The organism is Bradyrhizobium sp. U531 (genome assembly GCF_051710265.1).
In the GTDB taxonomy this organism is placed as follows: Bacteria; Pseudomonadota; Alphaproteobacteria; order Rhizobiales; family Xanthobacteraceae; genus Bradyrhizobium.
In genome coordinates, this window is sequence record NZ_JASVEN010000006.1 from 57672 (window position 1) to 171652 (window position 113981).

Genomic DNA, 113981 nt, shown 5'->3' on the forward strand with positions numbered 1-113981 from the left:
GTCCGAGCGGCCAAGCGAGGCCCCAAGGCCCATGCCGAAGAAGAGCACGGAGGGCGAGACGAGATTCTGGACGGCGAGCGCAAGCAAGGGACCTCCGCGGGGTTGGAGCAAATGACGGTTGCATAGCTTCCCGCTGGTGTTTGACAAAATTGATTGTATCAAAGATCATCATTGAAAACGGCAATGATGATGCCCCGCTCGCGCCTCAACATCGACATCGATCTGATCAGGTCCTTCGTGACCATTGTCTCGCTCGGGAACTTCACCCGCGCCGCTCGGACGCTCGGCCTGCAGCAGTCGACCATATCCCTTCAGATCCGCCGGCTTGAGCAATTGGTCGGTGGCAAGTTGCTGGAACGGTCGCCGCAGGCCGTGGCATTGACCCCGGAAGGCTACACCTTCTTCGAATATGCGCAGCGCATGCTGGACCTGAATGACGAAATGGTTGCACGCATCCAGGAGCCTGCGATACGGGGCCTCGTCCGCCTGGGTGCGCCCGAGGATTTTGCGACCCGTCATCTCCCCGACGTGCTGGCCCGGTTCGCCCACGCTTATCCCCAAGTGAACCTCGAAGTGACCTGCGACCTGACAATGAACCTGATCGAGCGCTTTCGCAAAGGCGCCTTCGATCTTGCGTTGATCAAGCGCGAGCGATCGATCGAGATTCCCGGCACCCGCGTGTGGCGCGAACCGCTGGTGTGGGTCACGGGGGGCCTAGATCTAAGGCAGGGCGTGTTACCGCTGGCGGTCTCGCCAAAGCCCTGCGTCTATCGCAAGCGCGCGACCGAGGCGCTCGACCGGGCCAGGCGATCATGGCGCGTCGCCTATACTTGCGGTTCGTTGGCGGGGACGCTTGCCGCGGTGCGCGCGCGGCTTGGCGTAACGGTGCTGCCGAAGGACATGGTCCCTCCCGATCTCCACGTCGTCGATGGCAAGCCGATGCCCGATCTCAAGGATACCGAGATTGCAATTCTCGAACGCGACCGTCTTCCACTGCCGGCGCAGCGTCTTAGGGATTTCGTGATCAAGACGCTGAGTTGAACGTCTCGTTCGGTCCGGTGCGGCATCTCGCCACTGCACGCTGATTCTTGAAAGAGTGGTGATCCACTCGACGCAAAGCTTCGTTTCAAAGAGGCCGATCACAAATGGTCGGACCATGGATGCGCGAAATCGCGTGCATTCATCGTGTCGGCATGGATGAATCACACCTGGAGAGATTGATGACGTCCGCAATTCGTTCGTTCGTGGCCGGAGCGGCCATGGTCGTTGGCCTGCTCGGTCCGTCGGTAGCGCGCGCCGCCGACATCGTGGACACGGCCGTTTCGGCTGGTTCGTTCAGCACGCTGGTCACCGCCGTGAAAGCTGCCGGTCTTGTGAATACGCTCAAGGGCAAAGGCCCGTACACCGTGTTCGCGCCCAACGACGCGGCTTTCGCCAAGCTGCCGCCCGGAACGGTCGAATCCCTATTGAAGAACAAGGCCAAGCTCGCGGCGATTCTGAAGTATCATGTCATCCCGGGCCGCGTGAGGGCTGCCGATGTCGCCGGCAAGTCCTTGAAGGTGGCAACCGTTCAAGGCCAACCCGTCAACGTCGACGGCAGTCTCGGCGTCCGCGTCAACGACGCGCATGTCATCCAGCCGGATATCGAGGCCTCGAACGGCGTAATCCACGTCATCGACACCGTGCTGCTACCGCCCGGGCGCGCGAAGAAAATGCATTGAGGCAATTAGTGGCCCCGTATCCGGCCGCCATGGCGACCGGATACGTCTTCCCGAATGCACATTAAGGCTCGCGCTTTTTGGCGCCTTGCCACCCTTTAAAGCTCAATGATGTGCGACGAGCTGCTGCACATCTTTGAGGTTAGGATGCCTCCCGCATCCTACCGAAACCGGAGCAGCTTAGTCGGATCTCTGCGGCCTCAAGGTAGCTGTCGTCCAGGGGCTGGCCTGTTCAGCGAAATCGCGCCGCACGGTTTGAAATTGGAAGCTGCGATGATGATTCGCGTATTGAAAACTAGGGTAAAAGCAGGCCAAAGAACTACTTTTGCTTGAGGAGCTCGGCTTGCGAAGCACTCTTCCCTGGTTCGTAGACCGTACTTCGTCATTTTGCCCAAGGTGAGCGGACTAGGCCGGCCTTCCCCCTCCTGCCTCAACTGCCTTCAGAACGCTCCGCACTCTCCCGGCGAGGTCGTTTTGCGTAAACGGCTTTTGGATGAGAGAAACGCCGGGGGCGAGCCTACCCTGATGAACGATGGCGTCGCGAGAGTAACCGGTCATGTAAAGCACTTTCAGACCAGGCCGCCGACGCTGCGCTTCGTCAGCTAAATCGCGTCCGTTCATACCCGGCATCACGACGTCGGTCAGGAGTAAGTCCACCTGGCTTGTGGCAAGCACGTTCAGTGCTGCATCACCATTTTGCGCCTGCATGACTTCGTAGCCTAGCTCGACCAATGTGCCCGCCACAAACTGCCGCACCCCTTCATCGTCCTCTGTGACCAGCACACGTTCGCCATGCCCGCGAAGAACGCCTCCGATTGCCTGCTCTTTCCGAGGTTCGCTGACATCCGTTCGTCGCGGGAGATAGATCGTGACTGTCGTGCCTGCACCCGGTGTGGAGTGTATTCTAACGTCACCATCGCTCTGCTTGACGAAGCCGTAGACCTGGCTCAGCCCGAGGCCGGTCCCCATCCCGGGCGGTTTGGTTGTAAAGAACGGCTCGAAAGCTCTGTCTGTCACTTCCGGCGCCATACCTATTCCGGTGTCTTTGACTGAAACGGACACGTATTGGGTGGCATTCAGTTGATCAGATGATGCGGAGAACTGCTCGCCCAGAGACGCGTTTGCCGTCTCTAGTGTGAGTGTGCCTCCATTCGGCATCGCGTCTCGGGCGTTGAGTGCCAAGTTCAACACTGCAGATTCAAGCTCAGTTAGGTCAGCCTGCGCTTCCCACAGATCAGGCGCGAGGTGACTTTCAATTGAGATCGTCTCGCCAAGCGTTCGAGCCAGCATGTTCGTCAGATTTCGAACAAGTCTGTTCAGATCGACCGGCTTCGGATCAAGAGCTTGTTTCCTAGAGAACGCCAAAAGACGCTTAGTAAGCTCGGCCGCTCTCAACGCGCCCCTTTGAGCATTTTCGAGCAACGCTCGTGGCCTTTCGTCGGTGACCCTACGGCTCGCCATCTGCAGATTGCCAATGATGATTGTCAGCAGATTGTTGAAGTCATGCGCGATGCCGCCGGTGAGCTGACCGACCGCTTCAATCCGCTGCGAGCGACGCATCTCCTGCTCCAGCGTTTCTCGACGCTCTGCCTCTGCATAGAAGGCGCCTGTGCTACGGGCGGTGAGAAAGATGAAGAAGCAGACCAGAGCGAGGGCGGGTGCGCCGATGGCCAGATACCCACCTACCTGCCGGAGCCACGCGCTTCGTATTTCCGACGTTTCCATGCTGGAAGATACATACACAGGCAGTCCCGCAAGCTTTCTAACTGCAAAACGGCGCTCTAGTCCGTCTACGTTCGATACCGTCGTATATTTTCCCCCCTCCGAATTACTTTTGATCAGCTGGGCAAAGCCACTGGACGGATCCAATACGATGCCAGGACGAGCCGCGATCGGGTGACGGGCGAGAACAGCGCCGTCGTCTCGAATCAAGGCAAAACTTGCGCTCGACTTGCCGCGCAGCGTTGCATAGAGATTTTCAAAAGCCGAGGGTAAGACAGAGATCAGGGTGTAACCGTTGAAAGTACCCGAGCTATCGTGCCGTCGTTTGCTAACCGGAAAGAGAATCGCACCGGTCAGAGAGATGCCGACCACGCGTCCAATGTAAGCTTCTTCGCCTTGAGCCAGCTCTGCCTTAAGGTGAGATCGTTCTGGTGCGTTGAAAGCAGGCGGGACTGGAAAAAATAGAGACGAGAGTAACGCATCGCCATTGCGGTCGAGCACCCAAATTGAACTGATGTCTGGAAAAGTATGCGCGAATTGCTTCAGGCGCTGACTTAGCTCAGCTCCGGAATCCTTGATCGTCGAGTCGGTCTTGCCGCGCGTGATCTGGTCAATACTGTCTAGCGTTACGTTGATCGAGCGAAACACGCGAAGAGCCTGTTCCGCTGATACCTCCAAACTGCGTTCGATTCGCTCGTCTGCCAGTTCAAACGCATCCTGGTAAGCGGCGTATGCCGCATATGCGAACACCAGGGCTGGAGCAATGACTGAGGCCGCCAGCGAAATCCACAGCCATCGGAGGGCTGCATCTTTCCGCTGCTTCATCGCTTAATATGCCTCTCCAGTAGCCGCAGACTTAAAATATCTCCTTAGTCATGTTTTGTTTCCGATGCCAGTGTGTTCTTGGTTCCAATCGCTACGCCGAGACCCTGTCCGGCAAACCGCGATCTCTCTAAGCCTGAATCTCGCACGCTTCAGAGAAATTAGGTTCCATATTTCGAACGGGCACAATCTTAAGGCTCGCATCCACAGCTGAGGCAGATGCGAGCCAGGCTTGCACTGCTTAAGAGGCGCGCTCGCCGCTCATGATTGGGCCGAAACGCTCCCAGCTCTCTCCTTTGAAGCGCATCATTTGAAGCTGTTCGATGGGAGCGAAGTCGTTGGGCGCGGTCTTGATCCGCGTGCCAGGAAGATAGATCCCGATTTCGAAATCGAGGCTGGCGGCCTGCTTCATGACATTCTCACGAGTGAGGTTGTCGCCGCACTGCCGTAGCACCTGCTCTAGCCCCTTTGCGACGCCATAGCCAAATACGGTAGCGGAGTCGTCAAGATCGCCTTCAGGATACCACTTGGTCATGAACGCTCGCCACTCGTTCATTGCAGGGTCCGTTTTCCACTCGGCGTCCTTCGGATCCTTCAAGTAAGCTGTCGAAAGAATCCCCTGGCTTGCCTCGTAGCCGGCTGGCTTGATTACACCTCCAATAGAGCCAGAAACGTTGGTCAAGAACTGCACTGGGTGCCAGTTTAGTTCAGCGACCTTCTTAATGGACTGAGCAGCAAACTTCGGAGTTGCGATGTTTACGAAGATATCCGGATTTGAGCCTTTGATTTGAACGATCTGGGAATCGACCGTTGGCGAACTCGTTTCATAGGGCGCCTCCACGACGATGAGCTTACCCGCTTGATCACCGAGCCCGTCCTTCAGTCCAACTACGTAATCCTTTCCGAAATCGTCGTTCTGGAAGAGAACCCCGATCGTCTTCCCCGGGTAGTTTTGGAGGATGTACTTGCCATAGATTCGAGCCTCGACTTGATAACTTGGCTGCCACCCCATCGTCCAAGGAAAGTTCTTCGGATCATTCCACTTGGCAGCGCCTGTCGAGACGAATAGCTGAGGGACCTTCTTCGCATTCATGTACTTCTGAATTGCGGTGTTGCCCGGCGTCCCAAGGGGATTAAAGATCAGCAACACTTCATCGCTTTCGACAAGCTTGCGAGCCTGCTCCACCGTCTTAGGTGGGCTGTAGGTATCGTCATAAGAGATGAAGCTGATCTTCCGGCCGTTGATGCCGCCTTCAGAGTTGATTTTGTTGAAGTAAGCCGCCTCTGTTTTGCCGATGGTGGCGTAAGCTGACGCTGGTCCTGAGTATGGCATGATGTTGCCGATTTTGATCTCGGTGTCGCTTGCCCCGGGATCGTACTTTTTCTGCGCATTGGCAGCGGCAGAAAGAGTCAAAAGAGTTGCCGCCGCGATGGCGACCGAACAAGCGAACTTCACGTAATCACTACGCATCCTTGTCCTCCCAAAACGCCCGGCTCTTGCTTAAAGGCTTCTCGGCCGGGCTTCTTGAGTATGCACGACAATACAGGCGACACCAGGCTGCGATAGCAGTTCCACCGAAATCCGAATTGAGGTCGCAGCGCACAATTCCTCGACTTGGAATATCGGTCGACCAGGAGGTGACAAAGAAACCAAGAGGACGAACCTGCACCCGGTACTCGTGGCCGTCTAATGGCGATGCCCGGCCGCAGTCACCATCACCGGCGGGGCAAGCGCTAGGCTTTGCGTCATCGCTTTTGCGAAGCTTGAGCCGCTAGGCCCTCCGTATCGCCTTCCAGCGATGCGAGCGGCGAGAGTGCCCTCTCTCGACTTTCTGAAACAAAGAAGTTGCCGCTCAGAATGGTCGCGTGCTTGCCGGAATATTCCCACTCTTGTTTCCGAGTGCATCGTATCTATCTGACTTACATGAACTTAACAGACATTCAGGATTTCGCAATCCAGGCCCGCGTGGCTGCGGTCCTCGGAGCGGCGGAGTTTGATCGGGTTTTCGCGGGCATTCGTTTTGCCGAGGTGGAGGGACCTCTGCTTTACGTCTACGCCAGGGACCAAGCCACCGCCGCGACGATTGAGGACGACTTCTCTCTCCTCATTGCAGACATCGCAGGCCGAATCCTGAAGCAGGAAATTGAAGTCGTGCTCGTGCTGCCAAAGGTTCTGCAGTAGCTCAAGCCGATTCGACCAATTTCCGCGGCGAGTATAGCCACCGTCCGCCTCGGTCAAAAACCGCCAAGCGTCTGTGTGTGCTTTTTGGAGCACTCGACGATCTTTTCGGGCAGGCAACTTCCGATGTTGGCGATCGCCGGGTATTAACTCGTGACAACCGCACTATGCCTCCGGGATGATTGGTCCCGGGAGCCCGTAATCCTTGGCGCGTTTTGCCGCCAGCTTTCGGTAGGCAGTCGCTTGGTTAAGCAGTTGGTCTTTGAACTCAGAATCTGCCTCGCTATGCGCTAGGCGTTCAAGCTGACTTGCTCGTTCCAAGTACTCGGTCAACAGCTTCATACAATTGCCCAACCGATCGGCATTGCCAAGTTTTCCCTGTTTTCATGGCGATAATCGCGAGGGCTTTTGAGGGTTCCAATTCCTCGCGCTCGAGGGCGGTAATGGGACGGCATGTGTCTCGCGCCGCAAGGGGAGACCTGATCTACGCCGGCAAGGTCGACGACGGCTTCGACAAAACGTCTGCTGCCGAGCTTCGCCGGCGCCTCGAGCCGCTGGTTCGAAAAACGCAACCCTACGCCAAACGCATCGCACACAAGGGAATATGGGTCGAGCCCAAATTGTTGGCCCAGATCGAGTACCGCGCCAAATCCGCCGAGGGCAAAGTGAGACACCCTTTCTTCAAGGATATTCGCCAGGATCTTTGATCAAACCGATCGGCGGTTCACGAGCAGCGGACGTGAAGTGACGACTCTTCGAGAGCGCGGAGATCGTCCAACAACTCCGCTTCGATGTCCCTTAGGTGTTCTGCAGTCAGACCGGCTGGAAAATCTCTGGCAAGCTCTCGACACCTCGCAAGGCGCTCTTCCAATCGCCGCTTGTCCGACTCCCAATTCATCTAAGAGATCATACTCCCTTCGATAAGATTGGCATGTGCACTACTGCACAGAGCAGCTTTCATAGCTCGGGGTATCCATGTGACGCGCAACTGCTCTTCCGTAGTCCACAGGAGTGATTCACTGCCGACCCCGTGATTTGCTGTTTACGGCCCGGATGCTTTGCCTCATGCATCCTAAAAAGAGCGATGCAGGCATGGCGCGCTGTTACTTCGATCTGCTCGACGAAGAGGTTCTCGTGATCGATGACGAGGGACTTGCCGGATCTGCGCGCCGTTCAAGCTGAAGCAGCAAAATCTCTCGCGGACATGGCGCGTGATGCTGTGCATACATTCCCCTACAAGGGGCTGCGCAGCATGGCGATTGAAGTAGAGCCATGCTTGCAGGTCAAGTTCACATTCGAAATTGCGCGACCGATGCACTGATCGCCTTGTAAACTTGGTGATGAGTAACTTGAGCAACTTTTGCAAAAGCAGCCATTCGCCGTGAAAAAACTTAACGCCTCGTATCATTTGATAGGGTATTTTTCTGAGCCGGCTCGTACCGTCAACTCGTAACGACGGAGTAAATTTGATGGCAGCGAAACGTAGGCGGTTTAAGCAGACGGATTCTCTCGAAACGAGGCTCGCACAATTTGCTCAAAATATGCGTGATAAGGCAGACAAAACTACCCCGGGCGACGAGCGCGCTTCTTTGCTGAAACGTGCATACAATGCCGATCAAGCGATCGATTTGGAGCGGCAACTTCGAGAGCACACGCCATCGAGGGACACCCAGAGCTAGATCGGTTGCTGCGACCAGTCCAGCTCGAACGGAAATCGAGGCGAGCTACGCCCCATTCCAGAGACAAGGCTACGGCTATTGACGAGATGCTTTAGCGGAGCCCTGAAGGGAATCGAGACGTTTGCGGAGAAATGCCAGCACCATGATCTCGTCGGAAGTGAGTTTGGCGTACTGGCGCTTGAATTTTTGGGCAATCTTGGCCTCGATCATCCTCACGAGATCACCGGACATGTACGCGTTCAAGACTTCTGGATGCACATAGCATTTCCGGCAGACGGCTGGCGTATTGCCGAGCTGCTTCGAGACGTTCTCGATCGCGGCGACCACGTTGCGCTTTGCCTCGGCCTGGCTATCGTACTTCTTGAATTCGGCTAAAGCGAACGCCGCCAGAACCGTCCCCGCCCATGTCCGGAAATCCTTGGCGCTGAAGTCCTCGCCCGTGATGTCCTTGATGTAGGCATTGACGTCGCCGGAATCGACGGTGCGCGGCTGTCCATCGTCGTCGAGGTACTTAAAGAGCTCGTGTCCCGGGATCTCCGCGCATCGCTTCACGATCGCGGCTATCCGCTTATCCTCGACCCGAAGTTTCCACTGTTTGCCCGACTTGCCCGTGAAGTCGAACCGAAGGACGCCGCGCCCGACCGCGACGTGCTTGCGGCGCATTGTGGTGAGCCCGTAGGACTTGTTCTTCTCGGCATACTCGGCATTGCCGACTCGGATCAGCGTCTTCTCCAGAAGACTGACGATTGTAGCCAGCACCTTCTCGCGAGGCAGTCCGTCCAGCTTCATGTCGGCTTCGACCCGGGCGCGAAGCGCCGGGAGCGCGGCCGCGAACTGGATGATGTGCTCGTACTTGTTCTGGTCACGAAGTTCCCGCCACTTCGGGTGATAGCGATACTGCTTGCGGCCTCTCGCATCGAGCCCTGTCGCCTGGATGTGGCCGTTGGCCGAGGGGCAGATCCACACGGATTCGTAGGCCGGCGGGATACCGATGGACTTGATACGTCGGACGACGGCAGCATCCGTGATGCGCTTTCCATCCTTGTCGTAATAGCTGAAGGTGGTTCCAGTCCGCTTGCGAGTGTAGCCCGGCGCGGAGTCGCTGACATACCGAAGCCCTTCTTCCGCGATGGTGGCGGCCACTTCGGCGGTGCGGTCTAAAACCTGTTCTTCGTTGCCGGTCTCTCGGAGCATGAGCCTATCCCTCGGAAGCACCCTGGGATCGAGGCTCCACTTCTCGTAAAGGGATGAAGGCACCGGTTAGTTCCGTTCTGCGAGCGGTGGCGCGACCCATTTCCAGATGAAGGCCGGATCGGTTCCTTTCGACAAGGCGCTGCGAGTCTTCGGGCGGCGTGGCTCAGCTTCAGACAATCGCCACAAAGTTCACCGACACGATCCCCACAGTCAGTCTCCACGAAAGCTTCCATGTCCCAGTATTCACTCGATGTGCTGCGTCAGCGCTATCTTGTCGAAAAAAGACCGCTTGAGGCTAGCGTCGAGCAGATTTTGCGGGCCGACACCCGCGCGGGAGTCCGTGCCATCCTGGCTTCGATCGACAAACGGCGTTTCGAAAACAGGTCAGAGGGGCAGCGCCTCCGCAAGATACTCAGTTTCGAAACCTCTCTCTGGGAGAACGGCCTTCATGCCGTGGCGGGTGTGGACGAGGCCGGAATGAGCCCTCTTGCCGGGCCAGTCTCCGCTGGCGCCGTGATCCTGAAGCCAGGCACGCGGATAGTCGGAATCGACGACTCGAAGAAGCTCGACGCCGCATCTCGCGAAGAGCTGGCGAAGGAGATCAAGGCAAAGGCAGAGAGCTGGTGTGTGGCGTTCGTAGAGGTCGAGGAGATCGACACGATCAACATCTATTGGGCGAGCATCCAAGCCATGCAGCGCGCGGTCAGGGGACTGGGATTGACGCCGCAGCACTTGCTGATCGACGCGAAGCGGTTGAAGGAGATCGACATCCCGCAGCAGGCCATCATCAAGGGCGACGCCAAATCCGCCAGCATCGCTGCTGCGTCGATCGTAGCGAAAGTCGAGCGCGACACGGTCATGCGGACTCTCGACGTCCGGCACCCCGGCTACGGCTTCGCGGATCATAAGGGCTACCCGGTGCCAGCACATTACGAAGCTCTCGCCAGGCTTGGTGCAAGCGCAGCTCACCGGAGGTCGTTCGGACCCGTGCGCAAGGCTCTCGGATTACCGCCCCTGCCGCCGTGGCCTACAGCAGCCGAACGCGAGGCCGGCTGAATCCAAGTCCTTTTGCTCCGCAAGCCGCCTTACCTTCGCGACCAACTCCGTTCGCGAACGACGTCTTTGGCTTTTTTGTCGGACCGCAGACCGAGATAGACCGGCTGGCGCAGCTCGCCCTTGCTGGTCCACTCCGCAAACTTCACTTCCGCAACCAACGAAGGCCGCACCCAGGTGGTGACCCCCTCGTCCTTCACCTTGGCAGGAAAGGGCGACTTGGCTGTCTTAAGCCTCATCAGCTTGTCGTGAAGCTCTTCCAGGACCTGGTGGCTGAAGCCCGTGCCGACATGGCCGATGTACCGCCATGCCTCGTCCTCGCGTACCGCCAGCACGAGGGCGCCGAAGAACGGCCGGGTTCGCCTAGGCGCGGTGAACCCGGCGATCACGACCTCCTGCCGCTGCGCGGTCTTCACCTTCAGCCAATCGGCGGTCCGGCGTCCGGAGGCGTACGGGCTGTCGCCGCGCTTGGCCATGAGCCTTCGAGATGCCTCCGTTCGGCTTCCGCGAAGAACTTCGTTCCATTGCCTTTGCGGTGGTTGCTGAACGCGATCAGCTTGTGGCGCGGCAGGATGGACTTGAGGCGCTTCTTGCGCTCCAGGAGCGGCAGCGCTCGCAGATCCTCGCCGTCCGCGAACATGAGGTCGAACGCGCAGTACAAGAGCTTGGCCTCATGGCGCAGGGCATTCTGGAGCAATTGGAAATGGGATGCGCCGTCCTTGCCGATGGCGACCAGCTCGCCATCGATCACGGCATCGGCCTTCACGCCCTCAAGTGCTTTCGCGACCTCGACATAGGAGTGGCTGATGATTTTCCCATTGCGGCTGTAGAGCGCGACCCGACCACCGCGGATTTCCGCAACCATACGGAAGCCGTCGAATTTGTCTTCGAAGACCCAATCGGGATCGTCGAACGGCGCATCCGTCAGCGTGGCCAGCATAGGCTGCAGACGACGAGGTAAGGTCGACTTTCGGGCCATAGCAGGGTCCTTGCTACATGGCCGGCAACGGCCGAAACGAGGAGGATGGAAGGCAAACCCGCGCGCTATCGCCAGCCGCAACCGGTCCCCCGCCCGGACCACGCCCAGCACTCCGGATTTGAACGGAGGGCCCGTTTCCGACGACGAGAGCACCTGCCGCTTGAGGCCAGCTCGGATGCGGTCGATAAGGACGCAGGGCGTCCGGAGGCCCGTCAGCTCGACGACCGCGGCTGACCCGAGCTCGATCAGGGTCCCAAGCGGCATTCGTTCGAGGTCCAATCCAGCGGTGGTGACGTTCTCGCCGAGGTCGCCGGCGCCAACCTCGAAGCCAGCTTCGAGGAGCGGCGGGAAGAGTTCGGATGGGATCAGGTGGACCTGCCGGAGATTGGGCAGGCGCGGCCGGCGACGTACCAAATAGCGGTGCTGGACGAACGGGCCGGCGTGGGCGTCGCCTTCGACGCCGTGGCCTTCTACTAGGATTATGCGCTCCCGAGTTGGCTTGCTGAAGTGGTGCCCGCGATCGGCGGCGACCGCAACAACCCTCCCCTCCAGCGCCTGATCGTGCTCCTCTGACATCAGGCGGCGCGGGCGAGCGAGCGCCGCTTCTGGCGGAAGTAGCGCGTGATCTCCGGTAGCGTCATCGCATTCAGGACCCGATCGGCAGGGACGCCGCCCTTGCGGGCCATCAGGACGCCCCAGTGCATGTGGTCGAGTTCGGGGATCGAGTGCGCGTCCGGATTGATGCTCATCATGCAGCCGAACTCCAGGGCCGCCTTGTGCCAGCGCCAGTCCAGGTCAAGCCGCCATGGATGAGCGTTGATCTCGACTACGACGTCGTGCTTGGCGCAGGCCCGCAGCACCTTCTCGACGTCGATTTCGTAGCCCGGCCGCCGCTGGAGCTGTCGCCCCGTCATGTGGCCGATGATGGTGGTGTGAGCGTCGGAAATCGCCCGAAGCAGGCGCTGCGTCTGCGCCTTGCGGTCCAGCTTGAAGCGCCCATGGATGCTGGCGACCACGAAATCGAAGCGCTCCAGAACGTCGTCGTCATAGTCGAGCGACCCGTCAGCCAGGATGTCGGACTCGATACCCCTAAGGATCCGGAAGTCCTTGCCGAAGCGCTTATTCAGCCGGTCCGCTTCCCGGTGTTGCTGCGTGATCTCCTCAACGGAGAGACCGCCGGCATAGTGGGCAGACTTGGAATGGTCAGCCACGCCGAAATACTCGAAGCCCCGCTGGCGCGTAGCCTTCGCCATAGACTCCATCGTCTCGGTGCCATCGGAGGCATCGGTGTGGCAGTGAAGGATGCCGCGCAGGTCCTGGTCGGTGACGAGCTTCGGGAGCTTGCCTTTCAGAGCCGCCTCGATCTCGCCGCGCCCTTCCCGGAGCTCAGGGTCGATGAAGGGAAGACCGAGGGCGCGGTAGATCTCGGCCTCCTCGCCGGCGATCAGCGTGCGGCCCTTGTGCAAGCCGTCGGCCTCCAATCGCAACCCCTTCTCCGCCGCCAAGGCTTGGAGCTGTTCGATATGGGCCGCGGAGCCCGTCGCGTAGAGAAGAGCAGCGCCGAAGTGCTTGCGGTCGGACAGACGTGTTTGCAATCCGTCCGCCGGTGACGTCTTCGACGTCTTGACCGTCTTGGGCGCCTCCGCAACGATCGCGAGATCGCCGACGAGTTCGCAGCCGCGGCGGAAATCGCCGGCGATCGTCACACGCTTGAGTTCGGGCCGGGACTTGCGGATCGAGTCCTTCGCATGCGCGAGCAGCGCAGCGGCGCGGTGCAGATGGAGGCGGCCTTCTCCGCTTTTGGCCAACGCGAGGTTCTGCAGGATCTTGGTCTGTAGCGCTGCGCCGAGTCCTTTCGCCTTCTTGATGCGGTCATCCTTGGCGGCGGCCTCCAACTCCGAGAGCGAACCGATGCCGAGATCCTTGTACAGGCGCAGCACCTTCTCCGGACGAAGGCCAGGCACAGCGAGCATCTCGAGCACGCCCGCGGGAATCTCTTTCCGCAGCTTTTCAAGGCTGGGATGACTGCCCGTCTTGTAAATTTTGGCGATGATGTCGGCAATAGCATCGCCGACGCCCGGGATCTCAGTAAGTCGATCCTCGGCAGTGAGGAGGTCCAGAGGAACGGCTAGGGCGGCCAGGCTGTCGGCGGCCCGAGAGTAGGCTTTCGCCCGGTAGGGATTGCCGCCTCGCAAGGCCGTGCGCTGCGCGTACTCTCGCAGGAGACTTGCCACACCGCGCGCGTCGAGCGAAGGCATTCAGCCAGCCTCCCGGTCCGAGCTCTGCGGCGCCGCCGGAGCAAGCCGGCCGCCGGAGCGGTCACTTGACCGGCGATCGAGAGAGGCCTCGAGCTTCTGGGCTGCACGAAAATCCTCAAGGTGTTGGACGTTGGGACCGTAGGCCGCCTCCTTCTTGAGGAGATTGTAGATCCGGCCGGCCACCAATTGCAGATGCTTCATCTTGCCCCGCTGCATGGATCTCGCCTTGCAGAGGGCCCGAACGGCGTAAGCGCGGAAGTAGTCGAATGCGTCTGACATGATGTCAGTAAACGCCGGCTCTCGCCGAGAGTTCGATGGGTTCTGAGAAGGACTGGAGCGCCCATCGGGGCCCGTCGGGCTTGTCGCGAAAGCCCAGACCTAGCGAACAGTGCGGTCCGCTGGAACTCCTCGCCGCGATCGAAGTTGCGAGACTCGTTGATTGAGGTAGGTAGACTGCCCGCCGTCGCCCGCAACCCGGCAACGGTTTTTTGTGAGTTGAGTAGCGTGGCAGAGCGTACAAAAGCCGCCTCGGGCCGACGATGGCCTCATTGACCCAGATCGTCGAATGGAGCCCCCGGTGTCCGTCGATGTACCGCCAACGCGCGTCTTACGGGCTAACATCAAAGAGGGCGCACAGGTCAAAGCTGAGTTGCGGCTTGGCACAGCGGGATGGAATGTTCCGCAAGTCTGCAAGGATAGGGTTGGCGGCGCGGGCAGCCACCTCGAGCGCTACGCGCAGGTCTTGAACGCCACCGAGATCAACTCATCGTTTCATAGGCCGCACCGGCGTTCGACCTATGAGAAGTGGGCAAGCGCGACGCCGGATCATTTTCGCTTTTCGGTGAAAGTGCCAAAGTCTGTATCGCATTCGTCACAACTAGCGCGGGATGAACTCGATCGGTTCATCGAAGAGAGCGCCGGGCTTGGTGCAAAGCTCAGCGTATTGCTCGTTCAACTTGCACCTCGCAGAATTTTCGTCGAAGCAGAAGCGGAGCTCTTGCTCGGCACACTGCAAGGAAAGACCTCAGCCGCTATCGTTTGTGAGCCGCGTCACGAAAGCTGGTTCACGCCCGAGGTCGATACTTGGCTTAGGGAGCGTCGGGTTAGCCGCGTCGCTGCGGATCCGGCGCGGGTGCCCGATGCCGGCCGGCCGGGCGGGCGGCCGGACCTGCGCTATTTTCGACTGCATGGAGCGCCCCGCATCTACTACTCCGCCTACGACGGGGCATACCTCCGCGCGCTGAAGTCACGGCTCGGTGCAGCATCGCCCTCTTGTGAGACCTGGTGCATCTTCGACAACACTGCCGCCGGCGCAGCACTCCGGAACGCACTCGACGTGCTTTCTTGAGAGACCTCTTAGCATTAGTTAGCTGACCACTCGCGCGCGGCCTTGGGGTCTATCTGTGCCTCTACGATTTCCTCGCCTCCGATCAGCGATACGTCCCCCGCCCGGCGAATCTTCTTGGCCGTGCAAGTCTAAATCGGGTGTCCTTAGCCGAGCTTCACGCAAAATTCGATTGGTCCGAGCTGAAGATTTATGATTTCAACAGCGTTGGCAAGACCACGGAATTTGCAACTCGAGGGTGGACGCCGTAGTCGTTGGGTTTCGCAAGGCGCGGACTGCTCGCCGCAATGAGTGGACCGATCCAGTTTAAAAGCATGCGCTCGAATTTTGCGCGTCAGTTTATCAGATCGCTACGCCTGAAGCATATGTGGCTGCAAGACGCTGATGCCGTGCACGAAGAAAACTTCCGGACAGACTAGCAATTGCCGCTTGGGCAACTACTTACAGGCAAGCTTAGCAGCACAAAGCTCGAGATCGCGCATTCCGCCTAGCAAGCCCCTCCTGGGTCGAGCTCTGAGCACCAGTGTCTTGATGATCTATTCTCCATTCGACAAAGCCGCTGTGACGAACAAAGATTTTGATCCTCACCAATTGCTACTATTCCAGGCAAGACAGTTCGCCAGCTACGTGGCGCGCTACAGGGATTGCGATTGCGAAATCCAAGAGCGGCTTCATGAAGACATGGCTCATCTCATTGATCTCAGCAACAGAGGGATCGAGGCGGCAAAGCGCAGCCATGAATGCCGCCTGGCATTCGACATTCGAGACTCTGTCCTAAGAAGATGGCCGTTCGAGCGTCAAATCACTTCAGTCGAGGCCGAACTGGTGCGGCGCTATTATTCCGCACCTTGTGTCTCCCATCTGGTCGCTCTGTCAGGAGCAGAATTGTCGGGACTGGCTGATCTTCTTGAGGGATGGTCACAGGACGAGCGTCTCGACTGCCGCTCAATGATTGAGCTGCTCGGTTGGTCGGACGGCCTGCGCAGTTTAGTCGATACGGTCGGTCTCAGCTACACGCCTCTGCCTTGGCCCGACGACGTCAAGCCTCCGCTTTTCAAGCTTATCGCGACCAAGATGCTGGGATTTTGAAGAGCTAGAAGCGTTGGTACTTCGCGAAAAGCTTACGTTCTACTTTATGGGCTATTCTGCCTTTCCTCTTCATCGAAAGCGGATCCAACGCCCCCGCATTCGAGGGCGCGATTCGAGGCGCCTTCTCCTAGCATTCAACTGAGTTTTTTCGGCTCGTCGAGCATTTGCCAAGTTAGCCAAACCGGAGCACAGTTTTCCAGTGTAGCTGCCTACATCGATGACCAGTCAGCGCGCCGGCTTCTGCAGGCGGACGCCGGCACCGCCACCATTCTCATCGATAAATTCGACGCCGGCATCTTCGAACGCCGAGCGCACAACTTGTAACGTTGCGCGCCGAGGCTCGTGCGTCCCCGCCTCCAGCTGCCGGATCGTGACAATCCCAACCTTAGCGCGATCAGCCAACGTTTGCTGACTCCAGTCCAAGAGACCACGCGCGGCTCGACACTGCATTGGAGAAATCATTTGAAGCTCCTCCCCGCAATATGTCGAAAAAGGATTGATTTGTCTAAAATGTTCATTATAGTCATTTACGTTGTTTTTCGATGGAGACATCTGATGAGCTCAGCAAGTGCGATTTGGACTTCACGTTCGGAATACATCGGCGGGTCAGACGCCCGCATCATCATGGGGGACGATCATGACAGGCTGCTGAGACTGTGGCGTGAAAAGCGGGGCGAAGCTCTTCCCCAGGATCTCAGCAACGATCTCATCGTCCAGCTCGGCAGCATCACCGAAGACCTCAACCGGACTTGGTACGAGCGCACCAGCGGCCACACGGTCGAAGACGTACAGAGGAAGGTGAGGCATCCCATCCACAAATGGATGGGCGCGACCTTGGACGGCCGGGTGCAGCAAACGGGCGCCATTTACGAGGCCAAGTTCATGCTGCCTTGGAATTTCACCGAAGAAGCAGCGGCCGAGAAACACATGGCCCAGCTCCAGCACAATATGTGGGTCACCGCGGCTCGCTCGGCAGTGCTCTCGATCATCACCGGCGGCGGCAAATGGGTCGAGATCACAATCCATGCCGACCCTTTGTACCAGCATCTCTTGCTCACGGCTGAAAAGAAGTTCTGGCGGTGCGTACAGACCGGCGAACCGCCAATCCTGTTCAACATCGAGACCCCGAGGCCAAGACTGACGGCAATCAAGATCATTGACATGGCCTCGTCCAACTCGTGGGCCGAGCTGGCGGCTTCTTATCTCCGCACGCGAGAAGCGCATGCGGAACATGAACTGACAAAGGCCGAGCTGAAGAAGCTCATTCCAGAGGACGCCAGAGAAGCTGTCGGACACGGCATCAAAGCCAAGCGATCCAAGTCGGGCGCGATCAGCTTCGAGGTTTTGCCGATGGAGGCTACCAATGCATCAGTCCAGTGAACGCATTGGTGCAATCGCCGCCGCATTGGCCAAAGCACAGGCCGAGCTCACCAACCCGGAAAAGACACTCGTTGCGACGATACGGTCCCCGTTTCCTCGAGAAGATGACCGAACCTTCAGGTACGCCTCCCTCGCCTCGGGTTTAGACATCGTCCGCAAGACCCTAAGCCAGCAAGAGATCGCGACCATCCAGAGCACTCGGACCGAGCAGGCTTCCGGGCAGATCCACCTCACAACCCTGCTCGCCCACGCCTCGGGCGAGTGGATTTCCTCTGACCTGCCAGTCTGCGCGGCCAAGGATGTCGAGGCCCCGCACCGAATGGGTGCCGCCCTCACCTATGCCCGCCGCTATGCCTTGTTTGCTCTGGTCGGGATCGCTGGAGAGGACGATCTGGATGCACCGGAAACCGTAACAGCGCCACCTATCCCAACCGAGGGGCAGACCGCGTCGGAAGTGAAGAAAAAGCCAGTGAAGGGCATTCTGAACCGCGCGGCAGTACTGCCACCTCACGGTTCCGCAGAACTGCTTGAGAAGCTCCTGAGCGAACTTGAAGCACAGGAGGGCGGTGACAGCTTACTTGCTTGGACCAAGGCCACCCTGCCCCTCAAGAATACTCTGCGGGAAACGGACGCTCGTATTCTTGAGACCGCGTACCAGAACAAAATTGGTCAAGGAGAGCTCGCCAACATGGAGGCAGCAACCCGACGACCTTCGGCTGGAGAACCGACAGCAGCCGCCAATAAGAAGGCATCGTGGGATATCCCGCCAGCAGCCGATCAGAACGCGCAAGAACAATTTGGTCTCGCCTTTCCAAAAGAACCACTCCGGCGCCGGAGCAAGGAGCACCTTACGTTTGTTCGCAGCCAAGGCTGTCTCGTCTGTCAAAAGACCCCTGCCGATGCCCATCACCTCAAGTTTGCTCAGCCAAAAACGCTAGGCCGCAAGGTCAGCGACGAGTTCACCGTGCCGCTTTGTCGGTCCCACCACCAATCCCTGCACAGACATGGAGACGAAAGAGCTTGGTGGACCAATCTGCAGATTTCCCCCTTGCCGATCGCAAAGGAGCTTTGGGGTGCAAGCCCCGTCCATCAGATGAACGGCGAAACAGTTGCTGCACTTGAGCCGAGCCCGTTCTCAGAAGCGCAAGGTCGATGAACACTTTATCGAGCGTGCTCGCTGCTCCACAATTGGGCATCAATTGCCTCACAATTGTCATAGCGCTTCCACCGCATCGCAATATACTTCGTCTAGCAATCAGAAATGTCAGGCGAACTCTCGATGATCAGGCATGCGGTCCGCATGCTGGCCATAATGTATTGCGTTTGCGGCCAGCCCGCTCATTCAAGCTATGAATTCCAAGCGGTGACGCCGCCGCTGTCGTTCTCACAATTCTGCATTCAATATCCCGAAGACTGCCAACGCCACGACGACCGCAGGATCCGGGACTTCCGCTCCTCGATCCAGCGTTGGCGAGAGCTCGCCCAGATCAATTCAACGGTAAACTTCGGCATAGCGCCAAAGGATCCGCCCGCAAGCCGGCGCGTTGCGGAGTGGCAGATATTCCCTTACGAAGGCAATTGCGGCGACTACGCCGTCACCAAACGCCATCTGCTGCTACGATCCGGCTGGCCCAGCTGGGCGCTCCTCCTCGCCGAGGTCGTCATCCGCGCAACCGGAGAGCATCACCTTGTGCTGCTCGTGCGCGAGGGAAAAGCGGTTCTTGTACTTGATAATTTGAGCCCAGTGGTGACGCCGCTGGTCGATGCGTTGGATCGATTCACTGTCGTGCGGGCGGAATCAGGCACAGATCCCCAACGATGGACGCGGGAAGTCGCGGCCTTCTAGCTGTAGATTGCGGGCCTATCGGTCGACTTGGTAGCGACCGCCGGTCGCGGACCGAAAATTAGCCGAATAGAAACAGTTGCTTAGAACTTGATTCCCATCATTTTCTAGTTCTCTATACCCTCCCAATAAAGAGGTACGCCCCCGACCGGCCAAAACCCCAGGACGGTGACGGACCTCTAGCTCCCATGCCGAGGCCAAATTGACAGACGATCGACATACGCGACGAATCGCCCTCATAACGGGCGTAACGGGCCAGGATGGCGCCTACCTCGCCGAGTATCTGCTGTCGCTCGGCTACGTCGTACACGGTATCAAGCGACGCTCATCATCCTTCAATACCGCGCGGGTCGATCATCTTTACCAGGATCCGCATGTTGGCGACGTGCCTTTCCTGATGCACTATGGCGACTTGACGGATTCGACCAATCTTATCCGCCTCGTGCAGCAGATCCGGCCGACGGAGATTTATAATCTCGCAGCGCAGAGCCACGTCGCAGTCAGCTTCGAGAGTCCCGAATACACCGCGAATGCCGACGCTATCGGCGTTCTTCGCCTTCTGGAAGCAATCCGAATCCTCGGCATGGAGAAAGAGACGCGGTTCTATCAGGCCTCGACGTCGGAGCTCTACGGCCTTGTGCAGGAGATTCCGCAGAAGGAAACCACACCGTTCTATCCGCGCTCGCCTTACGGCGTCGCAAAACTCTACGGCTACTGGATCACGGTGAATTACCGCGAAGCCTATGGCATGTTCGCCAGCAATGGCATTCTGTTCAATCACGAGAGCCCGATCCGTGGCGAGACGTTTGTAACTCGAAAGATCACCCGCGCGGTCGCTCGCATCGAAGTCGGGCTTGAGGACACGCTCTATCTTGGCAACCTCGAAGCGAAGCGGGACTGGGGGCACGCAAAGGACTACGTCGAGGGCATGCACATGATCCTCCAGGCCGACAAGCCTGACGACTTCGTGCTTGCCACCGGCGAGATGCGCTCGGTACGGGAGATGGTCGAGCTCTCATTCGCGCATCTCGGCCGTCACATCGAGTGGCGCGGCAAGGATGTCAACGAGGTTGGGATCGAACCTAAGAGCGGCAAGACGTTGGTGAAAATCGACCCGACCTATTTCCGACCCGCTGAGGTCGACCTACTCGTCGGCGACGCAAGCAAGGCGCGTCAGGTGCTTGGTTGGAAGCCGAAACGCACGTTCGCCCAGCTTATCGAAGAAATGATGGTGAGCGATTTGGCGCAAGCAAAACGGGATGTGGGTGGTGGCAAGCACACCGTTTGACCTGAAAGGCAAATCCGTCTACGTGGCCGGCCACCGGGGAATGGTCGGCAGTGCGATTGTGCGTCGGTTGGCGCTTGAGGACGTGGAGCTCGTTACCGTAGACAGACGTGAGGTCGACCTCCGCAACCAGGTCGACGTATTCGACTGGTTCGCGAAGGCCCGACCGCAGGTGATCTTCTTGGCGGCGGCAAAAGTCGGCGGTATCGTCGCGAACGACGCGCAGCGCGCTGAGTTCATTTATGACAACATCGCTATCGCGGCGAACGTGATTCATGCCGCGCATCAGAACGGCGCCGAAAAGCTGATGTTTCTGGGTTCCTCCTGCATCTATCCAAAGCTGGCGCCGCAGCCTCTGCGGGAAGACGCCATGCTCACTGGCCCACTAGAGCCTACCAACGAACCTTATGCGATCGCGAAGATTGCCGGCATCAAGATGGCAGAAGCCTATCGCAATCAGTATGGCAACGACTTTATCAGCGTGATGCCGACCAACCTCTACGGTCCTGGCGACAATTATCACCCTGAAATGAGCCACGTCGTCGCCGGTCTGATCCGCCGTTTCCACGAGGCAAAGGTTTCAGGCGCCAGTAGCGTCGTAGTCTGGGGCACCGGCACACCGCGACGCGAGTTCTTGTATGTGGAAGATATGGCAGATGCCTGCGTGCATCTCATGAAGACTTATTCGGGCGCGGGCCTGATCAACGTCGGCATAGGCAAGGACATTACGATTGCCGAGTTCGCTCGCGTCGTAGCCAAAATTGTCGGTTACGTCGGAGAGATCACTTTTGACGTATCGCGTCCGGACGGAACGCCGCGTAAACTGCTCGACGTGAGCCGCCTTACCCAACTCGGCTGGCAAGCGAGGACGCCGCTCGAGCAAGGACTGATTTCAGCTTATAAAAGTTATATAGCGTCGCTAGAGGCCACAGAGAAACGGGCGCTTCAATAAGCTAAACGCGCCGATAGTCGTCTTCAATCCGGATGATGTCGTCTTCCCCCAGATAGGAGCCGGTCTGGACCTCGATCAGTTCCAGCATGATCTTACCGGGGTTCTCCATGCGGTGGACCGCGCCCATCGGAATGTAGATCGACTCGTTCTCGTGCACCATCTTCACGGTCTCGTCGACCGTGACCTGCGCGGTACCGCGGACCACGATCCAGTGCTCGGCGCGATGGTGGTGCTTCTGCAGCGACAGCCGCCCGCCCGGCTTGACCACGATGCGCTTGACTTGGTGGCGTTTGCCATTGTCGACCGACTGGTAGCTCCCCCAGGGCCGGTGCACCTTGAGATGCTCCTCGGTCACCTTCGGCGCGACCGCTTTCAGCTTCGTCACGAGACGCTTCAGGCCGTTGGCATCCTTCTGGCGCGACACCAGCACCGCATCCGCTGTCGCGACCACGACGAGATCATCGACGCCTTCGAGCGCGACCAGCGGGGAATCGGTCGTGACGTTGCAGTTGCGGGAATCCTCGAACACGGCCTTGCCGTGCGCGGCATTGCCTTGCGCGTCCTTCTCCGACAGCTCCCACACCGCGCGCCAGGAGCCGACGTCAGACCAGCCGCACGACACCGGCACCACCGCGGCCCGCGAGGTCTTCTCCATCACGGCATAGTCGATCGAGATCGCCTTGGCCGCGCCGAAGGCTCGCGGTGCCAGCGCCACGAAGCCGAGATCGCGGCCGGCATTGTTGACCGCATTGGTGATCGCCTCGACGCTTACCGCATCGACCCTGCGATATTCGTCGAGCAGCAGGCTCGCCGGAAACATGAAGTTGCCGCTGTTCCAGAGATAGCCCGAATTGACGTAGTCGGAGGCCTTCACCGCGTCCGGCTTCTCGACGAAGCGCGCCACCGCATGCACCTCGCCGGAAATCACCTCGCCCGGATTGATGTAGCCATATTCGGTCGCCGGCCGCTCCGGCTTGACGCCGAAGGTGACGATGCGCCCGGTGCTCCCGGCATCGAGGCCCTCGCGGCAGGCGGCGACGAAAGCGGCATTGTCCTGCACGACGTGATCGGCGGCGAGCGCGAGCACGATGGCGTCACTGGCGCGGTTCTGCGCGAACACCGCGCCAGCCGCGATCGCAGGTCCGGAATCGCGCCGCATCGGCTCGAGGATCACGTCGGCCTCGATGCCGATCTCGGCGAGCTGCTCCAGCACCATGAAGCGATAGGCGGCGTTGGTGATGACGATCGGCCGGTCGAACAGGGAGGGATCGGAGACGCGCAGCAGCGTGTCCTGGAAGGTCGAGCGCGTGCCGAACAACGGCAGGAACTGTTTGGGCCGCACCTCGCGCGAAGCCGGCCACAGCCGGGTGCCGGCACCGCCGCACATGATCAGGGGCGTGACTCTGCTCGGACTGTGCATCACTGAACCAAAGGCGTCAGGCCGCAGCGCGCTTATTGCTTCGCACCTGCCGTTCGATCCACTCGTAGGTCTTCTCAAGCCCAGATCGCAACGACGCGGACGGCTTCCAACCTAGCTTCTGCCCAATCAGACGATTGTCCGAATTTCTTCCGCGAACCCCAAGAGGGCCAGGAATATGATTCTTATGAAGCTTCTTGCCGGCGATATCGGAAACAATGTCGACGAGCTGATTGATCGTAACCATTTCTTCTGAGCCGACGTTTACTGGCCCTTCGAAGTCCGAACGAGTTAGACGAATCGTACCTTCCAGACACTCTTCGATGTAGAGGAACGACCGCGTCTGCGTGCCGTCGCCCCAAATCTCGATCTCGCCGTCGCTGCTCGCTTGTGCGACCTTGCGACAGACCGCCGCGGGGGCCTTCTCCTTACCGCCCTGCCACGTACCTTCAGGGCCAAAAATATTGTGATAGCGAGCAACCCTGTTCCGCATTCCGTAATTCCGATTGTATGCGAGATACAGCCGCTCCGAGAACAGCTTCTCCCAGCCATACTCGCTATCTGGATTGGCGGGATAAGCAGAGTCCTCGGCACAGTTCGGATTATTGGGATCCATTTGATTGTGCTCCGGATACATACAAGCAGATGACGAATAAAACATCGTCCGCATGTTGCGCTTCTGACACGCGTCAAGCATGTTCAGGTTGATAGTCGCCGAATTGTGCATCACATCGGCGTCATGCTCGCCAGTGAAGATATACCCCGCGCCTCCCATGTCGGCGGCAAGCTGATACACCTCATCGAACCGTCGATCAGCGACTTGGCGACAGAAATCCTGGGCTCGAAGATCACCAACTGCGAAGTCGTCAGCTTCAGTCTCAGCGAACGGTGGGAGCTTCAGATCCACGCCGCGAACCCAAAACCCTTCGCGCTTCAGTCGCTTGACCAAATGGCTTCCGATAAAACCACCAGCGCCGCACACCAAAGCGGTTCGAGAACTAGCCATTACTTTGCTTCCTTCGGTTTTAACTCAACTAACTTTGTAGCCTGCCCAGCGAAGAGCTAACTGCGCTGCTCTGAGATCGCGTCAGGGATTTCATTCGGCCGAACCTCCCGTTGAGGGATGGCCTCACGCTGTGTCATTTGGAATATCGCTTCGAAGCGTGTCGCGATGGTGACGATATTAAAGGCACCTTCTGCGAAGCGACGCCCATTCTTTGACATCTGGACCCGCATTTCGGCAGACGTCAGCATTTGCTTTCCAGCTTCAACGAATGACTTATCGTCACCAGGCTCCACCACTATTCCTGCACTTTCTCGACCGATCAGTCTTGCCGCAAGGTTCTGAGACGGAATTGCAGCCAGTATCGGCTTGCCCGCTGCTAGATAAGAAAGAACCTTTGACGGTACAGAAAACACTCCAGCGTCGGGCTCCATGAGCGCACAAACAAGATCTGCGGCACCGAGCATCTTCGGCAGGTCCGAGAAAGATACCCAAGGCTTGACCACCAGATTGGATATTCCAGCTCTTTGAGCCGATGCTTTTAACGCATCAACCACAGAGCCTTCGGAAAACACAGTAACCGTTGCCTCTACCTGCCGAGCAAGATCTAGGAGCACACTTGGATTATGCTTAAACCCGAGAGTTCCAGCGTAGACGACATTCATTCGGCCAACGAAATCGTTCGCAACGGCCCAATCGTTTTCTTTTGGGAAGATGGGCATTTCCTCGAGGGGGGCCCAGTTCTCGATGACCGAGACTCTATCAACAGGAACGTCGAGCCTCTCAAAGAACGGCAAGAAGTCAGCCGTGATCGAAACAATCGCATCGCTTCGCCGAAGAATCCCGGCTTCCATACGACGATAGTACCAACCTACTACTTGCCCGAGGATAGGCATCTTCTTCGAGAGAATCCGTGTGATCGCCTCCCCGATCAAGTCCTGAACCCAAAAAACGAAGGCTGCCCCATTCTCCTTCGACGTTCGCAAAATCTGCTTTTGCGCATCGAGTGGTGTATTGGCAGAAACAACTACGTGGGGTCCGAATTGCCGAACTTCCTCGCACAACGCTTTCCCGTAAGCGATCTCCTGTGATCGGCGCTTCAGGAACGAGTCTTTTAAGAAAGGCTCGTCGATGCTTACCCCGCGAATGTCAAACCCTTCGGGATCATCGCTCGATTTTGTTAGATTTCCATGGGGTGTCTGGAATCCAGCAAAATACAAATGCAGGACTTCGTGCCCTCGGGCGGCCAGCGCCCGACTGAGCTGAGCTTGAAAAGGATGACCAGAATAGTCGTGTATCAGGATTCTCATGCTCGATCTGCAATATACGCCGGCGGCCCACGAGTGACAGCCCTAGTCAACTGAACAATCGGAATGAAGTGCTTCAAAGTGCCTCTGATAAGCTCACCAGCGTTGCTAGTGCTGCGCCTTCGAGCTTGGCTTCAAGTAGCACACTCTTCCGTTATCGCTAAATGCGTTTCAGTTCAGATCATATTAATAGTGAACGCGACGCGCGCGCACAAAGTAGAAGCAATGGATGAAGCAAAATAGAGCATCCTGTCTTGATGCCTTCATCAAACGCGAAAGCATCAGAGACCGGCTCCGCTAGCCTAGACCTGCGAATTTTATCAATATGCCCGCCGCAGCACAGGGCCGACCGACGCGCAAACGCGGTCCATATACCAGCCATAGGGCGTCTCGACCCGCACCAGGGGACAGTGGCGCACTGGTGCATACCGGTATGGGTAGGGCTGCGCCCAGAACGTAATAGGCGTCGCTTGGCTCGCACCCAGCAGAGCTGCCGGCGCCGGCATTTGCATTGCCGCGCTCGCGCCGCTCGCTGCACAGAAGGAAACGGTTGCGGCCAAAAGGCCTGCTCGCATCAAGGTCTTAAACATCCAAAAAACTCCTCGCCCCTGCGGATTTGGTCCATTCCCTGCGCCCCACCAAAAGGACGCAACCCGAGAACCACCGCGAACCAGCCCAAATAGTAAAGCCAAGATTACCAAAGCTACGGCCAAAAAGGCAACCGACGCTGCAGCTTGGGGAGGGACTTTGTAGCGAAATGGCCCGCAAGTGTGGCTTCTTGGTCCTATTTTTCCTCGCTCCAGGCGCCCGGGGCAGCAAGGTCAGGTGAACGTCGGTACACATCTCGGAGGAACTGGTAGTTAACGGTCTGGGCCAGCGGCACGTCTTCCTCGCCAAGCTTGGCGAAGAGAAGGATATCCCGGAGCGTCCGCCAGCGGCTTTCGTCGTAATCGCCGATGCGCCCCCCTGTCGGCAATACGAGCGGACGTATCTGCTGCAGTTCGAATTTCAGCCGCTCAGGGTTCGGCTTGGCCGGTCCGGTAACAGCGAGAACGGGCATGCTCCGTGCATAGTCCGCGTAGGTGAATTGCCATCCCCGAATGACGCCTTGAAGCACATCGGCAATCATGGATGGCTGTTCATGGACGAGAGCATTGCTTGCGAAGTAGACCAAGCCAGGAACATGGATCCCGTAGTCTTGCGGTTTGATGACATTCAGCTTCACGAAAGCCGAACTGGAGGGATCCGGTTGCTCGTCGATGGCCGCGATGACGGCATCCACCTCTCCGGCCCGCAGAGCCTCGAAGCTGTCGCGATCAGGCACCTTGGTGATCTGGCTTCGGGGCAGGCCGAGCTGCGCCATCATGGCGTCAAACACCACATCTCCCTCGCTCGCCCTTCGGTATCCAACCCGCTTTCCGACCAGATCAACCGGCCGCCGCAAGCCCGAGCCTTCGAGGGTGAAGATCGCAACCGAGGTATCGAGGAAGCTTGCGGCAAACGCAGTGACGGGAGCACCGCGCCAGGTTGCCAGCAGAAACTTCTGGCCGCTCGTCACGCCGATGGCATGTTGACGTGCAACGGTTTGGACGAAGTCCGGGTCAGGTTGGGCCGCCAGCTCGATGCGGGACGAGAAATATCCCTGCTTCGACGCAGAGAGCTCCCCGGCAAAGCGGGCCGCGTATGGCCCGTCCAACAGGAGCTTGACCGCGGCAGCAATCGGAGCCGTCGGAGTTCCTACGGGGGCGGCATCGGGGCGGAGCAGGAGAAGCACGGTTCCGACCAAGGCCAAGGCAGCAAGGCCAATGGCGAGGCCGAGCTTCCCTTTCGACCGGGTTCGCCGCCGGGACTGGGTTCGAGGCAATGAGAACTTCCTAAGAGGCTGTCAAATTTAACATATCAGGCGAGGCGAGATGAGCTACAATGCAGCTTGTGGGGTAAGGTTAATTTTTCCTTCGCCTTGTTTTAACAGCGATTTTGACCGATAGCACGGCGTGTTCGGATAATGAATTTTGCGTCGATGGGTTTGGCAGGATGACGATTCTTTCGACACGGCCGGTGCCTGTCGCTGATTCCACGGCGAAAATTGGCGTGATTGAGCCAGCCCCCGTCACAGCTTCAGGTTTCGCGACCAGCTGGATGCGTCCTGTGGTCGTTGAACGCCTGATGGCGGTGGTCGATGCGGCGCTGGTCCTGGTCAGCGGGATCGGTTGCGCGGTCGGTTATCACATCATCACCGCCGGCACGCTCGGCAAGGCGGATGTCTATGCGGCGGCCAGCGTGCTGGTTGCGATCAATTTCGTGCTGCTGACGACCGTGCAGCATGGCTACCGCCTGAAGAACATCACGAACCTTCCGCGCACGTTCCGGATGACGCTGACGACGTGGACCGGGCTGTTCGGGGCGCTGCTGGCGATCGCCTTCACGATGAAGGTCAGCGAGGAGTTTTCGCGCGGCACGACGATCTCGTTCTACCTGGTCGGCCTTGCCGTCCTGCTCGCCTGGAAGACGCTAGCTGCGCGCTGGACCGCGCATGCCTTGCGCACCGGCGCCTTCGCCAACGGCCGCGCGATCATGATCGCCGAGTTCGGCCTTGCGACCTCCTCCAACGCGGTCGACGACCTCGGCCAGCACGGCTACCGCCTGGTGCGGGTGATGGAGATCCCGGCCAAGGAGCTGGCCTCGCCGCTGCTGCTCTCTTCACTGGCGCCGCGCTTCGACGAGCTGATCGCCTTCGCGCGCGAGCACCGGATCGAGCACGTCTTCCTGCTGATGAACTGGAGCCGGCAGCATGCGATCGACAGCATTCTGGACGCGCTGAAGATCCTGCCCATCCCCGTGCATCTGGTGCCGGACCCCAACGCCGCGCGGTTCCTGCGCTATCCGCTGGTGAGCACCGGCAACACGTTCACCGCCGAGCTGCGCCGCGCACCGCTGTCCTGGAAGGAGCGCGCGCTCAAGCGGACGCTCGACCTGGTCGGCGCTAGCTTTGCGCTTTTCGTGTTCGCGCCCGTGATGCTGGTGACCGCGCTCCTGATCAAGCTGAGCTCGAAGGGCCCGGTGCTCTTCCGCCAAACTCGCCACGGTTTCGGCGGGCGCGCGTTCAAGATCTTCAAGTTCCGCACCATGCGCGTGCTCGACGACGGCCCGACCATCGTGCAGGCGCAGAAGAACGATCCGCGCGTCACGCCAATCGGCAAATGGCTGCGCAAGACCTCGATCGACGAGCTGCCGCAGCTCTTCAACGTGCTCAAGGGCGACATGTCGCTGGTCGGCCCCCGCCCGCACGCAGCCGCCCACAACACTGAATATGAGCAGATCATCGGCAACTACGCCTTCCGTCACCACGTCAAGCCTGGCATCACCGGCTGGGCCCAAGTTAATGGTTACCGCGGAGAAACCCGCACGCTCGACCTGATGGAGAAGCGGGTGGAGTATGATCTGTGGTACATCAATAATTGGAGCTTGACATTGGATATCAGGATCGTCGTGCGAACCGCCTTTGGCGTGCTTAAGACGTCGGCATACTAACTAGTTCGCCTTTGGATCGACTGCCCTCCTATGAAAACCAATCGACGTTTCATCGTGGCAATCGGACAAATCCCCCCACCAACAGATGGGCTCGCCTACATCACGTCGGAATACGTCAAACTTCTTGCGGAGGATCATGACGTCAAGGTTCTGAACATCTCGCCGAAAGTATCAAGGCGTGGACTTGCCTACCATCTGTCTCGGACTGTTTCAGTGTTGCATGGGTCATTACACCTCATGGCCAACGCGTGGCGCGAGAATCGGGCCTGCTACATGCCATGCCAAAGCGATTTCGGGCTCTTATACACGATCTATCTTTTGGCCATCGCCCGGCTGTTCAGCTATCCGACATACCTTCATCACCACAATTTTGGATACATCAACGAAAAGCGCGGGATGATGGAAGCCGCCCTCCGGGCCGGCGGCCCAGAGGTGGTCCATATCTTTCTTTGCGACCATATGAAAGCGCGTTTTGGGGAGACCTATCGGCAGCCAACTCGCTCCTTAGTGATTTCGAACGCCGCCTTCGTACGCCCCCAAGCAGAGCGCCCCCACCTCTCCTCGTTTGAAGGACCTCTCCGAATTGGGCTTCTCAGCAACCTTAATCGCGAAAAAGGTCTTTATCTCTTCCTGGATCTATTGCGAGTTGCACGTGACCAAGGCTTAAACATCCATGGAACGCTCGCTGGCCCGGTGCGCGAGCCAGATGACCAACGCGCTCTTGAAATAGCACAGAAAGATCTTGGCGATCGCCTGCACTACACTGGCCCTCTCTACGGCGATGAGAAGATCAGATTCTACGAGTCGATTGACGTGTTCGTATTTCCCACCATTTATGCGAATGAAGCCCAACCCACCGTACTCTACGAAGCAATGGCGGCGGGCAATGTCGTCATCGCATATGATCGGGGTTGCGTTGCTTCGCAGCTCAAAAAGCAAGGAATCGTTATCGCGCAGGACGAGCCGTTCGTGGCCACTTCCGTAGCTTGGCTGCTTAACCTTCAAGCAAATTCTGACAGATTTTCGACCCGCACTTCGGTAGCGTTATCCATGACCGAAATGCATTTAACAGAGAGGGCGAAGGCGCGCGCCGCGCTCTTCACCGTTTCCTTTGGTCTTTAGCTGAGCAACAGATTATCTTATGAAGATTGCGATCTGGCACAACATCATGTGGTCCCGGTACAAGGCGGTGGTGTTTTCCTCAATCCATCGTCAGGCCCAGGCCGAGCAGATCCCGGTCAATTTTTACCAAATTGCCGAGACTGACGCTAACCGCGCCGGGCTATCTCCCATCGACCAGAGCTGGCATCGCTATCCATTTACATTGCTGTTCAAAGGTGCATCTTCAGGGATTCCCCCCCTCAAGCTGCTATGGAGGGCAGGCATACTGACCTGGAGAGATCCAGCCGACATTGTGATCCTCGCGGGCTACGAAAGACCCGTTGTTTGGCTTCAGGCTCTTATCCTAAGTCTGAAGCGAAAACCGTTCGCGCTATTCTGCGATTCCACACTTTACGACCAAGAGCAGAAGTTTTGGAAGGGGATCGCTAAAAGGCTAATCTTTAACTGGGCAGATGGCATCTTCTGCTACGGCATAAGAGCCAAGGAGTACGTAAGCTTCTACGGCGTGCCGGCGGGAAAGAGCTTCATACGTTGCCAAGCTGCGGCGCTGCCAATGGAATATTCCGTCGAAGGTGCGTTACGGCAGCGCGTGCAGCATACACTCAAAGGCGATTCCCCACGGTATCTATACGTAGGACGCTTATCCGGCGAAAAATCGCTAGACCACCTTCTTCGCGCCTTCAAAGAAGTTGTGACTGCACGACCTGATTCACGGTTGGTCCTAGTAGGGAAGGGTCCACTTGAGCAAGAGCTACGCAAATTGGCCATCGAGCTAAAGATCCAAGAGCGGACCCTCTTCGCTGGGCCAAAGTTTGATAGCGACTTGTTTGACGAGTACTCGAAGGCCACCTGCCTGATTCTCCCAAGTCACAGTGAACCGTGGGGTCTCGTTGTAAATGAAGCACTAAGCTATGGCTGCCCTTCTATTGTGAGCTCGCGATGCGGCTGCGTGCCTGAACTCATTGTCGATGGCAGAACCGGATTTTCCTTTGAGTGGGGCGACATCAAGCAACTTGCCAAAGCAATGATCGACGCTACCCAGGCATTTTCGGACGTCGCTGCAACCGCTCATGCGTGTTTCGACCGGATTGCACCCTATAGCCCCGACGCCGCGGCTAGATCTATTTTGGAGGGATGTGGGGCCATTCAAAATGCCCGCTCTGGTCGGCTCAAATAGGCTAACATCGCAAGCCATGGCCGCTCCTCAGCACTTATCACTCAGCAATGAACCGCGCTCAGCTACCGAACCGGTGGATACGTGAAGATGGATATTACCGCATTTGCAAAATCGATAGTTCGCCGCGTTTCCCACAAATTCGGTGTGGAGGTAATCAAAGCTCCAAGCCTGATGCGATTTCTCGAATCGAGGGAAATAGGCCTTGTGCTGGATGTAGGGGCCAACATAGGCCAATTCGCCCGATCGCTTCGCGACAGCGGATACGACCGGAAGATCGTCTCATTTGAGCCGGTCGAAAGCGCCTTTCAGTCGGCTTCAGAGGCATCAAAGCGGGATCCCAAGTGGTCTGTCCGCAAAATTGGCCTTGGCGAAAACACAGGCACCGCAATCATCAACGTTACACAAAATAGCGTTTATAGTTCGGTGGTCGCCCAAACTGCGATCGCACCTTTATTCGATGCTTCAACCAAAGTCCTGAAACAGCAAACGTTCGACATATATCGATTGGACGACCTATACTCCGAATTCTCAGACGAGAATACATTTCTTAAAATCGATACGCAGGGATTTGAGAAGGCAGTCTTGAACGGAGCCAGAGATTCGCTCGCCAAGATTCTCGGCATTCAACTTGAGTTACCGATCGAGCATCTCTATGAAAACTCCTGGTCTTTTGAAGAGGCCCTCGCCTACATGAAAGAGCGGGACTTTGTCTTGGCGCAGATCAGACCCACCACCGGGGTAATGAGAGACAGGGCGTCTCTCTTAGAATTCGACTGCGTATTCAGGCGCAAATAGCTTACGCTATCCCTGCAGAGTAAACATAGCATGTCATCTGAATATCGCCGCAACACAGACGCGCAGCAGGGGGACCAAAGTGCTGGGCCCGAGCCATATAGGACGCAGCTCATATTTGTCGACGATGGACTTAAAGAGACCGACTGGCTCCGCCAGATTTTGCCCGCCGATCTAATCAGCACTGTTACCACGCTTGGAAACGAAGATTGTCGAGATCACCGCCTCTATGTGTTCAGCTCAAACAAACGACGAATTGCGGATCTAGCGGCCAGCTTATCTATCCCGGCACCTGTCCGTTATTCGGTGGGCTTATGCCATCTCTCCGACGAGTGGTTTGAGACTGACACATCTTACTATCAGAAATTCGACTATGTGATTAGGACCCATCACGCTCGCCGTTTTGAAAGAGGGGGAATCTTCACGATCCCTCTAGGATTTCCAAACGGCACTGGCCAGCCTCCAAGTATCACACCCATCACAGTACGAACAACCCCTTGGAGTTTCGTTGGTACACCGGTGACCACCAGGCATCAGATGGCTCGCGCTATGGATACGGTGCAAGGTGGCAAGTGTATATTTTATGATCCAGCCAAAGGCGAGGCGCCTCCTCTAAGCAAAGCTGACTTCTCCGAGCTCATGAGCGATACGGTTTTCTGCCCGGCTCCGATGGGCAACGTCATGCTTGAATCTTGGCGGTGCTACGAAGCACTGGAGGCCGGCGCAATTCCTCTTCTAGAAAAGAGATACTTTCTCGATTATTTTGAGAATTTGCTCGGCCCTAATCCAATCCCCACATTCTATCACTGGAGTGAGGCTAGCGACTTCGTAAAACTTATGCTGGCGAGGCCAGAGCAATTGGCGGAACTGCAAAAAGAAGTCTTCGAATGGTGGCTGAAAAAGAGGATAAGCATCAAAGCGCAGCTTGGTGATTTTCTGCGCAAACAAATGGGCACCTGCGAAGGCGTTCGGTCGATGATTGGCAATGCGAATAACGCAGTCCCCTTTGCAAGAACCTCACAGTATCTTGAGTTAGCAAAACATCATAATGCTTATGCTCTCACGTATCGTCTCAGGCGGATAGCCGACCGCGCGCTTAGAGGTCATGCACTCGTGAGGCACGGTGTTCGCTGACGCCGACGACTCAAACCGTGGCGTACGACCGAGCGAGCCGTCACGCGGCTATTTGAGCGACGTCGGAGCAAGCAAGTGAAGAGCACACTCAAGCGGCGGCTCGCTGCAAACTTGGTGGCCAACGCTGTCGGTAAGGTCTGGGTAATGCTGGTGCAGCTCATCTCTGTACCAGTGCTCACGGCGAAGTGGGGCGCTAACGGATATGGGCTGTGGCTCATGTTAACCACGATCCCAAGCTATATCGCGCTTAGTAGCTTTGGATTTGGCACCGCGGCGGCCACAGGCATGACCCAACAATGGGCCGCAGGCGACAGAGATGGGGCTCTCCGCACTTTTCAGAGCGTATGGGCTCTCATCTCGATGATCTTGTTATTTGTAATGCTGCTTGCCGTCGGCATTTGGATATTTGGTTACGAGCTACTGCCGCTGTCTCGAGACGCTGTGGATGCCGGGTTTGCTTTGGTGTTCTATTCGGTCGCAGCCGTCCAGATGAGCTTGGTCGCTGCCGGATATCAAAGCACGGGGAGGTATGCTCAGGGCACATTTCTCTACGACCTGATCGGACCGGCAGAGACCGCAGCCCTTTTAGGAGCCGCTCTACTTGGAGGCGGCATGACAGCTGTAGCAGCCTCAATGACCGCTGTGCGTATCGTTGGCACCCTCGCCTATTACCTCTGGCTTCGAACACGCGAGCCGTGGATCAAGTTGGGCTTTGCACACGCTTCGTGGGGTGAAGTGAAACGATTAGCGAATCCAGCCGTCGCATCGCTCAGCATGACCTTATCAAGCGCATTAAGCCTACAAGGCTTAACATTAACTCTGGGCCTTTTTGTCTCACCCGCCGCCACGGCCGCCTTCGCAACCACGCGGCTTCTTACAAGGGTGCCTCTTCAATTCACCGCGCTCATGAGCCGAGCATCCCTGCCGGAGATGACGGCGGCTCATACCAGAGGAGACCGGCCAATTGTCGCTAGCCTGGCGCTCGTTAGCCTATTGAGCACAGCTATTGTCGTCGTGCCATCCACAATAGTATTTATTGCATATGGGCCGGTCGCCCTAACTTTATTGTCAAAAGGTGAGCTTCACGCAGACGCCTCGTTGTTCTTCTGGCTCGCCTTAACCGCGGCATTCCAAGCATGCTGGACAACCGTGGGACAATTCCTTTTCGCGCTCAACAAGCAGCAGAAATTTGCCTACCACTACATCCTTCTAGCAGCACTTGCTGCTGCGTCGCCCGTTTTCGTCGGATCCACTTCAGACCTTGCAGGCGTGGCCGCAGTTTGGTGTGCGGCAGAATTCGCAATGCTTTTGGTAGTCTATCGAGCGTGGTGGCACGAGAACCACCTAACATCTCTTGACTTTCTGCAAGGTCTAAAACGGATCTCTACTCATGTCGGAATATCTAGAACTTAAGGACTCGCGCTCAATACGAGATCAACTTGATGAACGCCGACTACTTCCTTTCGCCAGCCAGATTGAAAGCGAGACGGCGACAAAATGACCAACAATAATGGACATACCCACCATAAACGATCCTCGTAAGACCATAAGCACGATGATCGGGGAAGCGCATCGGAATAAACCTCGAATGCTAAGCTGTTCGATTGCTGGCCCCTCAAGCCTATTGACCAAGGCGAGAAAAGCAACTGCGATCGCCACCGCGCCAACAGCGCCCCACGCAAAGAATCCCTCCGCGATAAGAGGTTCAGACAGATTGTAATTCCACAAACCACGATAGGCTCTGAGTGTGTCTATGAGATAGTACGGCGTAATCTCATTCTTTCCAGGCCACACATTTCGAGGCACAAAGAACAGAATGCCACTGACAATGTTCCAGCCTCCATCGATTCCACTGGTTTCAACATGCCTAAGCGTATGACATAGAAGCGAGAACGCGTCGTAATCCATCGTAGTCAAAAACATATCGAATCCGCCATTCCCCAAGTACAGGCTGGTGCCGGTCCGAAAAACGTTAAATAGAGGGGCGACGATTGTGCCTACCCCGAGGAGAGATAGAAGAATTCGGGAACCTGCGCGCTCTGAATTGAAAAGAAAAAGGACGCCCGCAAATACGAGCACAGAGAACTGATAACGAGATAGTATCAGGAAGTTGTTTAAGACAAGACTGCCTGCGATTGCGGTGGCGAAGGCAAATTGCGCAGCGGGATTTCGGCCCTTTACCGCGATCGACATTCCGACAATTGCGGCATAACATGCGAACGGGAAGATCGCGCCGACAAAGAGCAATCCACCGACCTGCCCAACTTGAGAGGTAATTATTTTACCGGCCGTCTCTCGATCGCTAAATAGAGACGATCCTACGACGAGGCAGCCGATCGCAGTTGCCGAGGCGCTCGCTAGCCACAGAGTAGGTAGCGGCCTCTGACGAGTGACAACAGGCGGCACCGCAGATCGCCATGCACGGGGGCGAGTAGCGAAACGCAACCCGATCAGGCAAAGAATGCTCCAGACAAGAACCATAAGAACTGCATCTTGCAGTAGATCTAAGTCTGCAAAGATCGGATCAAATCGATTTCTTATCTGCTGCGTTGGCGCAACTGAAAAAAACACCAAGTTGAAGTAGAAAATGGCTGTGTAGACAAGCTTGTTCTTTCGCACAGCAAGCACAAGCCCAAAAAGATTGACCGCTCCGATGGACAACAGCAATGTCCACACCAAGGTAGTCGCGAGTGGTTCCATGGCGAGTAGATATAGGTTCCATGCAACAAAACTCGCAAACCCCAGAAAGAGAAAGGCATCAAGCACGCCCCAAAGGCCTGCTCCCAAGACATTAACGCGGGCTCCGTTTTTTCCTCTTAGCTTCGCAAATCGGGTAGCTGCGCTGTATGCGACATCAGAGCCTTGTGTCATCAGCAGAGATACTCCAGAACAAGAAAGGCCCAGATTCCATCGTTAGATGACTCTAACGGGTCGAAAAGAGATTCAACGGCTAAGGTAAGGGGCTGATACGAAGCCTCTTTTACATGATAGCCAGGATTGATGCTCAAAGGCTTTCCGCTACTCAGCGCGTTGGCACGGAATCCACATATAAATTCCTCCCCCGCGCGAGACACACGCACACGAACGACGCCATCGAATTCCTGAGCATTATCGACGTATAATGTACCTTGCGCCGGAAAATGCACGAGCGCATTGAATTGACCATTTCGCTGAATAATAGCGGCGCCCTTTACGTCTCCACCTTGGGCACGAATGTTCATCACACCTCGATTACGTTCGCGGACTTCGATGTCAACAATGTAATCGCCCTTACCTAGCGCCTCCCATCGAAAATCCTTAGCATTTCCATGGCCCGGAGAGATGCCCGGCCCGGCTCTGCGAAGGTCGATCTTTCCCTCTTGTCGCAACCCCACCTGCCTTAGAGGATACAAACAAACGGAGACCAACAAGGCGCCAAGTGGCAAACTTGCGACGTGATCAGTAACGTCTCTGGAATGAATAGGAATTCGCAGAATTTGGCGATCCGCAGAAGAGATTTTTTGTGTCGTTCCAGATTTCATTACCCAGGGGACCGGCGGCATTCCGCTGCGGACCGCCTCAGACCGACATCCTAAGAAACTGAATTTCGGCGACACCGACGATTTCAACAAAGCATCGTCAGCCAAGACCATAGACTCCGGTTCCGTGGCAGATAAATGCGAGCAGCCGGTATACGAAACTCCGAACCCTCGCTCTGGCAATCCAATCCGATTGGCGAGATCAGAAATCGCACGAAACTGATGGCGTCCAATTAACGTGCAATCCTGCCAGTGAAGCATGGCATGCCCCTCAGGCCCAACATCAACGGTGGCTTCTATATATTCAGCAGAACGCCAAGGAGCTTGGGAACCAAAATCGGCGCAAATAAAAGAAATAGCGCCATGTGGCCACTGCGAATGTAGAACCGGCTCATGATCAGAATGGATTTCAAAACGGCAGCCAATACAAACAAAATGGCAAACGCCCCGAAAATGATTTGTCGTTAAAAGCGCAAAGAGGGGGGCATTTGGCTTCGCGATCCAGCTCACATCGCAGCTTACCAATTTGATATGGCCACCTTGGCGTGCCCGAACCCATCCCCCGGTTGACCAAAACTTACAATTGGAGAACCAATAGTTAAGCAGCTGATCATTGCCAGCTAGATCGAGGAAGTAATTCCAACCACCGGAAATCGTGCACGATTCCCATTTAAATTCGCTGTTGTTGTTGGAGCCGGTAAGGTGAAATCCATATGCCCAAGTACCCTTCCAAAGTACATCTGAGCATCGGACGTCTTGCGCTTGTCCTTTTGAATAGCCTTCATAAAACGTTGAGCTAGGATCCTCACACGCAAACATAAGCCCGCTAATGCGGAGGAAAAGAACACCATTGTTGTTTGAAAAGAGCGGTCCAGGGATCTTCGGTGCATATCTGATTGCCGAAATCCCGGGTCCCATTCCCTCATACGACAGACCTAATGTTGCCGTAGGCCATGCGCTATCCAGGAGTGCCTCTGCTTCAGAGACATAGTATGTACCAGCAGGTACTTTAATCTTCACTGACCCAAGCAGGTCCGTCGAAATCTTCGGCTCATTCCTAGACCTTCGCTTCGCGTAGTCGCGAGCTCTCTTAAATGCAGCGGTATCATCAACTATCCCGTTTCCCTGAGCTCCAAACCACCGAACATCAACTTCACCGACGCTATGTTGCCGAACCCAACGACCCTTGATGCTAGCTATTTGAGCAAAGACGAGACCGCCATCTTCCGGCTGCTGACTCGTAGCGTCCCAAACGAAGACTCCGCCTCCGCCGTCATTCGGCGACGCGTAGCCCTTACAGAAGACCGCTCCCAACGCTCCAGGTGTCCCTGCCAACAAAGATACGGACTCTAAAATTGCAAGCGAGAGGCACCCGTCAGCAACGCTAGTTGAACCAAAACACGAACTTGCCTTTGTTGGAGGCCTTTTCACCTCCTCGGCCGCGCTCGCCGATAGGTCGAACCTGATGTGAGCAAGCAGGGAGGCTAGTCCTGCCGCGCTCCGGTAAAATAATCCCCTCCGAGAGAACATCAATTGATGCCCCGATTATTTCTGGGTAAGCGAATAACGAAATATCTTCACGCCCGTCATCGTTCCCAGAATTGAATCTACTCGCGAGTACCCGACCACCTTGAATTCGTTACACTTATCCGCGCCAAAGTAGCAAATCTTCACTGTAATCGCGCGAGCGCAGTTATTCTTTACGCTAACAACGTGATCAACGACATTTGGATTTACGACGTGTGATCGAGCTATCGCTTCCACATCCAAGCACGGTCGATTGAGTCCATCACGTATGATCGGGGAATTCGAGAGCTCCGCGGGCTTTTGTAGAACAAATCTGGATTGATTTAGAGTGCTCGTTTCGGCGAACGAGGGCAGTTCCGAATACACAAGGGAGATGATCGCCAGAACTACAGATTGGCTCAAGCGCTGCATTTCACCAGCGCCTTTCGTCCACTGCAACGCCTGGGACTTCCACACTTAGACCCTCCCTCGCCAAGCGCCTGGCGAATGCTTCGCGAGCGATAATGTCTACGCCGGCAATACCCGCCAGCAAGCGCTCCCTATGTGGCCAACCAATCGTGGTTAGATTATAGGCTGCGTCATCAATGAAGCCGCTCTCAATCATGGCAGCGAATTCCGCCACAATCCGAGTCTGTAGTTCTCTTGGGACCGCAGTAAAGGCGGCAAGAGAGATGCGCTCGCGACGTAAGGCAACCCACCCTTCCGACGGGCCCGCCCGATACGACTGATCCAGGAAACTAAACGCGCCAGCGTCAAGTCCGTTACGATCGAGTGCAAAGGAATACTGCAGAAGCCACAGAAGAGAATCGATTGGACAGGACGAAAGTGCACTAACCAATTCCTTTCCCGCGGCAGCCAAGTTACCGTCGACTTCCCCTGGCCCCTTTCTTTTTTTTGCTGTTTCTGCAAGATTTAGGCCGATCAAAGCCCTTGCTCGCGCGAAGGTAGCCCGCTCTACAATCTGAAAAGTGCGACCTTGCATGGACAAAAGCACATCTCCGAGCAAGTCAGATTTGAAGCGATCGCCGAGAAAAATGCGTGCCACAATATCGTTAGCTGGTGCCATGAGCCGGGCACTGTCAAGCGAGACAGACGACCAAAATACGCTTACGACCCCAAGCGGAAGCAGCACGACCCGCACCCACGTTCTCGCGTTCACGCTTCTTCCACTCATTTTATGAAACTTGACTAGACCTCACCAAAGGCGGAAAGATATGGATGATCGTCATTCCACGTATCCATAACGGGCGTAATACTTCTGGTAATAGTACCGTCCGTGATAGGCCTCGTATCGGGCGAGCAGCTTAGTATCGGCCTTGTTAAGCACCACACCCAGCAGTTTGTCCTGAATTTCGGGCGAGTTGCGCAGATTGTGCCGCACGACATCTATCTTGGTCTTACCCCACTCTACGACGAACACGAAGGAGTCGACGAACGGTGAAGTGACGCGCACGTCCACCACCGGCGCCATCGGCGGCATGTCGATCACAACGTAATCGTACTTCGCTCTCAGCATCGCGACAAGATCTCGCATCGGCTTGGACGCCAACACTTCATTGGTGTGCAGGAGCTTCGAAGTAGTGCCGGCAGCGAGAATTGCGAGTCCCGTCTGCGGATCAACGCTGATGACGTCCTCAAGCTGAACCTTCTGCGCTACGACGTCGACAAGACCTCCCTGCGCATCCGGCCGCAGTGCACGGGACAATGAAGGGTTGCGCAGATCAGCGTCGACCAAAATCACCCGCGCGCCGCCATGGGCGATGAGCTGCGCGAGATTAGTCGAGAGCGTGCTCTTGCCCTCGTTGGGCAGCGTCGAGGTCACCGCCAGCACGCGGTTCTCGCGCACGACAGAGTTGAGATCAACCGCCACCTTCAGCGAGCGCACCGCTTCCGAAAAGCGTGACAGCGGATGGTCGACGACATAGCGCAGCAGATCCGGCTTTGGATTGTTCATTTTGCGGCCGAGATTACCGGGGAGGCCCCCGACGGATGTCGGCATACCGAGCGTCGGCAGAATGGCTACGCAATTGGCGCCGAGCTGCTCCTCGACTTGGCCAGTGGTGCGGAATACCTTGTCAGACAGCTCGCGCGCCATAGCGGCGCCGAAGCTGAGCAGCAATCCTCCAAACAGGGCGGCGCCGAGGATAACGAGCGACTTCGGTGCACTCTTGATAAGCGGCGTCGTCGCCGGGCTGATCACGCGCGCTTCAGTGATCGGGAAAGACTGCTGCTGCACGCTCTCCATGTAGCGCTGCAGGAAATTGTCGTACATCGCTTGGTAGCTCTGCGCGTTGCTCTCGAGCTCGCGCAGCTGAATCTGCGCCTGGTTGGTGAGCTGTGATTCCGAGACGACGTTGGCGAGGCTCGACTTGATCGCATCCTCGCGGGTCATCGCGATGTCGTAGTCGCTCTTGTAGGATTCTTGGATGCGCCTCAGCTCGTCTTGGATGTTCTTCTTGACCTCCGCCATCTGGGTGCGCAGGTTCACCGCGGCGAGATGATCGCGTCCATATTTGGCTGACCAGATCGATTCTTTCGAGGCCATGTCGACATATTGCCCGCGCAACTTGACGATGGTGTCGTTCTTCAACGCATCGGTGACGTTGGCATCGGGAATGTCCTGCTTGAGCATGTCATTCATGCGATCGAGCCGCGCCTTGGCCTCGGCGGTCGAGGCATGCGCCAGAACCAACTGGCTGTTGACCTCGGCGAGTTGCTGTTCGTTCATCAGCCGGCCGCCGGTGTCGACAATGTTGTTGGCGGTCTTAAAGTCGACCACCGCCTTCTGCGCTGCGGAGGCCTGTGTGCGCAGTTCCTTGATGCGGTCCTGCAGCCACACGCTGGCGCGACGGGTGGCCTGATATTTTGCTTCGAGCTGATCGACGATGTAGGCGTCAGCGATGGCATTGGCAATGCGCGCGGCCTTGGCCGGATCGCGCGACGTGAAGCCGATCTCCATCACATAGGTGAGGCCAAGACGCTTGACGGTGCGGTTGCTCTCGAAACGACCGAGCGCCTTGCGAGTCAATTCGAACTCAGAGGAGGCTCGACCAGATGAGAATAGACCGGTGACCGAACTCAAAAGCGTACCGAGCAGTCCGCCGCCGCTGCCGATGAATTCAGGATCCTCGGTCAGGTGCAGATCACGGATCACAGCAAGGCTGATATTCTCCGACTTCAGAATCTCGACCTGAGTCTCCACCGTTGCGGAATCGATCGCGATGTCGCCAAGCACCGATTGCTGCTGGAACAGCTGAACCTTGCGGGTATCGATCACCATCGACGCCGTGGAGGTGAACTGCGGCGCTGCGGTGAAGAGATAGAGCAGCGCCACGATCACGCAGGCCGACACGATCGCGACCATGGTCGGGAATTGGCGCCTGATAATGTCGAGATAGGAGGTCAGCGACTGCGACGCCGAGCCGTCGGCCTCGGCGAAATCACGGTTGATCTCGGAGGTCGGCTTGTTCACCTGCAACATCTAGCAATTCCTGAAAATGGATCGATGCATCTACTTGGGATGAATGTTCGCCAAAGGCCTGGTTTCGTCAGGAGCAAACCCGATGCTGAAGCCCGCGCCGCGCGGGACACTAGCACGATCCTGTCCGCAATTGAACGCGCCTGATGCAGTGCAATGCGCGCTTTGCGCGACTTTTTGCATGAAGCTTAACGGCGCAAAAGCAAAGCGGCGCCCGTGGGCGCCGCTGCCGTGAGATATCATGGGCCGACCGCGAGGGCCGGTTCCGGTTAGCGAAACGGACTAGTGCTGTTGGTCGTGCCGCCGACGCCGCCGCTGCCGCCGTTGGGCGCGCTGTTACCAGTAGTGTTATTGCCGAACGTGGTGCCGCCACCCGCGTTGCCGCCGGTCGCAAAACCGCTGGTACCGGTCGGGCCACCCGCGCCGGTGCCACCGCCGCCGGCGCCGCCGCCGGTCGCGGCGATCTGGACGTCGCCGGTCGCGGCCTGGTAGGCGGCGATCACGTCCTGGTTGCCGGTGCCGGCGATCGCGGCCTGGATCTCATTGGCATAGGCCTGGTCGGTCTGTGCGGCCATGCGGGCGACTTGGGCGAGGCCGCCGACGATCGCGCGCATCTGGTCCTTGGTGGTCGCGGGATCCTTCAGCAGCGCGATCAGGCCGGGAAGCGTGGTCGGATCGGAGGCGCCGAGGTCGCGCACGCGCGAGATCAGCTGCGGGCCGCCGGTCGGATATTGCTGCAGCAGGCTGGTGGGCGCGGCCTTGAAGTCGGAAATGACGGTAGCCGGCAGCTGGCGCTGCGGCGGGTAAACGGCGGCGCTGGCGGCCGACGTGATCGTCGCGGCGAGGGCCGCTGCGGCAGCCATGCGAAGCGCAATCCTGATAACGCTCATAAATACCTCCAAAAATCGGCTGCCCCGATTGCTTCCTCGGCCCGGGCAAAAGGCTGTGCTCGTGGCAGGAACCTAGCGGAAGAGAAAAGAGCTGTCCACTTATTCTAAAGACTTCGTAAACGGCGCAACTGCTTCAAATCTAGACACTTTTATGAACCTTGGGCCGCACGCGCGGCGCGGCGTCCGCAGGTGTCGGACGGCCCTCGCCTCGCCGGCTGGTGGCGCCCGCCTCCGCGACGGGGCGGCCCTCCTTGGTGCGGAAGGATTGCGCCAGGCCGGCGCCGAAAAGTGCAAAGAATGGAATGCTGTAGCCGGGCACCTGCAGGGTGAAGTCAAGGCTCGAATGCAGCAGCGACAGCGTCGCGGTCGCTACCGCGGCGAGCGGGATGATGGCATCGCGCCGGCGGCCGAACACGCCCCTGGCCAGTATCAGCAGCATGATCGCCCAGCCGAGCGCCACCAGCAGCGCCATGGGAATGCCCACCTCGGAGGCAAGCTCCAGCGGCGTCGAATGGGCGGCGTCCCAAACGCCGCGAATCGAGATGTTGGGGCTGCGGTAGGGCGGGAAGGCCCATTGGAAGGTGCCCATGCCGGTGCCGAACCAGGGATTGTCGCCGATGATCCGAAGCGTCGATTTCCAGGCCTCGATGCGGCCTTCGTCGACCAGGCCGTTGCTGTCGAAGCGGCTGGAGACGCGTCCGCCGAGCAGTTGCAACAGGCCGAGCGCGACGGCGGCGCCCGAGCCGAGCGAGATCCAGATGCCGGTGCGCGGCGGCAGATCCTTCCGCAGGAACAGCGTGAACGCGACGATCATCGCGAGCAGCGACAGGCCGACGCCGGCGCGCGAGGTGGTCATGAACATCGCCATCAGGCAGACCAGCAGGCATGTCAGCTGCGGCAGGATCTCTCCGGGCGGGATCGTGCGCACATCGAGCGACAGGCGCCGCCATTCGATGTGCCGCTCAGGCAGCCGGCGGCGGACATCCTCCAGGATCAAGAGCATCCAGACCACCGCACAGGAGCCGAAATAGGCCGCCGCCGTGTTGCGGTTGATGAAGGTGCCGGTGACGCTGCCGAGATAGGCCGTCTTGTCACGCCACAGGATCAGGGTGGGCTCGATCAGGAACGAGAGCACGCCGTAGAGCGCGTAGGCCGCGCCTGAAATCGCGATCACCCACAGCATGCGGCGGGCGCGATCCCGGTTCGCGCCGACGGTGATGCCGAGAACGATCGCAAGGATGTTGGCGAGCGGCGCGCCGAGCGCAAAGAACGCCTCGTTCTTGACGATCGACGCGGACGGGGCGATCGGCACGCCCAAGAGATCCGAGGCCTGCTTCCAGATCGGCTGGAACGGCGCGAGGAAGGGATGGTCGGAGAGCTGCTCGTGCAGCACGAACGCGTAGGCCGCAACGATCACGCCAATGCCGGCGAGCAGCCACAGATGCGGCCCTCTCAGATCGCGCGTCGGCGCGAAGATCACCGCGATCCCGAGACACAGGCACCAGAACGCGATCGACAGATCATTGGTCGAGCCGAACGGGAACGGCGCACCGGCCACCACGAAAAGCAGGAGGAAGGTCGCGGGCAAGCTCCACGACCAACGAATCCTGAACCAGCTGATGTTGGGAGGCCAAAGGCGCATCGTCGTGTCTTGCGGGCTTGCTTTCGGCTTAGAGGAAGCAATCGATCGGATAGATCTTCAGATCCACATTGAGGCGGCTGTTCCGGGTCTGCGCCCGGAACGCATAGAATAGCCCAAAGCTATCACTCCCCTGATCGAGTTTTATTCCAGGGGTTAATTCATCGGGCGGGACCAGCACGCCGATGTGCCGGTTGATGGCTGAAATCTCGATCCGCCCCTCCCCCTCGCCGAAATGCCCCCTGAGCTGGGTCACGGTGACCTTCGGCAGGCCGCGGCGCTGGTGGCAGACGTCCTCCTCCCAGAGCTTGGTCTGCTGGACCAGGGGTTTGCCCGCGCCATCGGGGACAGTGATATCCGGGAAGGACGGACGCAGCATTCCGAAGAATTTGCTCTCCTTGGAATTCGCCGACAACCGGACCGTAAAGGACAACTCGCCCTTGGCGCTCTTGAGGCGCGAGAAGATCGGGGCATCGGGCTCGGCGGTGACGGCGACGTCGATGCGGTGGCGAACGCCGAGCTCCGCAACGGCGCCGAAAGCTGTCCCCGCCGGTGCAAACCCGGCGGCGAGCAAGACGAGAACCGGAACGCGGCAGACTATTCGAAAGCGCATGAAGCTAAAGCCCCCTTGCAATGTCTCGGGGTGAGCAATGACCGGCGCGACGAGGTCAGTGGCGCCAGGATCCCAATGAAGCACCCGGGGCCGCGACAACACCGATTGGATCGCTAAACGAAAATGGCACCGGGACAAAGCCCCGGTGCCATCTCTGTTGGTCGATCAAGTCGCCGGCTTACGGCGCCAGCTTGATGTTGTTGCGGAAGATCAGCGCATCGTTGCTGAGGTTCACGGCATCGCTGCCGGTCGCCATGATCACCCTCAGGAAGTTGAGGAACTTGGCGGTCTCGACGTTGCGCGAGTTCGAGACATAGATGATGTCGCCATTCTTCATCATGACCTTGGTGGTCAGGAAGAAGCCGCCGGGATCACGCAAGTTGACGTTGAAGATGACCGGGATCGTGTCGGACGTGTACTTGCTCACGTCGATGCCGAGCTGGGCAGCAACCTCGCGCGGCTCGCGGCGATAGAGGTACACGGCAGACGGATCGGCCTGACCATCGAGCAGACCACCGGCCTTGCCGACGGCTTCGCCGAGGTTGATGCGCCAGGCGTCGAAGTTGAACTCGCCGCTCTGGCCGCTGCCGCCGAACGCCATGAACTTCTGCTGCTCGCGGTAGACGTAGATGCTGTCGTCAGGACGCACATAGACGTTGTTCTCGGGCGCCATCACGAGATTTTCGAACGGCACGGTGGCCCGCCGTCCGCCACGCTCCAGCATGACCCAGGTTTCGAAACCCTGGCCCTTGATGCCGCCGGCGCGGGTGATCGCATCGAGCACCTTGTCCTTCGCGCCCGCCGCGCTCGCGGGATAACGCGCAGGCGAATTGACTTCGCCGAGCACGCTGATGAGCTGGGTGCGCTGCGAGGACATCGCGACGACCGCCTGCGGCTCGATGGCGCGGTTGCCGATCTTCTCGATGATCGAACGCTGGATCTCCACCGCCGTGCGGCCCGCGGCCTTGATCTGGCCGGCATAGGGCACGGTGATGAAGCCGTCATTGTCGACCGACTGATCCGGGATCGTCACATAGTTACCCGGGCGGACGCCGGCTTCCGCCGGGATGAACAGACCGCCCGCGGCGGCTTCGAAGATGGTAACGCTGACGACGTCGCCGATACCGAACACGATGCTGGCAGGCGGACGGCGATCGGTGAACACGCCGGCAAGCCCCTTGGGCTCATGGGTGTGCAGGATCTTCACCGTGGCCGGATTGAGCGGCACCAGCTCATAGGCCGGTGCGTTCTCAGTTTGAATCTTGTTGTTAACGTCGTCGGTCAGCGGACCGGAGCCGGGATTGGTCGAGCATGCTCCGAGCGCCAAAACGGCGGCCAGAAATGCCGGCTTGAATACATAAGTTCTTGCAAAGGAATGCATGAATCGCGCCCCAGGAGACCCCAATTACCTTCGATTGGTACGGCGGAGTGGGCGGTGCGACAAGGGTTCCTGAATGGTTAACGATGCGATCGCTAGGCAACTGTTGCGTGCGGGACACGCTTTCTCGCCGGGTTTAAGCCTTTGTGACTATTTGTTGTATTTCGTGTGCACGGTCGGCGAGCAACCCGCCCAAGCCGAGGGCGTGGAACCCGAGCCCCGGGCTTCTTGACCCCTCGCCCGTCTGCTAAGGCTGGAACCGTCACAAGAGGATTCCCTGGTGTCTGGCCTCGTTCTGTTCGCTCTTCTGGCAGGATCGCTCCTTGGCGGCGCAGACCGCCCCCTGGATCCCGCGACCTCCTGCGCGCGATCCCCGTGCCGGGGCGCCGCCGTCGTTGAGGTCGCCGCCCCGGCCACCTCCTCCATCTGGAAGTTCAGCCGCACCCAGGGGGGCAAGGAGGGCGAGAGCTTCGCGGCCATCACCAAGACGGCGGACACCACCCAGTCCGACCCGGATTTTGCCGGGCTCATCGTGCGCTGCGCGCCCAAGGGCAAGATCGACGTGCTGGTGGCCTTGATCAGGCCCTTCCCGCCGCGGAGCCACCCCAAGGTCACCATCGCCGCGAGTGGCGGCGGCACGCTGACCGTCGAGGCCAGCATGGCGGCGGCCGGCGCCGCGGTGCTGCTGCCCGATGAGGTCTCGGCCTTTGCCGCCGGCAAATGGCAAACGACGGCCTCGCTGTCCCTAGTCGTCAGGGAAAGCGACAGCGAGATCAAAGGTATGGTGGCGCTGAACGGGCTGCGGGAGGCCTACAATTCGCTGCTGGCAAATTGTGGCCTATAGGCCAAATTTAGCCATACGACTTAAGGGTCTTTTTAGGGTAGGGAACCTAGGCTCCGAAGCACTGGGAGTGTTTCGGATGACCGCGCTTTTGATTTTCAGCTTTCTGGTAGGTGCCGTGCTCGGCCAACGCTTTCGCGTCCTGGTAATGCTGCCGGTCACATTCGCCCTGGTGCTCACCATCCTGCCGGTCAGCCTGATGACAAGCCTCGGCGTCCTCGAAGGCCTGAAGGCTGCGGCCTTCGCCGCCATCGCGCTCCAGGCCGGCTATCTCTTCGGCTCGGCCGCCCGCTTCAGCATGGCCGCCGCCCGCGCCGCGCGCGTGTTCGCCCGGCCGGTCAAGACCGCGCGCTGATCTCGAGATCGCGATCAACCCTTCGCGCGCATGCGCTGGGATGACGGCCAAGTTATTGGCCCTGACCGGGCTTTGCTTGAAAACAGACCTGCGGCTTGTATGGTGACCTGATCGTTTCAGGATTCCTCGTCGAGCGCGCCGTTTGTCCCTCGCTTATTTTGCCCTCATCGTTTCCATCGTTTCCGCTTCCGCTCTCGAAATCGCCGGCGCCAAGTTCGGTGCGCAGCTCGGGACGATAGCTGCCGCGCTGAGCCTGCTGGCGGCCACGCTTAGCGCGCGAAAAGCCGATTACGACCATTATGTCCGCGCGACCTCCTGGGGCCGCTGGATCCTGATCGCCATTCCGCTCTTAATCGCTGCCCAACTGATGCCGCTTCCGCTGGGCTTCGGGCATCCGATCTGGGCGAGCGCGCGCGACGTCCTCGGTGGCCTCTCGTTCGGACCGGTCACCGCCGATCTTGGCTTGACCCTGAACGCGCTGATGCTGGCGCTGGCAGCGACCGCGCTGCTCGGCGTGACCATCGTGGTCGTGCGCGATCGCAGCCGCGCCGAGCTCGTGCTGTTCGTCCTCGCCGGCATCACCGCGGTCTCCGCCTTGACCCTGGATCTGCACCGGCTCGCGCCGGCCATTGCCGGGGCCGCCGCAACGTCCGAGTTCGCGACGACCCTGGCCGGGTTCGGCCTCGTCCTGAATCTTGCGATCATGCAGCTTGCCGCGGAGCGGGCCGAAACCCGTCATTCGCAGCTTCGCTCGATCGTGCTCGGCCTGCTCGGCCTTGCCGGAGCCCTGATCAGCGCCGCCGCGGTGTTCGGCCTTTCCGGAACGAACAACGCGGTCGCCGCAGGCTTCGGCGTCGTGTTGATCCTTCTGATCCTCGTCATCCGCCGGCTTGATCTGTCGCCCTTGGCCGCGAGCGCGCTCGCCGCCGCCGCATTGATCGGATCGGCGATCGTCTTGACCTTCCTGTTCGAGCAGAGCTCGGGACCGGTCCTTCTGCGGCTCACGCCCGATATCGGCGCGGAAACGCGCGCGGCGCTGGAGCGGATGCTGGCGGACACACGCTGGTTCGGCGCGGGCGCAGGAACCTTTTCGGCGGTCGGCAGGATCTATCAGAGCGATGCCGGCACGGCCTTGACGGCACCGACGACCGCAACGGCGATCTTCGCCGGCATGGGAGCGATCGGTCTCGCCGTCTCGGTGCTGACAGCCCTGATCGTCCTGGTGCGCCTGTTCTTCGGCGCCTTGCAGCGCGGACGGGATTCGTTCTTCCCGGCGGCCACCGCCGCCTGCGTTCTGTTTGCGCTGGTTCAGAGCTTTGCAGGTTCCGGATTGCTGCATCCCGCAGCAATCCTTTGCCTGTCGGTGATCGCAGGTTTGGGGCTGTCGCAGAGCGTCAGCCAATCCTCGTCACGATAGAGCGCCGGTCACATCAGACCGCGCGGTCGCCGAGCGAAGCCCAGTAGTTCGGGTTCTTGGGCGACTGGATGCGGACCCAGCGATAGGGCTTCTTCGACCACGGCAGGATGTGGCCGGAGAGATTGTCCAGCACGAGATCGCCGGAGAAGGTGCGCACCACGACGACGAGATGATGCTCGCCCCAGGTGGTCACGACCTCGCTCAGCAGCACCGAACGCGCCGGGAAGCCCTTGGCGATCAACTCGTGGCGTTTTGTCACAGCGTAGTCGTTGCAATCGCCGCTCACGGGATGCAGCAGCCATTTCTCGCCGCGCAGTCCTTCCAGATTGGCCTCGGGACGAATGCCGGTATTGACCTGCTGGTTGACCTCTTGCATGTGCGCCAGCCGCTCGGCCGTAAGCTTCAGGCGACCGCCCCGGAATACGATCTGCTGCGGACGCGGCTTGCACTCGTCCTTGTACTTCAGGCAAAACAACGTGAACGCCATCGGCGCCAGCGTCGGCTGCTCGAACTTGATGTACTGGATGGCCCCGCGCAGCCCCATCGGCGCACCGACGAAAGCGGCTTCGGCGCGCTGCTGCACCCCTGCAGCAACGACGATTGCGGCCACGGCCGCAAGGAACTTCACAACTTTGCGCATGTCGCGCTCCCCGTTCTTGTTGTTGGGGAGACGCTACGCGAGACGTCTTGAGATACGGCTCAAAGGCCGCACGATCCTTTAATCAAAATGCGGGCTAATCGGTCGGAAACAATTAAGAATACCGATGCGTAACTTGTTCTGCTAAGAGCGGTCACAATGTTCCGCTCGCAACCGCTAGAAGCGATTCGACCGACCTGATGGGCCTTTCCAGACGTTTTCGAAAGAAGACCAAGCCGCGGCTACCCGACGGTATCCGCGTCTATGCCATCGGCGATGTGCACGGCCGTGCCGATCTGCTTCAATCCCTGTTAACCGTCATCGACGCCGATCTTGCCCGCTCCGCCCCCGAGCGCGCCATTCAGGTCTTCCTCGGGGATTACGTCGACCGCGGCCCGGACTCACGCGCCGTCATCGATCTGTTGATCGAACGCTCGAAAACACATGAGACCGTCTGCCTGAAGGGCAACCACGAAATCTTCCTGCTCGAGGTGCTCAAGGACCCCGCCCGCCTGCAGGAGTGGCGCCACTATGGCGGCCTGTTGACGCTGGTCTCCTACGGCGTCACGCCGACCATGAACCCGACGGCGGAGCAGCAGGTCGAGCTGATCGAAGGATTGAAGCGTGCGCTACCGCCGGAGCACCTCGCCTTCCTGCAGCAATTGCCATCGTCCTTTACTTGCGGCGACTTCTTCTTCGTGCATGCCGGCGTCAAGCCCGGCGTCCCGCTCGAGCGGCAGAAGGATGAGGACCTGCTCTGGATCCGCGAGGAATTCCTCGCCTCCGAGGAGCGCTTCGGCAAATACATCGTTCACGGTCATACGCCGGTCAGCGTGCCGGACATTCGTCCGAACCGCATCAACATCGACACCGGCGCCTATGCGACCGGAAACTTGACGCTGCTGACGATCCAGGGCGATAGTCTGATGGCAATTTAAGGGCTCCGGCTGCCCTTTGAATCCCGTGTTCGTTTTGCCCGCACAGGCCTTGTCGATTTCACCATGAACCGCATGCTCCTTGTTCGCGTCGTCGGCATCTGCATCGCGATCCTGTTGGCGCTTCATGCCGGCATGGCGTTCTACGGCGATTTCGTCCGACCGGAGTTCCGCGCGAGCGATTTGTTCTCGGGCGAGATTCCGCCCGAGAAGGCCAAGCTGGTGGCCGGTGGCGTCCTGGCGTCGGTCTCGCTCGATGGCGACCTGCTTGCGAATTACGCAGCCGCAATGGCCGCAGACGTCCTTCACCGTCCTTCCTCAGAAGCCAGCGGGCGGGCCAGCGAAAACAAGGCGGCCCAGGCCGCCGTCGTCACCGCCCTGAAAGTCTCACCGATCAGGCCGGCGCTGTGGCTGACGCTCGGCACGCTGCAGGCCCTGGCCGGCGAAGCGGCAACGCCTGCGGTGAAGATGTCCTATCTGACCGGATCGGTGCCGATCGACGTCGCCTTCTCGCGCGTCCGGACCGTGACATCGAGCGCGGCTGCGACCGACGAGGAGATCAAGCTGCTGGCGCAATCCGACATCCGCGCCGCGCTGGCCAATCGCTCCCGCTACGAGCCGCTGCTGATCGCTGCCTATGTGCAGGCAACGCCGCAAGGCAAGTCGCTACTGCTCGACACCACGAAGATCACGGATCCCAAGTTCAACGAGATCCTGCGGCGCTACTGAAGCTCAGCGCACCGATTTCGGATTGACCGGGACGAAGTCCTGATCGCGGCGCGGCTGATCGGATCGGCCCTGATATACGAACATGCCCTTCTTGGTCGTGACGATGTCGCCGCGTTGCAGGCTGTCGTCGCGAAGCAGACGTTCGGTCGCGACCAGATCCGGATCTTCCGGAACCGGCTTGTAGAGTTCGGGATGCTCCCGCCGCTCGCGCGAAACTTCCTTGGCCCGGCGCCGCGCGTCCTCGATGCGTTGCCGCCATTCGTCGCGCGAGACTTCCGGCTCCTTGGGTGGAAGATAGTCGCTGAGCGCAGGCTCGGGCTCGCTCTGGGCGCAAGACGGATTGGCGAGACCAAGACCGAACGCGCCGGCAATGGTCAGGAAGACTGCGGCCCGCCTCCCAAGCCGCCATGCGCCATTCTGCAATCGGTCACGTCGGGCGGTTCGCACGCTGATAACTCCAAGGACACATCACAGGAACGACGATTGGCGGGACGCGCTGGTCGCAGGCTTTCAGTCTATATCTTTGCCATTTGCACGAAAGCGAATTCGCGGGCAAGATTTCGTCTTTGGCTCGAGGATTTTGCCCGTGGCTCGCATCTTTGCTTTGTTGATTTTGATGATCTGCTTCGGCGCGCAGCCCGCGAGGGCCGGCCAGATCGAATATCCGCAAGTCATCCATACCCAGTATGAAGCGGTCGATCAGAAGGCCGGCGGTCACTTCGTGCTGTGGTCCGAGCGGGAGAAGATCTTCTACGGCCTCGACCAGAAGCTCTTCCCCGGCGCCCGTTACGTCGACATCACCCAGGTCACCCCGAGCGTCGGATCGATCACGCTGACCTATGTCGAGGTCCGCACGGTCGGCAGCAGCACCTCGGATTACCTGTATCTGGCGGGGAACGTCCGCTTCCGCGTCAGCGGAATGACGCTGAAGTCCAGCAACTTCCCCGCCGGCGGCGGGATGACACCCAGCGGGCAATGATCAGACACCGTATCGAGATCTTCGGGGCCAACTCTCAAAAGTCGCAAAACAACCCCATGCACAGCAGACGGACGCAACCAAATCAATGACTTACGTCTTTCCGAAAAGCCGATTGCGCCGGGCAAGACGGGGAGCAGGATGCATGGTTCCGAGGCAGGCCCACGGATGATCGGCGGACCTGAGTTCCACGTCGGATGATCGGCTACGGACAATGAGCCCCCTTCTAAGACCTCGTTAGATCATTGCTGCTATCCTTCGGCATCCCTCCCGGAGTTGCCGAGCATGCGCGCAAGACCATTACTGCTGTCAGGTGTTGCCGTCGCGGCGTTCGCCGCATCCGGCCTTGCTGCGCAAGCTAGCCCGCTCTGCATCAAGGAACGGACGCCGTTCGCCCTGTCGCACGACACCGTGAAATGGACCATGTCGATCGCGCCCGGCGCGGAGTGCATCCAGGGCCTGCGCTGGTCCTATATGCAGATCTTCAACGTATCGGTCGTAAGCGGGCCGTCGCGCGGACAATTGGCAGTGGTCGGCTCCGGCTTCCGCTATTCGGCCGAGAACCAGACGCGCAGCCCCGACAAGTTCACGCTGCTGATCTCGGGCAAGAACCGCCACGATGCGGGGACGTCGACCCTGGAGGTCGAGGTCAATCCGCAAGAGCTTGCCTCGCGACATCCCGTGGAGTGAACGGCGCGGCTAGCGACGGCTCGACGCGCTGCCTCGCGTTCTATTCCCGTAGTAAGGCCGCGCGCGTCCGCCGCCGGTCGTCACGGGCGGCTCAATCCGGCTCGGGATATTGCGCGTCGCGTTGGGCGGCGCGGGCTGCGACGGATTGACAATGGTCACGTTGCGGTTGGGCGTCGATGGATCGTTGACGCCCTGGGCCCATGCGGCGGCAGGCACAAGCAACGCGATGGCGATCAGAATTGGTCGTTTCATACGATATCTCCCGAGCAAGAACGTCAGGGAGGCGATCACCGTTCCTTCACGGCGGCTTCACGGTTCGTTGCGTCGCCTCACCGCGGCACGGCGATCAGCTTGCCATCGCGCCAGACGCCCTGGGCCTGCTTTCCGGCCGGAAGCCCCGTCACATGCCGGACCGCGGTCGGCCGGGACGCTGCTTGGGTGGTCTGCGCCTTCTTCGTAGGCGTCGTGATGATGCTGGAGCTCGTCGTGTTGGACTGGTCCTTGATCCCTTGCGCAACGGCAGGCGAAGCCAGGAACGTCAAAACCGAGAGGATTGCTAGAACGCCGCGCATGGTCGAACACCGGAAAGAGGAGCTCCGCGAAATGTCACAGGTTTTCCCCTAAAAGCAAGCGCCTTCGAAACATACGAGCGGCTTTGGCAGGCCGGCAAAGCCGCCTCGCTGACGCCGTTTGAAGCGGAAAAGCCTAGCGAAACGGCCTCATCCGGGCTACTTGATCGGCCTTGATGACCGACTCCGGTGAAACCGCGGCCAACGCTCCCTCGACGCAGCAGATCAAAACCGGGTTTATCCGTCTCCTGTCGAGCCGTATCCGCGCCGTATCCGACGATCCCCAGCAGATGCGGGAGATCGTCTACGAGCTGGCGCGCGTCAAGCTCATGGAGCAATTCACGCACGCGGACGCGCGGGAATCGCGCGAGCTTCAGCAGGTCCTCGAACGCGCCATCAAGGAGGTCGAACGTTCCTTCGCGCGCAGCGCAGCGTCGGAGCCGCCAAACGCCGCCGCAGCAACCGTCTCTTCGCCGGCTCCTCCGGCCGCGAGCCCCGCTCCTCCGCCCATTCCGGCATCGCCGGTTTCGGCTTCGCCGCCGCCTGCAAAGGATGAGGGAGCAGCGCGCCGTCCCGTGGCACCGCCGCGATCCCTGGATCAGCCCAAACGAAGCGGCACCTTCACCTTTCTGGTTCGGCTGGCCGTCATTCTGCTGCTGATCGCCGTCGGCAGCGCCGCAGTGATCCTTTGGCCGCGGTTGAAGACACAAATGGCCGGACTGTCACAATCAGCAAAGCCATCCGAACAGGTGGCGGCGAGCCCCGAGCCACGCCCGGCTGCCACGGCGACCCCACCCGAGAGCGAGACCGTCGAACGGTCGCCCGACAGCGCCAAGGACCCGGCAGCAGCCGCGCAACCTTCGATGCCGTTGCCGACGACCTTCGGCGTCTACGCGCTGAACGAGGGACAGCTCCAGGAGTTGAAGACGGTTCCCGGAAAGATTCCGGACCGCCGCGTCGCCATCTCGGCAGCCATCAACACACCGAGCGCAACGACGCTGACGAGCGGAGATGTCAGATTCATCGTGTTCAGGCCCGACGGAAGCATCGATGCAAGCGTGACCGAAGTTCGCGTCGTCGCCAGGGTGTCGCGGTCCATGGGCGTTGATGCCTCCGGCAAGGCGGCCATGGTCAGCGCGGGCGATTCCTGGGTCATTCGCAGCATGTCCTACCCGTACAAGGTCGGGCCGGTGGACGATCAGCCGAGGATGCTGCTGCTGCAACCGGAGCAGGACGGCTTCGCGCTGTCGCCCGGCCGCTACGTCGTCGTCGTCAAAGGCATGGGTTACGATTTCACAGTGGCCGGGACCGTCACCGATCCCAACCAGTGCGTCGAACGCATCAATGCGGCGAACGGAGCGTTCTACTCGCCGTGTCCGCCGCCGCGACGCTAGCCCAGCTTCGATTGCCTATTTTGACGGCTTGCTGTCCTTGGACGCTTCCGCCGGCATATCATCGACCTTGCCGTTGTTGGCGACGCATTTCTGGAAGTAGTCGCGCTTGTCCTTGGCCGTTCCCTTGAGACTACCGGCCGCGGGGTTTCCGATTTGCTTGGGCGGAAAGGCCTTGGCCACCGCCGCGTCGCATGCGCGCGCCACTTCGGCGGTAATCGCAAACGCCGTCACCGGCGCAGCCAATGTCAGCACGCATGCCAATCCAAACAACCTTCGCATATTCCTGACCGGCACCTCGTTGCTCCCATGATCCGTGAACGCTTGCCGGAACCATAGCAAAAAGCATCGCAGCGCCAAACCGCAAAGCGGCGCCGAATTGTCACGCGGTCACGGAGTGTGCGGCCGGATTTCCGATCCTAGCTGTCGAGCTGCGGCGGCTTGAAATCCGGAAAGCGCGTGAGCATTGCGGTCTTGACGAACTTCAAGTGCGCAATGCTGCCGGCCAATTCCTTGAGCCGGCGCTGGCCGTTGGAGATGTCGGCCGCGAAGAGATCCTGGTGATAATTGTCGAGCGCCTCGCGCTCGAGATACTCGTCGGTGCCGTTTCCGAAGGTAACGGATGCACGCGCAAGCGCGTCGTCCACACGCCGGCTGAGTCCGACCTGCTCTCTCTCCGCGTCTCGGAGTGCCGTGTCGATCGCGGCCATGACGGCGCCGATCCTCGCGCGGTCGGTCTCCGCGTCGCGATCGGCGGAGCGGGCCTTGAAGCCCTTGTCCTCGCGGCGGGAGCCGAGAAGGTTGTGTGCGCGCGCTCTCAGGAATAGCTGAAACATGTGGGCCATCCCCATTTTCGAGATTTAAGCCGCTACCATCGGTCAGGCATAGTTAACAAAGCCTAAATCCTGGGTCCGCCCTGCCTGGCTTTGTGCGATCCACACCCGCCAGGCGCCTTCGTGCTTGGAATAGAGCTCCAGCCATCGACCGTCGTCAATCGCGGCGACCTGACCCATGCCGGTTTCGGCGACGATCTGCATCGTCCCGGTCGGCGCCAGATCCAGCGTCTCGAATTCGGTCGTCTCCTCCAGCGAAAGGCCGATCAGCACGCGATGCCCTTGCGCGTCGACAAAATACCTGCGCGGCGCATTGTGCCGTTGATCAATCATTCGAATGACCCTCGTTCATGATCCAGGGACCTGGAAGATCCCTGAGATGCCGGTCATAGCAAAAAACAAACGCAATCAAAATGAGGGCGCAAGTCGTCGCGCCCAGCAACGCAATCAGCCACGTCATTTACGCCTACCCGCGTTGGCCTTCCAAAATCGAAGGCCCAACCTCGCCATCAATTGATCCGTCTTAGGTTGCCTTGCCAAGGCGCTCAAGGACGGCGACAGATTAACCTAACCGCACATGGTTATTTCGACTTCGCCGCGACGACCTCCGATCGTGCGGCACGCCTTCTGCGATCACGAGGACCGCTGGGTTCGACCGCCCTCGAGCGAGGCGGGGGTATAAGGTGCGTAAAGACGATATCGGGCCGATCGCTTGCGCGAGCGCCACGCCCGTACGGCATAGCCGCAGCCAAAACCCGCTGCGAAAATTGAAAGCAAAACCAGAACAGCTAACATTTGGAATGTTCCCACGATTGCTGGAACGTTCCTCCCGCGCTCATTTCATCTTTTCGTTGCGGCGACTTCAAGATCGGCACCGCCGAAACTTTTGTCAGACGAACATGAAGTTTGTGCAACGTGGTGCTTGAAGATTGGTCGGCACGCCGGGGCACGGAGCGCGGCAGAAAAGGCTCCAGTTCTTTTTACCAGAACCCGGCAAGCCGACACCATGAACCCTCGTTCATCTGGCGTTTCAAACCTCGGCCGATGTGCCTGTTTGTGGCGCGCCTGATCGCGGCCTGCTTCGATGCTGTGAGACAAGCTGCACGCACTGACGAATGTCTCCATCGTCGGTGCGATTTCACCGACTTCGATCGCGCTGACGATGAGCGTGAATCGCATTTGCAAGCGAAACACCGTGGTTATACGGGGCGCCGCGCATCGACTTCCTCGCGGTAAGGTTGAGGAGTTAGCTTAATCCGCGTTGCTTGTTGCGAAGTCTCACGAAACGCATATCCATCTTCGCACCAGGCTCCCCCAAGCCTGGCCCCACCCAAGCAAAGCCGTCGAGCGAACATGGGTCGCTTGGCGGCTTTGTCATTGTGTCGAAGAGGAATATTTCGGTTATGGCGCGTAAGCCCTGGTCGTTCAAGGAAGACCGCCGGCTCATGGAGCTGGCCAAGTCTTCAGCCTCGTTGGAAGAGGCGGCGAAACTCCTCGGTCGCTCGCCGGATGCGATCAAGCGCATGGCGTTGCGGCTTGGTCTGTCGTTGAAGTCGAAGCCGGGAAAGAAGGCTTGAGACTCGGCAACGCGGCAGTGCTCGCCGCGAGCTCGACGAATTAGACCGCGCCGCCGTGAACGACGAACGATCTCGCAAGGTCATCCAGAGCTCAACGGCCCGTCGTGGTCGCGAGCGCCTAACATCCGCTCCGGCTCGCCACGCGCCTGAGGGACAGCCGCGACCGGCTTCCAATACTCGGCCGGTTCCATCGGCGAGCCCGCGACGCTCGTGCGAGCGCTTTGGCTTTCACCTGGGCGGGTCGGAACCAAAGCAACACTTTAGGGTTGAGTCAGATCTTACAGCGAGGTCTGGCAGTGCTGCACTTTGCCATTTCCGCAGTTCTGGTCTGGCTGGCGATCAACATCGCCTTCGTGGTGCTTCGTTTGCGCGCCACCCGCCATCCCGCCGCGCCCCACATGTCGGGGGCGGGACTCTCTTATCCCGAGACGATTTCCCTTCGCCACCGGCTTGGACAGTAAGCCCCGATTGAGCGCGCTACGCCGCGCCGCCGAGGCTGCTTCAGCCTATCAGCCTAGTTGTTCGTCTTCTTCTGGGAACCCATGCCGGGGCTGGTTCCGTAGCTGCTAGGCGTGCCCGTGCCTTTGAAAGCGCCACCCATGGTGTCCGAACCGGAGTTCGTGGCTGCACCGCTGCGGCTTCCCGAGGTGGGCTGAGTGCCCGACGGCTTGTCCTTGGTTCCCTGAGCCGAGGCCGCGGAGGTCGCGACGGCGAAAGCGAGGAGAAAGAGGGTCGCCGTTCTGGTCATACTGCTCAACTTTCAATGCTCGAGGCCGCAAGACCATTCGTCATGCAGCCGCTGGGATCAGGCCTTCTGGGGCCGGTCCGGCCGTTAAACCCTATCTTAGCCCCCTCTGGCTAGGATCAATTCCAGAGACCAGTCACCAGCCTCTCCTGAATTCCGCCCGGACCGGATGAGACTACAGCGACCGAACCTTCCCTTTGTGACGCTCGTGCTTGCGAGCATGATGGCGTTTGGGCTGGCGGGCCATTTCGCGGCAGAGGCCGTCATTCGTCATCAGCAGGTGCACCAACTCAACGAGCTGACCGAGGTGGTCCTGCGCCGCTCCGAACTCGCCGTCGATTTTGCGGCGGCCAGCCTCGACGAGCTCGCCAAGCGCGATCTTGCCAACTGCACGCCGGCAGCGCTGCAAGCCATCCGCCTCCACGTCTACCAGCGCTCGGCGATCAAGGACGTCCGTCTCGTCAATCCGGACGGATCGGTGATCTGCTCGGCCTATTCCGAGACGCTCGAGTTCGACAAGGGATGGGCCGATCGCCGCGACATGCTGCCCTCGCACGACAAGATGCTCTCGCTGTTCCGCGTGGAGCAGTTCGGCGGCGATGCATTGGGCGTGCTCAGGGACGTCAATTCGACCTCCGCGCTGGTCGCCATTGTCGGCATCAGCGCCAGCCTGCTCGACCTCATGCCGGCCGAGCTGCGCGCGCACAGCGAGGTGATCCTTGCCTTGAGCCAGGGCGAGAAGCTCGGCGAATTCCGCCTCGATGCCGACAGGCCCCTGCGCGGACCGATCGGCTTCGACAGGCATTCCACCCGCTTGCCGCTTCACGCCACGATCCGGCTCGAACAGGCGGTGCTTTCGAGCTGGAACAGCGAGGCATATTGGCCTGCGCTCGCGGTCGCCCTCGGCCTCGGTGCACTGTTCGGCATCCTGCTGGCACGCAGCCGCCGGATGGAAGGGCCCGTCGCCGACCTCGACCGCGCCATCGCCGCCCGCGAATTCAAGCCATATTACCAACCCATCTTCGATCTCAGGACGGGCCGGATCACGGGCTGCGAGATTCTGGCGCGCTGGGTTCGCCGGGACGGCTCGGTGGTGCCGCCGATGAACTTCATTCCACTGGCCGAATCCAGCGGACGGATCGAGGTCATGACCTGGCAGATCCTGGGAGCCGCGCTCTCCGACCTGCAGCTCGTGGCGAAGGCTGACAAGACCTTCAAGATGTCCGTGAACGTCGTGCCCAAGCACCTGCTGAGTGCCGGCTTCGTCGAGACCCTGCGCCGCACGGTGCTGACGGCCGGAATCTCCGCACGCCAGATCGTGGTCGAAGTGACCGAACGCGACGAGCTCGACGACCTCGCGCGCGCGGCTTCCGTCGTGGCCGAGCTGCGCGACCATGGCTTCCGCGTCGCCATCGACGACGTCGGCGTCGGCCATAGCGGATTGTCGCGGCTGAAGGGGCTCGGCGCCAACACGATCAAGATCGACAAATTCTTCGTCGACACCATCACCCTGGATGCATCGACGACGACGATCGTCGAGATGCTGGTCGCGCTCGCCAAGGATTTCCGGATGACGGTCGTCGCCGAAGGAATCGAGACGGAGGAGCAGCGCCGTGCCCTGATCGCGTCCGGGGTCGAGGAAGGACAGGGCTATCTCGTCGCCGCACCGCTGCCGTTCGCGAAATTCAACGAGCTGGTCGATGCACGCCGCCGCACCGCATCTGCCGCGCCGGCCGACGAAATCCTGGTGGCCTGACCGTCTGCGCCACACGGGCATCTCGTCGCGCGCCGGGCACGGTTCCACAGCACCCGGTTTTCGAGCCCTCCGCGTCCGGGAATGAACGCCGATCGCTTTAACGATGTTCTCGTGTTTCGAAGCGCGATGGCAGCCGAGCGGCTATTGTGAGGCCATGCGTCGTAATCACCTCATAGCAGCCGCGGCCATCTGCCTCGCCCTCATCGTCTATGCCACCTTGGCAAGGCTGGCGGGACGGCCCGCGCTCATGGGGCATAGCGAGGCTTACTGGATCGTCGTCATCGAGCGCTTCAGCGCCTACGGCCTGTTGGGCTTCCTGCTCGCCTTCCTGTTGCCGGGACGGCTGGTCCTGGCCTGCTCGCTCGTCGTGTCCGTCGCGATGGGGCTTGAAGCCCTGCAGACGCTGATCCCGGATCGGGATCCCGGCTTCCTGGACGTGCTGCAAAAGGCGGCGGGAGGCACCGTCGGCGTCATTCTCGCCCAGACGATCCTGGCCTTCCTGCCCCGGCCACCAGCCTGAAGCTGACGGCGCCGACAATCTCATCAGCGCCGCCGGGACGTCGGCCTACTTGATCATTTGACCGCGCAATTCGCCACCGGGGTTCGCGGCGGTATGGATGTTCGCATACCACTTGCCGGCCAGGAGATCGGCCGCCTGAGCATCCGTCAGCGTGGCGCTGCCCTGGATCGGGCTTTGAACCGTCTTGAAAGGCAGAGCGATGCCGGCGTTCTTGCCCGCTTCGCTCGGACCATGGAAATGAGCCCCCATCGCCGGCCCCGTCAGATCGGCAAAGGTGACCGTATAGGTCAGAACTTTTGTCGCGGAATCGAACGTGGCCTCGGCCTTACCCGAACCGGTCGAGCTGTTCGGAGGCACTTCGTTGCTGCCCTTGAGGTCGGCCTGCAGCTTGACGACCTCCGCACGCAAGGGCGCGGCCGTGACGGTCAGCAGCCCGCCGAGCATCGCCGTTCCCAACAAAGTCACCCCGACCCGATAGCTGGCTTTCCTCATGGCATTCTCCTGCGGGCTCCATGACCCGTCTCGGTTGAAACCCCGGCTCCGGCGAGATCTTCCGGTGCCGAGACTATGCCTGATTCGGAAAGCTATCGGAGATCCCTGGGGCGAGAGCGATAGCGCGAGGCGAAGCGGCCTTAAGCCGCCCCGCGCGCGCGGAACCCGGTGGGGGCCAGGAGTTCGGCCATTTGCCGATGCGTGCTCTGAAGCGCCTCGATGGCACCGTCGAGATCGAAATCCGCTTCGCGGATCGACGCGAAGAACATGGCGGTCAGCGCCAGGTCGAGCTTGACGCGCGTCGCTCCGTCGCGGCTCTTGCGGCGGTCGAGCGACAAATGCATCGCCCGCATCCTGGCTTCTGCCGGCGTGCAGCCGCTGAGCGTCGCGAGCTCGTCATAGGTCATCCAGATCTGAGGCATGTTCCCGTCCGTCCTTTACAACGGTCCTACCCTAGTCTTCCGCGCCTAAATGCACTCTTGCCGCGCTGCGGTCGCAGCCCGTTTCACTGCGACAGCGTCAACGCAAGACTAAGATGCGGGAGGCCTCGGGGATGCCGGGAATTGGCGCGGCCAAGAGCGGCTGTCGAGCCCCTTGGGCAATTTGTCATTGAGCTTCACGACGGCGCACCGCGCTTCCGCAGCCGGCACATCGTCCTGGCTGTAGATCAGCGTCACCTCGAACATCACGTCGGGCGCTTGCCTCGCGGTGCCCGAGCAAGTCGCCATCGCGCCGCTGCACACGCCGGCGAGATTGACCTCGACCTCGTCCAGACCGAACACGGTCGGCGGTCCCTCGGCATGGCGCTGCGTCGTCAGAACGGCCGTGAAGCGCCGGTCGTCGTCGAACTGATAGGAGCCGCCATAGGTGAAGAAGCTGTCGCTGCCGGAGATCCGCCCTCCAGCCAGATGCACGACGCCTGTGCCCTGGGCGCGCGAGGTCCTGAACCAGGCCGCGTAATTGCCTTCTCTCAGCATGGAAACATCCGTCGTAAAATTCACTGGTATTTGCAACCAACTCTGCGGCGCGACAATGACCGAGATGGCGCGCATGCCGCCACGGTTAACGCCCTGCAAAGCCGACCCGTCAAATTGCCGGCGCCGCATCGGGCCACGCCGGCGATACCGTCAAAACAATTCTATGCCGTCGTCGGCGCTCTCGACCGCCTCGACCCGACGCGTCGTCGCCGCGATCGAAACCAGTCTGAGCGCTTGCAGGACCTCGCGATGAACATCCCGCTCACGCTCCATCGTGTAGCGCGCGAAGAGATCGTCGAGGACCGCCTGATCCTGCAGCTCCGGCCGTAGCCGCTCCGCGCTCGCGCTCTCGAGCCGGCTGGCGACCGCAGGCAGCGCCGCGGAGCTGTCGCCGAGCGCGGTCATCGAACCCTCGGCCGAATTCATCAGCCTCTCGAACTCGGCGCCTTCGTTCACGAGCCGGCTCATCAGCTTGCCGAGCCGTTCATTGCCGGCCTCGACCTCGCGCAGGGCCAGCAGGATTTGCGGCTCGAGATTGGCGAGCTGCGTGGGGTCTCCCTGTACGCGAAGCTCCTTCAGCTCCCTCGCCGAGCGCTCGATACCGTCGAGCACGGGCCGAAGGCGCGCCGCTCCCGCCGAGACCTGGTCGGCGGTGGCCTTGAGCTCGTTGGCGATGACGACGAAGGCGCTGCCACGGCTGCCGAGATGGCTCGCCTTGAGGCCGGCATTCATTCCGATCAGCGTGATGTCCACCGTCGCCTCGGCAAGCCCGGCGATCGCCTGGCGAAATTTCGCCAGCGTGTCCTCGACGATCGCGAGCGCTTCGTCGACCGAGCGGCCCGCGTTCTCGCAGGTGCCGATCAGGGTCGAGGCGTGCGCCAGCGTCTGCTTGATGCGCGCCAGGAACGACGACGAGCCGCCCTCCTCGCCGCCGAACAACGTCCGGCCGTCGCCGGCGACGCTGCCTGCGTCGTGCAAGATGGCGGTCAGCGCGCGGACGATCTGGCCGACATCGCCGCCGAACTCGCGCTGGGCATCCCTGAGCTGGGCCGCCTGCAATTGGCAAATCGCGCGCACGCCGTCATCGGTCAAGGCTTGTTCGGGGACGAGGCCCGGCGCGGATTGCGACGCAAGGCCGAGCCCGTGGGAGACGTGCTCGAGACGCTGACGCGTGCTGTCGCCTGCCTGCAGCGAGATGATGGCGCCACCGACGGCCTCCGCGATCTTCCTGGTGCTGGAGCTGGCGCGGTCGGCGAGATGGCCGCTCTTGCTGCGCTGGTCGCGCAGTCCGGAATAGGCCGCGCCGAGCTCGGCGCTCTCGGACATCAGCTGTGCCCGGTAACGGCTCTCGAATTCCTTCTGGCGGCCGGAGGCGGTCGCGACCGCCTCGGACAGGCGGTGCTGATCCTTCGCGCAGCCTTCGATCGAGAGCTGCACGGTCTTGCCGAGATCGTAGGCTTCCTGCGTGAAGGCGAGAAAGCCCTCGCGGTCGCCCTCGAGCGAGGCCGCCTCGATCCGGGCGCTGCGCGCGATGATGGTGATCATCTGGATGTGCTTGAACAGCGGCTTGAGCAGCGAAGACGCCTCCGCCGTGCTCTTGCCGATCGTCTCGAGCAGCACGCTTTCTGCCGGCAGCGCCTGCGCCAGCTCGCTCAGCCGCGCGGCGATCTCCTGCAGCGCCGTCGCGGCGCCCTCGATCTCGGCGCCGGAGAGCTCGCCCGAGAGCGTCGCCAGGCCCTGGTTCAGCTCCTTGAAGATGAGATGGCCGCGTCCGAGCTCGTTGCCGACGCGCGCGAACACCTCCTCGATCCGCGAGGAGACGTCCTCGATCGCGGCGGTTGCCTCAGCGAGCGTGCTGGCGGGAACGACGGACATGACCATCAACCTGTCGCCGCGGTCTGCCCGGCCTGATACCAGTGCATGATCTCGCGCGGGATTTGGTGCAGCGAAACGACCTTCTCGACACCGCCATGGGCGATGGCTTCCTTGGGCATGCCGAACACCACGCAGCTTTCCTCGTCCTGCGCCCGCGTTGCGGCGCCGAGCTTGCGCATCTCCAGCATGCCGCGCGCGCCGTCGTCGCCCATGCCGGTCATGATGACGCCGAGCGCGTTGGCGCCGGCGTGCTGGGCCGCCGAACGGAACAGCACGTCCACCGAGGGGCGATGCCGCGACACCGGCGGCCCGTCCTTGATCGCGATCTGGTAGCGCAGGCCGATGCGCTGGAGCAGCATGTGCCGGGCGCCGGGCGCGATATAGGCCCAGCCCGGCAGCACCGGCTCACCGTCCTCGGCCTCCTTGACCCTGATCTGGCAGACGCCGTCGAGCCGCTTGGCGAAGGCCGCGGTGAATCCCGCGGGCATGTGCTGGACGATGACGATCGGCGGACAATGCGCCGGCAGCATTTCCAGGACGTCGTTGAGCGCTTCGGTCCCGCCGGTCGAGGCGCCGATGCAAACGATACGCTCCGTCCGCGGCCGCATCCGGCCCTGCACCGGCGGCGGGATGATGGCGTCGGCCGTCAGTTTCTTCTCGACGGCCCGCCGTTCCGCACGCGGGCGAACCCGCGCCCGCGCTGCCGACTTCACCGCCTCGCGCAGCCGCGTCGAGCATTCGAGCAGCGCCTGCCGCGTGTCGATCTTCGGTTTCGGCACGATGTCGACCGCCCCCGCCTCGAACGCCTCAAACATCACGTTCGAACCCTCTTCGGTCAGCGACGAGCAGATGATCACCGGGATCGGACGCTGCGCCATGATCTTGCGCAGGAACGTCATGCCGTCCATGCGCGGCATTTCGAGATCGAGAATGATGACGTCGGGGATCTCGTTCTGCAGCCGGCGCGCCGCCGCGAACGGATCCGACGCCGTTCCCATCACCTCGATATCGGGGTCTTCGTTGAGGATCGTCTGCAGGATTTGGCGCACCGACGCCGAATCGTCCACGATCAGCACGCGAACTTTCTCCTTCGGCATTTTAGGCGGCGCTCCGGCTAGACCGTGAAAATGGTCGGTTCAACTTGCTTCAAGCCCGGCACGGCGCTGTGAATCATCGATTCGGAATGCCCGACCAGGAGATAGCCACCGGGACGCAGATGGCTGCACAATTGCTCGATCACCTTGCGCTGCGTCTCACGCTCGAAATAGATCAGGACGTTGCGGCAGAAGATGATGTCGACGTCGCGATCGACGGGATAGGACGCGTCCATCAGATTCATGCGCATGAAGTGCGTCATGCTCCGCAGCTCCGGCACCACCCGCACCTCGCCGCGCGTCTTGTCGCGCGCCGACAGGAAGTATCGCTTCACGAAAGGCTCGGGCACCGGCGCGAGCACGTCGCGGGTGTAGATGGCGGATTTGGCAAGGCGCAGCACCGCCGTCGAGATGTCGGTTCCGAGAATGCGATACTGGAAGCGCGAGCCGTTCCGCGTCATGTCGTCCAGCACCATGGCGGTCGTATAAGCCTCCATGCCGGTGGAGCTCGCCGAGCTCCAGACCTTCAAATTCGCGTTCTTGCGTCCATGCGACTTGAGGAGAGCCGGGATCGCGACCTCGCGCATGAAGGTGAAGTGCTGGGGTTCGCGAAAGAAGTCGGTCTTGTTGGTCGTCACCACGTCGATGAGATGCGTGAGCTCGGTCTCGAAATGATCCGGCTCGAACAGGTTATCGACGTATTGATTGAGGTCGGAGAAGTTCAGCGCGCGCACGCGCTTGTGCAGCCGTCCCTCGAGCATCAGCCGCTTGGCCTGCGGCAGCTTGATGCCGACCTGCCCCTCGATCAGTTCAGCGATCGTCCGGAAGTGGCGGTCGGACAGATGGACGGCCCTGTCCTGCACGGCGGGCATCATCGATGCGGCCTCCGGTCAGACATGGCCGCCTGCACTGAATGTCGGGCCATCCTGGCCATCTTCGATCCTACGCGTGTACTGGAACTACTGGAGAGGAGCGGCGCGTCCTTGACGACGCGCCGGTCCGTCGCGACACATCAGCGCTGGAAGTCGGCGTCCCGATCGTCCTCGCCGTCGTTCATGTCGAAAGCAAAGCCGCCACCGCCGGCCACCTTGACGGCGCGCGCCGGCCTGGCCTGCACGACCTTCCTGGCCGGACGCTCGACGGCCGCCATGGTCGCCGCCTTGGCGCGCAACTGGCTGACGGCCCGCTCGATCGGCGCCGGTGCCTGGCTTCTCGCGTCCTGCTCGATGCGGAAATAGGCGATGGTGGACTGCAGCTGCTCGGCCTGCGAGGCGAGCTCTTCCGAGGTCGAGGACACCTCTTCGGACGCGCTGGCGTTCTGCTGGCCGACCTTGTCGAGCTGCTGGATCGCCTGGTTGATCTGGGCCGAGCCGACATCCTGCTCGCGGCAGGCGGCGGTGATCTCTTCGACCAATTCTGCGGTCTTCTTGATATCAGGGACGAGCTTGGCCAACATCGAGCCTGCCTCCTGCGCGACCTTCACCGTCTCCGACGACAGCGATCCGATCTCCGCCGCGGCAGCCTGGCTGCGTTCGGCCAGCTTGCGCACCTCGGAGGCGACCACCGCAAAGCCCTTGCCGTGCTCGCCAGCACGGGCGGCCTCGACCGCCGCGTTGAGCGCCAGCAGATCGGTCTGCCGGGCGATCTCCTGCACGATCGTGATCTTCTCGGCGATGGTCTGCATCGCGTCGACGGCGCGGCCGACGGCGGCACCGCTGGCTTCGGCGTCCTTGGCCGACTGCGCTGCGATCTTCTCGGTCTGGTTGGCGTTGTCGGCGTTCTGCTTCACGTTCGAGGCCATTTCCTCCATCGAGGACGACGCTTCCTCGGCGGACGAGGCCTGCTCGGTCGCACCCTGCGACAGCTGCTCGGCGCTGGCGGAGAGCTCCTGGCTGCCGGCGGAGACGTTCTGCGCGGCGGTGAGCGCTTCCAACACGATCTGGCGGAGCTTCTCGACCATGCGCTCGAGCGCGAGGCCCAGCGTGTCCTTGTCCGACAGCGGCTTGGCTGCCACGGTTAGATTGCCATGAGCGATCTCATTAGCCACGGCCGCGGTCGCGTTCAGATTGGCGGTCATCGTATTCAGGGATTTGACGAGGTCGCCGATCTCGTCGTTCGAGACGTTATCGATCTTGTGGCTGAGATCGCCGATGGCGACGGCATCCGCGAGGCCAACGGCCTTTGCCAGAGACCGGCTGATATTGATCGAAATCCAGATCGCGCCGATCGCGGCAACGATCAGCGAGACCACGACGAGGACGATCAGGATCAACTGAGCGCGACGGCTGTCCTCCTGGGACTGCGCCGCTTGTTCTGCCATCTGCCGCTTCGTGTTCGAGGCATAGGCGGCCATTGCCTCGGTCGCGTCCGCGACCACCTTGCGCCCATCACCCATCGAGCGCTCGGTCGCCTTCGCCTTGTCGGTCTTCGCCAGCCTGATCGTCTCTTCCTGGTACGCGTTCATCCTGGCGTAGGCGCTGGCGAAATTGTCGAGCAGCTTCTTGCCGCCCTCGCTGGCGAGCACGTAGACCTCTTCCTTGATCTTCGTCGCCTCGTCGCGGAGCTTGGCTGCGTTCGCGGCGAATTCCTCAGCCTCGTGCGGGCTTCCCAGGATGGCGTTCTTTTCCGCCCGGAGCTGCTGCCAGATGATCTTTTCGACGTCGGCCGCCTTCTCCATCCGCTTGGCGCGGAGAACCATGGATTCTGCGGTCGCGGCCATGTCGGACAGCTTCACATAGCTGACGGCACCCGCAATCATGAACAGAAGGATGACGGCTCCAAAAGCGCTCGCGAGCTTGGCCTTTACGGTGAATCTCATTTCAGTCTCGTTGGTTTGAATTGGGGTGCTTACGCGAACACGCTTCACAGGAACTCAGGCGGCGCGAGGCGCATCGCGCCCCTCCGGAATCTCATCGTGCGCCATCAGCTTGGCGAGATCGAAGATGACGACGAACTTCTCGCCCTTGCGGCCGATGCCGGCGGCGTAGTCCGACTGCCATTTGCCGCCGACTTCGGGCACCGGCTCGATCGCCTGCTCGTCGATGTCGGTGACCTCGAACACGCAATCGGCGACGAAGCCGACGCCGACCAGACGATCCTTCATCGGCACGTCGAGGATGATGATGCGGGTCGCTTCGGTGGCGCTCACGGTCGGCAGGCCGAGCTTGGTGCGGAGATCGACGATCGGATAGCCGCTGCCGCGTACGTCGATCATGCCGAGCAGAAAGCTGGGTGCATGCGGAAGCCGCGAGATCGGCCGCATGTCCAGGATTTCGCGGACATTGCGGATGCTGATGCCGAAGGTCTCGCCGGCGAGCCCGAGCGTCAGATATTGCGAAGTTGCGGCCATGATGCAGTCCGAAGGTTCCGATGGCTTGAAAAGGAGTGCGGTCCGGCGCGAGGCCGGACCGGTTGATCAGCGCTGGAAGTCGGCGTCGCGATCGTCTTCGCCATCATGCATGTCGAAGGCAAAGCCACCGCCGCCACCGGCGACCTTCATGGCGCGCGCCGGCTTGCGGGCAGGCGCCGGCTTCTTCGAGCCGCGATCGACCGTCGCCATGTGCGCGGCCTTGGCCCGGAGCTGACCGACGGCGCGGTCGATCGGCTCGGCCGCTGCCTTCTCCCTGCGCGCGGCGTCTTCGATCCGGAAGAACGAGATGGTGGACTGAAGCTGCTCAGCCTGCGAGGCCAGCTCTTCGGAGGTCGAGGACACCTGCTCGGACGCGCTCGCGTTCTGCTGGCCAACCTTGTCGAGCTGCTGGATCGCCTGATTGATCTGGGCCGAGCCGACGTCCTGCTCGCGGCAGGCGGCCGTGATCTCCTGCACCAGCTCGGCGGTCTTCTTGATATCAGGCACCAGCTTGGACAGCATGTCGCCGGCTTCCTGAGCGACCTTCACGGTCTCGGTCGAGAGCGTACCGATGTCGGCGGCCGCTGCCTGGCTGCGCTCGGCCAGCTTGCGCACTTCGGAGGCGACCACCGCGAAACCCTTGCCGTGCTCGCCGGCGCGGGCGGCCTCGACCGCGGCGTTGAGGGCGAGCAGATCGGTCTGGCGCGCGATCTCCTGCACGATCGTGATCTTCTCGGCGATGGTCTGCATCGCCTGAACGGCGCGGCTGACGGCGACTCCGCTGGCTTCGGCATCCTGGGCCGAACGCGCGGCGATCTTCTCGGTCTGGTTGGCGTTGTCGGCGTTCTGCTTCACGTTCGAGGCCATCTCCTCCATCGAGGAGGAGGCTTCCTCGGCCGACGAGGCCTGTTCGGTCGCGCCCTGCGAGAGCTGCTCGGCGCTGGCGGACAGCTCCTGACTGCCGGCGGAGACGTTGCTGGCCGCGGTGAGAGCCTCTTCGACCACTTGGCGAAGCTTGCCCACCATGGTGTTCAGCGACTTCACGAGATCACCGATCTCGTCATTGCTGGTGATCGTGATGGTCTGGGTAAGATCACCGCCCGCCACGGCACCGGCGAGACCGACCGCACGACCGAGTCCGCGGGAGATGCTCAGCGAGATCCAGATCGCGGCGAGCAGGCCGATCACGAGCGATGCGACCACCGCCGAGACCAGCATGACGTGGGCGCGATTGCCGTCCTCATGCGCCAAGGCGGCCCGGTCCGCCATGTTCTTCTTGACGTTGTTGACATAGACGTTGGCGGCGTCCATCGCCTCGCGGACCGCCTTGCGAACCTCGACTGCGGACTGCTCGACGGCTTTCGGCCTGTTCGTCCGGGCGGTCTTGAGCGCGTCGTCCTGAACGGCATTCATCCGGGCGTAGGCGGCGCCGAAATTCTCGATGAGCTTCTGGCCTTCCGGCGAGGCTGCGGCGTGAATCTCTTCCTTCAGCTTGAGGAGGGACTCGCGCTGCTTTGCGATCTCGGCGACGAAGCCATCAGCTTCGCTATCGGGCGCCAGAAGCAGATTCTTCTCGGACCGAACCTGGGTCAGAATCCCCTTCTCGATCTCTGCCGCACGCTCCATCCGGCCGGCGCGGGACACCAGATTATCGGCGGTGTCGATCATCTCGGTCAGCTTCACATAAGCGAGGCCGCCTGCCACCATCGAGAGCACCAGGACGACGCCAAATGCGCTGGCCAGCTTTGCCTTGACCGTAAATCTCATTTCCAGCCCCCACCGGTCTCGCCCCGAGACCTCAGCTTCAATTCAGGATGCGTTCCATGTTGGGAACGATGACGAACTCTTCACGCCATTTGGCAATGAAGCGAATGAACTCCGGCTTCCAGTGCATGCCGACGCGCGGCGTCTGCTGCACGTCGGTCTGCGAGATCTCGGTGACCTCGTAGACCTTGTCGGCGGTGACGCCGACCAGAACCGGCTCGCCGTCGAGCTCGAGCTCGATGACGACGATGCGCGTGTCGGCGGAGTTGGCGAGCTGCGGCATGCCGAAGCGGATGCGCAGGTCCGCGAGCGGAATGACGTTACCGCGCACGTTGATGACGCTGGGAACGAAGGCGCGCGCCCCCGCGACCTTGGTCACGGGAACGGGATCGATGATCTCGCGTACGAGGCCGGCATCGAGCGCGAATTTTTCTTCGCCGAGGCCGATCATCACGACCTGCATCGCCCCCGCCTGATGCTCGGCATTCAAGCCCTCGTTCATCACGCCGCCTCGCTGATGTGCTGCTTCTCGACCTTCGACTGCGCCAATGCGACGAGCTGCGCGACGTCGAGGATCAGCGCTGCCGTGCCGTCACCCAGGATCGTCGCGCCCGAGAAGATCGTGACGTCGGAGTGCAGCTTGGAGAGCGACTTGATCACGGTCTGGTGGTTGCCGATGATCTGGTCGGCGACGAGGCCGACGTGAGTCTCGCCGGTCGAGATGATGATCGTCTTCTGATGCCGGTCAGGCGTTCCGGACGCGGTCATGAGCTCGCGCAGCCGGAGGAAGGGCACGAGGTTGCCGCGCACGTTGAGGAAGTTGCGACCGCGGGAGCGCTCGTCCTCGGCCGTCAGCTCGATGCATTCCTCGACTGCCGACAGCGGAATGATGTAGCGGCCTTCGCCGACGCGGATCAGGAGGCCTTCGATGATCGCCAGCGTGAGCGGCAGGCGCAGCGTCACGGTGGTGCCCTGGCCCGGCCGGGTCGACAGGTCGATCGTGCCGCGCATGTTCTCGATGGTGCGCTTGACCACATCCATGCCGACGCCGCGGCCGGACAGCGCCGAAATGGTCTGCGCGGTCGAGAAGCCCGGGTGGAACAGGAATTGGTGAATTTCGTGATCCGTCAGGACCGCGCCTGCCGCGATCAGGCCCTGCTCTTCGGCCTTCGCACGGATGCGCGCGGTGTTGAGGCCGCCCCCATTGTCCTTGACGGTGACCAGCACCTGCGCGCCGGAGTGCACGGCCGCAAGCTCGATGCGGCCCTGTTCGGTCTTGCCATTGGCGGCACGGGTCGCGGTGTCCTCGATGCCGTGGTCGATGGCGTTGCGGATCAGATGCACCAGGGGATCGGCGAGGCATTCGATCATGGTCTTGTCGAGCTCGGTGTCCTCGCCCGTCGTGACGAATTCGACCGGCTTCGACAGATCGCGCGACAGATCGTGCACGAGGCGGCGGAAGCGGCCGAACAGCGAACCGATCGGCACCATGCGCGCGCCCATCGTGGTGTCACGCAAGGAGGACGCGAGGCGTTCGATTTCCTCGGCGATCATCTTGATCGAGAGGTCGGAGCCGGATGAAGCGAGCTGGGTCAGGCGCGCCTGCGCGATCACGAGCTCGCCGACACGGTCCATCAGCTCGTCGAGACGCTCGGCCTGAACGCGGACGGTGGCGATGCCGCGATCGTCGCGCTTGGCTTCAGACTTCGGTTCGGATTTGGGCTCCGCCTTGACGGCAGGCTGCGCGACGACCGGCGCGGCAGCAACCTCGACAACGGGCGCGACAACGGCCTCGGCCGCCGGCGCGGCGATCTCGGCCACCACGGCCGGCTCGTCGTCGAGAAGATTGAACAGGGGCATTGGCGCCGGTGCTTCGATCTGCTCCAGCGGCGAAAGGGTCAGCTTCATCTCGTCCGAGACGAACATGAAGACGTCGTCGATCGCGTCCTTGTCGCAGGCCGCGTGCAGCTTGACGTCCCACTTCAGATAGCAGTCTTCCGGCTCCATCTCGTCGAGGAACGGGATGCCGTCGGTGACGGGCACGACGAAGCACGGGCCGAGCTTGCAGAGGTCTTCCAGCAGATCGAGCGGGTTCGACCCGTTGCGCAGGATGTGGGATTCGAATTCCAGATATAGATGCCAGCCGGCCTGCTTGCTCTCGGCGGGCGCCAGCGGCGCGACCGCAACCTCGGCGACCGGCGCGGCTGCCTGATCGGGGAACACGAAGCGCTTGAGGTCGTCGAGAATGGCTTCGCCGATGACGTCGTCGGTCGACTGCGGATCCTCGATCAGCGCGCGGATGTAATCCTTGGCGGCAAGCGCGACGGAGATCAGTTCCTGGGTCGGCTTGATCTCGCCCTTGCGGACGCGATCGAACGCGGTCTCGAATTCGTGGGTGAAGGAGGCGACCTTGTCGAAGCCGAACATGGCGCCCGAACCCTTGATCGTGTGCAGGGCGCGGAAGGCGGAATCGACCAGCTCGCGGTCGTCAGGACGCAGGCCGAGATCGAGCAAGGCGCCTTCGAGAACCTCGAAAAGTTCACTGGCTTCCTGCCGAAAGATCTCGGTCGGATCCATCGCGCTCATGCACGCACCAGCTTGCCGACGACGGCGAGCAGTTGCTCGGGCTTGAAGGGCTTGGTGATCCAACCGGTGGCGCCGGCGCTCTTGGCTTCCTGCTTCACCGTGTCGTTGGATTCGGTGGTCAGGAACACGATGGGCATGCCGACCGCGCTCGGCAGCTTGCGCAGCGCACGGATCAGCTCGAGCCCGTTCATGACGGGCATGTTGAGGTCGGTGATCACGAGGTCGAGCTTGCCGGCCTGCGCCTTGGCGAGCCCTTGCGCACCGTCACCGGCTTCGATCACGCTGTGACCGGCCGGCTCGAGCACGACCTTGATCATTTGACGGATGCTGGGAGAGTCGTCGACGGTTAGAATCGTGGCCATTAGGTGCCATCTTTCTTTTGCGGGAAATGCTGATCGATCATCGCCTCGCTGGCGAAGCCGGCACGGCGAAGCGTGTTGCGGAGAGACTGGGAGAAGGACGTCAGCACGACGGGGCGACCCTGCGCCTCTCCCGTTTTCGCGGTCGACAGCAGAAGCTGAATCGAAGTCACGTCGGCCTTGTCGACGCTCGAGCAATCGATCTCGAGCCGCTCCTGGCGGCCAAATGCCTCACGAATGAGGTCGTAGACGCTCCGGATTGCCGCGATGCTGCAGTCAGCGGGTAACCGCAGCGACCATTTCGGCTCGATCGGATTGAGCGCCATCGCTGCCCCCGCCATTGCTAAATTCCACTTACACGTTTGACGCGAATCCAGTGAGCAAACTCCTAACGCGATGGTCCGTACAACTACGGGTCACATTCTCTCGGAATTCGCGCAAGTGCATGCAAGCGTGCACAGCTCCGTGGAACTACGTGCACGCCGCGGCGAGTGATGCGCCACGGGTTGCTCATTTGCTTCGCGTTAAATCGGCACGCGTATGCATGAATTCCCGCCTTTGCCAGCGAAGAGAGCCCGGCCACTCATGCTGACCCAAGCGCTCCTGGTTGACGACAGCCGCTCCGTCCTCAACTTCCTGAAACGCCACATCGAAGCCGAAGGTCTGGTCGAAGCCACCACGTTCCTCGATCCCGTGGAGGCGCTGGCTTGTGCGCGGGAACGCGCCTTCGACCTCGTGCTGGTCGACTACGAGATGCCGCATATGGATGGCATCAGCTTCATCCGCGCCTTGCGCAACGTGTCAGGCTGCGCCGACATCCCGATTGCGATGATCACCTCGCGGCAGACCGACGACGTGAAGATGGAAGCGCTGCAGGCCGGTGCAACCGATTTCCTGCCGAAGCAGCCGCAAAGCGTCGAGATGACGGTGCGCCTGAGGAACTTGATTCAGCTTGGTGCAGCCGTGCGCAAGCTCAACGACCGTGCAGCACATCTGGCGAGCGAAGTCGAAGCGGCGACACGAAAGCTCGGCGAGCGGGAAGAAGAGATCATCCTGCGGCTGGCGCTCGCGGTCGAATTCCGCGACAACGACACCGGCGAGCACACGCTGCGGGTCGCCCGGTACAGCCGGATCATCGCCGAGCAGCTCGGCCTGCCGGCCCGGCTCTGCCGCGACATCTATCTCGCCGCGCCCCTGCACGACGTCGGCAAGGTCGCCATTCCCGACAAGATCCTGCTCAAGCCCGGCAAGCTCACCGACGAGGAGATGGCGGTGATCCGGACGCATGCGAAGATCGGCGAGCGCATCCTGGCCGACTCCAGCTGCGAGCTGATCCGGCTGGGCGCGCAGATTGCCGCGGGCCATCACGAGCGCTGGGACGGCGCGGGCTATCCGAATGGACTGAGCGCAGATGAAATCCCGGTCGCGGCGCGCGTGGTTGCGGTCGCCGACGTGTTCGACGCCCTGACGACGCGGCGTCCTTACAAGGAGCCGATGCCGCTCGAGGTGGCACGTCATTATCTGGAGGAGAACAAGGGGCGGCAGTTCGATCCGGACTGCGTCGAGGCCTTCCTGTCGCGCTGGGTCGAGGTGATCGAGATCGCCGGCGGTCAGCAGACCACGCCATTTCAGACCGCCCGCACCACACTTTCGCCCGGACCAGAAGCAGGCCAACCCTTGCACGGCCGCCTGCCGGAGATCGCGCCGGCGGGCTGACCCCCGGCAAAGGCCGGCCACTTCCATGGCCGATTTGAACCTGTTCCTGATAAGGTGCACCAATCAAAGAGTGATTCCGGTCACACTTGCCTGGGCGATCCGTTGCTAAGCACGGGTCCGGGACAAGGGCTGGCAAACTATCGGTCGAATGGAATGAGCATACCCATGAGAAGCCTGATCGGCGCTGTCGTCGGCGCGTTGTGTAGTGCGGCCCCCGCTTTGGCGGAAACCCCGGCCGCAATCGTCGAGGATGTGCAAGGCAAGGTCGACGGCGTCGAGTTCATGGATTACGTCGCGCCGGGCAAGATCATCAAGCTAGGTCCCAAGGCCAGCATCACGCTCAGCTATCTCAAATCCTGCATGCGCGAGACGATCAGCGAGGGCGTCGTATTGATCGGCGCCGAGCAGAGCACCGTTCAGCTCGGCGACGTGCAGCGCGCCAAGGTGCCCTGTGACACCAAGGCGGCGCAGCTCTCCGAGCGCGAGGCGAACCAGAGTGCGGCGACCACGTTCCGGACCATGCGGGCCGACACCAAGGGCGCTCCCTCGAAACTGCCGACGATCTACGGCGTCTCGCCCATCGTCCAGGCCAAGAGCGGCGGCACGCTGGTGATCGAGCGCACCGACGGCAAGGAACCGACGATCAGCGTCCCGCTGAAGAACGACGTCATGACGCGCGGCAAGTTCTACGATTTCGCCAAAACCGGGAAGTCGCTGACCCCGGGCGGCAGCTATCTCGCGAGCATCGGCAGCAAGCGCTACACCTTCCAGGTCGATGCCAGCGCCACCACCTCGCCGACCCCGATCATCGGCCGCCTGCTGCGGCTCGAATAAGGGGACCTGGCGAAGGGGCAATGCGGCGGATCGGGGGACGGGATATCGTTGCAGCGTTTCTCATTGCGCTCGTTGCGGGCGCAATCTTCACGTCGCCGCCGCTGCAGACGCTGCAAGGTCTCTCGCTCGACATCCTCACGGCGCTGCGCGGCAAGCTGATCGGCGACCGCCGCGATCCCGCGACTTCGCCGGTCGTGGTCGTGGCGATCGACGGGGAGACCTACGAGACGCCGCCTTTCCAGGGATCGCCGACGCAAACCTGGACGCGCGAGATCGGCCGGGTGCTCGGCAGCATCACCGAGGGCGGCGCCAAGGTGATCGGCTTTGACGTCATCTTCAAGAACTCGATCGAGCAATCGGAAATCCCCTTTGGCGACACCGCCCTTGGCGGCCGCATGAAGGGATTCGACCGGGATTACCTGATCGCGCTGCGGCAAATCTCCGACGGCGGCAAGCTGGTGCTGGGCGAAATCCTCAGCAACGACCATCCGGAAGTGCCCTACCGCGCCCAGCAGGTTGCCGTGCGCAACACCGTGCGGGCGCTCAATGTCCACACCGACCACGACGACGTCATCCGGCGCATGCCGCTGAGCTTTGCCATCGAGGGACGTCCGGTGCCTGCGATGGCGGTCGAGCTCGCCGCGCGCGCAACCGGCGCGAAGCCCGAGATTGCGCCCTCCGGCACGACGGAATTGTCCGGCTATGCGATCCCGAGCGCCGTGCCGAATACGGTGGCGCTCAACTTCCGGGGTATGGGACGCGACATCCCGACCTATTCTTTCGCCGATCTGCGCGCCTGCGTCGAAAAGGGTGACCGCGATTTCTTTCGCCGCGCTTTCGACGGCAAGGTCGTGCTGCTTGGCACGGTCCTGAATTTCGAGGACCGCAAGCTCACCTCGATGCGCCTCGCCGGCGGTCATGACGGCGCGCCAGGCGCACGATGTGCCCTGCCCGCGCCCGCGGGCATCGCGAAAGCCCGTAGCGATGTCGCGGGCGTGTTCGTGCATGCGACCGCCGTCCGAAATCTGCTTGAGCACGACGCCGTCACCGAGCTCGGCTTTCCCCTCCGCACCATTCTCACCATCGCGTTTGCAGCGATCATCGCCTGCGCAGCCTGCCTCTTCGCACCGACCACCGCCGCGATCATCTGGCTCGCATCGACCGCCGTCTATGCGGCGATTGCCGTCGCCGTCTTCGTCCATGCCATGGCGCTGCCGCTGACCGAGCCTGTGCTCGCGAGCCTTGCAGCTCTCGCATCGATGGTCGGCTACCGCTTCGTGCTGGCCGACCGCGACGAGCGCTTCCTGCGCAAGAGCTTTGCCCTCTATCTCGCCCCCGAGGTGGTCGATTCCATGGTGGCATCGGGCAAGATGCCGGCACTCGGCGGCGAGATGCGCAACGTCACCATGTTCTTCTCCGACCTCAGCGGCTTCTCGTCGATCGCCGAGACCATGACGCCGGGCGAGCTGGTGACGCTGATGAACGAATATCTGTCCGCCATGACCGACATCATCGAAAGCCACGGCGGCTATGTCGACAAATATATCGGCGATTCCATCGTCGCCATGTTCGGCGCGCCGGCCGACGATCCCGCGCACGCAACCAACGCGGTTCGCGCCGCGCTGAAGTGCCACGACAAGCTCGCGGAGCTCAATGCCGGCCATCCCGCCTTCGCCGGCCACGGCCTGTCGCACCGCATCGGGCTGAACAGCGGCGAAGCCGTCGTCGGCAATATCGGCTCGCGCCGCCGTTTCAATTACACCGTGATGAGCGACACCGTGAACGTCGCCTCGCGGCTCGAAGGCGCCAACAAATATTACGGCACAGCGATTATGGCCTCCGAAACCACGATGGCGCAGACCGGCGCCACCTTCGCCTGGCGCGAGCTCGACGCGATCCGGGTGCTCGGCCGCGGCGAGGCGATCAAGGTGTTCGAGCCGCTGGCGGAGACAGGCGCGGAGAGCGAGCGGCAGGCAAAGGCAGCCGCCGCCTATGCGGAAGGGCTCGCCCTTTGGCGCGCGCGGGATTTTGCTGGGGCGGCCGACGCCTTCGGCCAGATGACAGACACCGATCCGGCGTCGGCGAAGTTCGCCAGGCGCGCAAACGCGCTTGCCGCAAATCCCCCGCCGCCGGACTGGACGCCGGTCAATACGCTGGAAGGGAAGTAGTGTAGCGAGCCCAGCGTGCAGGCTCCCCTCGCCCCTTGTGGGAGAGGGTGGCTCGCCGCGATAGCGGCGAGACGGGTGAGGGGTTATCTCCGCGCGCACGTCCTTTACGGCGCGTGCGGAGAGAACCCCTCATCCGGCGCTTCGCGCCACCTTCTCCCACAAGGGGAGAAGGAAGAACGCCGAGCGCGCGATGAGGAATCGCCCCTAAAACGGCAACCCCACATAATTCTCCGCGAGCAGGCGCTGCGCCGTCTCGGACGAGAGCAGATAGTCCAGCTCCGTCTGCTGCAGCCGATCCTCGTACTCCAGCCGGTCGGGGAAGCGGTGCAGCAGCATCGTCATCCACCAGGAAAAACGCTGCGCCTTCCAGATCCGGGCGAGCGCCTTGGCCGAATAGCCCTTGAGGCCGGCATCGTCGCCGTTCTGATAATGCGCGAGCAGGGCGTGATAAAGATAGTAGATGTCGGAGGCTGCGCTGTTCAGGCCGCGCGCGCCCGTCGGCGGCACGATGTGCGCGGCATCGCCGGCGAGGAACAGCCGGCCATAGCTCATGGGCTCGGCGACGAAGCTGCGCAGCGGCGCGATGCTCTTCTCGATCGACGGCCCCGTGATCAAATTGCCCGCGACCTCGTCCGGCAGGCGCCGCTTCAGCTCGGCCCAGAACGCATCGTCCGACCAGTCCTCGACCTTGTCGCTCAAGGGCACCTGGACGTAGTAGCGGCTCAGCACCTGCGAGCGCAGGGAACACAGCGCAAAGCCGCGCTCGTGCTTCGCATAGATCAGCTCCGGCGACACCGGCTTGGTGCGCGACAGCACGCCGAGCCAGCCGAACGGATAGACCTTTTCGTATTCGCGCAGTACGTCCTTCGGGATCGACTTGCGGCTGACGCCGTGAAAACCGTCGGCGCCGACGACGTAGTCGCAATCGACGCGGATGGTCTCGCCGTTCGAGCGGTAGGTTACGTAGGGCCGGTCCGACGTCAGATCGTGCGGCGTCACATCCTCCGCATTGTGCACGACCTTGCCGCCGAGACGATCGCGCGCCTCGTAGAGATCGCGCGTCAGCTCGGTCTGGCCGTAGACCAGCACCGAATTGCCGCCGGAATGCTTGTGCAGGTCGATCTTGGACAGCACGCCGTCATGGGCGATCTCGAAACCGTGGTGGATCTCGCCCTCGCGGTCCATCCGCTCGCCGCACTGTGCCTCGCGCATCAGCTTGGCGAAGCCGTGCTCGAGCACGCCGGCGCGGATGCGGGCGAGCACATGGTCGCGGCTGTATTTCTCGAGCAGGACCGTGTCGATGCCCTTGAGATGCAGGAGCTGGGACAACAGGAGCCCAGACGGCCCGCCGCCGATGATACAGACCTGAACCTTCATTTTCGCGTCCTCCCGTCTGCACTTTTTTGCAGATTTGACGCCGCGGACCGATGGAGGCTTTCGCCATTGTCTTGTACTATTCGAACATGAGAGGCGCAGCCCCCGCGATCCGCATCTACAATCTGTTCGGCGAGTCCGGCGATTTGCCCGACGTCGTGCATTGCGAGACCATCGCGTCCCGCTCGGTGCTGCACGACTGGACGCTTGCCGTGCACCGGCATGCCCGGCTGCACCAGGTGCTGCTGATCGAACGCGGCGGCGGCGAGGCGACGCTCGATGGCCGCGTGGTGCCGCTGAAGCCGATGCAGGTCGTCAACGTGCCGGTCGGCCACGTCCACGGTTTCCGCTTCGTGCCCGATACGCAAGGATGGGTGCTGACCATTGCGGCGGAGATTCTGGACGAGGCGCTGCTCGCGGCCGAGGGCCTGCGCAATGCGCTGTCGCGCTCGGCCGTGGTCCGCGGCACGCCGCAGATCCGCACCACCATGAAGCAGATCTTCGCCGAGCATGCCGCGCGCGATTTCGGCCGCGCGCATGTGCTGCGCGCCCTGTCGTCCGCCATGATCGGGCTGGTGGCCCGCGCGCTCACGAGCGAAAGCGGCGGCAACGGCACGGTCGAATCCAGTCTGTTCCGCCGCTTCGAGGCGCTGCTGGAGCAGCACCATCTGGAACGCTGGAGCGTCGCCGACTATGCCGAGGCGCTGGCGGTGACCCCGACACATCTCAACCGGATCACCCGGGCCGCCACCGGCGACACCGCCTCGCACCTCATCCTCAACCGGCTGATCCGCGAGGCCAGACGCAATCTCGTCTACACCAACCTGCCGATCTCGACGATCGCCTACACGCTCGGCTTCGAGGACCCCGCTTATTTCAGCAGGGTCTATGCCGCAGCCACCGGGATATCACCGCGCGCCTTCCGCGCGCAGCTCCATGGCGAAGAGACCTGAAGGCCTCACACGTCGAAGAACACCGTCTCCTCGGGCCCCTGCAGATTGATCGTGAAGGAATACACGATCTTGCCGCCGCGCTGGGTGCGCTTTGCGATCAGCGTCCCGCGCCGGGACGGCTGCTCGATCAAATTGAGCACGGGGTCGGCGGCGTTGGCGGCTTCCTCGTCCGAGAAATAGAACCGGGTGTTGAGGCCGATATTGATGCCGCGTGCGACGATCCAGACATTGACGTGCGGCGCGCATTTGCGTCCCGCCTTGTCGGTGATCGCGCCCGGCTTGATAGTCTCGAAGGTCACGAGACCGCTATCGAAATCGGAGCCGGCGCGACCCCAGCCGCGAAACTCCTCACTCAGCGTGCCGGCCGAACGATCCGCCGGATGGTTATAACGGCCGCTCGCATTGGCCTGCCAGATTTCCAGCAGCACGTCGCGCAAAGGCGTGCCGGTGCCGTCGAGCACCCGCCCCTCCAGCGTGATGCGCTCGCCTTCGGTGGTTGGGGTCGTCAGGACGTTGGAGAAGTTTTTCTCGAAGATGTCGAAGCCTGCCATCGCCGGGATCAGTCCGATGTGGACATAGGGTCCGGCCGTCTGCGAAGCGGTTTCCTTGAGATAGTTGAGCGGCTGCGGCATGGCTCAGTTCCCCGCGGTACGATTTTCAAAATAGGTGGAGCGCTGACCGCGCAGAACGATGTCGAAGCGGTAGGCGAGCGAGTCGAACGGCGCCGAGGCGTTGAGATCGAGCGGCGCTATGAGCCGATCGAGCGCATCCTTGTCCGGGATCGTCGTCAGGATCGGACAGATCGGGATCAGCGGATCGCCCTCGAAATACATCTGCGTGATCAGCCGCTGCGCAAAGCCCGAGCCGAACACGGAGAAATGGATGTGGGCGGGACGCCAGGAGTTGACGTAGTTGCGCCAGGGATAGGGCCCCGGCTTCACGGTGCGGAAATAATAGTAGCCGGTGTCGTCCGTCAGCGCGCGACCGCAGCCGCCGAAATTCGGATCGATCGGCGCCAGATACGTGTCCTTCTTGTGCCGGTAGCGGCCGCCGGCATTGGCCTGCCAGAACTCGACCAGCGTGCTGGGCACGCCGCGGCCGGTCTCGTCGACCACGCGGCCGTGCACGACGATGCGCTCGCCGACGGGATCGCCGTCCTTGGCGTAGTTGCGGATCAGATCGTTGTCGAGCGGACCGAGATCGTTGTGGCCGAACACCGGCCCTGTGATCTCCGAAATCGAGTTCTCCAGCGACAGCAGCGCCTGCCGCGGCGAGCGCAGCACCGAGGATTTGTAGCCGGGCGCATGCGCCGGCGGATGGATGGAGCGATCACGCTGGAAGAAACCGCCGTCTCCAAGGGGCGACGTCAGGGGCTCGGGACGGTTGAGGCGGGGGTCCCGCAAGGCTGGCGCCTGGGCATTCATCGTGTCTCTCCCTGGGGCGCCCGGTCCGGACGCGGCTTATCGGGAGATCATGGGGCGGACTATTCCCCGGATAAATAGATCGATTATAATATATTGCATGAAAGAAATCGATCATTTGGCGCTCGACGGCCACGTCCTCGAACTGTTCCTCGCGGTGCTCGAGGAGGGATCGGTCACCGCGGCGGCGACGCGGCTCGGCCTGACGCAATCCGCCGTCAGTCACGCCCTGAACAAGCTGCGGCGGATCGCGGGCGATCCGCTGTTCGCGAAATCCGGCCGCGGCATCGTCGCCACTGCCCACGCCCAGGCATTGGCCGAGAAAGCACGCTCGCTGATCGACGAGATGCGGAGCTTCGCCGGCGGCGTCAGCTTCGAGCCGCCCCGCGCGCAGCTTTCGCTGACGATCGCCGCCAACGACTTCCAGCGCGACCTGCTGCTGCCGCGATTCTTCGACCATGTCGCCGGCCAGGTGAAGAGCCTGAACCTGCGCGTGATCCCCTCGCAGTCCCCCTCGCCTGCGATGCTGCGCGAAAACCGCTGCGACCTGCTGATCACGCCGCTGCCGCCCTCGGGCATCGACATCGTGCAGAAGCGGCTGCTGAGCGATCATTACGTCTGCTACTTCGATGCCAAGGCGCGGACCGCGCCGGCCGGTCGCGCCGCCTACCTCGCGGCGCGCCACGTCACGGTGGTCTACACCGACAATGAGCGGCTCGACTTCGACCGCCGGCTGGCGGCGAACGGATTCCACCGCGACATCGCGATCTCCGTGCCGAGCTTTTCTGGCGTGCCGTCTTTCCTGCGCGGCTCGCAGATGCTGGCGAGCATGCCGAGCCTGCTCGCATCCGGCGTGATGCATGGTTTCGCGCAAACGCGGATTCCGCTGGCGTCCCGCACCAGAACGCTGGCCGAGCTGCCGATGTTCATGGTCTGGCACCAGCGCTACCAGAAGGACCCGGCCCATCGCTGGGTCAGGAGCCAGCTCGAGACGATCGCCGCGACGGCCGCCAAGGCGCGATAACCAACGTGATAACCAATACGTCTTTCGGAAGACCTGCTCCCGCCAAACCCACTGGTTGCGCGCGGGCCGCCACGCTAGAATTCCCCCATGACAGTGACCGATATTGCGAGCCGGACCTACAATCACAGCTGGCGGCTGGACCCCATCATCCGCAGCCTGCTGGATACCGACTTCTACAAGTTATTGATGTTGCAAATGATTCGGGAAGACTACCCGGATCAGCAGGTGACCTTCTCGGTCATCAACCGGTCGCGCCATGTCCGGCTTGCCGAGATCATCGACGAAGGCGAGCTGCGCGCTCAGCTCGACCATGCCCGCACCATCCGCTTCAGCAAGAAGGAGCTGATCTGGCTCGCCGGTAACACCTTCTACGGCAAGACCCACATGTTCTCGGCGGACTTCATCCGCTGGCTGGCCGAATTCCGCCTTCCCGAGTATGAGCTGCGCAAGGTCGAGGGCCAGTACGAGCTGCATTTCCACGGGCCGTGGACCCACACCACGATGTGGGAGATCCCTGCACTCGCGATCCTCAACGAGCTGCGCTCCCGTTCGGCCATCAAGGGCCGCGGCCGCTTCGAGCTCGACGTGCTCTATGCCCGCGCCAAGGCCAAGCTCTGGAGCAAGGTGGAGCGGCTGCGCGAGCTGGAGAATTTGCGCCTGTCCGACTTCGGCACACGCCGCCGTCACGGCTTCCTCTGGCAGCGCTGGTGCGTGGAGGCCGTCAAGGAAGGCCTCGGCTCGTCCTTCATCGGCACGTCCAACGTGCTGCTGGCGATGGACAATGATCTCGAAGCCATCGGCACCAATGCGCATGAGCTGCCAATGGTCGCGGCCGCCCTCGCCAAGGACGACGAGGAATTGCGCTGGGCGCCCTATCGTATCCTCGACCAGTGGCGCCAGACCTATGGCGGCAACTTGTTGATCGCGCTGCCCGATGCCTTCGGCACCAAGGCCTTCCTGCGCGATGCGCCGGATTGGGTCGCCGACTGGACCGGCTTCCGGCCCGACAGCGCGCCGCCGATCCAGGCCGGCGAGGAGATCATCGCCTGGTGGGAGAAGAAGGGGCGCAACCCCCGGGATAAGCTGCTCGTCTTTTCCGACGCGATGGATGTCGGCTCGATCGAGGAGACCTATCATCACTTTGCCGGCCGCGTGCGGCTCTCGTTCGGCTGGGGCACCAACCTCACCAACGACTTCGTCGGCTGCACGCCGGACGGCTCGTTCAACCTCGACCCGATTTCGCTGGTCTGCAAGGTGTCGTCAGTCGACGGCCATCCCGCCGTCAAGCTCTCCGACAATCCGGAGAAGGCAACCGGCATGCCCTCGGAGATCGAGCGATATTTGCGCGTGTTCGGCGACGCCGGCCGCGTGCGCAAGCCGGTGCTGGTCTAACCCGGAACGCAACGCTCTTCGTCAAGCCACCGTCAATCTGGCGCGCGTTGGTCGCCAGATTTTGCGGCATTTGAAATAATTTACGCGCATTCGCTTCACCACGCTTTCACCCTGCAATCCGGTCCCACGCGCTTTTCGGTCCGAGTTGGGCAACCATGACACCCAGTTCGCGTTGCAGTCGCAGCGCTCCGCCTGGGGGCATTGCGCGATTTGGGGAACCAGGGTGTTTCGCAGAAAAGCGACGTCGGTGAAGGGGCATAGCTTCCTTCACGTCATCAAGCTCGTCTCGCCTTTCGTGATGGTGGTCGTGCTCCAGGCGGCAATCGCGGGATTCAGTCTCGAGGTGATGTCTTCGGTTCGCGCCTATGTCGCGGGTGAAGCCTTGTGGTCGCGTTCGCAGAAGAACGCCGTCTATTCCCTCAATCTCTATCTGCATTCGGGCAACCCCAGCCAGTTCGCGCAGTACCAGGCCTCGCTCGCCGTCCCCATCGGCGACGAGTTCGCGCGCTGGGCGCTCGAGCGCGATCCGGTCGACGTCGAGGCGGCTCGCATCGGCTTCCTGCAAGGCGGCAATCATCCCGACGACGTCCCGGGATTGATCTGGCTGTTTCGCTATTTCAACCGCGTCAGCTTCCTGCAGGAAGCGATCCGCGAGTGGGCCGCCACCGATCCGATGCTGCTGGAGCTGAGCATCTTCGGCGAGGTCATCCGGTCCGAGTGGGAGAACGGCCCTGTTCAGGACGCAAGCCGCCTGCAAGTCCTGTCGTCCCGGCTCTCTGAGCTCAACACCCAGTTCACGGTGCATGCCAATCGGTTCTCGACCGTGCTCGGCGAAGGCTCCCGCGCCATCAAGCTGACGCTGACCGGCATCAACCTCGTCACCGCCTTCACGCTCATCCTGCTCCTGATCTGGCACACCAGACGATTGGTGCTGCAGCGACAGGCCTTCGAAGATGCGTTGCACGCCGAGAAGGAACGTCTGGCCTTCCAGGCATCGCACGATTGGCTGACCGGCCTGTCCAACCGCCGTGCCTTCGAGGCGCGCCTGCAGGGCGAACTAGACGTTGTCGCTGCGGGTTCGCTGGGCCTGATCCTGCTCGATCTCGACCAGTTCAAGAACGTCAACGACACGTGCGGGCACCTTGCCGGCGATCGCCTGCTCTGCCACGTCTCGCGTCTCCTGCAACAGGACCGGCGCCCGATCGACCTGGTCGCGCGCCTGGGCGGCGACGAATTCGGCCTCATCCTGCCGCGATGTTCGCCCGCGAGTGCGGTCGATATCGCCGAACGGCTGCGGCGTTCACTGGAGATGTCCGACTTCGCCTGGGACGATCGCTGCTTTGCGGTGACCGCCAGCATTGGCGTCACCTGCATCACCGACCGCGACACCACGCTCGAAGACGCGATGCGACGCGCCGACGCCGCCTGCTATCGCGCCAAGGAGAAGGGACGCAACCGTGTTCAGGTCGACGGCGGGCGACTGGATCTCGTCGTCGTTGCAGCCCGTCCCCGCGAAGCTGCACGGGCCTGACGCCACTCGCTCCCTTCACCGCAAAGGCAAGATCCCGAGACCCGCGAGATGGGTATCGACGAATTGCTCGACCTGCTGACGCAGCATCTGCGGCGGCACGGCGACCATGCGCTCCTCGAGGCCGAGCGAGATGATGCCGTGCACGGCGGAAAACAGGGTGCGTGACAACAACGCGATCTTCACGTCGTCCGCGTCCGGTAACAGCCGCACCAGGGGTGGATGCATCAGCGCGAACGCATCCATCACCATCTGCAGGATGTCGTCGGGATAGGGGCGATCGTCCTCCATCCGGTGCTCGAACAGCGAGCGCAGCAGATTGGCGTGCTCGGCGAAGAATTCGAGATAGGTCTCGGCGAGCCCGTAAAGCTGGCGGACGGGGTCTTCGTCCGGAACCCCGCGAAGCCGGGCCGTCAGGGCCTGAACCGTCTCCCGATTGACGGTCAGGATCACCCCGTCGAAGTCCCCGAACTCGTTATAGACGCTGCCGACGGAACAGCCGGCAGCCTCCGCAACGTCGCGAACCTTCAACGATCTCAATCCCTTAGTCGCGATGATGCCACGGGCGATCTCCAGGATCTGGAGCCGGCGCCGATTTTTTTTCTGGTCCCGCGGGGATTTTTCTTGAACATTGTTCATTTTCAAGCTACTCATGTGAACATTGTTCAATTAACCCGGAGACGACTAAAATGCAAACCCTCGCTGTTGATATCGCCGCCACCTTCATCGACGACGCTGCCGCTCTCGTGACCGGATTGGGCCAGACCCTGCTGCGGGTCGCGATGTCGCCGATCAATCGCATCGCCAATGCCTGCGACGTCGCCGGCGTGCTGGCGGAACGCCGCGCGACCTTCCGGATGTGGCGGGCGAGCCGCGCACGTGCTCGTCAGGAAGGCCGCCGATTCAGCCTGCTCCGCCGCCTGTCGCCCTTTCGTCACCTCGCCCATCTGACCTGAGGCGCACGCGACCTGCACACGCGGGTCGGCTCGAATGCAAGATCTGGTTGCAAGGAAGGACTCACCATGTCCCGATGTCCGCCGCCGATCTCGCCGGCCTTCAACGACGCGGTTCAGCTTTTCCTCACCGCTCGGCGCCTACTCGGTAAGGCGCGGCCCCTCGCCCAAGTGCGGCCGCGACCAGATATTTTCCGAACCTAACGACACCGCTTGGAGACCAACAGGATCAGAGGGACCGAGGGGACAAGGCAGGCCGGCGATCACCGCCCGCAGTCATTCGTCCGCTCCCCCTCCGGTCGTGACGTTTCGAAGACAACGTAACGAACCTCATTCTGCCTTCCCAAAACAGGACTAGTCATGATCAGGGAATTGATGTCGTCACGCCGTTTCGCGCCGCTGTTCTGGGCGCAGTTCTTCTCGGCGCTCAATGACAACGTGCTCAAGAACGCGCTCGTCATCATCCTCCTCTACAGTGCCGCGACCGGCCATGGCGATGCCCTGGTGACGGTGGCAGGCGCCGTCTTCATCTTCCCCTATTTCATCCTGTCAGGGCTCGGCGGCCAGCTCGCCGACAAATACGTCAAATCCGTCATCGCGCGGCGGCTCAAATTCGCCGAGATCTTCGCCGCGGCCTTTGCCGCAGCCGGCTTCTTCCTGCACTCGGTGCCGCTGCTGTTTGCGGCGCTCGCGCTGTTCGGCACCATTGCCGCCCTGTTCGGCCCCGTGAAATACGCGATGCTGCCGGACCAGCTCGAGCTCGGCGAGCTCGCGACCGGTAACGCGCTGGTCGAAGGCGCAACCTTCATGGCCATCCTGCTCGGCACCGTCGCCGGCGGCCAGTTCGTGGCCGGCTCCGCGCATATGGGCTGGGTCGCATCCGCCGTCGTCGTGCTGGCGCTGCTGTCCTGGGCGTTCGCGTCCCGCATTCCGCAGACGACGCCCTCCGCGCCTGAACTGCCCGTCGATACCAATCCCTGGACTTCGACGGTGGGCCTGCTCAAGACGTTGCATGCCGACCATCGCCTGTGGGACGGCACCGTGATCGTCTCCTGGTTCTGGCTGGTCGGCGCCATCGTGCTGTCGCTGCTGCCGGCGCTGGTCAAGGAGGTCGTCGGCGGCACCGAGAGCGTCGTGACGCTGTGTCTTGCGGTCTTCGCGATCGGCATCGCCATCGGCTCGCTGTTCGCCGCCAGCCTGAGCCACGTTCGCCCCAACCTTGCGCTGGTGCCGATCGGCGCCATCATCATGGGCTTTGCCGGCCTCGATCTCGCCTGGGCCATCGCCGTGACCGCCAAGGGCCAGGACATCGCCGCGCTCGACTTCGCAACCTCGTTCGCGGGCTTGCGCATGCTGATCGACTTCGTCGCCTTCGCATTCGGCGGCGGCCTGTTCGTGGTCCCGTCCTTCGCCGCCGTGCAAGCGTGGTCGGCGCCCAATGAGCGCGCCCGCATCATCGCCGCCGGCAACGTGCTGCAGGCCGCCTTCATGGTGATCGGCTCGCTGTTCGTCGCGCTGCTGCAGGCGGCCGGATTGCATGTCGGCTGGATCTTCTTCGGCCTCGGCATCGCCAGCTTCGGCGCGGTCTGGTTCGTGCTGACCAAGTGGGGCAAGGAAGGCGTGCGCGATTTCGGCGGCCTGTTGTTCCGGGCGCTCTTCCGCACCGAGGTCCGCGGCCTGGAAAACCTGCCGCCTCCCGGCACGCGCATGCTGATCGCGCCGAACCATGTCAGCCTGATCGACGGTCCCCTGCTGCATGCCGTGCTGCCGATCGACGCGAGCTTCGCGGTCGATACCGGCATTGCCAAGGCCTGGTGGGCCAAGCCGTTCCTGCGCGTGGTCAAGCACTACACCATGGACCCGACCAAGCCGCTGGCCGCCCGCGACCTGATCAAGCTGGTTGCCTCCGGCGAGCCCGTCGTGATCTTCCCGGAGGGGCGCATCACCGTCTCGGGATCGCTGATGAAGGTCTATGACGGCACCGCGATGATCGCGGACAAGGCCGACGCCGTCGTCGTGCCCGTTCGCATCGAAGGCGCGCAGCGCTCGCATCTCAGCTACCTCAACGCCAGCCAGATCAAGCGCTCGTGGTTTCCGCGGGTGACGGTGACCATCCTGCCGCCCGTCAAGCTGCCGGTCGACGCCGCGCTGAAGGGCAAGGCACGCCGCAACGCCGCCGGCGCCGCGCTCCAGGACGTGATGATCGACGCCATGGTGAAGAACGCCATGCTCGACCACTCGCTGTTCGAGGCGCTCGGACATGCCTATCGCGACCGCGACACCGGCAAGGTCATCATCGAGGATGCGCTCGGCACCAAGCTGACCTATCGCAAGCTGATCCTCGGTGCGCAGGTCCTCAGTCGCAAGCTCGAGACCGGCACCGCAATCGGCGAGAATGTCGGCGTGCTGCTGCCGAACTCGGCGGGCGTCGCCGTCGTCTTCATGGCCCTGCAGAACATCGGCCGCGTGCCGGCGATGCTCAACTTCTCGGCAGGTCCGGTCAATGTCCTCGCCGCCATGAAGGCCGCGCAAGTCAAGACCGTGCTGACGTCGAAGGCCTTCATCGAGAAGGGCAAGCTCGACAAGCTGATGGCCGCGATCTCCGCCGAAGCACGCGTCGTTTATCTCGAAGACGTCCGCGCCTCGATCGGCTTGGCCGACAAGATCAAGGGCCTGCTCGCCGGTACGACGCCCCGAATTGCCCGCGAGGCGACCGATCCGGCCGTGGTGCTGTTCACCTCCGGTTCAGAAGGCACGCCCAAGGGCGTCGTGCTGTCCCACCGCAACATCCTCGCCAACGCGGCGCAGGCGCTGGCGCGGGTCGATGCCAACGCCAACGACAAGGTGTTCAACGTGCTGCCCGTGTTCCATTCGTTCGGGCTCACGGGCGGAATGATGATGCCGATGCTCGCGGGCATCCCGATCTACATGTATCCCTCGCCGCTGCACTACCGGATCGTGCCCGAGCTGATCTACCAGACCGGCGCCACCATCCTGTTCGGCACCGATACGTTCCTCACCGGCTATGCTCGTTCGGCGCATGCCTACGACTTCCGGACCCTGCGTCTCGTGATCGCAGGTGCCGAAGCGGTCAAGGACCGGACGCGGCAGGTGTTCATGGAGCGCTACGGCATCCGCATTCTCGAAGGCTATGGCGTCACCGAGACGGCACCGGTGCTGGCAATGAACACGCCGATGGCCAACCGCCCCGGCACCGTCGGCCGCATCTCGCCGCTGATGGAAAGCCGCCTCGATCCGGTCCCCGGCATCGAGGAAGGCGGGCGCCTGTCGGTGCGCGGGCCGAACGTGATGCTCGGATACTTGCGCGCCGAGAATCCCGGCGTGCTCGAGAAGCTCCCCGAGGGCTGGCACGACACCGGCGACATCGTAGCGATCGACGCCGCCGGCTTCATCACCATCAAGGGCCGCGCCAAGCGCTTCGCCAAGATCGCGGGCGAAATGGTCTCGCTGTCGGCGGTCGAAGCCATCGCGACCACGCTGTGGCCGCAGGCCGGATCGATCGCCGTGTCGATCCCCGACCCGCGCAAGGGCGAGCGCATCGTGCTGCTAACGACGGAAAAGACCGCCGAGCGCAGCGCGATGCAGGCCCAGGCCAAGACGATCGGTGCATCCGAGCTCACCGTCCCCGCCGCGATCATAGTGGTCGACAAGGTGCCGCTGCTCGGCACCGGCAAGACCGACTATGTCACCGCCACGACGATGGCGCGCGAGCAGGCCTCCGCGCCGGAGCGCGAGGTGGCGTAAGACGGATGCAATGGGTGCCTCGATCAGGCGACGCGCGATGCCCGGGAGTTGTTCTGCTTCACGGCATCGCGCGGACCTCGGCATCCCTGACCAAGCTGGAACGGGCGCTCGGGGCCAGCGGGTTCACGACGCTCAATATCGACTATTCCAGCCGCAGCAAGCCGATCGCAGCGCTCGCGGACGATATTCATGCCGAGATCGCCGGCTTCGCCGAACGCGACGCACCGCTGCACTTCGTTGCGCATTCGATGGGCGGCCTGGTGGCGCGCGCCTATATCGCAAGATACCGGCCGGCGCGGCTTGCCGGCGTCGTGATGCTGGGCACCCCGAACGGCGGCAGTGAAGTCGCCGATCTCCTGAGCGAATCCCGTCTCTACCGCGCCTTCTACGGACCGGCCGGCCTCGAGCTGACGACGGCGATGCGGCCGGACGCCCTTCCCGCCGTGGACTATCCCGTCGGCGTGATTGCGGGGAGCCGCTTCATCGACCCCGTCGCCGGCCTCCTGGTACTGCCGAAGCCGAATGACGGACGGGTCTCGGTGCAAAGCGCGACGCTGTCCGGCATGGCCGACCATGTCGTCGTGCGGGCGTCGCACACCGGGCTGCCGCGTCATGCCACCGTGATCGACCAGACCATCGCCTTCCTGCGCGAGGGCCGCTTCAAGCAAGGGTGATCGTCACGCCGCCGTTCGCCGCTCCTGCGCATAGCGAACCAGGGCCGCGAAACGGTAGATGCCGTGCACGAACTTGCCATAGGGCATGGTGATGAACAGCGCGAACACTGCCCCGAGATGCAGCGCCAGCAACGGCCCCATCGCGGCCGTCTCGCGCATGATCAGCAGCAGCATGCCCGTGAGGCCGGTCAGGAACAGCATGGCAATGAAGCCGACATCCATGCCGTAACGGGTCTCGTCGAGCAGTTCCGGCGCCCTGCGCAGCTTCGCTGCGAATAGCCCGACCGGTCCGACGACGAGGCCGATGCCGCCGAGCGTGCCGAGCACGACGGGCAGGTCCCACCACGGATACGGCGCTTCGCGCGCGAGCAGATAGTGATAGAGCGTGGCCACCGACGTCGCGGCAAAGCACAGGATGAAGCCATAGAAGGTCAGGTGATGATAGAGCTTGCGCCGGTCGGTCGGCTTGTCGTCCTCGTTGTAGCAGCCGACGCCGCCGCCATGGAGATAGCGCAGCTCGCCGGCATCGCGGATGGCCTGGAAGATCGAGCCGCCGTCGGCCCGGCCGCCGATCGGCGCACCGATGTCGCGCCAGAAGGCACCCACGCTCATGATCAGCGCGAAGATGGCGTAGAGGAAGGCGGCGCTGAACAAGGCCGCCATCGCATTGTGCGGCATCAGCTTGTAGAAGGCGCCGGGACCGGTGTGCACGCCGAACAGCACGCTGCGGTCATTGAGGGCGGCAAAGCCCAGAATGAAGGCCGCCATGCTGAGCGCGGCGACGATGCTGATGACGAGCCCATTGCGGGCGAAGGCGCCGGACAGCGCGCCGGGCCAGGCATAGGCCGCATAGGACTCGGCGCGCGCGACCGCAAGCGTCTGGGGAACGTTGACGTTGAACTCGTGTGGCGGCGAGAACTGGCAGTCGACGTAGCAGGCGCCGCAGGAATGGCAGAGATTGGCGAGATAATTGAGATCGCCGTCGGAAAAGGCACGGCGCATCTCCATGGCGGGAAACACCGCGCACAGGCCCTCGCAGTAGCGGCAGGAATTGCAGACCGTCATCAGACGGTCGGCTTCGTCCAGGATTTTGGTTCCGTGCATGGCTCTACTTCGCCAGGCCTTTGCCCTCGAGCCATTTCTGGATCAGGGCTGCGACCTCGAGATTGTTCTTGTCCATCATCACCATGTGCGAATTGCCCTTGATGCCGGCCTTCGGGAGATCGACGATGTCGACACTGCCGCCGGCCGCCTTGATCGCGTCGGCAAAGGCGACGCCGTTGCCGCGGATCTTGGGCCAGCGCGAATCCTGCTCGATGTAGTCGCCATAGACGATCAGGGTCGGAATGTTCTTCAGCACGGCCGCCTTGGCGGGATCGCCGATGCCGGCGGGCTCGATCGCGATCAGCGCCTTGACCTTGTCGGGCCGGGCTTGCGCCACCTTGAAGCCGAAGCTGCCGGCCTGGCTGTGGAACAGGATCACTGACGGGCCGACGCGGTCGATCTCGGCGATATAAGCGGCGACGATCGCGTCATCCGTCGTGGTCCAGCGCGGCACGTTCTGCTTGACGAAGTTCTCGTAGCCTTCGACCGGGAACTGGCTGCCCGGCAGCACCTTGCGCTTGGCGGGATCGGGATCGTACGAGTTTGGTCCGTCGCCGATGCGGAAACGCTCGAACGGATTGGCGATGGTCAGGAAAACAGGCTCGCCTTTGAAGACGTCAGGATATTGCGCCCAGCCGGCGCGGCCGCGCTCCACCGCGTCGGAATTATAGACGGCCCAGCCCTTGCGCAGGAAATAGTTCAGCCAGCCTTCGCGGCCATCAGGCGTGGTCTCGTAGGTGACGCCGGTCAGTCCGCCGCCATGCCACATCAGCAGCGGATAGGCGCCCTTCTCGTTCGCGGGAAGGAAATACTGCACGTACATCTGCTCGACCTGATACGTGCCGTTGGGATCGACCTTGGCCGGCACGCCGCCCGGCGTGAACACGACCTCCTTCACCGGCTTGCCGGTGATTTCGACCAGCCGACCCCCGACATGGAACGAGCCCATGTCGCGCAGCGTGATCGGCTCGGCGGCGCTGGCGTTGCCTGCGATCAGCAGCGCCGTGAGCGAAGCGATGGCAATGCGCGACATGGTGTCTCCCTGGCTTGTCTTCATTCTAGTTCTTCGCATGACGCGCAGCTTCCCGCCCCGCGATCCGTCCGAACACGCTGCCGATGGTCATGCCCATGCCGGCGGCGTAGCCCTTGCCGAGCACGTTGCCGGCCATGATCTCGCCGGCGGCGAACATATTGCCGGAGGGCTTGCCGTCGGCCATCAGCATCCGCGCTTCCTTGTTCACGCGCGTGCCGAGATAGGTGAAGGTGATGCCGGGCCGCACCGGATAGGCGAGATAAGGCGGCGTCTCGATCCTGCGCGCCCAGTGCGTCTTGGGCGGCGTGATGCCTTCGGTCACGCAGTCATCCAGAATGGTGTGGTCGAAGGTGCCGGGGCGCACCGCTGCGTTGAATTCGGTCATGGTCTTTTCCAGCGCGGCCGGATCGAGCTCGAGCTTGCCGGCAAGCTCTGCGATGGTCTGTCCTGCGATCGGCGGAAACAGGGTCGGCATGAAGCTGGTGACGACAGTGGAATCGAAGATGATGTAGGCGATCTGGTCGGGCTGCGCCGCGACCAGCCGGCCCCAGATCGCGTAGCGCTTCGGCCAGATGTCCTCGCCCTCGTCGTAGAAGCGCTCAGCGTGCTTGTTGACGACGATGCCGAACACGACCGAGTCATGCCGCGTGATGATGCCGCCGTCGAATTTCGGCGCGCGCGCGTCGATCGCCACCGCGTGGCACTGGGTGGGATCGCCGACCTCCTGCACGCCCTTGTCGAGCAGCATCTTCAGGATCGAGCCGCGATTGTAGGGCGTACCGCGGATCAGGAAATTGTCGGCGGCCTCGCCCCAATATTGCTTCAGCCATTCGATGTTGGCCTCGAACCCGCCGGCGGCGGCGACCAGCGAGGTCGCGCGGATCTCGGTCTCGCCATTCACCGGCCGCTTCAGGCGCGCGGCGAGGAACATGCCGTCCTCGATCACGAGGTCGGTGACCTCGGCATCGTATTCGACGTCGACGCCGAGCCGCTCCGCGGTCAGATACAGCGCATTCAGCATGGCGCGGCCGCCGCCGAGGAAGAAGGAGTTGGTGCGGCCGAGGCTCAGCGTGCCGCCGAGCGAGGGCTGCCAGCGTACGCCCTGCTCCACGATCCAGTTCAGGATGTCCTTGGACTCCCGGATCATATGCCGCGCGAGCACCTCGTCGGTCTTCCCGCCGGTGACGCGCAGCAGATCCTCCCAGAACTCCTCCTCGGTGTACGGGCCGGTGAGGATCTCGGTGGCGGCGTCATGGGCACAGCGCATGTTACGGGTATGGCGCGTGTTGCCGCCGCGATAGAATTTCGGCGCGCCTTCGAGCACGAGGACCGAGGCGCCGCCGCGGCGCGCCGCGATCGCCGCGCACAGCGCCGCATTGCCGCCCCCGATCACCAGCACGTCGTACTTGCTGCTCATGCCGTCCGTCCGATGCGACGAGATTGAAAACTTTCTGCCCGCGGGCCGCCCCGGTCAAGCCCGGCAGCCATTGCGCACGTTTGTATACAAAGATATACAAAGCACGTGCAAGCGGCATCTCTGCATGGGCAGAATGCGCCTCGAGGGATCATGGCCAGACGCCCGGCAAAGGCAGGCGGATCGATTGCGCGCGGCGGCGGCGTTGCGCTGGGAGAAGCCGTGTTCCGCTCGCTGTGCGAGGCCTTGCAGGCCGGCAGCTATCGGGCCGGCGATCGGCTGCGCGAGGAAGAGGTCGCCCAACGGCTGAAGGTCAGTCGCACGCCGGTGCGCGAAGCGCTGGGTCGCCTCGCGGCGCGCGGCTTCGTCGAGCCCGCCGCGGGCCGCGGGCTGATCGTGCGCAATCTCGACATCTCGGAGGTGCTCGAACTCTACGCCATGCGCGAGATCATGGAAGGTGCCGCGGCACGGCTGGCCGCAGCCCACGCCTCCGCACCCGAGGTCGATGCGCTTCGCGACATCGAGCACGCCTTCATCGAGGCCTCCGCGACCGACGCCGCCGAACTGGCGAGACTGAACCGCGCCTTCCACGAAGCGATCTGCCGCGCCGCGCGCAACCGCTATCTCGACAACGCCGCCCGCGAATTGCAGGACTGGATCGCCCTGCTCGGCCCGACCACGTTCACCGTCACCGGCCGCCCCTCGACCAGCCACGGCGAGCACCAGGCCATCATCGAGGCCGTCGCCGCGCGCGACGGCGACAAGGCCGAGCAGCTCGCGCGCGCCCATATCCGCGAAGCGCTGCGCTGCCGGCTGAAGCTGTTGCAGAAGCAGTAAGCGGTGTGGACTCATGATCGCCAGCTTCCGCGGATTAAGCGGAAATCGTTCCGTTTAGGCGGCATCAACAGCTGATGACCCAGGGCACAGCTAACTGGTCAGTGGTGCCGTTCAAGGACAATTACATGCCCCCCGTCAACGAATTGCCATTTCGAAGCGAAGTAGCAATACTCGTCGGGGAAGCGGTCAAGGAAGGCCGGTTGATCAGCTTCTGCAAGTCGGGGCATCACCTCCGCCTTCCGGAACTCGAAGCGATGTGCTGGATCTATCCAGCGGGGCTGCAGTCCAGGTCCAGCAACGACGAAGGTCGTTCATGCTTGCATCAACTCAATGAATTCCGATGCGGACAGCCCCTTTGCGAAACGCTGCGCGTTCAGAATTTCGTTCTCGTTCCACAACCCCTCAAGTGGAAGCTTCGTAATTACCTTCTTGGCTGTATCCATCTATTGCTCGACTTCCAATTCTGCTGAGCGGAGTGGTAGCAAATCCTTGGATTGATGCCCTTTAAAGGGCTTAGCGGCGCGTAGAATGGGTTGAGCCCTTGCGAAACCCATTGCCCATCGTATTCGAGTTCGCCGATGGGTTTCGCTTGCGCTCAACCTATCCTACGGCTGCATTTCACCCAAAACGGCGAATTATTTCCCAACGGCCCGTTGTTGCAAACCGAGATGAGCGTTGACTCGGCCGGCGCGCCATCGAAAAAGTGCCTTCCATGACCGATAGCCAGCCTCTTCTTGATTTCGATCCCGACTTTTGCCGGAGGATTGCCAAATGGGGAGCAGTCATCTGCTTGGTGTGGTTGGGGATCGCGATTTGCATTCTCGCCCTCGTCCATCCTGGCAGCCAATGTCCAGCCTGGACCATTCACGACAAGAGCGGTGGGGCCACGTCGTTGTGGGTGATTGTGGGCTTCTTTACAGGCTTTCCCACGATCTGGCTTTGCTTCATCGTCCTGCGATGGAAGGGCTTCACTCGAATGATCTACGATATCGGTGCGGACGGCTATAAACGTTTTCTGGCGTCGAAAGATTGGGACTACCAAAGCAAGCCTGCCGCTTACACATTTCCTTTGAACTCGGTATTCGTGGTCGTCATCGGGATGTGGAGCCTGTTTTGCTCAATGCCTATCTGGGCGATGATCCTGCCTTGTTTTTAGCGCGCAGGACGGGTTGAGCACTTGCGAGACCCATCGCCGTTCGTATTCGAGTTCGCAGATGGGTTCCGCTCAACTCTTCCTACGGGCTGCACGCCAACCTCTCGCTTTGTCGCAAAGGCCGTCAGGCAAGCACGTCCGCGACGACTGCCTTCACGACATCCCGCACATCCGTGGGCTTCATCCGCACCTGCAGGCCGCGCTGGCCGCCATTCAAATAGACGAGGTCATGAGCGAGCGCGGTCTGCTCGATCACGGTCGGTACCTGCTTGCGCTGGCCGAACGGGCTGATGCCGCCGACCTTGTAGCCGGTGACGCGCTCGGCCTCGGGCGGCTTCATCATCTGCGCCGACTTGCCGCCCGCGGCAGCGGCGAGCTTCTTCATCGACACTTCCTGATCGGACGGCACGACGACGCAGACCGGCTTGCCATCGACCTGCGCCATCAGCGTCTTCAACACGCGCGCGGGGTCTTCACCGAGCGCGGCAGCGGCCTGCAGCCCGATGCTTTCGGCGTCGGGATCGTAGTCGTAGGCATGGACAGTGAAGGCAACACCGGCGGCGGTGAGCGCACGGGTGGCGGGAGTGACCTTGGACATGGGTCACGTTTACCACCGTCGTTGCGTGGAGCGAAGCGGTGTGAGGCAAGCCGGCACCACACTCTCAACTGTCATCGCCCGGCTTGACCTGGCGATCCAGTACTCCGAGACAGCAGTCATTCAATCGATCGGCCGCGGCGTACTGGATGCCCCGCCTGCGCGGGGCATGACAGCAGCTTGTGTGGCACGCATCATCCCCTATGAAGGCGACGCCTCACCCTACTCCGCCGCGTCCCGCATCTCCGCGCGCTCGGCGCGTGCCGCGCAGAACTTGAATTCCGGGATCTTGCCGAACGGATCGAGCGCCGGGTTGGTGAGCAGGTTTGCCGCTGCTTCCGCGTAGCAGAACGGCATGAACACCATGTTCTCCGGCACGTCGCGGTCGGAACGGACCTTGACCTCGACCGCGCCGCGGCGGGTCTCCAGGCGGATGAAGTCGCCGGGGGCGAGCTTCTTCTTGCGCATGTCCTTCGGCGACATGAAAGCGACGGCCTCGGGCTCGATCTGGTCGAGCACCTGGGCGCGGCGCGTCATCGAGCCGGTGTGCCAATGCTCCAGCACGCGGCCGGTCGACAGCACCATCGGATATTCGGCGTCGGGAATCTCGTCCGGCGGGATCACCTTGGCCGGCACAATCTTGCCGCGACCGCTCGCGGTCGGGAAGCCCGTGGTGAAGATGATCTCGTTGCCGGGCTTGTCGGGCGCATCGACCGGATAGGTCACCGCGCCTTCGCGCACCAGGCGATCCCAGGTGATGTTCTTCAGCGACGGCATCAGCTCCGCCATCTCGGTGAAGACATCGCCGGGGCCGGCATAATTCCACGGCAGGCCCATGCGCTTGCCGATCTCCTGGATGATCCAGAGATCCTGCCGCGCATCGCCCGGCGGCTTGACCACCTGACGCGCGAGCTGCACGCGGCGATCGGTGTTGGTGAAGGAGCCATCCTTCTCCGCAAACGCAGAGGCCGGCAGGATGACATCGGCGTGGAAGGCGGTCTCCGTGACGAAGAGATCCTGCACCACGAGGTGATCGAGCATCGCGAGCGCCTGGCGCGCGTGCTGCAGGTCGGGGTCGGACATCGCGGGGTTCTCGCCCTCGATATACATGCCCTTGATCTCGCCCGCGTGGATCGCGTTCATGATCTCGACCACGGTCAGGCCGCGGACGGGATCGAGGTCTTCACCCCACATCTTCTCGAAATTGCCGCGCAGATCGTCGCGGCTGACCGGCTGGTAGTCCGGCAGGAACATCGGAATCAGGCCAGCGTCGGACGCACCTTGCACGTTGTTCTGGCCGCGCAGCGGATGCAGGCCGGTGCCGGGTCGGCCGACCTGGCCGGTGATCAGCGCCAGCGCGATCAGGCAGCGTGCATTGTCGGTGCCGTGGACATGCTGGCTGATGCCCATGCCCCAGAAGATGATCGACGACTTCGCGCGCGCGTAAGTGCGTGCGACTTCGCGCAGCGTCTGGGCCGGGATGCCGCAGATCGCTTCCATCTTCTCCGGCGTGAACTCCTTGATCTTCTCCTCGAGGTCCTCGAAGCCTTCGGTGTAGCCGGCGATGTACTGATCGTCAGTCAGGCCTTCGGTGATGATCGTGTTGATCATCGCGTTCAGCATGGCGACGTCGGAGCCGGGCTTGAACTGCAGATGCTTGGTGGCGTGGCGCGACAGCGTCTGCCGTCGCGGATCCATCACGAACAGTTTTGCGCCGTTCTGCTTGACCGCGTTCTTGATGAAGGTCGCGGCGACCGGATGGTTCACGGTCGGGTTGGCGCCGATCACGATGATGACCTCGGCATCCATCGCGGCCGCGAACGGCGCGGACACCGCGCCCGAGCTCAGGCCTTCGAACAGCGCCGCGACCGACGAGGCGTGGCACAGACGGGTGCAGTGGTCGACGTTGTTCGAGCCGAAGCCGGTGCGCACCAGCTTCTGGAACAGATAGGCTTCTTCGTTCGAACCCTTGGCCGAGCCGAAGCCAGCGAGCGCCTTCACGCCCTTCTCGTCGCGGATCTTGACGAGCCCCTTGGCGGCGATGTCGAGCGCCTCTTCCCAGCTCGCTTCACGGAAATGGGTGAAGGGATTGGCAGGATCGACCTGGTCGTTGGAATCCTTCTTCGCGTTCGGCAGCCGCACCAGCGGCTTGGTCAGGCGATGCGGATGGTGGATGTAGTCAAAGCCGAAACGGCCCTTGACGCAAAGACGATTGTGATTGGCGGGGCCGTCGCGACCCTCCGCATAGATCACCTTCTCGTCCTTGACCTCGTAGGTCACCTGGCAACCGACGCCGCAGAACGGGCAGAGCGAATCCACCTTCTTGTCCGCGTAGGTCACGCGGGTCTGCTTGTCGTCGAGCATCACGGCCGGCATCAAGGCGCCGGTCGGGCAGGCCTGCACGCATTCGCCGCAGGCGACGCAGGTGGACTCGCCCATGGGATCGTCGAAGTCGAACACGATCTTCGAGCCGTGGCTGCGATAAGCCATGCCGATGACGTCGTTGACCTGGACCTCGCGGCAGGCGCGCACGCACAGGCCGCACTGGATGCAGGCATCGAGGTTGACGCGCATCGCCGGATGGGTGGCGTCGGTCTCCCAGCGCTCGGCGGCGGGGAAGCGACTTTCGGTGACACCGGTGGTCTCGGCCCAGTGCCAGAATTTGGAATCCGGATCGTGGCTGGTCTCGCGCGCCGGCTGGTCGGCGACGAGCAGCTCCATCACCATCTTCTGCGCAGCCGTCGCGCGGGCGCTCTCGGTCTTTACCTTCATGCCGACCGACGGTGTGCGCTTGCACGACGCTGCCAGCACGCGCTCGCCCTCGATCTCGACCATGCAGGCACGGCAATTGCCGTCGGGCCGATAGTCGGGTGCGGGCGAATAGCAAAGATGCGGGATCTCGCGGCCCTGGCGCTTGGCGACTTGCCAGATGGTCTCGCCGGGCTTTGCCTCGACCTGCTTGCCGTCGAGTTCGAATGTAATCTTGGTCATTCGGCCGCTTCCTTGAACTCGTCAGGGAAATATTTGATCACGGTGGCCAGCGGATTCGATGCCGCCTGTCCGAGCCCGCAGATCGAGGCATCGCGCATCGCCTGGCTCAATTCTTCCAGCAGGGCACGGTTCCAGACCGGCTGCTGCATCAGCTGCGCCGCCTTCTGGGTTCCGACCCGGCATGGCGTGCACTGGCCGCAGCTCTCGTCCTCGAAGAACTTCATCAGGTTGAGCGCCGCCGCGCGCACGCTGTCCTTCTGCGACAGGATCACGATCGCGGCCGAGCCGATGAAGCAGCCGTATTTTTCCAGCGTGCCGAAATCGAGCGGGATGTCGTCCATCGACGCCGGCAGGATGCCGCCGGAGGCGCCGCCCGGCAGATAAGCATAGAACTGATGGCCGTCGGCCATGCCGCCGCAATACTCGTCGATCAGTTCGCGCACGGTGATGCCCGCAGGCGCCAGCTTCATGCCGGGGTTCTTGACGCGGCCCGAGACCGAGAAGCTGCGCAGGCCGTGCCGTTCATGACGGCCATGGCCCTTCCACCAGTCGGCTCCCTTCTCGACGATGTCGCGCACCCACCACAGCGTCTCGATGTTGTTGATCAACGTCGGCAGGCCGAACAGGCCGACCTGGAACGGATAAGGCGGCTTGTGCCTGGGCAGGCCGCGCTTGCCCTCGATGCTTTCAAGCAGCGAGGATTCCTCGCCGCAGATATAGGCGCCGGCGCCGCGGCGCATGTGCAGCGTCGGACCGCCCGGCGGGAGCTTCGCGATCTCGCGCTCCAGGATCTCGCGCGAGGCCGGATATTCATCGCGCAGATAGATGTAGACGTCGGTGGCCTGCACGACATGCGCGCCGATCAACATGCCCTCGATGAAGCGATGCGGATCGCTTTCGAGATAGACCCGGTCCTTGAACGTGCCGGGCTCGCCCTCGTCGCCGTTGATCGCCATCAGGCGCGGGCCGGGCTCGCCGAGCACGGCGCGCCATTTCCGCCCCGTCGGGAAGCCCGCGCCGCCGAGGCCGCGCAGCGAGGCGTCGTCGAGCCCCTTGAGGAGAGCGTCTGTCGACAGCTCGCCCGAGCGAACGCGACCCAGCAGCTTGTAGCCGCCGCCGGCAACGTAAGCGGCGTAGTCGATATATTTGGGCAGGTGCGCGTGGGTATCGCCGCCCTTGGCCGCCGCCATCACATTGGTGACGGTCGCATGGTCGACGAAGTTGTGGCCGACTTCCGCGGCAGGCGCGGTGTCGCAGCGGCCGACGCAGGGCGCGCGCACGACGCGTATGCCGGGGCCGGATGAGCTCTGCAGATCTTCCAGCAGCTTCTCGCCACCGAGCATCGCACAGGTGAGAGAGTCGCAAACGCGGATCGTCAGCGGCGGAATGCTCGGCTCGCCCTCCTTCACCACGTCGAAATGCGCGTAGAAGGTCGCCGTCTCGAACACTTCGGCGAAGGCAAGCTTCATCTCGTCGGCGAGCGCGGCCAGATGCGCGGCCGAGATCTGGTGATATTTGTCCTGGATCAGGTGCAGATATTCGATCAGCAGATCGCGCCGCCGCGGCCGGTCGCCGAGCAATAGCTCGATCTCGTGCGCGGCGGTGGGATCGACCTGACGGCCCTTGGGCGTGGCCTTGGCGCGCCGGCGCCCCTCGCCCGGATGCTCGAAGTCTCTGACCTTGTGAACGTCGTCGTTGCTGCTCATGGAAACGTCGCGTTCTCCCTAAACCCGCGATGGTCGGAGGCCGGATCGCCCTCGCGATCAGCCTTCATTTCCAGGCTCAACCGACGGAACCGCGCACTCGTTGCGGGCCTGAATCGAGCCTCATTCCACTCAACTCTAGTCTCTGGTATACCAGAGGGGCAAGCAAATTTAGAACGTGTCTATAATGATTTAGGAGGCGGGCAGTCGCCCCGCCACGCCCCCTCGAGCACAAACGCCGGCGGAACCTCGCCTCAGCTCTTGTTCATGCAATCTTCGATGTAAAACCAGCGGTCGTCGCCGGTCAGACCCTTGGCCTTCACTTCGCCCCGGCAGGCCTTCAGCTTCGGCTTGTTGGCGGCCCATTTGGCCTTCATGTCCTTCAGCTTCTGCATGGTGAGCTTGATCTTGCCCGGCTTGGCCTCGGCCGTTGCAGCCGGAGCGGTGGTCGCGGGCGCCGTTGCCGTCTGCGCGGACGCGGCGTGGAGGCCTGCAGCCAGCATGACGGCGGCAAGGCAAATACGAGTGCGAAACATGAAGTCCCCCTGGATTTGATTCTCGATCAAGTGGATGGAAGCGCGCCGCGGAAGGCCGACTCTCGACCTGCCGCGGCGTCACCGATCTGCGATCAGAAGATCTTGACCGCGCTCTCCAGCGTCTTCCAGACGCCCCAGGCCAGGGGAACGCCGACGAAGGCCCAGAACATCGCTGCCTTGGCGTCGAGGCCGCCCTTGCCGATGCCGAACGAGCCGTGCTGGATCGACGCCTCGCTCTTGGCACTGGCCGCCTGCAATCTGGCAACCTCCTCAGGGCTCATGTTCCACTTCGGATCGACCGGCTTGATCATGTAGTTGCAGATCAAGCCCGCGATCAGCATGGCGCACAGGATGTACATCGTCGTGTTGTAGAGCTGATCACGTGGCACGCCGGCCGCGAGCTGGAACTCGCGGATATAGTTGACCACCACGGGACCGATGATGCCGGCCGTCGACCAGGCCGTCAGCAACCGGCCGTGAATGGCGCCGACGAACTGGGTGCCGAACATGTCGGCGAGATAGGCCGGCACGGTCGCGAAGCCACCACCATACATCGACAGGATGATGCCGAAGCCGACCACAAACAGCAGCTTCGAGCCCATCGCCGCGAAGGTCGGCGCCAGCGCGTAGAGCGCAATGCCGAGCAGGAAGAACGTATAGTAGGTGTTCTTGCGGCCCATATAGTCCGACAGCGAGGCCCAGAAGAACCTGCCCGCGATGTTGAACAGCGACAACAGACCGGCGAAGCCCGCGGCGATGCCGGCGATGACGGTCTTCTGCTCGGTCGAGAGCTGACTGAAGGACACGTCGGGAAGACCGATCAGCTTGCCGGCGAAGATCTCCTGCAACATCGGCGAAGCCATGCCGATGACGCCGATACCCGCCGAGACGTTGAGGCAGAGCACCCACCAGATCAGCCAGAACTGCGGCGTCTTGTGCGCATTGTTGAGATGCACGTGATGCTCGGTGATCATCGACTTCTTCTCGCTCGGCGGCGTCCAGTGGTCGGGCTGCCAGCCGACCGGGATCACGCGATAGGCGAAAGCGCCGATCATCATGAAGACGAAGTAGATGACGCCCATCGCGACGAACGTCTCCCAGACGCCGACGGAAGTCGGCGTCTTGAAATAGTTGATCAGGAGGTTGGCGAGCGGTGCGCCGATCATGGCGCCGCCGCCGAAGCCCATGATGGCCATGCCGGTCGCCATGCCGCGACGGTCGGGGAACCACTTCACCAGTGTCGACACCGGTGAGATGTAGCCGAGACCGAGGCCGACGCCGCCGATCACGCCGCAACCGAGCCACATGATCCAGAGCTGGTGAACATAGACGCCGAACGCGCCGATCAGAAGACCGCCACCCCAGCAGCAGGCGGCGACGGCGCCCGCCTTACGCGGACCGGCGCGCTCGAGCCAGCCGCCCCAGATCGCGGCGGAGACGCCGAGCAGCACGAAGAATAGGGTGTACATCCACCCCAGGCTCGCGACCTTCCAGTCGCATGTCGTGGTGAAGAGCTCCTGCCAGAGCGACATGTCGGGGCAGGCCTTGCTCTGCGTGATGCCGATCGCGCGCGACAGCGGCAGCCAGAACACCGAGAAGCCATAGGCCATGCCGATGCAAAGATGGATGCACAGCGCAGCTGGCGGCACCAGCCAGCGATTGAAGCCGGCCTTCGCCACGGTATGTTCGCGATCGAAAATTCCCGCGCCAGCGCCTGAAACGGGTCCAGCGCCTTCGATTGTAGCCATTCATTCCTCCCCTCAGCTGCCCTTCTGAGCAGCCTGCCGCTACCATCCTGTTCCTCAGCTCGTTGCGGTGCAGACGAATGTCCCTGCTGCTCCGCACAATCTTCCGACGCGCGCCAGGATCGTCACGCGCATCCGAAATTGTTAACCCCTCGCGCGGGGCGCTATGCCCGATACGACGTGCAGGCTTCGTGAGTTGGCCCGTTTGATCCGCGTATCGCAGACGAGACTCAACCTCCGCGCCCACCCGGAGAAAGTCAATTGGGGCAGAAGCCGTGATCGATGTCGATAGATAAAAGGTCGGTATCAGCGGGGTAACGCGCGTTAAGAACGCAGCGCACCATTTGCCCCGTCTATCGAACCATTCGTCTTTTCTATCAAGAACACGATGCGCGCGTCGTTGCGCTCGGTGATCTCCACCGTGTCGCCCGTCTCGCGGATCAGGTTTGGAATGTCAATCACCGACAGGGGATCGGTGCAGTGAACCTCGAGCTGGTCGCCCGGCTGCAACGGTTTCAGCGCCTTGCGCGTCTTCAGGGCGGGCAGCGGGCATTTCAGCCCGGTGAGATCAAGCGTCGTTCTGGTCATGGGCGCAACATGGCGGGACGAAGTGATGGCGTCAACGCAGCGGCTCTAGAGCACACAGGCATAGGACAGAAAGCCTACGCTCTGCCCCGGCTCGACCTGCGTCACCTCTTCACCGAGCTCGACGAGGCCGTCGGTCTCCACCAGCGACGACAACAGCCCCGCCCCTTCGCGCGGAAACTTGACGGCCTCGAGCCGGCCGTCCTGCCCGCGCCGCAAAGAGACGCGGACATATTCACGCCGCCCCGCCTTCTTCTTGTAGGTGAACGCCGCGCGCAGCGGGATCGGCGTCAACGGCTCCGGCAAGCCGCCCGCCAGCGCCAGCACGGTCGGCCGCACCACATGGACGAACGTCACGAAACTCGCGACGGGATTGCCGGGCAATCCGATCAGCGGCGTGCCGTCGATGATGCCCATCGCCACCGGCCGGCCGGGCTTGATCGCCATCCGCCACAGCACCAGCGAGCCGATGCTCTCGACCGCGGCCTTGACGTGATCCTCCTCGCCGGTCGAAACGCCGCCGGTGGTAAGGATCAGATCATGTTGCCCCGCCACCTGTTTCAGCCCGTTCGCCAGCGAGGTCCGCTCGTCGCGGAGAATGCCGAGGTCGCTGACCTCGCAGCCGAGGCGGCGCAGCATGGCGATCAGCATGAAGCGGTTGGAATCGAACAGTTGCGAGGCAGCGCGCGGCTCGCCCGGGGACGCCAGCTCGTCGCCGGTCGAGAACACCGCAACGCGAATGCGCCTGACGACGTCGAGCGTGACAAGCCCGAACGCCGCGGCGAGCGCGACGTGCTGCGGCCGCAAGCGCTGGCCTGCGCGCAGCGCGACCTGTCCCAAGGGGATGTCCTCGCCCGCGGGCCGGACATTGGCGCCAGGCTTCAATCCCGGCGGCAGCACGATCCTGCCGGCTTCATCGAGACGGACATCTTCCTGCATGAAGACGGTCTCGGCACCCGGCGGCATCGGCGCGCCCGTGAAGATGCGCGCGGTGTGGCCGGGCTTGATCGCGGCCTGCGCAAGCCCGCCGGCCTGGATGCGGCCGTCCAGCGGGAACGCCTGCTCGGCGCCGACAGGAAGATCGCCGGTGCACACGGCGTAGCCGTCGACGGCCGAATTGGTGAAGGGCGGCAGCGGCAGCGGCGCCGCGACGTCGCGCGCCAGCACGCGGCCATCTGCGTCGACCAGCGTCACCGTCTCCAGATCGGTGATCGCGCTGACGCGTGTCGTGATGAGACCAACGGCCTCGTCGACCGACATCATCGGGCCGCCGAAGGCAAAGCAATCGTCAGAAAGTTGCGCCATGGTGCCTCGTCAGCGCATCGCGGCGCTTTTTGCCACCGCTTCCTCGACCGGCATCGCCGCGCGCAGCAGCAGCGCCGCGGCGGCCTCGATGTCGTCGAGATGGACAGTCGGCAGCCCGGTGTCAATGGCGGTGTCGGTCGCGATCCCGGCAATGCCGGGATCGTCGGGAAACAGCAGCGGCTTGCCGTTCGCCGCGCGATGCACCTCGATCTTGCGATGCGGCTCGCGCTTGAAACCTTCGACCACGACGAGATCGACGGCGGACAGCTTGCCCAGCAGTTCCGGCAGCCGCGGCTCCGCCGCACCGCGCAACTCGTGCATCAGGGCCCAGCGGTTCGAGGATGCCACCAGCACCTCGGCCGCACCGGCCTCGCGATGGCGCCAGGAATCCTTGCCGGGCACGTCGACGTCGAACTGGTGATGCGCATGCTTGATGACCGAGACGCGCAGGCCCTGCGCGTTGAAATGCGGAATCAGGCGTGCCAACAGCGTGGTCTTGCCCGCACCGCTCCAGCCCGCAAGGCCGATGACTTTCATTCCAGCTCCGTCTCAGCAAGCCGCATGGTCTGTGGTGGAACCACCGCTCCCTCCCCGTCATTGCGAGCGCAGCGAAGCAATCCAGACTGCCGCTGCTGATACAGTTCTGGATTGCTTCGCTGCGCTCGCAATGACGAATGGAAGCATTTTGGCCATTCGCTGCCCATGCTTATATCGGCTTGACCCGAATGTCATGCTAACCTCGCGGCCATGATGAAGATCGACAAAGCTCCGGTGCCCCTGATCATCCCCAATCCGGACGATCCGCGCCTGACCCAGAGCGTGACCGGCACCGACCAGACCGGCGTGAAGGTCGAGATCAAGGTGCCGATGGAACGGCCGCTGACGCTCTATCTGAATGCGCAGGAGATCGTCACCATGATGACGATCGGCGACTATCCGGAATATCTGGCGCTCGGCTATCTGCTGAACCAGAACATGCTGAAATATAATGACGCCGTCACCGAGGTCGAATACGACGACGACCTCCAGGTGGTCGTGGTGCGCACCGAACACCACACCAATTTCGAGGCCAAGCTGAAGAAGCGCACGCAGACTTCCGGCTGCGCGCAGGGCACCGCCTTCGGCGATCTGCTCGAAGCCGTCGAGAGCGTCGCGCTGCCGAAGGCGGAGCTGCGCACATCCTGGCTGTACCAGATGACGCAGACCATCAACACCATGCCCTCGCTCTATCTCGAGGCCGGCGCGATCCATGGCTGCGTGCTGTGCAAGGAGGGCACCCCGCTCTGCTACACCGAGGACGTCGGCCGCCACAACGCCGTCGACAAGATCGCCGGCTGGATGTACCGCCACGGCGTCGATCCCGGCGACAAGATCCTCTACACCACGGGGCGCCTCACCTCGGAGATGGTGATCAAGACGGTGCGGATGGGCATTCCGATCCTGGTGTCGCGCTCCGGCTTCACCGCCTGGGGTGTCGATCTCGCAAGGCAGGTGGGCCTGACGCTGGTCGGCCGCACCCGTGGCAAGCGCTTCATCGCGCTCGCGGGCGAGGAGCGCATCGTCTACGACCAGGATCTCGCTTACGTCGAGGAGGAATCGGCGAAGCACAAGCGCAAGGGTGAAAGCGGTGACGACTAGTTTTCCGGCCACGCAAGGCGTGCTGCTCGCCGGCGGCCTCGCCCGCCGCATGGGTGGCGGCGACAAGCCGATGCGCACCATCGGCGGCCGCACCATCCTGGAGCGGGTGATCGCGCGACTGACGCCCCAATGCAGTGGACTGATTCTTAATGCCAACGGCGATCCCGCGCGCTTCGCCGGCTTCGGCTTGCAAGTGATCGCCGATGATGTGCCCGGCTTCCCCGGCCCCCTCGCCGGCATCCTTGCCGCGCTCGACTGGACCGCAGCGAACCGGCCCGAGATCGAATGGGTGCTCAGCGCCGCCGGCGACTGCCCGTTCCTGCCGCGCGATCTGGTGGCCCGCCTGCATGAGGCGCGGAGCCGCGAGAAGGCGCAGCTCGCGGTCGCAGCCTCAGGCGAGCAGTCGCATCCGGTCATCGGCCTGTGGCGCGTCGCCTTGCGCGACGAGTTGCGTCACGCGCTCGTGGTCGAAGACTTGCGCAAGATCGACCGCTGGACCGCCCGCTATTCGCTGGCAACCGTGACGTGGCCGGCCGAGCCGCTCGATCCGTTCTTCAACGCCAACACGGTTGAGGATATCGCCGAAGCTGAACGGCTCGCGGCGCTGGATGAGGCAGTCTAGGGCCTGCGCGCATTATGAGACTGGCCGACTGATTTCCGCTTAGGCCCCAACAGCGGCGGAGAAGCAACAATCTTCCGATGTCGCTTAAGGGCCAGGAACGGACATGGCCATGGTATGATTTAGGCCTCTAGCTGGAATTAGGTGAGGCATGATTGTTGAGTTCAATAGACACTTCCAAATGTGGGGCTACACCGTAAGTCACTCGCTTTTGCTTCTGAGAAGCAACAGATCGCAGGAGCATGGTACCCGGGTGGACGTGCTTTTCTTGGATGTTGCTCAGGTGAACCTGCCTACATTTTTTGACGGGCTGTCTATTCTTGAAGCCTCGGATATTGCGGACGCTGCCATCGACATCAATTTCGGCAAAAATTCAAAGATCGATCAGAAAGTCTACCTTGTCCAAGGCGCAGGGTTCAAAGGCCATGTGATCGCAGGCAATCTGGCTTGGCATGAAGATCAAGGCGCTCACTATGACAGCAGCTTTTTCAGTAAAGCCTTCACACCCCTGAGCATCTAAGGGCACAAAAGCGGAAACCACATCAGATCAGGCATAAGCGCAATCGGCGCTCAGTAGAGGCCGCGCTTAACGACGCCGTCTTCGTCCGGCACAACAGCGGAGATCACCTCATCACTGTCGATAAGCCAAGGCGGGTACGGCCCAACGGCTACTGGACGGCCCGTCAAATCCTGCAACTCGTTGCGCAGTTCGGAGTGGGTTTCCCCGGCGGCCCAACATGAATCTCGTCCGCGCGTCTCCACGACCAGGAACTCCGAATTATCTGAAAGAGAACTCAAGCAAGTTGATGTGAAATCCGCATCCGCCAGGCCTCGCAGTGGAAGCTGTGGCTCGCGAAATGCGATGATCGACGTGCTTGGCGGTAGCTGGTTTAGCCGTCTAGCGAGAGATTCATACGAGGAGAAGAACTCAAACTCTTTCCTTCCGGCCGCCCCCGAATAACGGATCATCACGAGGATTTCCGGGCGAGAGCGCAACCAGTTTTCGAGCGCACTAAGAAAAGCTGAATCGGTTGTAGCGATCATTCCTGACAACCTGCGCCACGGGAACTACCCTCCTAAAGTACCTCGAAGTCGGAGATCGCGCTACTTGCCTTGGTCTGCAATGGGTCAAAAGCGGTAGCGCCCGGGCCAGTCAGGAGACTTCCGCCAGTCCCTCAGGAGCCGCCTAAGCCGCCTTAGGATTTTGGAAACTCGTTGAGGAGCTGTGCCCAGATGATCGCGAAGGCGATCAGGCCGCAGACGCCGACCAAGGTGGTAAACCGCGGCAGCCGGTTGATCGCGACGAGTAGCCACGCTGGCAGGAAGAACAATCCGAAGATCAAGCCGAGCGGAAACACCGCGAGCCATTGAAAGCCGGTGCCGTCGCCCTGCGGGACATGGGCGATGAAATAGAAGGTGTAGAGCCAGAACAATGTCCCTGCCACCGCGACAAGAGCAGCAATCTTGCGGAAATTGAGGGGTGATAACGCGGTCATTGTTTGGCTCATGCCCCTTGGTCGCGATGGCGACCGGTCACGTTCATGGGACTATCGAACCGGCCCGAGGCCGTCGGCGACAAACTGATCGGGACATGCCCCGGATAAGCCATGGCCGACTCGCTCCTGAATGCCATCTTCGCAACCATCAACTTCGTGGTCGATCTCTCAGACGCGATCGATCGCACCAAGCGGCTAGGTAAGCTTGACACCGTCGATGTCCCGCCGGACCCGAAGCCACTTCCGCCCGCCGCCCAGCGCGCGCTTGCGGAGGCCGAGGAGCGCGAACGCGCGAGAGAGCGCGCCACTCAGGCCGCGAGCGGCACTGACCAGGCATCGTAGCCGTAGACCCAGCTGGTATCGCTGCGCTCCCTCAGCCAGATATTGGCGCGCGAGGTTTCCTGCACCCGGGTCGTGCGCGCCCTGCGCGTTGCCTCGAAGCGGCTGAATGCATTTGCGGCGCCATCGCGGTCGACACCCTCGAGGCAGCGTGACAGCACGGCAGCGTCCTCGATCGCCATCGCCGCGCCCTGGGCCATGTAGGGCGTCATGGGGTGACAGGCATCGCCGAGCAAGGTCACCTTGCCGACAGCCCAGCGATCGAGCGCCTCGCGGTCCATGATCGCCCATTTGTGCACGTCGGGACACGCCGCGAGCACCTTGCCGACCTCGGGGTGAAAGCCCTCGAAGGAAGCTCTGAGATCGCGCACGTCGCCTTTCGCCGACCACGACTCGATGCGGAAGTCCGGCTCGGGCTGGCTGGTGACGAGATAGACCTCGCTGCGATCGGGCCTGACGTAATAGATCACGATGTGGCGGTCCTCGCCCCACCACTTCGTGCAGTCGTCGATCTTCTCGCCTCCGAGCAGCGTCGCGGGATAGGTGGTGCGATAGGCGATGCGGCCGGTGAATTTGGCCGGTGCGGTTTCGAACAGGATATCGCGCACCGTCGAATGGACGCCGTCCGCTCCGACCACGGCATCGGCAAATGCGCTGGTGCCGTCGGCAAAGCTCAGCCGGACACCCTCGCCGGTCTCGTCGAGACCGACGAGCTTGTGATTGAGCTTGACGAATTCGGAGGGAACGGCGCTTGCCAGCGCCGAATGCAGATCGCCGCGATGGGCGAGCAGATAGGGCGCGCCGAATTTCTCTTCCGCGCTCTCCCCGAAGATCATGTCGAACTTGATGTCGCCGCTCTTCCAGTCACGATTGTTCCAGGAGCGCGGATAGAACGAGTTCTCCCGCATCCGCGCCTCCAGTCCCAGCGCACGCAGCACCTTCATGGCGTTGCAGCCGATCTGGATGCCGGCGCCGATGCGGGCAAATCGGGAGGCCTGCTCGTAGACCATGACGTCGACACCGACGCGCCTGAGGGCCGCGGCGGTCGCTAGCCCGCCCATGCCGGCACCAACGATCGCAACCGAAAGCGGCCTCGCCATCGCGTCCCCACCCTGTCGCGCGGCTTGAACGCCGCGTCGTCGTCTGCCCTTACGCGGGCCGGAAGCCGGCCCGCTCCAGCGCGCCGCGCGCCTCGTCCGAGCCGAGGGCATCGAGAAACGCCCGCACGGCCGGTCGGTCCTTGCGCGCCGTCACCAGCGCGAAGTCATAATGCTCCTCCGCGAGCGGAATGAAACCGAGGCCGGCCGCATGGGCGACCGGCGCAATGGTCATGCCCCAATCTGCGCGGTGCTGCGCGACGGCCGCCGCCACCGCATTGTGCGAGCGCGGCTGGTTCCAGTAACCTTCCGGGCGCGCGCCGCCGAGCAGGCGGTCGATCAGGATGCGCGTGCCGGCACCCTGGTTGCGGTTGACCATAATGCAGGCGGCGTCCGCGAGCGCGGCAGCAACGGCCTCTTTCGCACCGAGCCCCTCGAACCGCTTGTCGCTCTTGCGGAAGACGATGCCCTGCATTCGCCGCCAGCCGGGAATGAGCTCGAGCCCCTCGACCAAATAAGGCGTGTTGTAGGTCTCGGTCTTGTCGTCGAACAGATGGATCGGCGCGAGATCGCATTCGCCGCGTCTTGCAGCCGCGAGCCCGCCGAGGCTGCCGACGGCGATCGAGCGCACGACAAGGCCCGCATGCGCAAGCTGCGCGGTGACGAGATCGAGGCCGGTACAATGGCTGCCGACGATGACGAGATTGGGCACGCGCACATGCGGCGTGAACAGCGTCACCTCGGTTGCGGTCCCCGCCGGCATCTGGTCGGCGAGCGCATCGATGCGCAGGAAGCCGTCGGCCTGCGCAAAGGACGTGATCGCGCCGGATCCCTTGCCGGAGGGATAGGCGATCAGGCCATCCTTGCCGTCAACCAGCGAGACCATGACGAACTCGGTGCGACCGAGCTCGGAGGCAATGCGCACCGGTACGGTCGCGCTCACCTTGGCATCGGAGCGCGGCGGCAGGCCGGCCAACCTGCGCAGCACCGGCACGATCATGTCGTGGAAAGTGAACATCGCCGAGGTCGGAAAGCCCGGCAGGATCACCACCGGCTTGCCGTCGCACACCGCAAGGCACAGCGGCTTGCCGGGCTTGAGCGCAACGCCATGGGCGATGATGCCGGGCTTGCCGAGCCGGCCGATGATGCGATGGGACAGGTCGCCCGCGCCTTTCGATGTGCCGCCGGACAGCACGAGCATGTCGGCCTCGTCCAGCGCGCTGCGCATGGCGGCCTCGAGCCTGGTTTCATCGTCGGCGATGGCGCCGAGGAAGACGGCCTCGCCGCCGTTCTCGTCGATCGCGGCGGCCACGATCGCCCCGTTGGTGTCGTAGATCGCGGCGGGACGAAGCGCCCCGCCGGGCTGAACCAGTTCGTCGCCGGTGGAGATCACGGCAATCCGCGGCTTGCGCGCGACTTTCACCTCGGCAATGCCGCAGGCGGCGAGCATGCCGATCTCACGCGAGCCGATGATGGTGCCGGCGCGCAGCAGCGCCTCGCCGCGCGCAATGTCGGAGCCCGCATAGGACACGAACTGCCCCGGCGAGACGGCACGCCGAACGTCGATCCCATCCGGTCCCGCCGGCTGGGTGTGCTCGACCATGACGACGGCGTCGGCGCCGCGCGGCAGCGGACCGCCGGTCGCGATCGGCGTTGCGGTGCCCGCTGTCACCTGCATCTTCGGCGGGGTGCCGCAGTGAATGATTTCGCCGTTCAGCGCGAGATGCACGGCCGCGCCTTCGCCGGCAGCGGACAGGTCGGCCGAGCGCACGGCGAAGCCGTCGACATTCGAGCGGTCGAACGGCGGCACATCGATCGGCGCCGTGATGTCTTCGGCCAGCGCCGCACCGAGCGCATCGGCAAGCTTGCGCATTTCACTGGGAGTCGAACGCGGAAACAGCGCCGCTTCGAAGCGTGCCAGCGCCTCCTCGCGCGAGAGGATCTTGAGGAATTGCTCCTGTTCGAGCGCGCTGCGGTCCGGCGGTTTTGGGATCATCGTCATGCGGAACCCATATCACTCCCGCATCAGATAAGCATCGGCCGGCTCGCCCGCCGCAAATCCCTCGTGATTGCCGGGAATGAGCAGCCATGCATCCGAACGGGCGATCGCCTGAAGCGGCCATTCGCCCACGGCAAGCGGTCGCCACGTCTTATGTTCCTCAGCCAGCAGCACGATCTCGGCGATGCCGACGCTGGAGGCAATTTTGCGGGACAGCGGCAGCGTGATCTGTCGACGCGGCTGCCGCGCCGACAGGCGATCGGCGAGCGGGAGCACGAGCGCGAACCAGGCCGCGAGCGCGTGATCCGGTGACCCCGGCAATGCCACGGCGGGAACCCTGCCGAGCCGCGCAACCGCGGCGGTGCGTCCGGGCTGAAGTGCGAGACCATGAGCAAGCACCTCGCCGCGCTCGGCCAGCGCGATGACGGCTGCGTCATGGCGGCCGACGCCGCTGCCGCCGATCGTCACGACGAGATCGCAGGCGGAATGGTCGAGGGCTTCCGCGATCGATGCTGCCGCGCGCGTGCCGGCTTCATGCATCTCCACATCCAGCCCTGCCGCACGCGCGATCTCGGCGATCAAATGAGCCGTTGCCGTCGCGCCGGGTACATTGACGAGGCGCAGCCGCGGCCGGCGCACGCTCAGTTGCTCAACACCGGCAACGCGCGCGAGCAGCAGGGTTGCGGCGGTGACCGGGCGGCCCTCCAGCTCAATGGACGTGCGCTCCCCGATATCGCTTCCGGCGCGCGTGACGCCCTGCCCCGGCACACCTTCCGTCAGCACTTGCATGAGCGGGCCCGACATCTCCACGGCGTCGGCGTCGAGCACACAGTCGCATCCCGCCGGCATCGCCTCTCCGGCCTCGACCCAGGCCGGCGCATCAGTCAAGAGCAGCGGCGAATAAGAGGATGCGCCGACGAGATCGTTAGCACGGAGCGCCCAGCCGTCCGCGGCGGCAATGTTGTGACGTGGATAGGCCGCGAGCGAGGAGATGCCCGCTGCGATGCAGCCGGCAGCCTCAGCCAGCGGCAATTCCACCGGTGCAAGCGGATCGACGCCTTGCAGCAACGCGGCAAGCGCGACGTCGAGCGGCGTGAGCGATGGCGGCAGGCGCTGGGTCATGCGCCATGGTGGACCACGCATCGCCCGGTTTGGCAACCGCTGGCGATGCGGAGGTCAGCCGCCCGACCTCTCCGCGTTGGGAAAGAACAGTTGCTCGCCGTCGACCTTGTAGCCTGCGATCGCCGCCTGCCCCTCTGGCGAAATCAGCCAGTCGATGAAGGTCTGCCCGAGCTCCTTCTTCACGTTCGGAAATTTCTCCGGATTGACCAGCATCACGCCGTACTGATTGAGCAGCCGCTTGTCGCCTTCGACGACGATGTCGAGATCGCCGCGATCCCGGAAGGCGATCCAGCTGCCGCGATCCGAAAGCACATAGCCGTTCGCGGCGCGCGCGGCATCGAGAGACGAAGCCATGCCCTGCCCGGCCTCGCGATACC

The 113981-nt window shown here is 61.9% G+C and carries 108 protein-coding genes and 3 pseudogenes (2 of these 111 cut by a window edge); 47 read left to right on the forward strand and 64 right to left on the reverse strand.

The window, feature by feature from the left end:
• Positions 1-87, reverse strand: partial view of a sodium-dependent bicarbonate transport family permease gene (locus QRQ56_RS25295; protein ID WP_438743807.1) — the 5' end (the start) only. It extends 885 nt beyond the left edge of the window; 87 of the gene's 972 nt are visible here — the first part of the coding sequence; it begins with the start codon at positions 85-87; its stop codon lies beyond the left edge, outside the window.
• A gap of 96 nt (positions 88-183) precedes the next feature.
• Here QRQ56_RS25295 and QRQ56_RS25300 point away from each other — a divergent pair, with 96 nt between their 5' ends.
• A complete protein-coding gene (locus QRQ56_RS25300; RefSeq protein WP_438743808.1) occupies positions 184-1041 on the forward strand; it encodes a LysR family transcriptional regulator in 858 nt (285 codons plus the stop codon).
• Between the two features lie 218 nt (positions 1042-1259).
• On the forward strand, positions 1260-1721 hold the full coding sequence (locus tag QRQ56_RS25305) for a fasciclin domain-containing protein (RefSeq protein WP_438744272.1): 462 nt from the start codon (positions 1260-1262) through the stop codon (positions 1719-1721).
• Positions 1722-2123: 402 nt separating this feature from the next.
• Here QRQ56_RS25305 and QRQ56_RS25310 read toward each other — a convergent pair whose 3' ends face one another.
• A complete protein-coding gene (locus QRQ56_RS25310) occupies positions 2124-4265 on the reverse strand; it encodes an ATP-binding protein (RefSeq protein ID WP_438743809.1) in 2142 nt (713 codons plus the stop codon).
• A gap of 238 nt (positions 4266-4503) precedes the next feature.
• On the reverse strand, positions 4504-5733 hold the full coding sequence (locus QRQ56_RS25315) for an ABC transporter substrate-binding protein (protein ID WP_438743811.1): 1230 nt from the start codon (positions 5731-5733) through the stop codon (positions 4504-4506).
• Positions 5734-6186: 453 nt separating this feature from the next.
• Between QRQ56_RS25315 and QRQ56_RS25320 the strand changes: the two genes are divergently transcribed.
• From QRQ56_RS25320 to QRQ56_RS25330, 3 genes and pseudogenes are all read left to right on the forward strand, one after another.
• Positions 6187-6444, forward strand: a complete 258-nt coding sequence (locus QRQ56_RS25320) for a hypothetical protein (RefSeq protein ID WP_438743813.1) — start codon at positions 6187-6189, stop codon at positions 6442-6444.
• Between the two features lie 467 nt (positions 6445-6911).
• Positions 6912-7148 (forward strand): annotated as a pseudogene (locus QRQ56_RS25325) (DNA ligase); the annotation flags it as partial.
• 446 nt (positions 7149-7594) lie between these two features.
• Positions 7595-7762, forward strand: a complete 168-nt coding sequence (locus tag QRQ56_RS25330) for a hypothetical protein (protein ID WP_438743814.1) — start codon at positions 7595-7597, stop codon at positions 7760-7762.
• A gap of 433 nt (positions 7763-8195) precedes the next feature.
• Here QRQ56_RS25330 and QRQ56_RS25335 read toward each other — a convergent pair whose 3' ends face one another.
• Positions 8196-9314 (reverse strand): DNA topoisomerase IB, encoded by a 1119-nt coding sequence (locus tag QRQ56_RS25335; protein ID WP_438743815.1) that lies wholly within the window; start codon positions 9312-9314, stop codon positions 8196-8198.
• A 231-nt stretch (positions 9315-9545) separates the two neighbouring features.
• Between QRQ56_RS25335 and QRQ56_RS25340 the strand changes: the two genes are divergently transcribed.
• Positions 9546-10370, forward strand: coding sequence for a ribonuclease HII (locus QRQ56_RS25340; RefSeq protein ID WP_438743817.1), 825 nt, complete (start codon positions 9546-9548; stop codon positions 10368-10370).
• A 29-nt stretch (positions 10371-10399) separates the two neighbouring features.
• Here QRQ56_RS25340 and ligD read toward each other — a convergent pair.
• The 4 genes and pseudogenes from ligD to QRQ56_RS25360 all read right to left on the reverse strand — a co-directional run bounded on the left by ligD (position 10400) and on the right by QRQ56_RS25360 (position 13820).
• Positions 10400-11346: pseudogene (ligD, locus tag QRQ56_RS25345) on the reverse strand (non-homologous end-joining DNA ligase).
• Between the two features lie 138 nt (positions 11347-11484).
• Positions 11485-11922 (reverse strand): annotated as a pseudogene (locus QRQ56_RS25350) (MOSC domain-containing protein); the annotation flags it as partial.
• Positions 11922-13604: a PHP domain-containing protein gene (locus tag QRQ56_RS25355; RefSeq protein WP_438743819.1), complete on the reverse strand. Its 1683-nt coding sequence runs from the start codon at positions 13602-13604 to the stop codon at positions 11922-11924. The gene QRQ56_RS25355 and the pseudogene QRQ56_RS25350, both read right to left, overlap by 1 nt.
• Complete coding sequence (locus QRQ56_RS25360) at positions 13605-13820, reverse strand: hypothetical protein (protein WP_438743821.1); 216 nt, start codon at positions 13818-13820, stop codon at positions 13605-13607.
• A 361-nt stretch (positions 13821-14181) separates the two neighbouring features.
• On the opposite strand from QRQ56_RS25360, the gene QRQ56_RS25365 reads away from it, so the two are divergent.
• Complete coding sequence (locus QRQ56_RS25365) at positions 14182-14952, forward strand: DUF72 domain-containing protein (RefSeq protein ID WP_438743823.1); 771 nt, start codon at positions 14182-14184, stop codon at positions 14950-14952.
• 525 nt (positions 14953-15477) lie between these two features.
• Positions 15478-16038 carry a hypothetical protein gene (locus tag QRQ56_RS25370; RefSeq protein WP_438743824.1) on the forward strand — a complete coding sequence of 187 codons (561 nt, stop codon included), beginning with the start codon at positions 15478-15480 and terminating at the stop codon, positions 16036-16038.
• Between the two features lie 225 nt (positions 16039-16263).
• On the opposite strand, the gene QRQ56_RS25375 is transcribed toward QRQ56_RS25370, so the two are convergent.
• Positions 16264-16590: a helix-turn-helix domain-containing protein gene (locus QRQ56_RS25375; protein ID WP_438743825.1), complete on the reverse strand. Its 327-nt coding sequence runs from the start codon at positions 16588-16590 to the stop codon at positions 16264-16266.
• Positions 16591-16593: 3 nt separating this feature from the next.
• Here QRQ56_RS25375 and QRQ56_RS25380 point away from each other — a divergent pair, with 3 nt between their 5' ends.
• The 5 genes from QRQ56_RS25380 (at position 16594) to fcl (ending at position 21498) form a co-directional block, all read left to right on the forward strand.
• Positions 16594-17418, forward strand: a complete 825-nt coding sequence (locus QRQ56_RS25380) for a YqaJ viral recombinase family protein (RefSeq protein ID WP_438743827.1) — start codon at positions 16594-16596, stop codon at positions 17416-17418.
• Positions 17402-18574: an ERF family protein gene (locus tag QRQ56_RS25385; protein ID WP_438743828.1), complete on the forward strand. Its 1173-nt coding sequence runs from the start codon at positions 17402-17404 to the stop codon at positions 18572-18574. The genes QRQ56_RS25380 and QRQ56_RS25385 overlap by 17 nt, the downstream gene beginning before the upstream one ends.
• A gap of 105 nt (positions 18575-18679) precedes the next feature.
• Positions 18680-19264 (forward strand): transglutaminase-like cysteine peptidase, encoded by a 585-nt coding sequence (locus tag QRQ56_RS25390; protein ID WP_438743830.1) that lies wholly within the window; start codon positions 18680-18682, stop codon positions 19262-19264.
• Between the two features lie 199 nt (positions 19265-19463).
• Positions 19464-20549 carry a GDP-mannose 4,6-dehydratase gene (gene gmd / locus QRQ56_RS25395; RefSeq protein ID WP_438743832.1) on the forward strand — a complete coding sequence of 362 codons (1086 nt, stop codon included), beginning with the start codon at positions 19464-19466 and terminating at the stop codon, positions 20547-20549.
• Positions 20521-21498, forward strand: a complete 978-nt coding sequence (gene fcl, locus QRQ56_RS25400) for a GDP-L-fucose synthase (protein ID WP_438743834.1) — start codon at positions 20521-20523, stop codon at positions 21496-21498. Before gmd ends, fcl begins: the two co-directional genes overlap by 29 nt.
• A 1-nt stretch (position 21499) precedes the next feature.
• Here the strand turns inward: fcl and QRQ56_RS25405 are convergent, their stop codons facing one another.
• The 4 genes from QRQ56_RS25405 to QRQ56_RS25420 form a co-directional block, all read right to left on the reverse strand.
• Entirely contained in the window at positions 21500-22918 is a 1419-nt protein-coding gene (locus QRQ56_RS25405; protein WP_438743836.1) for a mannose-1-phosphate guanylyltransferase/mannose-6-phosphate isomerase, read from the reverse strand.
• A gap of 16 nt (positions 22919-22934) precedes the next feature.
• Positions 22935-23921 carry an NAD-dependent epimerase/dehydratase family protein gene (locus QRQ56_RS25410; RefSeq protein WP_438743837.1) on the reverse strand — a complete coding sequence of 329 codons (987 nt, stop codon included), beginning with the start codon at positions 23919-23921 and terminating at the stop codon, positions 22935-22937.
• A 56-nt stretch (positions 23922-23977) separates the two neighbouring features.
• A complete protein-coding gene (locus QRQ56_RS25415) occupies positions 23978-25228 on the reverse strand; it encodes a glycosyltransferase family 4 protein (RefSeq protein ID WP_438743839.1) in 1251 nt (416 codons plus the stop codon).
• Between the two features lie 781 nt (positions 25229-26009).
• Positions 26010-26999 (reverse strand): ABC transporter substrate-binding protein, encoded by a 990-nt coding sequence (locus tag QRQ56_RS25420; protein ID WP_438743841.1) that lies wholly within the window; start codon positions 26997-26999, stop codon positions 26010-26012.
• A gap of 374 nt (positions 27000-27373) precedes the next feature.
• On the opposite strand from QRQ56_RS25420, the gene QRQ56_RS25425 reads away from it, so the two are divergent.
• The 6 genes from QRQ56_RS25425 (at position 27374) to QRQ56_RS25450 (ending at position 34394) form a co-directional block, all read left to right on the forward strand.
• The gene (locus QRQ56_RS25425; RefSeq protein ID WP_438743843.1) at positions 27374-28756 is read left to right on the forward strand and encodes an undecaprenyl-phosphate glucose phosphotransferase; all 1383 of its coding nucleotides are present in this window, start codon (positions 27374-27376) and stop codon (positions 28754-28756) included.
• 30 nt (positions 28757-28786) lie between these two features.
• On the forward strand, positions 28787-29878 hold the full coding sequence (locus tag QRQ56_RS25430) for a glycosyltransferase family 4 protein (protein WP_438743844.1): 1092 nt from the start codon (positions 28787-28789) through the stop codon (positions 29876-29878).
• A gap of 19 nt (positions 29879-29897) precedes the next feature.
• A complete protein-coding gene (locus QRQ56_RS25435; protein WP_438743845.1) occupies positions 29898-31055 on the forward strand; it encodes a glycosyltransferase in 1158 nt (385 codons plus the stop codon).
• An 87-nt stretch (positions 31056-31142) separates the two neighbouring features.
• Positions 31143-31850: an FkbM family methyltransferase gene (locus tag QRQ56_RS25440; protein ID WP_438743847.1), complete on the forward strand. Its 708-nt coding sequence runs from the start codon at positions 31143-31145 to the stop codon at positions 31848-31850.
• A gap of 30 nt (positions 31851-31880) precedes the next feature.
• Positions 31881-32981, forward strand: a complete 1101-nt coding sequence (locus QRQ56_RS25445; protein WP_438743848.1) for a hypothetical protein — start codon at positions 31881-31883, stop codon at positions 32979-32981.
• Positions 32982-33056: 75 nt separating this feature from the next.
• A complete protein-coding gene (locus QRQ56_RS25450) occupies positions 33057-34394 on the forward strand; it encodes a lipopolysaccharide biosynthesis protein (protein ID WP_438743850.1) in 1338 nt (445 codons plus the stop codon).
• A 21-nt stretch (positions 34395-34415) separates the two neighbouring features.
• Here QRQ56_RS25450 and QRQ56_RS25455 read toward each other — a convergent pair whose 3' ends face one another.
• From QRQ56_RS25455 to QRQ56_RS25490, 8 genes are all read right to left on the reverse strand, one after another.
• A complete protein-coding gene (locus QRQ56_RS25455) occupies positions 34416-35852 on the reverse strand; it encodes a hypothetical protein (RefSeq protein WP_438743852.1) in 1437 nt (478 codons plus the stop codon).
• On the reverse strand, positions 35852-37519 hold the full coding sequence (locus QRQ56_RS25460) for a hypothetical protein (RefSeq protein WP_438743853.1): 1668 nt from the start codon (positions 37517-37519) through the stop codon (positions 35852-35854). The genes QRQ56_RS25455 and QRQ56_RS25460 overlap by 1 nt, the downstream gene beginning before the upstream one ends.
• A 919-nt stretch (positions 37520-38438) precedes the next feature.
• Positions 38439-39092, reverse strand: a complete 654-nt coding sequence (locus tag QRQ56_RS25465; RefSeq protein ID WP_438743855.1) for a hypothetical protein — start codon at positions 39090-39092, stop codon at positions 38439-38441.
• A 159-nt stretch (positions 39093-39251) separates the two neighbouring features.
• Positions 39252-41507, reverse strand: coding sequence for a polysaccharide biosynthesis tyrosine autokinase (locus QRQ56_RS25470; protein ID WP_438743856.1), 2256 nt, complete (start codon positions 41505-41507; stop codon positions 39252-39254).
• A gap of 266 nt (positions 41508-41773) precedes the next feature.
• Positions 41774-42394, reverse strand: a complete 621-nt coding sequence (locus QRQ56_RS25475) for a hypothetical protein (RefSeq protein WP_438743857.1) — start codon at positions 42392-42394, stop codon at positions 41774-41776.
• A 139-nt stretch (positions 42395-42533) separates the two neighbouring features.
• Positions 42534-44036, reverse strand: a complete 1503-nt coding sequence (locus QRQ56_RS25480) for an O-antigen ligase family protein (protein WP_438743858.1) — start codon at positions 44034-44036, stop codon at positions 42534-42536.
• Between the two features lie 28 nt (positions 44037-44064).
• Entirely contained in the window at positions 44065-44748 is a 684-nt protein-coding gene (locus QRQ56_RS25485; protein WP_438743859.1) for a hypothetical protein, read from the reverse strand.
• 76 nt (positions 44749-44824) lie between these two features.
• Positions 44825-46027: a polysaccharide biosynthesis/export family protein gene (locus tag QRQ56_RS25490; RefSeq protein WP_438743860.1), complete on the reverse strand. Its 1203-nt coding sequence runs from the start codon at positions 46025-46027 to the stop codon at positions 44825-44827.
• Between the two features lie 277 nt (positions 46028-46304).
• Between QRQ56_RS25490 and QRQ56_RS25495 the strand changes: the two genes are divergently transcribed.
• The 3 genes from QRQ56_RS25495 (at position 46305) to QRQ56_RS25505 (ending at position 48637) form a co-directional block, all read left to right on the forward strand.
• Positions 46305-46868, forward strand: coding sequence for a hypothetical protein (locus tag QRQ56_RS25495; protein WP_438743862.1), 564 nt, complete (start codon positions 46305-46307; stop codon positions 46866-46868).
• 76 nt (positions 46869-46944) lie between these two features.
• The gene (locus QRQ56_RS25500) at positions 46945-47220 is read left to right on the forward strand and encodes a hypothetical protein (RefSeq protein WP_438743863.1); all 276 of its coding nucleotides are present in this window, start codon (positions 46945-46947) and stop codon (positions 47218-47220) included.
• 142 nt (positions 47221-47362) lie between these two features.
• Positions 47363-48637: a hypothetical protein gene (locus QRQ56_RS25505; RefSeq protein WP_438743864.1), complete on the forward strand. Its 1275-nt coding sequence runs from the start codon at positions 47363-47365 to the stop codon at positions 48635-48637.
• Between the two features lie 13 nt (positions 48638-48650).
• On the opposite strand, the gene QRQ56_RS25510 is transcribed toward QRQ56_RS25505, so the two are convergent.
• Entirely contained in the window at positions 48651-49277 is a 627-nt protein-coding gene (locus QRQ56_RS25510) for a transglutaminase-like cysteine peptidase (RefSeq protein ID WP_438743865.1), read from the reverse strand.
• Between the two features lie 197 nt (positions 49278-49474).
• On the opposite strand from QRQ56_RS25510, the gene QRQ56_RS25515 reads away from it, so the two are divergent.
• Together QRQ56_RS25515 and QRQ56_RS25520 are read left to right on the forward strand one after the other, a co-directional pair.
• Positions 49475-50212: a metallophosphoesterase family protein gene (locus QRQ56_RS25515; protein WP_438743866.1), complete on the forward strand. Its 738-nt coding sequence runs from the start codon at positions 49475-49477 to the stop codon at positions 50210-50212.
• A 63-nt stretch (positions 50213-50275) separates the two neighbouring features.
• A complete protein-coding gene (locus QRQ56_RS25520; protein WP_438743867.1) occupies positions 50276-50938 on the forward strand; it encodes a hypothetical protein in 663 nt (220 codons plus the stop codon).
• A gap of 3 nt (positions 50939-50941) precedes the next feature.
• On the opposite strand, the gene QRQ56_RS25525 is transcribed toward QRQ56_RS25520, so the two are convergent.
• Positions 50942-51385, reverse strand: a complete 444-nt coding sequence (locus tag QRQ56_RS25525; protein WP_438743868.1) for a hypothetical protein — start codon at positions 51383-51385, stop codon at positions 50942-50944.
• 139 nt (positions 51386-51524) lie between these two features.
• Between QRQ56_RS25525 and QRQ56_RS25530 the strand changes: the two genes are divergently transcribed.
• On the forward strand, positions 51525-51917 hold the full coding sequence (locus QRQ56_RS25530) for a hypothetical protein (protein ID WP_438743869.1): 393 nt from the start codon (positions 51525-51527) through the stop codon (positions 51915-51917).
• Between the two features lie 282 nt (positions 51918-52199).
• Complete coding sequence (locus tag QRQ56_RS25535) at positions 52200-52604, forward strand: hypothetical protein (RefSeq protein WP_438743870.1); 405 nt, start codon at positions 52200-52202, stop codon at positions 52602-52604.
• A gap of 9 nt (positions 52605-52613) precedes the next feature.
• Here QRQ56_RS25535 and QRQ56_RS25540 read toward each other — a convergent pair whose 3' ends face one another.
• The gene (locus tag QRQ56_RS25540) at positions 52614-52856 is read right to left on the reverse strand and encodes a hypothetical protein (protein WP_438743872.1); all 243 of its coding nucleotides are present in this window, start codon (positions 52854-52856) and stop codon (positions 52614-52616) included.
• A 77-nt stretch (positions 52857-52933) separates the two neighbouring features.
• Entirely contained in the window at positions 52934-53176 is a 243-nt protein-coding gene (locus QRQ56_RS25545; RefSeq protein ID WP_438743873.1) for a hypothetical protein, read from the reverse strand.
• A 173-nt stretch (positions 53177-53349) separates the two neighbouring features.
• On the opposite strand from QRQ56_RS25545, the gene QRQ56_RS25550 reads away from it, so the two are divergent.
• Positions 53350-54567 (forward strand): hypothetical protein, encoded by a 1218-nt coding sequence (locus tag QRQ56_RS25550; protein WP_438743875.1) that lies wholly within the window; start codon positions 53350-53352, stop codon positions 54565-54567.
• A gap of 15 nt (positions 54568-54582) precedes the next feature.
• On the opposite strand, the gene QRQ56_RS25555 is transcribed toward QRQ56_RS25550, so the two are convergent.
• From QRQ56_RS25555 to QRQ56_RS25570, 4 genes are all read right to left on the reverse strand, one after another.
• Positions 54583-54819, reverse strand: coding sequence for a hypothetical protein (locus QRQ56_RS25555; protein WP_438743877.1), 237 nt, complete (start codon positions 54817-54819; stop codon positions 54583-54585).
• Positions 54820-54983: 164 nt separating this feature from the next.
• Positions 54984-55400, reverse strand: coding sequence for a hypothetical protein (locus tag QRQ56_RS25560; protein WP_438743878.1), 417 nt, complete (start codon positions 55398-55400; stop codon positions 54984-54986).
• Between the two features lie 42 nt (positions 55401-55442).
• Entirely contained in the window at positions 55443-55730 is a 288-nt protein-coding gene (locus QRQ56_RS25565; RefSeq protein ID WP_438743880.1) for a hypothetical protein, read from the reverse strand.
• Between the two features lie 507 nt (positions 55731-56237).
• Positions 56238-56576 carry a hypothetical protein gene (locus QRQ56_RS25570; RefSeq protein WP_438743882.1) on the reverse strand — a complete coding sequence of 113 codons (339 nt, stop codon included), beginning with the start codon at positions 56574-56576 and terminating at the stop codon, positions 56238-56240.
• Positions 56577-56842: 266 nt separating this feature from the next.
• On the opposite strand from QRQ56_RS25570, the gene QRQ56_RS25575 reads away from it, so the two are divergent.
• The 4 genes from QRQ56_RS25575 (at position 56843) to QRQ56_RS25590 (ending at position 59995) form a co-directional block, all read left to right on the forward strand.
• Positions 56843-56974, forward strand: coding sequence for a hypothetical protein (locus QRQ56_RS25575; RefSeq protein WP_438744293.1), 132 nt, complete (start codon positions 56843-56845; stop codon positions 56972-56974).
• Between the two features lie 296 nt (positions 56975-57270).
• On the forward strand, positions 57271-57435 hold the full coding sequence (locus tag QRQ56_RS25580; protein ID WP_438743883.1) for a hypothetical protein: 165 nt from the start codon (positions 57271-57273) through the stop codon (positions 57433-57435).
• A 453-nt stretch (positions 57436-57888) separates the two neighbouring features.
• Positions 57889-59475, forward strand: coding sequence for an EAL domain-containing protein (locus tag QRQ56_RS25585; RefSeq protein ID WP_438743885.1), 1587 nt, complete (start codon positions 57889-57891; stop codon positions 59473-59475).
• 154 nt (positions 59476-59629) lie between these two features.
• The gene (locus QRQ56_RS25590) at positions 59630-59995 is read left to right on the forward strand and encodes a VanZ family protein (protein ID WP_438743887.1); all 366 of its coding nucleotides are present in this window, start codon (positions 59630-59632) and stop codon (positions 59993-59995) included.
• Between the two features lie 45 nt (positions 59996-60040).
• On the opposite strand, the gene QRQ56_RS25595 is transcribed toward QRQ56_RS25590, so the two are convergent.
• The 13 genes from QRQ56_RS25595 to QRQ56_RS25655 all read right to left on the reverse strand — a co-directional run bounded on the left by QRQ56_RS25595 (position 60041) and on the right by QRQ56_RS25655 (position 72817).
• Positions 60041-60487, reverse strand: a complete 447-nt coding sequence (locus QRQ56_RS25595; RefSeq protein WP_438743889.1) for a CHRD domain-containing protein — start codon at positions 60485-60487, stop codon at positions 60041-60043.
• A 140-nt stretch (positions 60488-60627) separates the two neighbouring features.
• Positions 60628-60909: a hypothetical protein gene (locus tag QRQ56_RS25600; protein ID WP_438743890.1), complete on the reverse strand. Its 282-nt coding sequence runs from the start codon at positions 60907-60909 to the stop codon at positions 60628-60630.
• 108 nt (positions 60910-61017) lie between these two features.
• Positions 61018-61464 carry a hypothetical protein gene (locus QRQ56_RS25605; RefSeq protein WP_438743891.1) on the reverse strand — a complete coding sequence of 149 codons (447 nt, stop codon included), beginning with the start codon at positions 61462-61464 and terminating at the stop codon, positions 61018-61020.
• 150 nt (positions 61465-61614) lie between these two features.
• The gene (locus tag QRQ56_RS25610) at positions 61615-63339 is read right to left on the reverse strand and encodes a chemotaxis protein (protein WP_438743892.1); all 1725 of its coding nucleotides are present in this window, start codon (positions 63337-63339) and stop codon (positions 61615-61617) included.
• A gap of 5 nt (positions 63340-63344) precedes the next feature.
• On the reverse strand, positions 63345-64436 hold the full coding sequence (locus tag QRQ56_RS25615) for a protein-glutamate methylesterase/protein-glutamine glutaminase (RefSeq protein WP_438743893.1): 1092 nt from the start codon (positions 64434-64436) through the stop codon (positions 63345-63347).
• Between the two features lie 17 nt (positions 64437-64453).
• Entirely contained in the window at positions 64454-65308 is an 855-nt protein-coding gene (locus tag QRQ56_RS25620) for a CheR family methyltransferase (protein ID WP_438743894.1), read from the reverse strand.
• A gap of 137 nt (positions 65309-65445) precedes the next feature.
• Positions 65446-67251 (reverse strand): methyl-accepting chemotaxis protein, encoded by a 1806-nt coding sequence (locus QRQ56_RS25625; protein WP_438743895.1) that lies wholly within the window; start codon positions 67249-67251, stop codon positions 65446-65448.
• Between the two features lie 54 nt (positions 67252-67305).
• Complete coding sequence (locus QRQ56_RS25630) at positions 67306-67782, reverse strand: chemotaxis protein CheW (RefSeq protein WP_438743897.1); 477 nt, start codon at positions 67780-67782, stop codon at positions 67306-67308.
• A 66-nt stretch (positions 67783-67848) separates the two neighbouring features.
• A complete protein-coding gene (locus tag QRQ56_RS25635) occupies positions 67849-69549 on the reverse strand; it encodes a methyl-accepting chemotaxis protein (RefSeq protein ID WP_438743898.1) in 1701 nt (566 codons plus the stop codon).
• Between the two features lie 37 nt (positions 69550-69586).
• Positions 69587-70048: a chemotaxis protein CheW gene (locus QRQ56_RS25640; RefSeq protein WP_438743900.1), complete on the reverse strand. Its 462-nt coding sequence runs from the start codon at positions 70046-70048 to the stop codon at positions 69587-69589.
• Complete coding sequence (locus tag QRQ56_RS25645; RefSeq protein ID WP_438743901.1) at positions 70048-72132, reverse strand: chemotaxis protein CheA; 2085 nt, start codon at positions 72130-72132, stop codon at positions 70048-70050. The genes QRQ56_RS25640 and QRQ56_RS25645 overlap by 1 nt, the downstream gene beginning before the upstream one ends.
• The gene (locus QRQ56_RS25650; protein ID WP_018317043.1) at positions 72129-72494 is read right to left on the reverse strand and encodes a response regulator; all 366 of its coding nucleotides are present in this window, start codon (positions 72492-72494) and stop codon (positions 72129-72131) included. Before QRQ56_RS25650 ends, QRQ56_RS25645 begins: the two co-directional genes overlap by 4 nt.
• Entirely contained in the window at positions 72494-72817 is a 324-nt protein-coding gene (locus QRQ56_RS25655) for an STAS domain-containing protein (RefSeq protein ID WP_438743902.1), read from the reverse strand. Before QRQ56_RS25655 ends, QRQ56_RS25650 begins: the two co-directional genes overlap by 1 nt.
• 259 nt (positions 72818-73076) lie before the next feature.
• Here QRQ56_RS25655 and QRQ56_RS25660 point away from each other — a divergent pair, with 259 nt between their 5' ends.
• From QRQ56_RS25660 to QRQ56_RS25670, 3 genes are all read left to right on the forward strand, one after another.
• Positions 73077-74207, forward strand: coding sequence for an HD domain-containing phosphohydrolase (locus QRQ56_RS25660; RefSeq protein ID WP_438743903.1), 1131 nt, complete (start codon positions 73077-73079; stop codon positions 74205-74207).
• A gap of 165 nt (positions 74208-74372) precedes the next feature.
• Positions 74373-75041, forward strand: coding sequence for a hypothetical protein (locus QRQ56_RS25665; protein WP_438743904.1), 669 nt, complete (start codon positions 74373-74375; stop codon positions 75039-75041).
• A gap of 20 nt (positions 75042-75061) precedes the next feature.
• Complete coding sequence (locus QRQ56_RS25670; protein ID WP_438743906.1) at positions 75062-77209, forward strand: CHASE2 domain-containing protein; 2148 nt, start codon at positions 75062-75064, stop codon at positions 77207-77209.
• A gap of 204 nt (positions 77210-77413) precedes the next feature.
• Here QRQ56_RS25670 and pobA read toward each other — a convergent pair whose 3' ends face one another.
• Complete coding sequence (gene pobA / locus QRQ56_RS25675; RefSeq protein WP_438743907.1) at positions 77414-78586, reverse strand: 4-hydroxybenzoate 3-monooxygenase; 1173 nt, start codon at positions 78584-78586, stop codon at positions 77414-77416.
• A 50-nt stretch (positions 78587-78636) separates the two neighbouring features.
• On the opposite strand from pobA, the gene QRQ56_RS25680 reads away from it, so the two are divergent.
• Positions 78637-79536 (forward strand): helix-turn-helix domain-containing protein, encoded by a 900-nt coding sequence (locus QRQ56_RS25680; RefSeq protein WP_438743908.1) that lies wholly within the window; start codon positions 78637-78639, stop codon positions 79534-79536.
• 5 nt (positions 79537-79541) lie between these two features.
• On the opposite strand, the gene pcaG is transcribed toward QRQ56_RS25680, so the two are convergent.
• Positions 79542-80168, reverse strand: a complete 627-nt coding sequence (gene pcaG / locus QRQ56_RS25685; protein ID WP_438743909.1) for a protocatechuate 3,4-dioxygenase subunit alpha — start codon at positions 80166-80168, stop codon at positions 79542-79544.
• Between the two features lie 3 nt (positions 80169-80171).
• Entirely contained in the window at positions 80172-80960 is a 789-nt protein-coding gene (pcaH, locus tag QRQ56_RS25690) for a protocatechuate 3,4-dioxygenase subunit beta (RefSeq protein WP_438743910.1), read from the reverse strand.
• Between the two features lie 97 nt (positions 80961-81057).
• Between pcaH and QRQ56_RS25695 the strand changes: the two genes are divergently transcribed.
• From QRQ56_RS25695 to QRQ56_RS25705, 3 genes are all read left to right on the forward strand, one after another.
• Positions 81058-81981: a LysR family transcriptional regulator gene (locus QRQ56_RS25695; protein WP_438743912.1), complete on the forward strand. Its 924-nt coding sequence runs from the start codon at positions 81058-81060 to the stop codon at positions 81979-81981.
• 87 nt (positions 81982-82068) lie between these two features.
• Positions 82069-83373, forward strand: a complete 1305-nt coding sequence (gene pncB, locus QRQ56_RS25700) for a nicotinate phosphoribosyltransferase (RefSeq protein WP_438743913.1) — start codon at positions 82069-82071, stop codon at positions 83371-83373.
• A 223-nt stretch (positions 83374-83596) separates the two neighbouring features.
• Complete coding sequence (locus QRQ56_RS25705) at positions 83597-84904, forward strand: GGDEF domain-containing protein (RefSeq protein ID WP_438743915.1); 1308 nt, start codon at positions 83597-83599, stop codon at positions 84902-84904.
• A 15-nt stretch (positions 84905-84919) separates the two neighbouring features.
• On the opposite strand, the gene QRQ56_RS25710 is transcribed toward QRQ56_RS25705, so the two are convergent.
• The gene (locus tag QRQ56_RS25710) at positions 84920-85540 is read right to left on the reverse strand and encodes a TetR/AcrR family transcriptional regulator (RefSeq protein WP_438744273.1); all 621 of its coding nucleotides are present in this window, start codon (positions 85538-85540) and stop codon (positions 84920-84922) included.
• A gap of 50 nt (positions 85541-85590) precedes the next feature.
• Here QRQ56_RS25710 and QRQ56_RS25715 point away from each other — a divergent pair, with 50 nt between their 5' ends.
• The 3 genes from QRQ56_RS25715 (at position 85591) to QRQ56_RS25725 (ending at position 90293) form a co-directional block, all read left to right on the forward strand.
• Positions 85591-85857 (forward strand): hypothetical protein, encoded by a 267-nt coding sequence (locus QRQ56_RS25715; protein ID WP_438743917.1) that lies wholly within the window; start codon positions 85591-85593, stop codon positions 85855-85857.
• A 357-nt stretch (positions 85858-86214) separates the two neighbouring features.
• Positions 86215-89619 (forward strand): acyl-[ACP]--phospholipid O-acyltransferase, encoded by a 3405-nt coding sequence (locus tag QRQ56_RS25720; protein ID WP_438743918.1) that lies wholly within the window; start codon positions 86215-86217, stop codon positions 89617-89619.
• Between the two features lie 5 nt (positions 89620-89624).
• Positions 89625-90293: an esterase/lipase family protein gene (locus tag QRQ56_RS25725; protein ID WP_438743919.1), complete on the forward strand. Its 669-nt coding sequence runs from the start codon at positions 89625-89627 to the stop codon at positions 90291-90293.
• A gap of 3 nt (positions 90294-90296) precedes the next feature.
• Here the strand turns inward: QRQ56_RS25725 and tcuB are convergent, their stop codons facing one another.
• The 3 genes from tcuB to tcuA are packed head-to-tail and all read right to left on the reverse strand — an operon-like array spanning position 90297 to position 93847.
• On the reverse strand, positions 90297-91397 hold the full coding sequence (gene tcuB / locus QRQ56_RS25730; RefSeq protein ID WP_438743921.1) for a tricarballylate utilization 4Fe-4S protein TcuB: 1101 nt from the start codon (positions 91395-91397) through the stop codon (positions 90297-90299).
• 4 nt (positions 91398-91401) lie between these two features.
• Positions 91402-92430, reverse strand: coding sequence for an esterase (locus QRQ56_RS25735; RefSeq protein WP_438743923.1), 1029 nt, complete (start codon positions 92428-92430; stop codon positions 91402-91404).
• A 25-nt stretch (positions 92431-92455) separates the two neighbouring features.
• Positions 92456-93847 (reverse strand): FAD-dependent tricarballylate dehydrogenase TcuA, encoded by a 1392-nt coding sequence (gene tcuA, locus QRQ56_RS25740; RefSeq protein ID WP_438743924.1) that lies wholly within the window; start codon positions 93845-93847, stop codon positions 92456-92458.
• 150 nt (positions 93848-93997) lie between these two features.
• On the opposite strand from tcuA, the gene QRQ56_RS25745 reads away from it, so the two are divergent.
• On the forward strand, positions 93998-94681 hold the full coding sequence (locus QRQ56_RS25745; RefSeq protein ID WP_438743925.1) for a GntR family transcriptional regulator: 684 nt from the start codon (positions 93998-94000) through the stop codon (positions 94679-94681).
• 311 nt (positions 94682-94992) lie between these two features.
• Here the strand turns inward: QRQ56_RS25745 and QRQ56_RS25750 are convergent, their stop codons facing one another.
• Positions 94993-95124 (reverse strand): hypothetical protein, encoded by a 132-nt coding sequence (locus QRQ56_RS25750; RefSeq protein WP_438743926.1) that lies wholly within the window; start codon positions 95122-95124, stop codon positions 94993-94995.
• 269 nt (positions 95125-95393) lie between these two features.
• Between QRQ56_RS25750 and QRQ56_RS25755 the strand changes: the two genes are divergently transcribed.
• Positions 95394-95837, forward strand: coding sequence for a hypothetical protein (locus QRQ56_RS25755; protein ID WP_438743928.1), 444 nt, complete (start codon positions 95394-95396; stop codon positions 95835-95837).
• A 121-nt stretch (positions 95838-95958) separates the two neighbouring features.
• Here the strand turns inward: QRQ56_RS25755 and ybaK are convergent, their stop codons facing one another.
• The 8 genes from ybaK to mobB form a co-directional block, all read right to left on the reverse strand.
• Positions 95959-96432 (reverse strand): Cys-tRNA(Pro) deacylase, encoded by a 474-nt coding sequence (ybaK, locus tag QRQ56_RS25760; RefSeq protein ID WP_438743929.1) that lies wholly within the window; start codon positions 96430-96432, stop codon positions 95959-95961.
• 219 nt (positions 96433-96651) lie between these two features.
• Positions 96652-99420 carry a formate dehydrogenase subunit alpha gene (gene fdhF, locus QRQ56_RS25765; protein ID WP_438743930.1) on the reverse strand — a complete coding sequence of 923 codons (2769 nt, stop codon included), beginning with the start codon at positions 99418-99420 and terminating at the stop codon, positions 96652-96654.
• Positions 99417-101126 carry an NADH-ubiquinone oxidoreductase-F iron-sulfur binding region domain-containing protein gene (locus QRQ56_RS25770; protein ID WP_438743931.1) on the reverse strand — a complete coding sequence of 570 codons (1710 nt, stop codon included), beginning with the start codon at positions 101124-101126 and terminating at the stop codon, positions 99417-99419. Before QRQ56_RS25770 ends, fdhF begins: the two co-directional genes overlap by 4 nt.
• 251 nt (positions 101127-101377) lie before the next feature.
• A complete protein-coding gene (locus tag QRQ56_RS25775) occupies positions 101378-101659 on the reverse strand; it encodes a hypothetical protein (protein WP_438743932.1) in 282 nt (93 codons plus the stop codon).
• 92 nt (positions 101660-101751) lie between these two features.
• Positions 101752-103407, reverse strand: coding sequence for an OFA family MFS transporter (locus QRQ56_RS25780; RefSeq protein WP_438743933.1), 1656 nt, complete (start codon positions 103405-103407; stop codon positions 101752-101754).
• A 321-nt stretch (positions 103408-103728) separates the two neighbouring features.
• Positions 103729-103992 carry a sulfurtransferase TusA family protein gene (locus QRQ56_RS25785; RefSeq protein WP_097662729.1) on the reverse strand — a complete coding sequence of 88 codons (264 nt, stop codon included), beginning with the start codon at positions 103990-103992 and terminating at the stop codon, positions 103729-103731.
• A 45-nt stretch (positions 103993-104037) separates the two neighbouring features.
• Positions 104038-105294: a molybdopterin molybdotransferase MoeA gene (locus QRQ56_RS25790; RefSeq protein ID WP_438743935.1), complete on the reverse strand. Its 1257-nt coding sequence runs from the start codon at positions 105292-105294 to the stop codon at positions 104038-104040.
• Between the two features lie 9 nt (positions 105295-105303).
• Positions 105304-105831 carry a molybdopterin-guanine dinucleotide biosynthesis protein B gene (mobB, locus tag QRQ56_RS25795; RefSeq protein ID WP_438743936.1) on the reverse strand — a complete coding sequence of 176 codons (528 nt, stop codon included), beginning with the start codon at positions 105829-105831 and terminating at the stop codon, positions 105304-105306.
• A 210-nt stretch (positions 105832-106041) separates the two neighbouring features.
• On the opposite strand from mobB, the gene QRQ56_RS25800 reads away from it, so the two are divergent.
• The 3 genes from QRQ56_RS25800 to QRQ56_RS25810 all read left to right on the forward strand — a co-directional run bounded on the left by QRQ56_RS25800 (position 106042) and on the right by QRQ56_RS25810 (position 108071).
• A complete protein-coding gene (locus QRQ56_RS25800; RefSeq protein WP_438743937.1) occupies positions 106042-106932 on the forward strand; it encodes a formate dehydrogenase accessory sulfurtransferase FdhD in 891 nt (296 codons plus the stop codon).
• Positions 106913-107554 carry a molybdenum cofactor guanylyltransferase MobA gene (gene mobA / locus QRQ56_RS25805; protein ID WP_438743938.1) on the forward strand — a complete coding sequence of 214 codons (642 nt, stop codon included), beginning with the start codon at positions 106913-106915 and terminating at the stop codon, positions 107552-107554. Before QRQ56_RS25800 ends, mobA begins: the two co-directional genes overlap by 20 nt.
• A gap of 250 nt (positions 107555-107804) precedes the next feature.
• Positions 107805-108071: a hypothetical protein gene (locus QRQ56_RS25810; protein WP_438743939.1), complete on the forward strand. Its 267-nt coding sequence runs from the start codon at positions 107805-107807 to the stop codon at positions 108069-108071.
• Positions 108072-108121: 50 nt separating this feature from the next.
• On the opposite strand, the gene QRQ56_RS25815 is transcribed toward QRQ56_RS25810, so the two are convergent.
• Positions 108122-108595, reverse strand: a complete 474-nt coding sequence (locus QRQ56_RS25815) for a hypothetical protein (RefSeq protein ID WP_438743940.1) — start codon at positions 108593-108595, stop codon at positions 108122-108124.
• A 152-nt stretch (positions 108596-108747) separates the two neighbouring features.
• Positions 108748-109047, reverse strand: coding sequence for a hypothetical protein (locus QRQ56_RS25820; RefSeq protein ID WP_438743941.1), 300 nt, complete (start codon positions 109045-109047; stop codon positions 108748-108750).
• A 111-nt stretch (positions 109048-109158) separates the two neighbouring features.
• Between QRQ56_RS25820 and QRQ56_RS25825 the strand changes: the two genes are divergently transcribed.
• Positions 109159-109389, forward strand: a complete 231-nt coding sequence (locus QRQ56_RS25825) for a hypothetical protein (RefSeq protein ID WP_438743942.1) — start codon at positions 109159-109161, stop codon at positions 109387-109389.
• Here the strand turns inward: QRQ56_RS25825 and QRQ56_RS25830 are convergent.
• The 4 genes in view from QRQ56_RS25830 to QRQ56_RS25845 are tightly spaced (at most 54 nt apart) and all read right to left on the reverse strand, a layout consistent with a single transcriptional unit that may run on beyond the window.
• Positions 109356-110486, reverse strand: a complete 1131-nt coding sequence (locus QRQ56_RS25830) for an FAD-dependent monooxygenase (protein WP_438743943.1) — start codon at positions 110484-110486, stop codon at positions 109356-109358. The genes QRQ56_RS25825 and QRQ56_RS25830 overlap by 34 nt on opposite strands.
• A gap of 49 nt (positions 110487-110535) precedes the next feature.
• A complete protein-coding gene (locus tag QRQ56_RS25835; protein WP_438743944.1) occupies positions 110536-112485 on the reverse strand; it encodes a molybdopterin biosynthesis protein in 1950 nt (649 codons plus the stop codon).
• Between the two features lie 12 nt (positions 112486-112497).
• The gene (locus tag QRQ56_RS25840; protein ID WP_438743945.1) at positions 112498-113604 is read right to left on the reverse strand and encodes a molybdopterin-binding protein; all 1107 of its coding nucleotides are present in this window, start codon (positions 113602-113604) and stop codon (positions 112498-112500) included.
• Positions 113605-113658: 54 nt separating this feature from the next.
• Positions 113659-113981, reverse strand: the end of a protein-coding gene (locus tag QRQ56_RS25845; RefSeq protein WP_438743946.1) for a substrate-binding domain-containing protein. Its footprint extends 505 nt past the window's final position; the window shows 323 of its 828 coding nt (coding positions 506-828); its start codon lies beyond the right edge, outside the window; it ends in the stop codon at positions 113659-113661.

Bases quoted from the DNA above. Each gene is read 5' to 3' on its own strand.
- QRQ56_RS25300 (WP_438743808.1), top strand. From the start codon at position 184: ATGATGATGCCCCGCTCGCGCCTCAACATCGACATCGATCTGATCAGG.
- tcuB (WP_438743921.1), bottom strand. From the start codon at position 91,397: ATGCACGGAACCAAAATCCTGGACGAAGCCGACCGTCTGATGACGGTC.
- QRQ56_RS25340 (WP_438743817.1), top strand. From the start codon at position 9,546: ATGTCCCAGTATTCACTCGATGTGCTGCGTCAGCGCTATCTTGTCGAA.
- QRQ56_RS25445 (WP_438743848.1), top strand. From the start codon at position 31,881: ATGTCATCTGAATATCGCCGCAACACAGACGCGCAGCAGGGGGACCAA.
- QRQ56_RS25465 (WP_438743855.1), bottom strand. From the start codon at position 39,092: ATGGCACCAGCTAACGATATTGTGGCACGCATTTTTCTCGGCGATCGC.
- QRQ56_RS25825 (WP_438743942.1), top strand. From the start codon at position 109,159: ATGGCCGACTCGCTCCTGAATGCCATCTTCGCAACCATCAACTTCGTG.
- QRQ56_RS25610 (WP_438743892.1), bottom strand. From the start codon at position 63,339: ATGTCCGTCGTTCCCGCCAGCACGCTCGCTGAGGCAACCGCCGCGATC.
- pcaH (WP_438743910.1), bottom strand. From the start codon at position 80,960: ATGAATGCCCAGGCGCCAGCCTTGCGGGACCCCCGCCTCAACCGTCCC.
- QRQ56_RS25490 (WP_438743860.1), bottom strand. From the start codon at position 46,027: ATGCATTCCTTTGCAAGAACTTATGTATTCAAGCCGGCATTTCTGGCC.
- QRQ56_RS25545 (WP_438743873.1), bottom strand. From the start codon at position 53,176: ATGCGCGGCGTTCTAGCAATCCTCTCGGTTTTGACGTTCCTGGCTTCG.
- QRQ56_RS25750 (WP_438743926.1), bottom strand. From the start codon at position 95,124: ATGGATACAGCCAAGAAGGTAATTACGAAGCTTCCACTTGAGGGGTTG.
- QRQ56_RS25360 (WP_438743821.1), bottom strand. From the start codon at position 13,820: ATGCAGCGGGGCAAGATGAAGCATCTGCAATTGGTGGCCGGCCGGATC.
- QRQ56_RS25820 (WP_438743941.1), bottom strand. From the start codon at position 109,047: ATGACCGCGTTATCACCCCTCAATTTCCGCAAGATTGCTGCTCTTGTC.
- fdhF (WP_438743930.1), bottom strand. From the start codon at position 99,420: ATGACCAAGATTACATTCGAACTCGACGGCAAGCAGGTCGAGGCAAAG.
- QRQ56_RS25435 (WP_438743845.1), top strand. From the start codon at position 29,898: ATGAAGATTGCGATCTGGCACAACATCATGTGGTCCCGGTACAAGGCG.
- QRQ56_RS25620 (WP_438743894.1), bottom strand. From the start codon at position 65,308: ATGATGCCCGCCGTGCAGGACAGGGCCGTCCATCTGTCCGACCGCCAC.
- QRQ56_RS25320 (WP_438743813.1), top strand. From the start codon at position 6,187: ATGAACTTAACAGACATTCAGGATTTCGCAATCCAGGCCCGCGTGGCT.
- QRQ56_RS25500 (WP_438743863.1), top strand. From the start codon at position 46,945: ATGACCGCGCTTTTGATTTTCAGCTTTCTGGTAGGTGCCGTGCTCGGC.
- QRQ56_RS25310 (WP_438743809.1), bottom strand. From the start codon at position 4,265: ATGAAGCAGCGGAAAGATGCAGCCCTCCGATGGCTGTGGATTTCGCTG.
- QRQ56_RS25720 (WP_438743918.1), top strand. From the start codon at position 86,215: ATGATCAGGGAATTGATGTCGTCACGCCGTTTCGCGCCGCTGTTCTGG.
- fcl (WP_438743834.1), top strand. From the start codon at position 20,521: ATGTGGGTGGTGGCAAGCACACCGTTTGACCTGAAAGGCAAATCCGTC.
- QRQ56_RS25590 (WP_438743887.1), top strand. From the start codon at position 59,630: ATGCGTCGTAATCACCTCATAGCAGCCGCGGCCATCTGCCTCGCCCTC.
- QRQ56_RS25515 (WP_438743866.1), top strand. From the start codon at position 49,475: ATGGGCCTTTCCAGACGTTTTCGAAAGAAGACCAAGCCGCGGCTACCC.
- QRQ56_RS25660 (WP_438743903.1), top strand. From the start codon at position 73,077: ATGCTGACCCAAGCGCTCCTGGTTGACGACAGCCGCTCCGTCCTCAAC.
- QRQ56_RS25415 (WP_438743839.1), bottom strand. From the start codon at position 25,228: ATGAGAATCCTGATACACGACTATTCTGGTCATCCTTTTCAAGCTCAG.
- QRQ56_RS25715 (WP_438743917.1), top strand. From the start codon at position 85,591: ATGCAAACCCTCGCTGTTGATATCGCCGCCACCTTCATCGACGACGCT.
- QRQ56_RS25650 (WP_018317043.1), bottom strand. From the start codon at position 72,494: ATGGCCACGATTCTAACCGTCGACGACTCTCCCAGCATCCGTCAAATG.
- QRQ56_RS25305 (WP_438744272.1), top strand. From the start codon at position 1,260: ATGGTCGTTGGCCTGCTCGGTCCGTCGGTAGCGCGCGCCGCCGACATC.
- QRQ56_RS25670 (WP_438743906.1), top strand. From the start codon at position 75,062: ATGCGGCGGATCGGGGGACGGGATATCGTTGCAGCGTTTCTCATTGCG.
- QRQ56_RS25625 (WP_438743895.1), bottom strand. From the start codon at position 67,251: ATGAGATTCACCGTAAAGGCCAAGCTCGCGAGCGCTTTTGGAGCCGTC.
- QRQ56_RS25585 (WP_438743885.1), top strand. From the start codon at position 57,889: ATGAGACTACAGCGACCGAACCTTCCCTTTGTGACGCTCGTGCTTGCG.
- QRQ56_RS25335 (WP_438743815.1), bottom strand. From the start codon at position 9,314: ATGCTCCGAGAGACCGGCAACGAAGAACAGGTTTTAGACCGCACCGCC.
- QRQ56_RS25430 (WP_438743844.1), top strand. From the start codon at position 28,787: ATGAAAACCAATCGACGTTTCATCGTGGCAATCGGACAAATCCCCCCA.
- QRQ56_RS25355 (WP_438743819.1), bottom strand. From the start codon at position 13,604: ATGCCTTCGCTCGACGCGCGCGGTGTGGCAAGTCTCCTGCGAGAGTAC.
- QRQ56_RS25655 (WP_438743902.1), bottom strand. From the start codon at position 72,817: ATGGCGCTCAATCCGATCGAGCCGAAATGGTCGCTGCGGTTACCCGCT.
- QRQ56_RS25520 (WP_438743867.1), top strand. From the start codon at position 50,276: ATGAACCGCATGCTCCTTGTTCGCGTCGTCGGCATCTGCATCGCGATC.
- QRQ56_RS25570 (WP_438743882.1), bottom strand. From the start codon at position 56,576: ATGCGATTCACGCTCATCGTCAGCGCGATCGAAGTCGGTGAAATCGCA.
- pcaG (WP_438743909.1), bottom strand. From the start codon at position 80,168: ATGCCGCAGCCGCTCAACTATCTCAAGGAAACCGCTTCGCAGACGGCC.
- QRQ56_RS25560 (WP_438743878.1), bottom strand. From the start codon at position 55,400: ATGTTTCAGCTATTCCTGAGAGCGCGCGCACACAACCTTCTCGGCTCC.
- ybaK (WP_438743929.1), bottom strand. From the start codon at position 96,432: ATGTCCAAGGTCACTCCCGCCACCCGTGCGCTCACCGCCGCCGGTGTT.
- QRQ56_RS25725 (WP_438743919.1), top strand. From the start codon at position 89,625: ATGCAATGGGTGCCTCGATCAGGCGACGCGCGATGCCCGGGAGTTGTT.
- pobA (WP_438743907.1), bottom strand. From the start codon at position 78,586: ATGAAGGTTCAGGTCTGTATCATCGGCGGCGGGCCGTCTGGGCTCCTG.
- QRQ56_RS25565 (WP_438743880.1), bottom strand. From the start codon at position 55,730: ATGATTGATCAACGGCACAATGCGCCGCGCAGGTATTTTGTCGACGCG.
- QRQ56_RS25745 (WP_438743925.1), top strand. From the start codon at position 93,998: ATGGCCAGACGCCCGGCAAAGGCAGGCGGATCGATTGCGCGCGGCGGC.
- QRQ56_RS25405 (WP_438743836.1), bottom strand. From the start codon at position 22,918: ATGCACAGTCCGAGCAGAGTCACGCCCCTGATCATGTGCGGCGGTGCC.
- QRQ56_RS25440 (WP_438743847.1), top strand. From the start codon at position 31,143: ATGGATATTACCGCATTTGCAAAATCGATAGTTCGCCGCGTTTCCCAC.
- QRQ56_RS25455 (WP_438743852.1), bottom strand. From the start codon at position 35,852: ATGACACAAGGCTCTGATGTCGCATACAGCGCAGCTACCCGATTTGCG.
- QRQ56_RS25710 (WP_438744273.1), bottom strand. From the start codon at position 85,540: ATGAACAATGTTCAAGAAAAATCCCCGCGGGACCAGAAAAAAAATCGG.
- QRQ56_RS25615 (WP_438743893.1), bottom strand. From the start codon at position 64,436: ATGCCGAAGGAGAAAGTTCGCGTGCTGATCGTGGACGATTCGGCGTCG.
- QRQ56_RS25375 (WP_438743825.1), bottom strand. From the start codon at position 16,590: ATGTCTCCATCGAAAAACAACGTAAATGACTATAATGAACATTTTAGA.
- QRQ56_RS25755 (WP_438743928.1), top strand. From the start codon at position 95,394: ATGACCGATAGCCAGCCTCTTCTTGATTTCGATCCCGACTTTTGCCGG.
- QRQ56_RS25470 (WP_438743856.1), bottom strand. From the start codon at position 41,507: ATGTTGCAGGTGAACAAGCCGACCTCCGAGATCAACCGTGATTTCGCC.
- pncB (WP_438743913.1), top strand. From the start codon at position 82,069: ATGACAGTGACCGATATTGCGAGCCGGACCTACAATCACAGCTGGCGG.
- QRQ56_RS25695 (WP_438743912.1), top strand. From the start codon at position 81,058: ATGAAAGAAATCGATCATTTGGCGCTCGACGGCCACGTCCTCGAACTG.
- QRQ56_RS25630 (WP_438743897.1), bottom strand. From the start codon at position 67,782: ATGGCCGCAACTTCGCAATATCTGACGCTCGGGCTCGCCGGCGAGACC.
- QRQ56_RS25315 (WP_438743811.1), bottom strand. From the start codon at position 5,733: ATGCGTAGTGATTACGTGAAGTTCGCTTGTTCGGTCGCCATCGCGGCG.
- QRQ56_RS25830 (WP_438743943.1), bottom strand. From the start codon at position 110,486: ATGGCGAGGCCGCTTTCGGTTGCGATCGTTGGTGCCGGCATGGGCGGG.
- QRQ56_RS25835 (WP_438743944.1), bottom strand. From the start codon at position 112,485: ATGACGATGATCCCAAAACCGCCGGACCGCAGCGCGCTCGAACAGGAG.
- QRQ56_RS25770 (WP_438743931.1), bottom strand. From the start codon at position 101,126: ATGAGCAGCAACGACGACGTTCACAAGGTCAGAGACTTCGAGCATCCG.
- QRQ56_RS25665 (WP_438743904.1), top strand. From the start codon at position 74,373: ATGAGAAGCCTGATCGGCGCTGTCGTCGGCGCGTTGTGTAGTGCGGCC.
- QRQ56_RS25535 (WP_438743870.1), top strand. From the start codon at position 52,200: ATGCGCGCAAGACCATTACTGCTGTCAGGTGTTGCCGTCGCGGCGTTC.
- QRQ56_RS25595 (WP_438743889.1), bottom strand. From the start codon at position 60,487: ATGAGGAAAGCCAGCTATCGGGTCGGGGTGACTTTGTTGGGAACGGCG.
- QRQ56_RS25575 (WP_438744293.1), top strand. From the start codon at position 56,843: ATGGAGCTGGCCAAGTCTTCAGCCTCGTTGGAAGAGGCGGCGAAACTC.
- QRQ56_RS25815 (WP_438743940.1), bottom strand. From the start codon at position 108,595: ATGATCGCTACAACCGATTCAGCTTTTCTTAGTGCGCTCGAAAACTGG.
- QRQ56_RS25390 (WP_438743830.1), top strand. From the start codon at position 18,680: ATGTCAGGCGAACTCTCGATGATCAGGCATGCGGTCCGCATGCTGGCC.
- QRQ56_RS25380 (WP_438743827.1), top strand. From the start codon at position 16,594: ATGAGCTCAGCAAGTGCGATTTGGACTTCACGTTCGGAATACATCGGC.
- QRQ56_RS25640 (WP_438743900.1), bottom strand. From the start codon at position 70,048: ATGAACGAGGGCTTGAATGCCGAGCATCAGGCGGGGGCGATGCAGGTC.
- QRQ56_RS25605 (WP_438743891.1), bottom strand. From the start codon at position 61,464: ATGCTGAGAGAAGGCAATTACGCGGCCTGGTTCAGGACCTCGCGCGCC.
- QRQ56_RS25775 (WP_438743932.1), bottom strand. From the start codon at position 101,659: ATGTTTCGCACTCGTATTTGCCTTGCCGCCGTCATGCTGGCTGCAGGC.
- QRQ56_RS25635 (WP_438743898.1), bottom strand. From the start codon at position 69,549: ATGAGATTTACGGTCAAGGCAAAGCTGGCCAGCGCATTTGGCGTCGTC.
- QRQ56_RS25785 (WP_097662729.1), bottom strand. From the start codon at position 103,992: ATGACCAGAACGACGCTTGATCTCACCGGGCTGAAATGCCCGCTGCCC.
- QRQ56_RS25840 (WP_438743945.1), bottom strand. From the start codon at position 113,604: ATGACCCAGCGCCTGCCGCCATCGCTCACGCCGCTCGACGTCGCGCTT.
- QRQ56_RS25680 (WP_438743908.1), top strand. From the start codon at position 78,637: ATGGAGGCTTTCGCCATTGTCTTGTACTATTCGAACATGAGAGGCGCA.
- QRQ56_RS25510 (WP_438743865.1), bottom strand. From the start codon at position 49,277: ATGCGCAAAGTTGTGAAGTTCCTTGCGGCCGTGGCCGCAATCGTCGTT.
- QRQ56_RS25600 (WP_438743890.1), bottom strand. From the start codon at position 60,909: ATGCCTCAGATCTGGATGACCTATGACGAGCTCGCGACGCTCAGCGGC.
- QRQ56_RS25800 (WP_438743937.1), top strand. From the start codon at position 106,042: ATGATGAAGATCGACAAAGCTCCGGTGCCCCTGATCATCCCCAATCCG.
- QRQ56_RS25475 (WP_438743857.1), bottom strand. From the start codon at position 42,394: ATGAGCGTTATCAGGATTGCGCTTCGCATGGCTGCCGCAGCGGCCCTC.
- QRQ56_RS25385 (WP_438743828.1), top strand. From the start codon at position 17,402: ATGCATCAGTCCAGTGAACGCATTGGTGCAATCGCCGCCGCATTGGCC.
- QRQ56_RS25410 (WP_438743837.1), bottom strand. From the start codon at position 23,921: ATGGCTAGTTCTCGAACCGCTTTGGTGTGCGGCGCTGGTGGTTTTATC.
- QRQ56_RS25735 (WP_438743923.1), bottom strand. From the start codon at position 92,430: ATGTCGCGCATTGCCATCGCTTCGCTCACGGCGCTGCTGATCGCAGGC.
- QRQ56_RS25550 (WP_438743875.1), top strand. From the start codon at position 53,350: ATGACCGACTCCGGTGAAACCGCGGCCAACGCTCCCTCGACGCAGCAG.
- QRQ56_RS25540 (WP_438743872.1), bottom strand. From the start codon at position 52,856: ATGAAACGACCAATTCTGATCGCCATCGCGTTGCTTGTGCCTGCCGCC.
- mobB (WP_438743936.1), bottom strand. From the start codon at position 105,831: ATGAAAGTCATCGGCCTTGCGGGCTGGAGCGGTGCGGGCAAGACCACG.
- QRQ56_RS25480 (WP_438743858.1), bottom strand. From the start codon at position 44,036: ATGCGCCTTTGGCCTCCCAACATCAGCTGGTTCAGGATTCGTTGGTCG.
- QRQ56_RS25780 (WP_438743933.1), bottom strand. From the start codon at position 103,407: ATGGCTACAATCGAAGGCGCTGGACCCGTTTCAGGCGCTGGCGCGGGA.
- QRQ56_RS25790 (WP_438743935.1), bottom strand. From the start codon at position 105,294: ATGGCGCAACTTTCTGACGATTGCTTTGCCTTCGGCGGCCCGATGATG.
- tcuA (WP_438743924.1), bottom strand. From the start codon at position 93,847: ATGAGCAGCAAGTACGACGTGCTGGTGATCGGGGGCGGCAATGCGGCG.
- QRQ56_RS25645 (WP_438743901.1), bottom strand. From the start codon at position 72,132: ATGAGCGCGATGGATCCGACCGAGATCTTTCGGCAGGAAGCCAGTGAA.